The organism is Methylonatrum kenyense, from assembly GCF_023195885.1.
Classification (GTDB): Bacteria; Pseudomonadota; Gammaproteobacteria; order Nitrococcales; family Aquisalimonadaceae; genus Methylonatrum; species Methylonatrum kenyense.
The window spans coordinates 1-115343 of the sequence record NZ_JALPKO010000010.1 but is presented as its reverse complement, the minus strand read 5'-3'; the positions used below and the strand labels follow the sequence as shown (position 1 = coordinate 115343).

111 protein-coding genes and 2 pseudogenes (1 of these 113 running past the window's edge) are annotated in these 115343 nt (G+C 61.9%); 58 read left to right on the top strand and 55 right to left on the bottom strand.

From position 1 onward, the window contains the following. Together argE and M0534_RS12020 are read right to left on the bottom strand one after the other, a co-directional pair. A protein-coding gene (gene argE, locus M0534_RS12025) for an acetylornithine deacetylase (RefSeq protein WP_248568675.1) crosses the window boundary here: on the bottom strand, positions 1-380 show its 5' end (the start). Its footprint begins 796 nt before the window's first position; only the first 380 of its 1176 coding nucleotides appear in the window; its start codon is at positions 378-380; the stop codon falls past the left edge of the window. A gap of 413 nt (positions 381-793) precedes the next feature. Further along, complete coding sequence (locus M0534_RS12020) at positions 794-1462, bottom strand: TIGR04211 family SH3 domain-containing protein (protein ID WP_248568674.1); 669 nt, start codon at positions 1460-1462, stop codon at positions 794-796. A 175-nt stretch (positions 1463-1637) separates the two neighbouring features. Between M0534_RS12020 and M0534_RS12015 the strand changes: the two genes are divergently transcribed. The 8 genes from M0534_RS12015 (at position 1638) to M0534_RS11980 (ending at position 10201) form a co-directional block, all read left to right on the top strand. Then, a complete protein-coding gene (locus M0534_RS12015) occupies positions 1638-2849 on the top strand; it encodes a class I SAM-dependent rRNA methyltransferase (protein WP_248568673.1) in 1212 nt (403 codons plus the stop codon). A gap of 31 nt (positions 2850-2880) precedes the next feature. Then, the gene (gene lgt / locus M0534_RS12010; RefSeq protein WP_248568672.1) at positions 2881-3675 is read left to right on the top strand and encodes a prolipoprotein diacylglyceryl transferase; all 795 of its coding nucleotides are present in this window, start codon (positions 2881-2883) and stop codon (positions 3673-3675) included. A gap of 11 nt (positions 3676-3686) precedes the next feature. Further along, a complete protein-coding gene (locus M0534_RS12005) occupies positions 3687-4481 on the top strand; it encodes a thymidylate synthase (RefSeq protein ID WP_248568671.1) in 795 nt (264 codons plus the stop codon). 68 nt (positions 4482-4549) lie between these two features. Next, positions 4550-5050, top strand: a complete 501-nt coding sequence (gene folA / locus M0534_RS12000) for a type 3 dihydrofolate reductase (RefSeq protein WP_248568670.1) — start codon at positions 4550-4552, stop codon at positions 5048-5050. 132 nt (positions 5051-5182) lie between these two features. Then, on the top strand, positions 5183-6100 hold the full coding sequence (locus M0534_RS11995; RefSeq protein ID WP_248568669.1) for a MerR family transcriptional regulator: 918 nt from the start codon (positions 5183-5185) through the stop codon (positions 6098-6100). Continuing rightward, positions 6097-7518: a cryptochrome/photolyase family protein gene (locus tag M0534_RS11990; RefSeq protein WP_248568668.1), complete on the top strand. Its 1422-nt coding sequence runs from the start codon at positions 6097-6099 to the stop codon at positions 7516-7518. The genes M0534_RS11995 and M0534_RS11990 overlap by 4 nt, the downstream gene beginning before the upstream one ends. Before the next feature lie 31 nt (positions 7519-7549). After that, positions 7550-9259 carry a SulP family inorganic anion transporter gene (locus M0534_RS11985; protein WP_248568667.1) on the top strand — a complete coding sequence of 570 codons (1710 nt, stop codon included), beginning with the start codon at positions 7550-7552 and terminating at the stop codon, positions 9257-9259. 45 nt (positions 9260-9304) lie between these two features. Then, complete coding sequence (locus M0534_RS11980) at positions 9305-10201, top strand: phosphoribosylaminoimidazolesuccinocarboxamide synthase (RefSeq protein WP_248568666.1); 897 nt, start codon at positions 9305-9307, stop codon at positions 10199-10201. A 113-nt stretch (positions 10202-10314) separates the two neighbouring features. Here the strand turns inward: M0534_RS11980 and rho are convergent, their stop codons facing one another. Then, on the bottom strand, positions 10315-11571 hold the full coding sequence (gene rho / locus M0534_RS11975; protein WP_248568665.1) for a transcription termination factor Rho: 1257 nt from the start codon (positions 11569-11571) through the stop codon (positions 10315-10317). A 283-nt stretch (positions 11572-11854) separates the two neighbouring features. Further along, entirely contained in the window at positions 11855-12181 is a 327-nt protein-coding gene (gene trxA / locus M0534_RS11970; protein WP_248568664.1) for a thioredoxin TrxA, read from the bottom strand. Between the two features lie 430 nt (positions 12182-12611). Between trxA and gspC the strand changes: the two genes are divergently transcribed. The 16 genes from gspC (at position 12612) to M0534_RS11890 (ending at position 26228) form a co-directional block, all read left to right on the top strand. Further along, positions 12612-13520: a type II secretion system protein GspC gene (gspC, locus tag M0534_RS11965; protein WP_248568663.1), complete on the top strand. Its 909-nt coding sequence runs from the start codon at positions 12612-12614 to the stop codon at positions 13518-13520. 6 nt (positions 13521-13526) lie between these two features. Then, positions 13527-15515 (top strand): type II secretion system secretin GspD, encoded by a 1989-nt coding sequence (gene gspD, locus M0534_RS11960; protein ID WP_248568662.1) that lies wholly within the window; start codon positions 13527-13529, stop codon positions 15513-15515. After that, a complete protein-coding gene (gene gspE / locus M0534_RS11955; RefSeq protein ID WP_282571420.1) occupies positions 15515-17080 on the top strand; it encodes a type II secretion system ATPase GspE in 1566 nt (521 codons plus the stop codon). Before gspD ends, gspE begins: the two co-directional genes overlap by 1 nt. 10 nt (positions 17081-17090) lie before the next feature. Next, positions 17091-18317, top strand: a complete 1227-nt coding sequence (gene gspF / locus M0534_RS11950; protein WP_248568661.1) for a type II secretion system inner membrane protein GspF — start codon at positions 17091-17093, stop codon at positions 18315-18317. A 118-nt stretch (positions 18318-18435) separates the two neighbouring features. After that, a complete protein-coding gene (gene gspG, locus M0534_RS11945) occupies positions 18436-18900 on the top strand; it encodes a type II secretion system major pseudopilin GspG (RefSeq protein WP_248568660.1) in 465 nt (154 codons plus the stop codon). Beyond that, positions 18869-19438, top strand: coding sequence for a type II secretion system minor pseudopilin GspH (gspH, locus tag M0534_RS11940; RefSeq protein WP_248568659.1), 570 nt, complete (start codon positions 18869-18871; stop codon positions 19436-19438). Before gspG ends, gspH begins: the two co-directional genes overlap by 32 nt. After that, a complete protein-coding gene (gene gspI / locus M0534_RS11935) occupies positions 19435-19851 on the top strand; it encodes a type II secretion system minor pseudopilin GspI (RefSeq protein WP_248568658.1) in 417 nt (138 codons plus the stop codon). The genes gspH and gspI overlap by 4 nt, the downstream gene beginning before the upstream one ends. Further along, the gene (gspJ, locus tag M0534_RS11930; protein WP_248568657.1) at positions 19851-20468 is read left to right on the top strand and encodes a type II secretion system minor pseudopilin GspJ; all 618 of its coding nucleotides are present in this window, start codon (positions 19851-19853) and stop codon (positions 20466-20468) included. Before gspI ends, gspJ begins: the two co-directional genes overlap by 1 nt. Then, entirely contained in the window at positions 20465-21415 is a 951-nt protein-coding gene (gene gspK / locus M0534_RS11925; RefSeq protein ID WP_248568656.1) for a type II secretion system minor pseudopilin GspK, read from the top strand. The genes gspJ and gspK overlap by 4 nt, the downstream gene beginning before the upstream one ends. Positions 21416-21467: 52 nt before the next feature. Then, the gene (gene gspL / locus M0534_RS11920) at positions 21468-22691 is read left to right on the top strand and encodes a type II secretion system protein GspL (RefSeq protein WP_248568655.1); all 1224 of its coding nucleotides are present in this window, start codon (positions 21468-21470) and stop codon (positions 22689-22691) included. After that, entirely contained in the window at positions 22688-23179 is a 492-nt protein-coding gene (gspM, locus tag M0534_RS11915) for a type II secretion system protein GspM (protein ID WP_248568654.1), read from the top strand. The genes gspL and gspM overlap by 4 nt, the downstream gene beginning before the upstream one ends. Then, positions 23176-24000 (top strand): type II secretion system protein N, encoded by an 825-nt coding sequence (locus tag M0534_RS11910; protein ID WP_248568653.1) that lies wholly within the window; start codon positions 23176-23178, stop codon positions 23998-24000. Before gspM ends, M0534_RS11910 begins: the two co-directional genes overlap by 4 nt. Positions 24001-24129: 129 nt before the next feature. Then, on the top strand, positions 24130-24435 hold the full coding sequence (locus tag M0534_RS11905) for a hypothetical protein (protein WP_248568652.1): 306 nt from the start codon (positions 24130-24132) through the stop codon (positions 24433-24435). Between the two features lie 97 nt (positions 24436-24532). Next, entirely contained in the window at positions 24533-25099 is a 567-nt protein-coding gene (nudE, locus tag M0534_RS11900) for an ADP compounds hydrolase NudE (protein WP_248568651.1), read from the top strand. Next, positions 25096-25914 (top strand): 3'(2'),5'-bisphosphate nucleotidase CysQ, encoded by an 819-nt coding sequence (cysQ, locus tag M0534_RS11895; RefSeq protein WP_248568650.1) that lies wholly within the window; start codon positions 25096-25098, stop codon positions 25912-25914. The genes nudE and cysQ overlap by 4 nt, the downstream gene beginning before the upstream one ends. Continuing rightward, positions 25914-26228, top strand: a complete 315-nt coding sequence (locus M0534_RS11890; protein ID WP_248568649.1) for a putative signal transducing protein — start codon at positions 25914-25916, stop codon at positions 26226-26228. Before cysQ ends, M0534_RS11890 begins: the two co-directional genes overlap by 1 nt. 8 nt (positions 26229-26236) lie before the next feature. On the opposite strand, the gene M0534_RS11885 is transcribed toward M0534_RS11890, so the two are convergent. The 8 genes from M0534_RS11885 to M0534_RS11850 form a co-directional block, all read right to left on the bottom strand. Next, a complete protein-coding gene (locus M0534_RS11885) occupies positions 26237-27415 on the bottom strand; it encodes an acetate/propionate family kinase (RefSeq protein ID WP_248568648.1) in 1179 nt (392 codons plus the stop codon). Next, positions 27408-28766: a bifunctional enoyl-CoA hydratase/phosphate acetyltransferase gene (locus M0534_RS11880; RefSeq protein WP_248568647.1), complete on the bottom strand. Its 1359-nt coding sequence runs from the start codon at positions 28764-28766 to the stop codon at positions 27408-27410. The genes M0534_RS11885 and M0534_RS11880 overlap by 8 nt, the downstream gene beginning before the upstream one ends. A 371-nt stretch (positions 28767-29137) precedes the next feature. After that, positions 29138-29911, bottom strand: a complete 774-nt coding sequence (gene fabI, locus M0534_RS11875; protein ID WP_428348855.1) for an enoyl-ACP reductase FabI — start codon at positions 29909-29911, stop codon at positions 29138-29140. Continuing rightward, complete coding sequence (locus M0534_RS11870; RefSeq protein WP_248568646.1) at positions 29908-30786, bottom strand: mechanosensitive ion channel family protein; 879 nt, start codon at positions 30784-30786, stop codon at positions 29908-29910. The genes fabI and M0534_RS11870 overlap by 4 nt, the downstream gene beginning before the upstream one ends. 12 nt (positions 30787-30798) lie before the next feature. Continuing rightward, positions 30799-31626 (bottom strand): hypothetical protein, encoded by an 828-nt coding sequence (locus M0534_RS11865; RefSeq protein WP_248568645.1) that lies wholly within the window; start codon positions 31624-31626, stop codon positions 30799-30801. Next, positions 31623-32045 (bottom strand): MaoC family dehydratase, encoded by a 423-nt coding sequence (locus M0534_RS11860; RefSeq protein WP_248568644.1) that lies wholly within the window; start codon positions 32043-32045, stop codon positions 31623-31625. The genes M0534_RS11865 and M0534_RS11860 overlap by 4 nt, the downstream gene beginning before the upstream one ends. Positions 32046-32175: 130 nt before the next feature. After that, the gene (locus M0534_RS11855; protein WP_248568643.1) at positions 32176-34662 is read right to left on the bottom strand and encodes an ABC transporter permease; all 2487 of its coding nucleotides are present in this window, start codon (positions 34660-34662) and stop codon (positions 32176-32178) included. Beyond that, on the bottom strand, positions 34659-35336 hold the full coding sequence (locus M0534_RS11850; RefSeq protein ID WP_248568642.1) for an ABC transporter ATP-binding protein: 678 nt from the start codon (positions 35334-35336) through the stop codon (positions 34659-34661). The genes M0534_RS11855 and M0534_RS11850 overlap by 4 nt, the downstream gene beginning before the upstream one ends. On the opposite strand from M0534_RS11850, the gene M0534_RS11845 reads away from it, so the two are divergent. Then, the gene (locus M0534_RS11845) at positions 35296-35979 is read left to right on the top strand and encodes an arylesterase (protein ID WP_248568641.1); all 684 of its coding nucleotides are present in this window, start codon (positions 35296-35298) and stop codon (positions 35977-35979) included. The two genes, M0534_RS11850 and M0534_RS11845, sit on opposite strands and share 41 nt — an antisense overlap. A gap of 63 nt (positions 35980-36042) precedes the next feature. Here the strand turns inward: M0534_RS11845 and rdgC are convergent, their stop codons facing one another. From rdgC to purE, 3 genes are all read right to left on the bottom strand, one after another. Then, a complete protein-coding gene (gene rdgC, locus M0534_RS11840; RefSeq protein WP_248568640.1) occupies positions 36043-36939 on the bottom strand; it encodes a recombination-associated protein RdgC in 897 nt (298 codons plus the stop codon). Positions 36940-37232: 293 nt separating this feature from the next. Further along, positions 37233-38375, bottom strand: a complete 1143-nt coding sequence (locus tag M0534_RS11835) for a 5-(carboxyamino)imidazole ribonucleotide synthase (RefSeq protein WP_248568639.1) — start codon at positions 38373-38375, stop codon at positions 37233-37235. After that, on the bottom strand, positions 38372-38860 hold the full coding sequence (gene purE / locus M0534_RS11830; RefSeq protein WP_248568638.1) for a 5-(carboxyamino)imidazole ribonucleotide mutase: 489 nt from the start codon (positions 38858-38860) through the stop codon (positions 38372-38374). Before purE ends, M0534_RS11835 begins: the two co-directional genes overlap by 4 nt. Before the next feature lie 84 nt (positions 38861-38944). On the opposite strand from purE, the gene dxs reads away from it, so the two are divergent. The 8 genes from dxs to M0534_RS11790 all read left to right on the top strand — a co-directional run bounded on the left by dxs (position 38945) and on the right by M0534_RS11790 (position 47864). Continuing rightward, positions 38945-40834, top strand: a complete 1890-nt coding sequence (dxs, locus tag M0534_RS11825) for a 1-deoxy-D-xylulose-5-phosphate synthase (protein ID WP_428348874.1) — start codon at positions 38945-38947, stop codon at positions 40832-40834. A gap of 52 nt (positions 40835-40886) precedes the next feature. Beyond that, positions 40887-41933, top strand: coding sequence for a lipopolysaccharide heptosyltransferase II (gene waaF / locus M0534_RS11820; protein WP_248568636.1), 1047 nt, complete (start codon positions 40887-40889; stop codon positions 41931-41933). Continuing rightward, positions 41933-43069 carry a glycosyltransferase family 4 protein gene (locus M0534_RS11815; protein WP_248568635.1) on the top strand — a complete coding sequence of 379 codons (1137 nt, stop codon included), beginning with the start codon at positions 41933-41935 and terminating at the stop codon, positions 43067-43069. The genes waaF and M0534_RS11815 overlap by 1 nt, the downstream gene beginning before the upstream one ends. Beyond that, complete coding sequence (rfaP, locus tag M0534_RS11810; RefSeq protein WP_248568634.1) at positions 43066-43887, top strand: lipopolysaccharide core heptose(I) kinase RfaP; 822 nt, start codon at positions 43066-43068, stop codon at positions 43885-43887. The genes M0534_RS11815 and rfaP overlap by 4 nt, the downstream gene beginning before the upstream one ends. Before the next feature lie 469 nt (positions 43888-44356). Beyond that, positions 44357-45175 carry a lipopolysaccharide kinase InaA family protein gene (locus M0534_RS11805; RefSeq protein ID WP_248568633.1) on the top strand — a complete coding sequence of 273 codons (819 nt, stop codon included), beginning with the start codon at positions 44357-44359 and terminating at the stop codon, positions 45173-45175. Next, positions 45172-45963: a lipopolysaccharide kinase InaA family protein gene (locus tag M0534_RS11800; protein WP_248568632.1), complete on the top strand. Its 792-nt coding sequence runs from the start codon at positions 45172-45174 to the stop codon at positions 45961-45963. The genes M0534_RS11805 and M0534_RS11800 overlap by 4 nt, the downstream gene beginning before the upstream one ends. Positions 45964-46002: 39 nt before the next feature. Next, a complete protein-coding gene (locus tag M0534_RS11795; protein ID WP_248568689.1) occupies positions 46003-47034 on the top strand; it encodes a glycosyltransferase family 9 protein in 1032 nt (343 codons plus the stop codon). Further along, positions 47031-47864: a sulfotransferase domain-containing protein gene (locus M0534_RS11790; RefSeq protein WP_248568631.1), complete on the top strand. Its 834-nt coding sequence runs from the start codon at positions 47031-47033 to the stop codon at positions 47862-47864. The genes M0534_RS11795 and M0534_RS11790 overlap by 4 nt, the downstream gene beginning before the upstream one ends. Here the strand turns inward: M0534_RS11790 and M0534_RS11785 are convergent. Continuing rightward, on the bottom strand, positions 47840-48292 hold the full coding sequence (locus tag M0534_RS11785) for a hypothetical protein (protein WP_248568630.1): 453 nt from the start codon (positions 48290-48292) through the stop codon (positions 47840-47842). The genes M0534_RS11790 and M0534_RS11785 overlap by 25 nt on opposite strands. 479 nt (positions 48293-48771) lie before the next feature. Between M0534_RS11785 and M0534_RS11780 the strand changes: the two genes are divergently transcribed. The 3 genes from M0534_RS11780 (at position 48772) to M0534_RS11770 (ending at position 52222) form a co-directional block, all read left to right on the top strand. Further along, positions 48772-49917, top strand: coding sequence for a glycosyltransferase (locus M0534_RS11780; RefSeq protein ID WP_248568629.1), 1146 nt, complete (start codon positions 48772-48774; stop codon positions 49915-49917). Continuing rightward, positions 49914-51167 (top strand): glycosyltransferase, encoded by a 1254-nt coding sequence (locus M0534_RS11775; protein WP_248568628.1) that lies wholly within the window; start codon positions 49914-49916, stop codon positions 51165-51167. Before M0534_RS11780 ends, M0534_RS11775 begins: the two co-directional genes overlap by 4 nt. 242 nt (positions 51168-51409) lie before the next feature. Then, positions 51410-52222, top strand: a complete 813-nt coding sequence (locus tag M0534_RS11770) for an FkbM family methyltransferase (RefSeq protein ID WP_248568627.1) — start codon at positions 51410-51412, stop codon at positions 52220-52222. 109 nt (positions 52223-52331) lie between these two features. Here the strand turns inward: M0534_RS11770 and M0534_RS11765 are convergent, their stop codons facing one another. Both M0534_RS11765 and M0534_RS11760 read right to left on the bottom strand, forming a co-directional pair. After that, positions 52332-53534, bottom strand: a complete 1203-nt coding sequence (locus M0534_RS11765) for an O-antigen ligase family protein (protein ID WP_248568626.1) — start codon at positions 53532-53534, stop codon at positions 52332-52334. A 17-nt stretch (positions 53535-53551) separates the two neighbouring features. Further along, on the bottom strand, positions 53552-54376 hold the full coding sequence (locus M0534_RS11760; protein ID WP_345894726.1) for a glycosyltransferase family 2 protein: 825 nt from the start codon (positions 54374-54376) through the stop codon (positions 53552-53554). A gap of 264 nt (positions 54377-54640) precedes the next feature. Between M0534_RS11760 and M0534_RS11755 the strand changes: the two genes are divergently transcribed. The 6 genes from M0534_RS11755 to M0534_RS11730 all read left to right on the top strand — a co-directional run bounded on the left by M0534_RS11755 (position 54641) and on the right by M0534_RS11730 (position 62166). After that, positions 54641-55267, top strand: a complete 627-nt coding sequence (locus M0534_RS11755; protein WP_248568624.1) for a hypothetical protein — start codon at positions 54641-54643, stop codon at positions 55265-55267. 132 nt (positions 55268-55399) lie between these two features. After that, positions 55400-57193: a lipid A export permease/ATP-binding protein MsbA gene (gene msbA, locus M0534_RS11750; RefSeq protein WP_248568623.1), complete on the top strand. Its 1794-nt coding sequence runs from the start codon at positions 55400-55402 to the stop codon at positions 57191-57193. Between the two features lie 2 nt (positions 57194-57195). Further along, complete coding sequence (locus M0534_RS11745; RefSeq protein ID WP_248568622.1) at positions 57196-57945, top strand: sulfotransferase family protein; 750 nt, start codon at positions 57196-57198, stop codon at positions 57943-57945. A 12-nt stretch (positions 57946-57957) separates the two neighbouring features. Then, a complete protein-coding gene (locus M0534_RS11740; protein ID WP_248568621.1) occupies positions 57958-59049 on the top strand; it encodes a glycosyltransferase family 9 protein in 1092 nt (363 codons plus the stop codon). Between the two features lie 326 nt (positions 59050-59375). Beyond that, positions 59376-60404, top strand: a complete 1029-nt coding sequence (locus tag M0534_RS11735) for an NAD-dependent epimerase (protein WP_248568620.1) — start codon at positions 59376-59378, stop codon at positions 60402-60404. Between the two features lie 466 nt (positions 60405-60870). Beyond that, positions 60871-62166 carry a nucleotide sugar dehydrogenase gene (locus M0534_RS11730; RefSeq protein ID WP_248568619.1) on the top strand — a complete coding sequence of 432 codons (1296 nt, stop codon included), beginning with the start codon at positions 60871-60873 and terminating at the stop codon, positions 62164-62166. Between the two features lie 196 nt (positions 62167-62362). On the opposite strand, the gene M0534_RS11725 is transcribed toward M0534_RS11730, so the two are convergent. The 5 genes from M0534_RS11725 to M0534_RS11705 all read right to left on the bottom strand — a co-directional run bounded on the left by M0534_RS11725 (position 62363) and on the right by M0534_RS11705 (position 67415). Beyond that, positions 62363-62620 (bottom strand): zinc-finger domain-containing protein, encoded by a 258-nt coding sequence (locus M0534_RS11725; RefSeq protein ID WP_248568618.1) that lies wholly within the window; start codon positions 62618-62620, stop codon positions 62363-62365. Then, the gene (locus M0534_RS11720; protein WP_248568617.1) at positions 62613-63551 is read right to left on the bottom strand and encodes a branched-chain amino acid transaminase; all 939 of its coding nucleotides are present in this window, start codon (positions 63549-63551) and stop codon (positions 62613-62615) included. Before M0534_RS11720 ends, M0534_RS11725 begins: the two co-directional genes overlap by 8 nt. Next, positions 63548-66448 (bottom strand): bifunctional [glutamate--ammonia ligase]-adenylyl-L-tyrosine phosphorylase/[glutamate--ammonia-ligase] adenylyltransferase, encoded by a 2901-nt coding sequence (glnE, locus tag M0534_RS11715; protein ID WP_248568688.1) that lies wholly within the window; start codon positions 66446-66448, stop codon positions 63548-63550. Before glnE ends, M0534_RS11720 begins: the two co-directional genes overlap by 4 nt. 312 nt (positions 66449-66760) lie before the next feature. Then, positions 66761-67174 (bottom strand): putative toxin-antitoxin system toxin component, PIN family, encoded by a 414-nt coding sequence (locus M0534_RS11710; protein WP_248568616.1) that lies wholly within the window; start codon positions 67172-67174, stop codon positions 66761-66763. Next, complete coding sequence (locus tag M0534_RS11705; protein WP_248568687.1) at positions 67167-67415, bottom strand: type II toxin-antitoxin system Phd/YefM family antitoxin; 249 nt, start codon at positions 67413-67415, stop codon at positions 67167-67169. Before M0534_RS11705 ends, M0534_RS11710 begins: the two co-directional genes overlap by 8 nt. A 517-nt stretch (positions 67416-67932) precedes the next feature. On the opposite strand from M0534_RS11705, the gene M0534_RS11700 reads away from it, so the two are divergent. Both M0534_RS11700 and M0534_RS11695 read left to right on the top strand, forming a co-directional pair. Further along, positions 67933-68163 (top strand): CopG family transcriptional regulator, encoded by a 231-nt coding sequence (locus tag M0534_RS11700; RefSeq protein WP_248568686.1) that lies wholly within the window; start codon positions 67933-67935, stop codon positions 68161-68163. Further along, positions 68160-68564, top strand: a complete 405-nt coding sequence (locus tag M0534_RS11695; RefSeq protein WP_248568615.1) for a type II toxin-antitoxin system VapC family toxin — start codon at positions 68160-68162, stop codon at positions 68562-68564. Before M0534_RS11700 ends, M0534_RS11695 begins: the two co-directional genes overlap by 4 nt. 104 nt (positions 68565-68668) lie before the next feature. Here the strand turns inward: M0534_RS11695 and M0534_RS11690 are convergent. Together M0534_RS11690 and M0534_RS11685 are read right to left on the bottom strand one after the other, a co-directional pair. Next, a pseudogene (locus M0534_RS11690) lies at positions 68669-69147 on the bottom strand (hypothetical protein). Continuing rightward, positions 69144-69329: pseudogene (locus M0534_RS11685) on the bottom strand (nucleotidyltransferase domain-containing protein); the annotation flags it as partial. The pseudogenes M0534_RS11690 and M0534_RS11685, both read right to left, overlap by 4 nt. On the opposite strand from M0534_RS11685, the gene M0534_RS11680 reads away from it, so the two are divergent. Next, positions 69258-69572: a hypothetical protein gene (locus M0534_RS11680; protein WP_248568614.1), complete on the top strand. Its 315-nt coding sequence runs from the start codon at positions 69258-69260 to the stop codon at positions 69570-69572. The pseudogene M0534_RS11685 and the gene M0534_RS11680 sit on opposite strands and share 72 nt — an antisense overlap. A 216-nt stretch (positions 69573-69788) precedes the next feature. Beyond that, positions 69789-70340: a sugar transferase gene (locus M0534_RS11675; protein WP_248568613.1), complete on the top strand. Its 552-nt coding sequence runs from the start codon at positions 69789-69791 to the stop codon at positions 70338-70340. Positions 70341-70553: 213 nt separating this feature from the next. Here M0534_RS11675 and M0534_RS11670 read toward each other — a convergent pair whose 3' ends face one another. The 9 genes from M0534_RS11670 to M0534_RS11630 form a co-directional block, all read right to left on the bottom strand. Continuing rightward, positions 70554-71495, bottom strand: a complete 942-nt coding sequence (locus M0534_RS11670; RefSeq protein WP_248568612.1) for an NAD-dependent epimerase/dehydratase family protein — start codon at positions 71493-71495, stop codon at positions 70554-70556. Between the two features lie 151 nt (positions 71496-71646). Continuing rightward, positions 71647-72804, bottom strand: coding sequence for a glycosyltransferase family 4 protein (locus M0534_RS11665; protein ID WP_248568611.1), 1158 nt, complete (start codon positions 72802-72804; stop codon positions 71647-71649). 162 nt (positions 72805-72966) lie between these two features. Beyond that, positions 72967-73530 carry a hypothetical protein gene (locus tag M0534_RS11660; protein WP_248568610.1) on the bottom strand — a complete coding sequence of 188 codons (564 nt, stop codon included), beginning with the start codon at positions 73528-73530 and terminating at the stop codon, positions 72967-72969. 26 nt (positions 73531-73556) lie between these two features. After that, positions 73557-73856 carry a hypothetical protein gene (locus M0534_RS11655; protein WP_248568609.1) on the bottom strand — a complete coding sequence of 100 codons (300 nt, stop codon included), beginning with the start codon at positions 73854-73856 and terminating at the stop codon, positions 73557-73559. Next, positions 73857-74600: a TIGR04255 family protein gene (locus tag M0534_RS11650; protein WP_248568608.1), complete on the bottom strand. Its 744-nt coding sequence runs from the start codon at positions 74598-74600 to the stop codon at positions 73857-73859. A 427-nt stretch (positions 74601-75027) separates the two neighbouring features. Continuing rightward, positions 75028-75906: a LicD family protein gene (locus tag M0534_RS11645; protein WP_248568607.1), complete on the bottom strand. Its 879-nt coding sequence runs from the start codon at positions 75904-75906 to the stop codon at positions 75028-75030. Beyond that, on the bottom strand, positions 75896-76672 hold the full coding sequence (locus M0534_RS11640) for a LicD family protein (protein WP_248568606.1): 777 nt from the start codon (positions 76670-76672) through the stop codon (positions 75896-75898). The genes M0534_RS11645 and M0534_RS11640 overlap by 11 nt, the downstream gene beginning before the upstream one ends. A 137-nt stretch (positions 76673-76809) precedes the next feature. Further along, positions 76810-78609 (bottom strand): hypothetical protein, encoded by a 1800-nt coding sequence (locus M0534_RS11635; protein ID WP_248568605.1) that lies wholly within the window; start codon positions 78607-78609, stop codon positions 76810-76812. Between the two features lie 238 nt (positions 78610-78847). Next, on the bottom strand, positions 78848-79699 hold the full coding sequence (locus M0534_RS11630) for a hypothetical protein (protein ID WP_248568604.1): 852 nt from the start codon (positions 79697-79699) through the stop codon (positions 78848-78850). Between the two features lie 194 nt (positions 79700-79893). Between M0534_RS11630 and M0534_RS11625 the strand changes: the two genes are divergently transcribed. Beyond that, a complete protein-coding gene (locus M0534_RS11625; RefSeq protein ID WP_248568603.1) occupies positions 79894-80031 on the top strand; it encodes a hypothetical protein in 138 nt (45 codons plus the stop codon). A gap of 303 nt (positions 80032-80334) precedes the next feature. Here the strand turns inward: M0534_RS11625 and M0534_RS11620 are convergent, their stop codons facing one another. The 13 genes from M0534_RS11620 to M0534_RS11560 all read right to left on the bottom strand — a co-directional run bounded on the left by M0534_RS11620 (position 80335) and on the right by M0534_RS11560 (position 94666). Then, positions 80335-81282, bottom strand: coding sequence for a KpsF/GutQ family sugar-phosphate isomerase (locus tag M0534_RS11620; RefSeq protein ID WP_428348870.1), 948 nt, complete (start codon positions 81280-81282; stop codon positions 80335-80337). A gap of 23 nt (positions 81283-81305) precedes the next feature. Beyond that, entirely contained in the window at positions 81306-82595 is a 1290-nt protein-coding gene (gene kdsB, locus M0534_RS11615) for a 3-deoxy-manno-octulosonate cytidylyltransferase (protein ID WP_248568601.1), read from the bottom strand. A 17-nt stretch (positions 82596-82612) separates the two neighbouring features. Continuing rightward, complete coding sequence (kdsA, locus tag M0534_RS11610; protein WP_248568685.1) at positions 82613-83455, bottom strand: 3-deoxy-8-phosphooctulonate synthase; 843 nt, start codon at positions 83453-83455, stop codon at positions 82613-82615. Continuing rightward, positions 83430-86129 (bottom strand): CDP-glycerol glycerophosphotransferase family protein, encoded by a 2700-nt coding sequence (locus tag M0534_RS11605; RefSeq protein WP_248568600.1) that lies wholly within the window; start codon positions 86127-86129, stop codon positions 83430-83432. Before M0534_RS11605 ends, kdsA begins: the two co-directional genes overlap by 26 nt. Before the next feature lie 172 nt (positions 86130-86301). Then, positions 86302-87504 carry a phosphonoacetaldehyde reductase gene (locus M0534_RS11600; RefSeq protein ID WP_248568599.1) on the bottom strand — a complete coding sequence of 401 codons (1203 nt, stop codon included), beginning with the start codon at positions 87502-87504 and terminating at the stop codon, positions 86302-86304. Between the two features lie 76 nt (positions 87505-87580). Then, positions 87581-88726, bottom strand: a complete 1146-nt coding sequence (gene aepY, locus M0534_RS11595; protein WP_248568598.1) for a phosphonopyruvate decarboxylase — start codon at positions 88724-88726, stop codon at positions 87581-87583. After that, complete coding sequence (gene aepX, locus M0534_RS11590) at positions 88723-90006, bottom strand: phosphoenolpyruvate mutase (RefSeq protein ID WP_248568684.1); 1284 nt, start codon at positions 90004-90006, stop codon at positions 88723-88725. The genes aepY and aepX overlap by 4 nt, the downstream gene beginning before the upstream one ends. A gap of 288 nt (positions 90007-90294) precedes the next feature. After that, entirely contained in the window at positions 90295-91527 is a 1233-nt protein-coding gene (locus tag M0534_RS11585; protein ID WP_248568597.1) for a PQQ-dependent sugar dehydrogenase, read from the bottom strand. A gap of 177 nt (positions 91528-91704) precedes the next feature. Next, positions 91705-92109 carry a type II toxin-antitoxin system tRNA(fMet)-specific endonuclease VapC gene (gene vapC / locus M0534_RS11580; protein WP_248568596.1) on the bottom strand — a complete coding sequence of 135 codons (405 nt, stop codon included), beginning with the start codon at positions 92107-92109 and terminating at the stop codon, positions 91705-91707. Between the two features lie 35 nt (positions 92110-92144). Next, a complete protein-coding gene (gene vapB / locus M0534_RS11575; protein WP_248568595.1) occupies positions 92145-92375 on the bottom strand; it encodes a type II toxin-antitoxin system VapB family antitoxin in 231 nt (76 codons plus the stop codon). A gap of 529 nt (positions 92376-92904) precedes the next feature. Beyond that, positions 92905-93405 carry a transcription/translation regulatory transformer protein RfaH gene (rfaH, locus tag M0534_RS11570; protein WP_248568594.1) on the bottom strand — a complete coding sequence of 167 codons (501 nt, stop codon included), beginning with the start codon at positions 93403-93405 and terminating at the stop codon, positions 92905-92907. Then, on the bottom strand, positions 93402-93743 hold the full coding sequence (locus tag M0534_RS11565) for a MarR family EPS-associated transcriptional regulator (RefSeq protein ID WP_248568593.1): 342 nt from the start codon (positions 93741-93743) through the stop codon (positions 93402-93404). Before M0534_RS11565 ends, rfaH begins: the two co-directional genes overlap by 4 nt. 362 nt (positions 93744-94105) lie before the next feature. Continuing rightward, the gene (locus tag M0534_RS11560) at positions 94106-94666 is read right to left on the bottom strand and encodes a hypothetical protein (RefSeq protein ID WP_248568592.1); all 561 of its coding nucleotides are present in this window, start codon (positions 94664-94666) and stop codon (positions 94106-94108) included. A 409-nt stretch (positions 94667-95075) separates the two neighbouring features. Here M0534_RS11560 and mntA point away from each other — a divergent pair, with 409 nt between their 5' ends. From mntA to M0534_RS11545, 3 genes are all read left to right on the top strand, one after another. Continuing rightward, positions 95076-95486 (top strand): type VII toxin-antitoxin system MntA family adenylyltransferase antitoxin, encoded by a 411-nt coding sequence (gene mntA, locus M0534_RS11555; protein WP_248568591.1) that lies wholly within the window; start codon positions 95076-95078, stop codon positions 95484-95486. Continuing rightward, the gene (gene hepT, locus M0534_RS11550) at positions 95474-95884 is read left to right on the top strand and encodes a type VII toxin-antitoxin system HepT family RNase toxin (RefSeq protein ID WP_248568590.1); all 411 of its coding nucleotides are present in this window, start codon (positions 95474-95476) and stop codon (positions 95882-95884) included. Before mntA ends, hepT begins: the two co-directional genes overlap by 13 nt. Positions 95885-96335: 451 nt before the next feature. Continuing rightward, the gene (locus M0534_RS11545; RefSeq protein WP_248568589.1) at positions 96336-97589 is read left to right on the top strand and encodes a hypothetical protein; all 1254 of its coding nucleotides are present in this window, start codon (positions 96336-96338) and stop codon (positions 97587-97589) included. Between the two features lie 277 nt (positions 97590-97866). Here M0534_RS11545 and M0534_RS11540 read toward each other — a convergent pair whose 3' ends face one another. The 8 genes from M0534_RS11540 to M0534_RS11505 all read right to left on the bottom strand — a co-directional run bounded on the left by M0534_RS11540 (position 97867) and on the right by M0534_RS11505 (position 107466). Beyond that, complete coding sequence (locus M0534_RS11540) at positions 97867-99831, bottom strand: polysaccharide biosynthesis protein (protein WP_248568588.1); 1965 nt, start codon at positions 99829-99831, stop codon at positions 97867-97869. A 985-nt stretch (positions 99832-100816) separates the two neighbouring features. Continuing rightward, positions 100817-102469, bottom strand: a complete 1653-nt coding sequence (groL, locus tag M0534_RS11535; RefSeq protein WP_248568587.1) for a chaperonin GroEL — start codon at positions 102467-102469, stop codon at positions 100817-100819. A 58-nt stretch (positions 102470-102527) separates the two neighbouring features. Then, positions 102528-102818, bottom strand: coding sequence for a co-chaperone GroES (gene groES, locus M0534_RS11530; RefSeq protein WP_248568586.1), 291 nt, complete (start codon positions 102816-102818; stop codon positions 102528-102530). Positions 102819-103419: 601 nt separating this feature from the next. Continuing rightward, on the bottom strand, positions 103420-104148 hold the full coding sequence (locus tag M0534_RS11525) for a 3-deoxy-D-manno-octulosonic acid kinase (protein ID WP_248568585.1): 729 nt from the start codon (positions 104146-104148) through the stop codon (positions 103420-103422). Next, positions 104148-105068, bottom strand: a complete 921-nt coding sequence (locus tag M0534_RS11520; RefSeq protein WP_248568584.1) for a Kdo hydroxylase family protein — start codon at positions 105066-105068, stop codon at positions 104148-104150. Before M0534_RS11520 ends, M0534_RS11525 begins: the two co-directional genes overlap by 1 nt. 310 nt (positions 105069-105378) lie before the next feature. Further along, entirely contained in the window at positions 105379-106320 is a 942-nt protein-coding gene (gene rfaD / locus M0534_RS11515) for an ADP-glyceromanno-heptose 6-epimerase (protein ID WP_248568583.1), read from the bottom strand. Positions 106321-106422: 102 nt separating this feature from the next. Next, positions 106423-106929, bottom strand: a complete 507-nt coding sequence (locus tag M0534_RS11510) for a flavin reductase family protein (RefSeq protein ID WP_248568582.1) — start codon at positions 106927-106929, stop codon at positions 106423-106425. Between the two features lie 69 nt (positions 106930-106998). Beyond that, positions 106999-107466 carry a CBS domain-containing protein gene (locus M0534_RS11505; RefSeq protein ID WP_248568581.1) on the bottom strand — a complete coding sequence of 156 codons (468 nt, stop codon included), beginning with the start codon at positions 107464-107466 and terminating at the stop codon, positions 106999-107001. 475 nt (positions 107467-107941) lie between these two features. Here M0534_RS11505 and M0534_RS11500 point away from each other — a divergent pair, with 475 nt between their 5' ends. From M0534_RS11500 to nqrM, 8 genes are read left to right on the top strand one after another with little or no spacing between them, the layout of a single operon-like run. After that, positions 107942-109285, top strand: a complete 1344-nt coding sequence (locus M0534_RS11500) for a Na(+)-translocating NADH-quinone reductase subunit A (RefSeq protein WP_248568580.1) — start codon at positions 107942-107944, stop codon at positions 109283-109285. A 1-nt stretch (position 109286) separates the two neighbouring features. Beyond that, complete coding sequence (locus M0534_RS11495; RefSeq protein ID WP_248568579.1) at positions 109287-110528, top strand: NADH:ubiquinone reductase (Na(+)-transporting) subunit B; 1242 nt, start codon at positions 109287-109289, stop codon at positions 110526-110528. Positions 110529-110531: 3 nt separating this feature from the next. Beyond that, positions 110532-111329, top strand: a complete 798-nt coding sequence (locus M0534_RS11490) for a Na(+)-translocating NADH-quinone reductase subunit C (protein ID WP_248568578.1) — start codon at positions 110532-110534, stop codon at positions 111327-111329. 11 nt (positions 111330-111340) lie between these two features. Beyond that, positions 111341-112009: an NADH:ubiquinone reductase (Na(+)-transporting) subunit D gene (locus M0534_RS11485; RefSeq protein WP_248568577.1), complete on the top strand. Its 669-nt coding sequence runs from the start codon at positions 111341-111343 to the stop codon at positions 112007-112009. A 15-nt stretch (positions 112010-112024) separates the two neighbouring features. Next, a complete protein-coding gene (gene nqrE / locus M0534_RS11480; protein WP_345894724.1) occupies positions 112025-112645 on the top strand; it encodes an NADH:ubiquinone reductase (Na(+)-transporting) subunit E in 621 nt (206 codons plus the stop codon). A gap of 24 nt (positions 112646-112669) precedes the next feature. After that, positions 112670-113899 (top strand): NADH:ubiquinone reductase (Na(+)-transporting) subunit F, encoded by a 1230-nt coding sequence (gene nqrF, locus M0534_RS11475; protein ID WP_248568576.1) that lies wholly within the window; start codon positions 112670-112672, stop codon positions 113897-113899. Continuing rightward, positions 113896-114927, top strand: a complete 1032-nt coding sequence (locus M0534_RS11470) for an FAD:protein FMN transferase (protein ID WP_248568575.1) — start codon at positions 113896-113898, stop codon at positions 114925-114927. The genes nqrF and M0534_RS11470 overlap by 4 nt, the downstream gene beginning before the upstream one ends. Then, entirely contained in the window at positions 114927-115115 is a 189-nt protein-coding gene (gene nqrM / locus M0534_RS11465) for a (Na+)-NQR maturation NqrM (protein ID WP_248568574.1), read from the top strand. Before M0534_RS11470 ends, nqrM begins: the two co-directional genes overlap by 1 nt. Positions 115116-115343 lie beyond the last annotated feature (228 nt).

Below are 115343 nucleotides of genomic sequence, written 5' to 3'. Positions count from 1 at the left end.
AGCCCACGGGCGGCCTCCAGCACCAGACCGAGAAAGGATTTCATATCGCTGGTGCCCAGGCCGTACAGGCGACCGTCACGCTCGCTCAGCGTGAATGGATCCGAGGCCCAGCCGGTGTCGTCGTAGGGTACCGTGTCAGTGTGACCGGCCAGCACCAGCCCGCCGTCACCCCGCCCCAGCGTCGCTATCAGGTTGGCCTTGTCCGGGGCATCAGGTACCGGCTGCAGCTCACAGGCAAAGCCCATGCCCTCCAGCCATTCCGCGAGCCGCTCGACAACGGCGCGGTTACCCTGATCCAGCGCCGGATCGACGCTGCTCACCGAGGGAATCGCGATCAGTTCGGTCAACATCTCCCGCAGGTCGGGAGGCATCTTGCCCATGCCCAGTCTCCAGTCCGGTTAACGTCTCTATCTGAACACTTAAGGAGGTACTGATCTATTCAGGGGCCTGCGCCCGAGACGGGTTTTGGTCATCTGGCAAGGCGCGGTGCCGGTTCGGTAGCCCCATTACCGAACGCAACCTGCTTCTGGCCAGACGCGTAGGGCGGGTCAAGCGTAGCGGACCCGCGCGGTGTGATCCGTGATCGAATTTGCCTGGTCGGCCGGCCCGAGTTTCCCGCGGCCTTACTTCTCCTGGGAGGCCCTGCTGCACCGGGATGCCTGACACCGCGTGCATTCGCTACGCTTAACGCATCCTACGCGTCGTGTTCAGCGCACCTTGCCTAGGAAAAAATGCGGATTCCAACGCAGGCCCCTGAATAAGTCAGCACCTCGTTCACACTGAAAACTTGGTCTTAAAGCCCTCCGGACCCCCAACTTGATCGCTGCCGGCGCCAGCGAATACGGGGAATGATAAGGCCGAACAGGATACCGGCGCCCAGCACCATGCCGCCGACCATGAACCACTGCTGGTCATTGCGTCCGCGCAGCCGCTCGTTCTCCTGCGCCATGTCCTGCAACTCCCGGCGCAGGTCGATCACCTGCTTGCGCAGTTCCTGGTTGTCCTCGTAATACTCCAGCCCCTGGGAGGCCTGCTCCAGCTCCTGCCGCATACGGTCACGCTGCGAGGTGGCCTGGCCCAGCGCCTCGTCCAGCTCGGCGATACGTTCCTCGGCCTGAGCCAGGGACGTGGACAGCGCCTCGTTCTCCTCCAGCGCCTCCTGCATGCCGCCCTCGGCGGATTCCAGGCGGGCACGCGCGCTTGGCGAATCACTCAGCATCCGCGTCAGAACCCAACCCTCCTGGGCACCCGGCACACGGACCTGAGTCCAGCCCTCCTGGCTATCCAGCACCTGGACCTCGGTGCCGGCGGACAGCATCTGCTGGATGCGGTACTGGTTACCCGGGCCGCTGCGCATGTCGAGCTGCAACTCGTCCGTGATGTACTGGGTCTGCTGCGCCTGCAAGCCCAGCGGCAGCATCGTGAACAGAAGGACAATCAGGGTAATGGCGCGGATCGACACGGGGGTCTCCTGAAAAAAACGAATTCGAGCGCAATGGTATCGGCGAAGACTACCCTCGCAAGCTGACGTTCTCCAACAACAGGTGGCACAGACGCTCCGCACCTGCCCGCATGGGAATCAGTCGGCATTTCCCTTATCCTCGCGCTCCACCCGAAGGCATTGGCCGGAGACCGGAATGCAGGACACGAGTTGCGAGATCTGGCTAAAAAAAGGCGAGGAGCGGCGCCTGCGTGGCGGCCACCTGTGGATATTCAGTAACGAGGTGGACACCCAGCGCTCACCGATTCGGGATCTGCCGCCCGGGGCCCCGGCGGTGTTCCGCGAGCACGGCGGCCGAGCCATCGGCAGCGGTTACATCAATCCGCACTCGCTGATCTGCGGCCGCCTGCTGAGCCGTGACGCCCGACGGATGGCAGACCGGTCCATGCTGGAGGAGCGACTGAAGCTGGCCCTCGACCTGCGCCAACGGCTGTATCCGGCACCCTACTATCGTTTGATTCACGGCGAAGGCGACGGACTCCCTGGCCTGGTGGTGGACCGCTACGGCAATGTCTGCGTTGTGCAGATCAATACGGCCGGCATGGAGCGCCTGCTGCAGGCGCTTCTGGAGGCGATTCAATCCGTTCTCGCACCGGAACACCTGCTGTTGCGCGCGGATAGCGGCCTGCGCCAACTGGAAGGGCTGGACAGCTATACCCGCTGGGTGAACAGCGATGGCGTCGACGAGCTACGGGTCGAGGAGAACGGCAGCCTGTTCCGGGTTCCAGCCCTGGGCGGGCAGAAAACCGGCTGGTTCTATGACCACCGGGCCAACCGCGCCCGGCTGCCGGACTTTGTTCGCGGCGCACGGGTGCTGGATGTCTGCAGCTATGCCGGTGGCTGGGGCGTGCAGGCACTGAACAATGGCGCAGAAAGCGTCACCTGCGTCGACAGCTCCTCCGACGCGCTGGACCAGGCCACGGCAAACGCCGTGCTTAACGGGGTCGAGGACCGGTTAACCACCATCGAAGGCGACGCCTTCGAGGTCCTGCAGGCGTTGCGCCAGGAAAAGCTCCGTTACGATGTGATCGTCCTCGATCCACCGGCATTCGTCAAGAAGCGCAAGGACCTGCGCAACGGCCTCGCCGGTTACCGGCGCCTGAACGGACTGGGGATGCAGGTACTGGCACATCAAGGAATACTGTTCAGCGCATCGTGCTCCTCCCACGTGGGCGAGGACGCCCTGTTGCAGGAGGTACTCGGCGCGGCGCGGCATCTGGACCGCAGCCTGCAGTTGGTGGAGCGCGGCTCGCAATCCGCCGACCATCCGATGCACGCGGCCATGCCCGAGACGAGGTACCTGAAATGCCTGACCTGCCGGGTGCTGCCGGCGTGGACCAGCCCCTGAATCAGGCCATCAAGGAACGCAGGATTACGCCATGCTGATGTATCCGGATATCGACCCCGTCGCCTTCCAGATCGGCCCACTGGCCGTGCACTGGTACGGCCTGATGTATGCCTTCGGGTTTATCGGCGCCTATTTCCTGGGTCGATACCGGGCCCGTTTCGACTGGACGCCGGTCCAGCCGAAGCAGATGGAAGACCTGCTGATCTACGTCGCGGTCGGCGTCATTGCCGGCGGCCGGCTGGGTTACATCCTGTTCTATGACCTGGGTGCGGTGGCCGACGACCCGATGCGGTTGTTCCGCGTCTGGCAGGGCGGCATGTCCTTCCATGGCGGTCTGATCGGGGTGCTGCTGGCCTGCGGCATCTACGCACGACGCATCGGCTGTACCTTCTTGCAGCTGATGGATTTCGTCGCACCGCTGGTGCCGCTTGGGCTGGGCCTGGGCCGGATCGGCAACTTCATCAACGGCGAGCTCTGGGGTCATACCACCAGCCTGCCCTGGGGCATGGTCTACGAGCCCCTGGGCATGGACCCCCGGCATCCGTCCCAGCTCTACCAGTTCCTGCTCGAGGGCGTGCTGCTGTTCACCGTGCTCTGGCTGTTCTCGCGCAAACCGCGCCCGACCATGGCCGTCTCCGGGCTGTTCCTTGCCGTCTACGGCAGCGTCCGCTTCCTGGTGGAATTCGTCCGCATCCCGGACGCGCATATCGGCTATCTGGCCTTCGACTGGCTGACCATGGGCCAGTTACTCTCGACACCAATGATCATCGGCGGCCTGATTCTGATTGGACTTGCCTATCGCGGCAGCCAAAAACCTAAAACCTAAAACGTTACGCAATGAAACAGTACCTCGATCTGATGCGCCATGTGCTGGAGCATGGCACCAGAAAGGATGACCGCACCGGCACCGGCACGCTTTCGGTGTTCGGCCACCAGATGCGCTTCCCGCTGGCGGACGGTTTCCCGCTGGTGACCACAAAGCGCATCCACCTGAAGTCGGTGATCCATGAACTGCTCTGGTTCCTGCGCGGCGACAGCAATATCGCCTATCTCAAGGAACATGGCGTCAGCATCTGGGACGAGTGGGCCGACGAGAACGGCGAGCTGGGCCCGGTCTATGGCGTGCAGTGGCGTTCCTGGCCCACCCCGGACGGCCGGCGGATTGACCAGATTGCCCGCCTGGTCGATGGCCTGCAGTACAACCCCGACTCACGGCGCCATCTGGTCAGTGCCTGGAACCCGGCAGAAGTGGATGACATGGCGTTACCGCCCTGCCACACGCTGTTCCAGTTCTACGTCGCCGAAGGCCGCCTGTCCTGCCAGCTGTACCAGCGCAGCGCCGACATCTTCCTCGGCGTGCCGTTCAATATCGCCTCCTATGCGTTGCTGACCCTGATGCTGGCACAGGTCTGCAAACTCGAACCGGGCGATTTCGTGCACACGCTGGGCGATGCACACCTGTACCTGAACCACCTGGAGCAGACCCGTGAACAACTCTCGCGGGAACCCTACCCGCTGCCCCGGATGCAGCTGAACCCGGCCGTCGACGATCTGTTCGCGTTCCGGTTCGAGGACTTCAGCTTGCAGAACTACCGGCATCATCCGCATATCAAGGCGAAGGTAGCCGTTTAGTCGAACATCGTTTTACGTTTAACGTTTCATGTTTTACGTAAAACCATTAAACCTAAAACGTAAAACGTATGCTCATTTCCCTGATCGCCGCACTCACCCCGGATCATGTCATCGGTCGCGACAATGACCTGCCCTGGCGGATTCCGTCGGAGTTGAAGCATTTTCGTGCGGTAACGATGGGCAAGCCGATCGTCATGGGGCGGCGTAATCACGAGTCGATCGGGCGGCCGCTTCCCGGGCGCCGGAATATCGTGCTGACCCGAAACTCCGGTTTCCGGGCCGAAGGCTGTACCGTGGTGCACGACATGCAGGCCGCTCTGGACGCCTGCGGCGATGCGCCGGAGGTCATGGTTATCGGTGGCGCGGATCTGTACCGCAGTTTCCTGCCCCTTGCCGGCCGCCTTTACCTGACCTGGGTGGAGGCAGAAATCCCCGGGGACACCTACTTTCCCGCGCTGGACGCTGCCGACTGGCAGCTGCGTAACGAGCGGCGGGTGCCGGCAGGCGAGGAATCGCCGTACCCGCTGTGCTACCAGGTGCTGGAACGGCGGACGGGCAACGCGCAATAAAATCCGGTACGGTAAGATCGAAACTGATACAATAGCTGTACATCTGACGTCTGGGCTGAACTCGCGGTGATCTCCCTTTCCGTTTGCCGACGATAGCCCAACCCTGCAGGCGCCGTGTAAGGAGTTCAGGTTTTGAGCAAGGGCCTGTATCCCATTCGAACAATTTCGGCGATGACCGGGGTCAACCCGGTAACCCTCCGTGCCTGGGAACGGCGCTACGGCCTGATCCAACCGCAGCGCACCGCCAAGGGACACCGCCTGTACACCGAAAGCGACATCAATCGCATCCAGAACATCCTGGTTCTGCTGGAACGCGGCATTCCCATCAGTCAGGCCAGCCAGGTGCTTGATGACAGTGAAATACCGGCAACCGCCGAGCCTGCTGCCGGTGACGATGTCGGCGAACTGGACAGCTGGCAACGCCACCTTGCCAATTGGCGCCGCGCCCTGGAGACCTTCGACGAACGGGCGATCGACGCCGCCTGCGGCGACACGCTGAGTCTGTTTCCGGTCGAAGCGGTGCTCGAGCGCCTGGCACGCCCGCTGCTGGCACAACTGGCCGAAGAAGGGCGCGAGAACGACCTGATCCTTGCGCACCGGCATCTGCTGCAGGCGACATTGCGTAACCGGCTCGGCGCGCGTTTCCTGCATCAGGGCACTCGCGGTCAGGGCCCGATCCTGTTGACCGCCTGTCCGGCGGGTGAATCCGACGACATTTCGCTGATGCTGCTGTCCGTCGAGGCCCAGGCCAATGGGTACCGCGTGGTCCTGCTGGGCACCGATGTCGACAGCACCTCCCTGGCGGAGGCCGTGCGCGCCTCCCACTGCGCCGGGCTGGTGCTTTCCAGCCGCAGCCGCAGGCCACCGCGGGGCCTGCTGGACGCCATGGCCGATATGTCCTGTCCCGTATTCCTGCTGGACGAGGCGGCAAGCTGGAACGATCTGCCGGCCAGCAACAGTATCCCGATCCCGGAACCGCAGACCGCCCTGCGGGTCATTGGCCGGCGACTGCCGCCGGCCCAGGCGGGGGCCAACCGGGGTATCGGGTGAGCGCAGCCCTGGTCTGGTTCCGGCGGGATCTGCGCCTGCACGACAATCCGGCCCTGCTGGCGGCCTGCGCGCATTCCGCAGTCATCCCGATCTACCTGCACTGCCCCGCCGAAGACGGGGACTGGAAGGCCGGTGGCGCCAGCCGCTGGTGGCTGCACCATTCACTGACAGCACTGGCGACGGCCCTGAGGTCGCGCGGCAGTCGCCTGATCATTCGCCGCGGTGAAAACAGCCGCGACCTGTTGCAGCAGTTGATCGAAGAGACCGGCGCCACTGCGGTGCATTGGAACCGGCTGTACGAGTCGGCAACCCGCGATCGCGACGCTGCGGTCAAGAGCGCCCTGCGCGATCGGGGTCTGGACGCGCACGGCCACAACGCGGCACTGTTGCGCGAACCCTGGATGGTCAAGACCCAGACCGGAACGCCCTACCGCGCCTTCACCCCGTTCTGGCGCGCCGCCAGCAAGGGATCCTTCGCCGCGCCGCGCCCGGCACCGCAAACGCTGCAGGCCCCGGCAAACTGGCCGCAGGGCCTGGACCCGGATGAACTTGGGCTGCTGCCGCGGATCCGCTGGGACCAGGGCCTGGAGGACAGCTGGACCCCGGGCGAAGACGGCGCCTGGCAGCGGCTGCAGGCCTTTCTCCGATCACGCCTTGCGGACTACGACGCCCGCCGCGATCTGCCTGCCGTGGACGGTACCTCGCGCCTGTCGCCGCACCTTCACTTCGGCGAGATCGGACCGCGGCAGATTGTCAGCGCACTGCAGGAGCTGCCGCGCGGCAAGGACCGCGACAGCTTCCTGTCGGAAATCGGTTGGCGCGAGTTCGCGCATCACCTGCTGTACCAGAACCCGGAAATGCCCGATGTTCCGCTGGACCACCGTTTCGAACGGTTCCCCTGGTCCGACGGGCAGGATGCGAGCCTGCAGGCCTGGCAACGGGGCGAGACCGGCATTCCCATCGTCGATGCCGGCATGCGGCAGCTTTGGCAGATCGGCTGGATGCATAACCGCGTGCGCATGATCGTCGGCTCGCTACTGACCAAGAATCTCCGGGTTCCATGGCAGCGGGGCGAGGCCTGGTTCTGGGATACGCTGGTCGACGCCGACCTGGCCAGCAACAGCATGGGCTGGCAATGGATCCAGGGCAGCGGTGCCGACGCGGCGCCCTATTTCCGGATCTTCAACCCCATCCGCCAGGGCGAGCGCTTCGACCCGGACGGCGACTATGTCCGGCGCTGGGTGCCCGAGCTGGCGCGACTGCCGGCGAAATTCATCCACGCGCCATGGCAGGCGCCGGCACCGGAACTGAACCAGGCCGGCCTGCGCCTCGGCCACGACTATCCGCAACCGATCGTGGATCTGGCAAACTCACGCAAACAGGCGCTGGACGCTTACGCGGCGATCAAGTCCGCCTGACCGGCTTCATCTTCAGGGACGGCACGGGCGCATGGCCGGATCAGCACAGTTCCGCCTCCTTCCGCAATGGATCCGGGAGACGCGCGGGCAGACCCTGCAGGACGACCTGCTCGCCGGCCTGATCACCGCCGTGCTGCTGGTGCCACAGGGCATGGCACTTGCCATGCTCGCGGGCCTGCCACCGATGCTGGGCCTCTACGCCGGCATCCTGCCGCCGATCCTGTATGCCATTCTCGGCAGCAGTCGCACACTGGCGGTGGGCCCGGTCTCGGTGGCCGCCCTGCTGGTGGCCAACGCCCTGGCCGGCCAGGGCCTGGAACCCGGGGACCCGGCCTGGATTGCCGGCGCCGTCACCCTGGCACTGCTCTGCGCGGGTATCCTGCTGCTGATGGCCCTGCTGCGGATGGGCGAGCTGACCAGCTTTCTCAGCCACCCGGTGCTGTCCGGTTTCACCAGTGGCGCAGCGGTGGTGATCATCCTCAGCCAGTTGCCGCCACTGCTGGGAAGCGACCAGGGCGACTGGCTGCCGCATGCACCGACCCTTGCGCTGGGACTGGGCTGCCTGGGCCTGCTCGCGCTCTCGCGCTCACCACTGCAGCGCCTGCTACGGCGCCTCGGTATCGGCGAGCGGCTGGCCATGTTGCTGCCCCGGGCTGCACCACTTCTGGTGGTCCTGGGGGCAACCCTGCTCACCGCGCTGCTGGCGCTGCCTGAGCACGGCGTTGACGTGGTCGGCGACATTCCCGGCGGACTACCCAGCCCGGTGCTGCCGGGGCTGGATGGCCAGCAACTGCGGGACCTGCTGCCGGCGGCAATCGTCATCAGCCTGGTGTCCTATGTGGAGAGCGTGTCCGTGGCGCGTGTGCTGGCCTGGCGCCGCCGCCAGCGCATCGATTCCAACCGCGAACTGCTGGCCCTGGGCATCGCCAATGCCGGTGCCGCCGTCTCGGGCACCATGCCGGTGGCCGGCGGCTTTGCCCGCTCCAAGGTCAATTTCGATGCCGGCGCCCGGACCCAGTTCGCCGGCATCGTCACCGCCCTGCTCGTCGCCCTGGCCGCGCTGCTGCTGGCGCCGCTGTTCAAGTACCTGCCGTTGGCCGCACTGGCGGCGGTGATCATCATCGCCGTGTTGCCGTTGATCGATCTGGCCACGCTGCGGCGCACCTGGCGCTTCGACCGCGCCGATTCCGCCGCGCTGCTGGTCACCTTCTTCGGCGTGGTGCTGGTGGATATCGAGCTCGGGCTGCTCGCCGGCCTGGTGCTGTCGCTGGCGATTTTCCTGTGGCGCACCGGCCATCCGCACTTCGCGGTCATCGGACGCATTCCGGGCAGCAGCCACTACCGCAATGTCGATCGCTACGAGGTCGAGACCTGGTCCGACCTGTTGCTGCTGCGGATAGACGAATCCCTGTACTTCGCCAACACGGCGAGTCTGGAGCAGATGGTGGCCCGGCATGTCGCCGACCGTCCGGATCTCCGGCACGTCGTGCTCATCTGCAGCGCGGTCAATCGCATTGATCACAGCGCGCTGGAAACCCTGGAGGCCCTGGTCGAGAACCTGGGCGAAGCAGGGCTGGTATTGCATCTGGCGGAGGTCAAGGGACCCGTCATGGACCGCCTGCGTCATTCGGGCCTGCTGGAGCGCATGCATCCGGGGCAGGTGTTCCTGAGTCCGGAAGAGGCGGTACGCCGCTTGCACAGCCCGGAACGGGCCGCGGTTCGTTCCGAAGGACGAGCCTGACGTATACTGCGGCGCTGTCCAGCAAAGCCAGCCAACGAGTCGCCAATGCCAGCCGCCCCCGACGCCCTGTTCGAAAGTTCCCTGACCAGCCTGCCGCTGGTACAGCGCGGCAAGGTCCGCGACATCTACGCCGTCGGCGATGATCACCTGCTGATTGTCACCACCGACCGGCTGTCGGCCTTCGACGTGATCCTGCCCGACCCGATCCCGGGCAAGGGCGCGGTGCTGACGGCCGTCTCCACCTTCTGGTTCGAGCGGCTGCGCGGCCTGGTGCCGAACCATCTGGCGGACCTGCGGCTGGAAGACGTCCTGCCGGACGCGGACGAACGCGCCCAGGTGGCGGGCCGCGCGGTCATCGTACGGCGCCTCAGACCCCTGCCGGTCGAGGCCATTGCCCGCGGCTACCTGATCGGTTCGGGCTGGAAGGATTACCAGGTCAGCGGCAGCGTCTGCGGCATTCGCCTGCCGGCGGGCCTGCGCCAGGCGGAACAGTTGCCGGAACCGATTTTCACGCCATCAACCAAGGCGGCGGTCGGTGACCACGACGTGAACGTGAGCTTCGCGGAGGTGGAGCAACAGCTCGGCGGCGAACTAGCGGCCGAGCTGCGGGATGTGACCCTGGCGCTGTACCGGGAGGCAGCGAGCTACGCGGCCGGCCGCGGCATCCTGATCGCCGATACCAAATTCGAGTTCGGGCTGGACGACGCCGGCATCCTGACCCTGATCGACGAGGCCCTGACCCCGGATTCCTCGCGCTTCTGGCCGGCCGACCAGTACCGGATCGGCACCTCGCCACCAAGTTTCGACAAACAGTTCGTGCGCGATTACCTGGAGACCCTGGACTGGAACAAGACTGCCCCGGGCCCGAAGTTGCCGGAAGACATCATCCGGCAGACGGCGGAGAAGTATCGGGAGGCGCAGAAACGGTTGGTGGGAGGGTAGGAGTTTTCAGTGTTCAGGTTTCAGTTTTCAGACGGTGCAGACCGACATCGCGCCAATCGAAACCGAATGTTTGTCTGAAAACTGAACACTGAAACCTGTTGTCTTGCCTTTTCCTATCTCTTCATCGACTCGAAGAACTCCGAATTCACCTTCGTGTCCTTCAGCTTGTCGAGCACGAACTCGATGGCCGCGAGTTCATCCATCGAGTGCAGCACCTTGCGCAGGATCCAGATCTTTTGCAGCTCGTCCTGCTTGATCAGCAGTTCCTCGCGGCGGGTACCGGAGCGGTTGATGTTGATCGACGGGAAGATACGCTTTTCGGCGATCCGGCGGTCCAGATGGATTTCCATGTTGCCGGTGCCCTTGAACTCCTCGTAGATCACGTCATCCATGCGTGACCCGGTCTCCACCAGGGCGGTGGCGATGATGGTCAGGCTGCCGCCTTCCTCGATGTTGCGGGCGGCGCCGAAAAAGCGCTTCGGCCGGTGCAGGGCATTGGCATCGACACCGCCGGTCAGCACCTTGCCGGACGACGGCACCACCGTGTTGTAGGCGCGCGCCAGGCGGGTGATGGAATCCAGCAGGATCACCACGTCCTTTTTGTGCTCCACCAGCCGCTTGGCCTTCTCGATCACCATCTCGGCGACCTGCACATGGCGGCTGGCCGGCTCATCGAAGGTCGACGACACCACCTCGCCGCGAACCGAACGGGCCATCTCGGTCACTTCCTCGGGCCGCTCGTCGATCAGCAGCACGATCATGTAGGCCTCGGGATTGTTCGCCGTGATGCTCTGCGCAATGTTCTGCAGCATCATGGTCTTGCCCGCTTTCGGCGGCGACACCAGCAGGCCGCGCTGGCCCTTGCCGATCGGCGCGCACATATCGATGATCCGCGCGGTGAGGTCCTCGGTGCTGCCATTGCCGCGCTCCAGTACAAAGCGCTCCTTGGCGAACAGCGGTGTCAGGTTCTCGAACAGGACCTTGTTCTTGGCCGCATCCGGCGCCTCGAAATTGATCTGGTTGACCTTGAGCAGGGCAAAATAACGCTCACCCTCTTTCGGCGGCCGGATCTTGCCGGCAATCGTGTCGCCCGTACGCAGACTGAAACGCCGGATCTGGCTGGGTGAGACATAGATATCGTCAGGCCCCGCCAGGTACGAACTGTCGGCCGAACGAAGGAAGCCGAAGCCATCCTGTAGAATCTCGAGCACCCCGTCGCCGTAGATGTCCTCGCCTTTCTTCGCATGCGCCTTGAGGATCGCGAAGATCATGTCCTGCTTGCGGGATCGCGCAACGCCCTCAATGCCGAAGGATTGGGACAGCTCGGCGAGTTCCGCCGCCGGCATTTGCTTCAACTCGGTCAGATTCATGTCGATGACTTCACTTGCATGAACGGCATTCTCGCCGGCCGGGTGAACCCCGCCGCCGAACGATCTGCCCTGGATGGAAGATCGGTGCGAGTGCCTCGAAGGACCAGGCACTCGCCTCCGGTTTTGCGGGCTCGTGCCCGCCCGGGCCCGAGACCCGATATTCTTATAGGTTTAATGCTGTATACGGCCTACCGGACCGGCGGTGAAGCTGCGTCTGTTGTCGCCAAAGGGGCTGTCTGCGCGATCGTTGGTGCCCCAAGCGCCTGACCCCGGTGTTGCGCGATCAAAGATTGCTGTCGAGAAATGCGGTGAGCTGCGACTTCGACAGCGCGCCAACCTTGGTTGCCTCGACGGAACCGTTTCGGAACAGCATCAGGGTAGGGATGCCGCGAATGCCGAACTTCGGCGGCGTCTCCGGGTTTTCATCAATATTGAGCTTGGCAACGGTCAGCTTGTCACCGTAGTCCTTCGCCACCTCGTCGAGAATCGGCGCGATCATCTTGCAGGGTCCGCACCATTCGGCCCAGTAATCGACCAGAACCGGGCTGTCCGACTTGAGCACCTGTTCCTCGAAGGTACTGTCGCTTACGTGGATAATGTCTCCGCTCACGGCTGGGAATGCCTCCAGTTCATTGCAGGAAATTTTGGTGTTTCTGGCGTAATCGACCAGATGCCATCGCATTGGAAATGACGTAATCGAAGGGGGCCACGCGGGTGCACGCCATTGCGCGCAGATGGAATAAGGTCGGACAATAATCGCTTGTCCGGAGGGTGTCAATTCCGCACTGCCAAGCATGTTACGGGATCGTGCCCGACAAGCCCAACGGAAGCGGCGATTCATTCGCGCGCGTCAGCGTTTCCCTAGCGTTGCGTCTGCAGTGGCATTATGGGAGATGCTTCGCGCATTCTCCTATTCTATAGGGATACAGCGAACTGCCGACCACGGCCCCTGACTGGAAATCGGATGACCGGGACGCGGCCCGCGGCCGCCCTCGCCTCTGAGGAGATCGGCACCGACAAATCGGACTGGCAAACGGCAAATGAACGCAGTGATAGACATATTGGGCGGGCCGGCCGCTCGCAGCCGGGCGCTTCGCCTGGCAGCCGTGCTGCTTGCCGTGGTGCTGGTCGTGCTGCTGGCCGACACCGCCGCGCGCCTGGTCTGGCAGGTATTGAGCGACCGGCCGGTGGTAAGCGGTGCGCCACAACAGGACAGCCACCCCGATCCCCGGGCCCAGCCGCGCGGCGAGAACCCCGGAACGGCGGTGGCGGAGCTGCACCTGTTCGGCCGCGCGGAGCCGCGTGAGCGTATTGCCGAGATCCCGGACGACGCCCCCCAGACCCGCCTGAACCTGTCCCTTCGCGGACTGTTTCACAGCGCCAGCCAGGACAAGGCCCTGGCGATCATTGCCGCCGGCAATGACGGCGAGGACATTTACCGGGTCGGCGATGAGGTGCCTGGCGGCGCCTCGATCGACGCCATCCGGGTCGACCGCGTGGTCCTGCTGCGCAACGGCCGGCATGAGATACTGAACCTGCCCGAGGAGCGGGTCGACACGGCCGAAGCAGCGCCATCGCTTCCGGATATCGACGATGAGTCGGCGGCCGACAACGGCAGCACGGAGAATGGCGGCAGCCTGGCGGAGGCACGCCGGCAAATGCTGCGTGACCCGTCCAGCATGGCGCATTACATCCAGATGCAACCGGAGACCGACGGCGACACCTTCCTCGGCTTTCGCCTCACGCCGGGAGAGGATGCCAGCCTGATGGAGCGGGTCGGCCTGCAGGAAGGCGACGTGGTGACCTCGCTGGGTGGCACCGTGCTGGACAGCGCGGAAGCGGGCGTGCGCGCCCTACGCGGAGTCGCCCGGGCGGACCAGGTCGAGGTCCAGGTTCTGCGGGACGGCGTCGAGCAGACCGTGATGATCAATTTCAACGATGAAGAGTAGGCAAACATGCTGAGCCGGCACGCCGTAATCCACTCCCGAGTTCGCGGCCTGATTTTCGGGCTGCTGCTGTGTTTCAGCGTCGGTCTCGTGCCCGCGACAGCCGAGGAACCGGTGGAGGTGGACGAGGCGGGCGGCGTCACGTTGAACCTGCAGGACGCGGACATCGCGGCGCTGATCAACACCGTGGCCGAGATTACCGGCGAGCGATTCATCATTGACCCCCGTGTGCGTGGCCGGGTCACCGTGGTGTCACGCCGGCCCATGCCCGAAGACGAGTTGTACCGGGTCTTCCTCTCGATCCTCCAGGTGCATGGCTTCGCCACCGTGCCCACCGGCGAGGTGACCAAGATCGTGCCCGATACCACGGCCAAGCAGTTGGGCGACACCCGCATCGACGACGTGGTGCCCGACGACATGGTGACCACGGTCATCAGCGTCGACAATGTGCCGGTCGCGCAACTGGTGCCGATCCTGCGGCCGCTGCTGCCGCAGAACGCCCATCTGTCCGCCTACCCGCCCACCAACGTACTGATCGTCTCGGACCGGGCCAGCAACATTTCACGTATCAACCGGCTGGTCAGCGAGGTCGACCAGGCGGGCGATGACGAAGTCGACATGGTGCGGCTGGAGAATGCCTCCGCCGCCGAGATCGCCAGCATCCTGATGGGACTTCAGCGCGCCGACGAGGAAACCATCCCGGCCAACCAGGTGCGGTTCAGCGTCGACGAGCGGACCAACAGCCTGCTCATCTCCGGAGATTCCCGCCAGCGCATGCGCATGCGCGCGCTGATCGCGCAACTGGATGAGCCGGTGGACGTCGATGGCGACACCCAGGTGATCTATCTGCGGTACGCCCGGGCCACGGAAATGGTCGATGTGCTCACCGGTGTCAGTGAAAACCTGGCCGAGCGTGACGGAGAGAGAGAGGGCGAGAACGGTGCCCGTGGCGGCAGCCGCAGCCGCGACGTCAGCATTTTCGCCGATGAAGCCACCAATTCGCTGGTGGTCTCGGCGCCCCCCGCCATCCTGCAGTCGCTGCGCTCGATCATCCGGCAACTCGATATCCGTCGCGCCCAGGTGCTGGTCGAGGCAGCCATCGCCGAGATCACTTCCCGGCGGGGTGCCGAACGCGGCGTGCAATGGTTTGTCGACGGCAGTGACGGCAGCGGCGTTGCCGGTGTGACGAATTTCGCCGGAGTCGGCACCAGCATCGGCTCGCTGCTGACGCTGGATTCGGCCCAACCCCAGATCGGCGAAGGCGCCAGCGTCGTGGTCGGTGACCTGGACAGCCGGGTGCGCTTCGGTGCCTTCATCCGTGCCCTGGCCGAAGATCAGGACACCAACATCCTGTCGACACCCTCGCTGGTCACACTGGACAACCAGGAGGCGGAAATCCGGGTCGCCGAGAATAGGCCCTTCGTCACCGGCCAGTTCAGCCAGGAGGGACGCAACGTTGCCAATCCGTTCCAGACCATCAACCGCGAGGACGTCGGCATCATTCTCAAGATCAAACCGCAAATCAACGAGGGCGACGCGATTCTGCTGGAGATCGAGCAGGAGGCCTCCAACGTGGCCGGCGACGGCGGCGAGACCGGACTGATCACCACCAACCGGCGGACCATCCGCACCAATGTGCTGGTCGACGACGGCCAGGTCATCGCGCTCGGTGGGCTGATGGACGACGACCTGGAAGAACGCGAGCAGCGGGTGCCTGGGCTGGGCTCGATTCCGCTGCTCGGCGAGCTGTTCCGCTACCGCTCCTCCAGTCTCACCAAACGCAACCTGATGGTGTTCATGCAACCGACCATCGTCCGCGATCGCGCCGTTTCCGACGACCTCACCAGCCGCAAGTATAATTTCATGCGCGCCCGACAGATGGAGCAACAACAGCGCGGCATCAGCGGACTGCCGGGCGAGCGTGCGCCATCGCTGCCGCCACTGGAACGGGCCGAGTTGCCGGTGCCCTTCGCCGAACTGGAGGGTCGGGCAAACTGATGGCCACCGACCCCACCATGCTGCCCGAGTCCGATGCAGCCACACGCATTGAGGTCGACCAGACCGAAAGTCAGCCGGTGCGACGGCCTTCATTTGCCTTTGCCCGCCGTCATGGCCTGATTGTCTGCGGCCTGCAGGAAGGCAGTATTGAAGTCTGTTTCCGGCCGGGCGTGAGCCGCCAGAGCCTGAGCGAGTTGCGCCGCCTGCTGGGCCGGCCGATGCGCCTGAAGCGGGTCGATAACGCCGAGTTTGAGCGGCTGCTGCAGCGCAGTTACGAGCGCGGCACAGGCGAGGCCGCGCAGATGGTCGAGGACATCGGCGAGGACATGGACCTGTCGAGCATCGCCGACAGCCTGCCGGAACCGGAGGATCTGCTGGAAAGCGAGGATGATGCGCCCATCATCCGGCTGATCAATGCCATGCTCACCGAGGCAATCAAGGAAAACGCCTCCGATATCCATATCGAGCCGTTCGAAAACCGCCTGCTGGTGCGCTTCCGTGTCGATGGCGTGTTGCGTCAGGTACTCGAACCACCGCGGGTCATGGCACCGCTGCTGATCTCGCGGGTCAAGGTCATGGCGCGGCTGGACATCGCCGAGAAACGACTGCCCCAGGACGGCCGCATCGGTCTGCGGATCGCCGGCCGCGCGGTGGACGTGCGGGTCTCCACCCTGCCTTCCGGACATGGGGAGCGGGTCGTGATGCGCCTGCTGGACAAGCAGGCCGGCCGCCTGGATCTGTCGCATCTGGGCATGCCGGAGAAGCTCAGCGAACAGATCAATGCGCTGATCCACAAGCCGCATGGCATCCTGCTGGTCACCGGCCCCACCGGCTCGGGCAAGACCACCACGCTGTACGGTGCGCTGACCCGGCTAAACGACGCCAGCCGCAGCATCCTCACGGTCGAGGACCCGATCGAGTACTACCTCGAAGGCATCGGCCAGACCCAGGTCAACAGCAAGGTCGACATGACGTTCGCGCGGGGGCTGCGCGCGATCCTGCGCCAGGACCCGGACGTGGTCATGGTCGGCGAGATTCGCGACCTGGAGACCGCCGAGATCGCGGTCCAGGCCTCGCTCACCGGCCATCTGGTGCTATCCACTCTGCACACCAACACCGCCGTCGGCGCGGTCAGCCGCCTGCGCGACATGGGGGTCGAACCATTCCTGATGGCCTCCAGCCTGGTGGGCATGATGTCGCAGCGGCTGGTGCGCATGCTCTGCACCCACTGTCGCGTGCCCTACACCGCCAATGAGCGGGATTGCGAGGTCCTGGGCGTTCACCCCGCGCAACCGCCAACCCTGTTTCATGCGGGCAGTTGTGCGCACTGCAATCACAGCGGCTACCGCGGCCGCGGTGGCATCTTTGAACTTGTGGTGGTGGATGATCGGCTGCGAACGATGATCCACGACGGCGTCGCCGAACAGGAGATCGAACGCCACGCCCGGATGCAGACGCCGAGCCTGCGCCAGGATGGCGTCCGGCGTGTGCTTGCCGGCGAAACCACACTGGAGGAAGTCCTGCGCGTCACGGTGGAGGACACCGCACCGCTGGACCTGGAATGACGCAACAGCGATGAGCGCCTTCGAATATTCCGCACTGGACGCCGGCGGCAAGGAGCTGAAAGGCACGCTGGAGGGCGATACCGCCCGCCAGGTTCGCCAGCAACTGCGAGACAAGGGCTGGATTCCGCTGACGGTGGACGAACTGGCGCCGCGCCAGGCGCGGGCCGCCGGACGCCGCCCCGGGGCCCTGTTTTCCCGGGGCCGGGCATCCGCCGGGGAACTGGCCCTGCTGACCCGCCAGCTGGCAACCCTGATCGGCTCCGGGCTGCCGCTGGAGGAAGCGCTGCGCGCCACCGCGCAACAGACCGAGAAAGCCCGCATCCGGAATATGCTGACCGCGGTGCGCGCGCGGGTCATGGAGGGTCATTCGATGGCCGATGGCCTGGCGCTGTACCCCGGCGCCTTCCCCGAGCTGTACCGGGCCACCGTGGCCGCCGGCGAGCAGACCGGGCACCTCGACCAGGTGCTGGAACGGCTGGCCGAGTACACCGACAGCCGCCAGCAGATGCAGCAGAAGGTCCAACTGGCCCTGTTTTATCCGGCCGGACTGGTGATCGTCGCGGTTCTTGTGGTGGTGCTGCTGCTGACATACGTGGTGCCGCAGGTCACCGAGGTGTTCCTGACCGTGGGCCAGGAGCTGCCCCGGCTGACCCAGGGCCTGATCGCGGTGAGCGATTTCCTGCGCGCCCAGGGTGTCTGGCTGCTGGCCGGACTGGCCCTGCTGCTCCTCGGCTTCGCGCAGGGCATGCGGCGGGACGGCTTTCGCCTGCAGGTCCATCGCGTCCTGCTGCAGCTGCCGCTGATCGCGCGCCTGACCCGCAGCATGAATGCGGCCCGCTTCGCCCACACGTTCAGCATCCTGGCCAGCAGCGGGGTGGCGGTACTCGATGCCATGCGGATCTCCGCCGAGGTGATGAGCAACCTGCCGATGCGCCATGCGGTACGCGACGCCGCCGCCCGCGTCCGCGAAGGCTCCGGCATCAGCCGCGCGCTGGAGCACAGCGGCCAGTTCCCGCCCATGCTGCTGCATCTGGTGGCCAGTGGCGAGAACAGCGGCAAGCTGGAACAGATGCTCGACCGCGCGGCGGTCAACCAGGAACGCGAGGTACAGGGTATTATTGCGACAGTCCTGGCCGTGTTCGAGCCGCTGCTGATCCTGATCATGGGCGGCATCGTACTGGTCATCGTACTGGCAATCCTGCTGCCAATATTCGAACTGAATCAGTTGGTAGCGTAATTCAGGCACGTCTAAGGTTTAACGTTTTAGGTTTTACGAATTTCGCCGGCATACACCTAAAACGTAACACCTTAAACGTAAAACGTTTTTCCATGTATTTCAGTAAACGAGGCCTTCCATGCAACCCCTATCCCGTTTTTCCCGTCGATCAGGTGCCGCGTTGCAGCGCGGTTTTACGCTGATCGAGGTCATGGTGGTGGTGGTGATCCTGGGGATCCTGGTCGCCTTCGCCGTGCCCAACATCATGGACAACCCCGAGCGCGCGCGGATCACCAAGGCGGAACATGACATCCGCGCCATCGAAAACGCGCTCGAGATGTATCGCATGGACAATTTCCGCTATCCGACCACCGACCAGGGCCTGCGGGCGCTGGTCGAACGGCCCAGCTCGCCGCCGGAACCGCGCAACTGGAAATCCGGTGGCTACATGCGCAGCCTGCCCAGCGACCCCTGGGGTGGCGAGTACCAGTACCGCGCGCCGGACAACCAGGGCGAACGCGTCCGGGTCTACACCTATGGTGCCGACGGCCGTCCGGGCGGCGAGGGTGAGAATGCGGAGATCAGCAACCTCGACCTTGATTGAGCGACGCTGCCGCGGCTTCACCCTGATCGAGCTGCTGGTGGTGCTGGTGCTGATCGCCATCATCACCAGCCTGGCGGTCACCCGCTTGTCGCTCGGCGGTGATCCCCGGCTGGAACGCGAGGCCCAGCGGCTGGTCGCGGTACTCGACATGGCGATGGAAACCGCCATCATCCAGAGTCGGGAATTCGGCCTGGTGCTGGAAGAGGACGGCTACGCCTTCGTCCGTCTGGAGGCCGGCGAGTGGCAGCCGTATGGCGGCGAGGGCGACCGGATCTTCCGGCCTCATCGTCTGCCGGACGATGTCCGCCTGGACTGGGAGCGCGAGGAGCGGCAGCCGCGGGGCGAACGCCGCGGCGGGGACAACGGCCGACAGTCGAACGCACCGACCTTGCTGCTGCTTTCCTCCGGCGAGTCCTCGCCGGCGGAACTCGAACTGCACTGGCAGGATTCGCGCGCCGGCGAGGGGTCCTGGCGCGTGCAGTTGAACAGCCTTGGCCGGCTGCGGCTGCTCGGCCCCAACGGGGACGGCCCGCCGTGATCCGCCGGCAGCAAGGCTTCACGCTGCTGGAAGTGCTGGTTGCAGTCGCCGTGCTGGGTGTCGCGATGGCCGCGATTATCAAGGCCAGCTCGGAGATGACCGGCAATGCCGTGCAGCTTCGGGACCGTACGCTGGCGAGCTGGGTCGCCTCCAATGTCCTCACCGAACTGCGCATCGATCGTGTCTGGGAAACCGAAGACCGCGACGGCGAGACCCGCATGGCCGAGCGCGACTGGTACTGGGAGGCAGAGATTCAGAGCACACCCAACCCGGCGCTACGGCGCGTGGACATCCGCATTTTCAGTGATCCTGACGATACGGACGCAATTACCGTCCTCACCGCCCTGCTCGCAGACCCGGAACGCCAGGAAATGGACATACCGCCGGCACCGCCGGACGACGAGGGCCTCTGATGCGACGGCGTGGTGGCGGCTTCACCCTGATCGAACTGATGGTCTCGCTGGCAATCTTCGCCGTGGTGTCGGTGATTGCCTATGGCGGCCTGCGGCTGCTGATCGACAACCGCGTACTGGTGGAGAGCAGCGCCGACCGGCTGGATGCCGTGCAGCGCGCGATCAGCATGTTCGACCGCGACCTCCAACAGGCGGCGCCGCGCAGTATTCGCGATCCCTTCGGCGACCAAAGGGCGACGATGCTCAGCGACGACCTGGCGGCGCTGGAATGGACCCGCGCGGGCCGACCGAACCCGCTGGGTGCCGTGCGCAGCGAGTTGCAACGGCTCGGCTATCGGGTAGAGGACGGGCAACTGATCCGCATGAGCTGGCAGGTGCTGGACCAGAGCCAGGATCCGCCAGTACGCGAGGAAGCGGTGCTGGATCTGGTCGAAGAGATCAGCCTGCGCTTTCTCGGCGAAGACGAGGAATGGGTCGAGGTCTGGCCCCCCGCCGGCGTCGCGCCGCAGATGGCGCCGCTGCCGCGGGCAGTGGAAGTCACCCTGCTGCTGGACGACCTGGGCGAGATCCGGCGTCTGGTTCAGATGCCACCCGACCCCATGGCGATGCAGCCATGAGTCGAACGCCATCCGGAATCTACCGGCGGCAACGGGGCGTGGCCCTGGTTACCGCGCTGTTGGTGGTCGCCATCGCCACGATCATGGCGGTGCAACTGATGGGCCGCCAGCTCTACGACATCCGGCGCACCCAGAACCTGGTCGAGCGGGAACAGGCGCAGACCTTCATCCGCGCAGCAGAGGACTGGACCATGGAACTGCTGCTGGACGACCGCCGCGAAGGCGATGCGGTCGATCACCTGAACGAGTTCTGGGCGCAGCCGATCACGCCGCCGCCGTTCGAGGACGTCAGCCTGACCATCCGCATCGAGGACATGCAGTCGCGACTGAACGTCAACGGACTGGTTGGCGCCACCGGCGAACTGGTGGAGCCGGAGGCGCTGCGCCTGAGCCGGTTGTTCACCAGCCTGGACGTCGACCCCTCGATCGTGCCGGCTGTGGCCGACTGGATCGATCCGGACACGGAAGTGCGTTTCCCGGATGGCGCCGAGGACGATTACTACAGCCGGCTGGATCCACCCTACCGCACCGCCAACCAGCCCATGGCCAGCATTACCGAGCTCCGGCTGGTGCGCGACATGGAGGCCGAGGCCTATGAGCGGCTGGAACCATTCCTGGCCGCCTTGCCGGAGGCAACCTCGGTGAATGTCAACACGGCGCCGCCGGAGGTGCTACAGACGATCGCGGACGGCCTGTCCGTGGACGACGCCCAGGCGCTGATCGACGCCCGGCCGCCGGATGGCCATCCGGACGTCGCCGATTTCATGCAGCACGAGGTACTGGCCGGCCGCGAAGTCGCCGAGAACCTGTTGGCGGTGGGCAGCAACTGGTTCCTGATGCGGGTCGAGGTCCGGCTGGGCAACACCGCGCTGCGGGGCGAAACCCTGGTGTTCCGTGGCGATACCGGCACGGCGCGACCGGTACTACGCCGACAGGGCTTTCTCTGAGAAACTAAAGTTGAGCTGTTAGGTAGCGAACGCACAACGAGCAATCACATTCATGGCCGAACGACTGATTCTGTTTCTCGGTGACGATCCGGATGGTCCGCTGCACTGGCTGCAACTCGACCAGGCGGAGCGCGTGCTGGAGCGTGGCGTTCTGGTGGGCGATGAGGCCCTGCCCGCGGAGTTGACCGCCAGTCCGGCCACCGGTCTTGCCGCGGGCACCCGGGTACTGCTGGCGAAGGCCCGCGTGCCGACCCGCAGCAGGCAGAAGCTGTTGCAGGCGCTGCCCTACGCCATGGAAGATCAGCTCGCCGATGATGTCGACACGCTGCATTTCGCCCTTGGCCAGCGCGATACCGAAGGCGCCTGGGGCGTGGCGGTGGTCGAGCGCGACTGGCTCGACCGCTGGCAACAGCGGCTCGCCGAGCTGGGGATAACGCTGCAACGCCTGATCCCCGAAACCCTCTGTCTGCCACTGGCCTCGGACCACTGGTGCGCCCTGCTGCATGCCGGACAGGCCGTGGTGCGAACGGGGCAACAAGCCGGCTTCGCCGCTGACCATGAGACCCTCGCCGTGCTGTTGGACGCCGCACTGGAGGAGGCCGGCGAGGACGCGCCACAGGAAATCCGCCTGCTGCATGCGGGTGCGCTGCCGGAGGACCTGGACGACACCGCGCTGCCGTTGCAGCCCGAAGCCCTGCAGGCGCCGCGCGACTGGCTGGCGGCGCACAGCCGCGACCCGCATGCCATCAACCTGCTGCAGGGGGATTATGCGAACAACCGGATCGATCGCAGCCTGCTTCGTCCCTGGGCCGCCGTCGCGGCACTGTTTGTCGCCTGGATGGTCCTGCTGAGCGGCTCGCTGGTGCTGGAACAGCGCCAACTCCGGGCCGAGCTGGCGGCACTGGATGCGGCCGTGCTGGAGACGCTGCGCGAAGTCTTCCCTCAGGCCACCGATGTACGCCAGGCCCGGGACCGCCTGCAGACCCGGCTTGGTCAGCTGGAGGCCGGTGATGGACCGGATCACGGCGACGGCCTGCTCGAGACGCTGCGGCTGATCGGCCCGATCCTGCGCCAGGACGAAGCCATCACGCTTAGCGGCATGAGCTGGCGCGGCGGCAATCTGGAAATCGAATTGCAGGGCGATAGCCTGCAACAGATCGATCGGCTGAGCCGCCAACTGAATGCGGCCAACGGCATCAGTGCCGAGGTCCGCTCCGCCAGCAGCGGCAACGAGGCGGTGCAGGGTCGCCTGCTGGTGCGGAGGTCCTCCTCGTGAGGCAATGGTGGCAGGAACTGGCACCGCGTGAACGCCGCACCCTGCTGCTTGGCGGCATCAGCCTGGGCGTCATCCTGTTCTATTTCGTGCTCTGGCAGCCGTTGCGCGAGGACACCGCCCAGCTTGCCGGGGACGTCGAGGAGCGACAGGCACTGCTCGACTGGAGCCACGGCGCCGTCAGCCAGATCCGCGCCCTGGGTGGCGTCGAACAAATGATCGACAGCGAGGACCCGGAGCAGGCACTGTTCGCGCTGGCTGACAGCCACGCCCGCGAAGCCGGCCTGGGCGACGTGCTGCAACGCGTTGAACCCAGTGGCGAAGGCGGCGCCCGCATTGTCTTTGAACAGATCGCCTTCGACGAGCTGGTGGACTGGATCGGCGCCCTGCAAAGCCGTTACGGCATCCGGGTGGGACAACTAAGCCTGCAGCAGTCGGATCTCGGTGGCCGGGTCGATGCGCAACTGATGCTGGAACCGGGTGGCGCGTGACAGTGGAGCGCCCCGACAGCCGCCGGCAACGCCAGCTGGTTGCAGGTCTGGTCCTGCTAGGCCTGCTGAGCTTCCTGATTGCGCTGATCGTGCGGCTGCCGGCGGCTCAAGCCTGGCAATGGTTCGGCCAGGACCTGCCGGTCCGGCTTGAAGGGCCGAGCGGCTCGGCCTGGAATGGCCGCGCCGCCCGCCTGCACTATCAGGACGAGGTTTTCCATGATCTCCGCTGGCGCTTCCTGCCCGCACGGTTGCTGTCGGCCCGGGCCACTGTGGATTTTTCGCTGCGTGCCGAGCAAGGGCGCATTCAGGGCCGGGCCTCCAGCGGACCCCGACGCGATCTGCAACTGCAGGATCTGCGAGCGGACCTGCCGGTCGCGCAGGTGCTGCGGCTCGCCGACCAGGGCAGACTCCCGGTCGACGTGGATGGTCGCTTCGATGCCTTCCTCGAGCACGTGCGCATCGACGCCGATGGCAGCCTGCGCGAGATTCGCGGCCTGTTGAACTGGATTGAAGGCGGTTTCACGCTGGCTGATCCGGTGGAACTCGGCAGTTATGCCCTGCGCATCGAGGGAGACCAGGACCGCCTGCAGGGGCAGTTGCAGGATATCGAGGCGGTTCTGAGACTGGAGGGCGAGATCACATTGCTGCCGGGCAGCGGCGATATCCGCGGCGAGATCATCATGCAGGCCCTGGACGGCGCTGATCCGGCGCTGATCGAGAACATGCGCTTCGCCGGGCTGCCGGAGCCGACGGCAGAAAACCAGGTTCGCTTCCAGGGCAATCTGGCCGACCCCTTCGGCTTCCGGGGCGACATCCAGTAGCCACGCCGCGCGGTACCTGCGTCGCCCGTACCAGGGCACTTGACGCCGAACCTCATTCCGCTATCTTATTGTTGTACACACCTTGTACAACCTAACTACACTCGAACACCGGCGTCAGAGGGAAGGGCAATGCGCATTACCACGCAGTGCTTTGCGGCAGTTCTCGGTATTGCCCTGGTCCAGGGGCCAGCACTCTTCGCCGCCGAGCATCCGGCCCTGGCCGACGAACCCGGCTTGCCGGAAACCGAACGGCCCTCGATCGCCGCCGCGGAACAACGGCGCGCAGACCGTGCCGTACTTACCCTGCGGCAGGACGCCCGTGGACAGATCATCGTCCCGGGAGATGGCCAGCGGACCAGACCATTGACACCGAAGAATTCGGAACTCACGAGATCCGTGGTACCGACCGGTCATTACGAAATCATCCCGCTCTGACTGCCAGCGGCATCGGACTGTGTAGAATGGGGGGCACTGATGACAGCAGTCATTAACCCCCAGTTGGCGACAGTCCTTCCACCGCAGGTCAGTCCCTATGCCGAAAAAACCGGAGATTCTCGACAGCCGCATCGTCGCGCGCTCGCGCCTGTTTCGTATTGAAGCCGTCAAGCTGCGCTTCAGCAACGGTACAGAAGTCGAATACGAACGCCTGCGTGGCTCGGGCGCAGTCGGCGCCGTCATCATCGTGCCGCTGCTGGATGAGGAAACCGTGCTGCTGGTTCGGGAGTATGGCGTGGGCCTGGAACGCTACGAGCTTGGCCTGCCCAAGGGGCGCGTCGAGCCCGGCGAAAGCTTCGAGGAGGCCAGCAACCGGGAACTCATGGAAGAGGTCGGTTACGGTGCCCGCCGCATAACGCCGTTGAAAGCGGTGAGCCTGGCGCCGGGTTATCTGGGCCATCGTACCCAGATCATGCTGGCCGAGGATCTCTACGAGAAACGGCTCCCTGGTGATGAACCGGAGTCCATCGAGGTCGTCCGCTACCCGCTTGCCCGCCTGGACGAGCTGCTGATGGCAGACTCGGAGTTCACCGAAGGACGCTCGATTGCCGCTCTCAGCCTGACCCAGCGTCACCTGGCGCAACGTCGGGAGGATGCCGAATGACCATTTCGGTACCGGCCCTGTTGGAACCAGTGCTGGCCGTCGCCCGCAAGGCGGGGGATTCGATCCTCGAGGTCTACCAGAGCGGCTTCACGGTCGATCGCAAGGATGATGACTCACCGGTGACCGCCGCCGACGAGGCGGCCAACCAGCTCATCATCCGTGCCCTGTCGCGGCTGACACCGAGCCTGCCGGTCATCTCCGAGGAACAGCCCGTGCCGACCTGGCGGCGGCGTCAAACCTGGTCGTTTTACTGGCTGCTGGATCCGCTGGACGGCACCCGCGAGTTCATCCGCCGCAATGGTCAGTTCGCGGTCAACATCGCATTGATTGAGGATGGCCGGCCGGTACTCGGTGTCGTGCATGCGCCCACCGACGGCCGCAGCTGGTTCGGCGGCCCCGGGATCGGCGCCTTCCACGAGACCCGCAACGGCAGCCGCAGCGTCATCCAGACCCGTCGCCACGCCTCGCCACCCTACCGGGTGGTACTCGGTCGCAGCCGGCCACGCCCCCATGTCCGGGACATGCTGGCGCGGTTGCCGGAGCACGAAATCCTGCACTGTGGATCATCGATCAAGATCTGTCTGATAGCCGAAGGCGAAGCCGATCTGTTTCCGCGTCTCGGTCCGATTTCGGAATGGGACCTGGCGGCACCGCAGGCCATTCTCGAGGCTGCCGGCGGCGGCGTTCTCGACCTGGGTCAACTGGCTCCGCTGCGCTACAACCAGCGCTCCTCCCTGACACTGCGCGATGTGGTTGCGGTTGGCGACCCGGACGCCCGCTGGTGGCAGTGCCTGCAATCCGAACCGGTGGCGTGATGAAGCGAGTTTACAGCGCCCCCAGTCCACTCCTCGTCGGCCATATGCGCAATATCCTGCAGAACGCCGGGGTGCGCTGCTTCATCCGCAATGAGGGGCTGATCGGCGGTGCCGGCGAACTGCCACCGACACTGGTCTGGCCGGAGCTCTGGGTGGAACGTGAAATCGACCACGCCCGGGCAGAGAAGCTGGTCGAGGAAGCAATGGCCGAACCCGAGCCGGGCCGCGGCTGGACCTGTCCGGCTTGCCAGGAACGCCTGGAACACCAGTTCGACACCTGCTGGAACTGCGGCCACGAGCGCCCAAGGAGGTGACCGCAACCCTAATCGGCGGCGAGCGCTAGGGCCTGGCGGGCGATCTCCGCCTCCTCATCGGTGGCGACTACCAGCACCGGCACACGGCTGTCGTCACTGCTGATGGTCTGCGCATTGCCGGCGTTCGCGGACCGGTCCATGTCCACGCCCAACCAGGCCAGGTGACGGCAGATCTGCTCGCGCACCGCCGCTGCGTTTTCGCCGATGCCGGCGGTGAACACCAGACCGTCAAGCCCGCCGATGCCGGTCGCCACCGAGGCGATCTCCCGGGCCGCGCGATAGCAGTAGAGCTCGACCGCCTCACTGGCTGCCTTTTCCCCGCTTTGCAGCAGTTCGCGCATGTCCTGGCTGATGCCGGACACCCCGAGCAGCCCCGAGCGCCGGTACAACAGATCCTCCAGCTCACGGGCGCCAAGTCCTTCATTGTCCATCAGGTACAGCACCACGCCCGGATCCAGGCTGCCACAGCGGGTTCCCATCGGCAGGCCGTCCAAGGCCGTGAACCCCATGCTGGTGGCCAGACTGCGACCGGCCCGCATGCCGCAGAGGCTGGCACCGTTACCCAGATGTGCAACCACGATATGCCCCGTATGCAGTTCCGGTCGGTTACGCTGCAACCAGGCGGCGATGGACTGGTAGGACAGACCGTGAAACCCGTAACGCAGCACGCCCTGCGCGGTGTAGCGACGCGGCAGTGCAAACTGCTGCGCCACCGGCGGCTGCGTGCGATGGAACGCGGTATCGAAACAGGCCACCTGCAGCAGTTCCGGACGGGTCTCGGCAAGCCGCGCCGGCGGCGCCAGATTGTGCATCTGGTGCAGTGGCGCCAACGGTTCCAACAAGGCGAGTTCATTCAGAACCGCCGGATTCAGCACCACCGGCTCGCTGCGATCCGGCCCGCCATGGACCACCCGATGCCCCACCGTCACGAGCCGATCGTTGCCGTCCCGGGAATCCAGCCAGCGTAACAAGCGGTCGATCGCCGGCGCGTGCTCGGCCGAGGTCAGCGCCTCGTCCAGCAGGGTGGTTTGCTGGCCATCGAGCACCCGGATGCGACTCGGGCCACGGCCGCCGAGGCCCTCGGCCAGACCTCGCGCCTCCAGGGACAGGCCACGGCTTGTCACACGGTACAGTGCCAGCTTGATGCTGGAGGAACCGGCGTTGACCACCAGCACCAGGTCAGCCATCGGCCTGATCCCGCGCCATCAGCAGCGCAATCGCGCAGGACGCCACCCGCGAAAAACGGTCATCCGCCCGGCTGGTCAGCACCACCGGCGCACGGGCACCGCAGACGATCCCGGCGGCCTCGGCATCTGCCAGGTAATGCAACTGCTTGCCAAGCATGTTGGCGGATTCCAGATCCGGCGCCAGCAGGATATCCGGCCGGCCCGCCACCGACGATTGAATGCCCTTGGTCCGGGCCGCAACCTCGGAGATCGCGTTATCGAAAGCCAGCGGGCCATCCAGCTCACCACCGGTGATCTGACCCCGGTCCGCCATCTTGCACAGCGCCGCGGCATCCAGCGTCGACTGGATCTGCGGATTGATCTCCTCTGTGGCCGACAGCACCGCTAGCCGCGGTGTCTCGACACCCATGGCGTGGGCCAGCTCGATGGCATTACGCGCGATATCGGCCTTGGCCACCAGATCCGGCCGGATATTCAGCGCCGAATCGGTGATGATCAGTGGCCGGGGATAGGTTGGCACGTCCATCACCCAGGCATGACTCATGCGCCGCTCGGTGCGCATTCCCGAGCCGGAACCGACAATGGCGCCCATGAACTCGTCGGTGTGCAAGGCACCCTTCATCAATCCGCCGGCCTCGCCGTCACGGACCAGTGCCACCGCCTTCTCGGCAGCCGCATGGCTGTGCTCGGTATCCACAAGGCGGGTATCGCCCAGATCGATTCCGGCCTTCTCTGCAGCCTCACGAACGCGACGCTGCGGCCCCACAAGCACCGGTTCAATCAGGCCGCGACGCGCGGCCTCCATGGCTCCACCGAGCGATTCCACGTCCACCGGATGCACCACCGCCATGCGCAATGCCGGTAGGCCGCGGGCCAGGCCCAGCAGCCGCTGTAGCTGGCGCCGCGACAGGCCATCGTCCAACGAGCCAATGTCGGTGCCGTGCAGGGGCCGGGAAGACTCCGGGGCCTCGACCAGCACACTGCCCTCAAGCACAGTGCCGCCGTCTCGGGCGCGGCAGACACAATCCAGCAGCACCCGCTGGGCCTCCTGCTTCTCGCGTACGGTCAAGGTGATCTCGACGCTTTCCCCGAGCCGGATTGCGCCGGTGTAGCGCACATCCTGTTGCAACACGCGGCTGCCCAGCCCCGGCAACCGGGTGGCCACCGCGACGGTGACCAGTGCGGTGGCCCACATGCCGCCGGTCATGAGGCGACGGAACAGGCTGCCATCACCCTGCTCCTCGTCGCCGGCGTACTGACGCAACTCCTGCAAGGTCAGCCGCCGCGTCATGCAGGCGGAATCCCCGGGCTGCAGGTCGGAGTAGGCAAGACTTTGAATCGAATCGTTCATTTAGGGAAACTCTGAAGTGAAACACTGATGTATTCGCGCGCCTGCGTTGGAGTCCTCATTTTTTTCCGCGGCAAGGCGAGTTGCGCACGAAGCGTAGGGTGCATTAAGCGCAGCGGACCCACGCGGTGTGATCCGTTACCATGGTGCCAACGCGCGCTCGATCACCGCCGCCGCCAATGCGCACCCCGGCTCTGGTTTGTCCGAACACCTTCCTTGTCCGAACACCGTTGTTGTCCCGCCAACAGATCACACTGCGTGGGTCCGCTTCGCTTGACCCACCCTACGCCTCTACCGAACCGGCACCGCGCCTTGCCAGATGACCAAAACCGGTCTCGGGCGCAGACGCGAGAATAGATCAGTGTTTCCCTCGCTCAACCAATCACGTGGTAACCGGCATCGATATAGGTGATATTGCCGGTCAGGGTTTTCGCCCGGTCGCTCACCAGGAACGCCGCCATGGCACCGACGTCATCGATGTCGGCGAGCTGGGCCTGCGGTGCCCGTTTCCGGGTTCGTTCCATCATCTCGTCAAAGCGGGCAATACCCGAGGCCGCGCGGGTTTGCAGCGGGCCCGGCGACAGCGCATGCACCCGGATATGCTGCGGCCCGAGCTCGGCGGCCATGTAACGGACGCTGCTCTCCAGCGCAGCCTTCACCGGCCCCATCAGGTTGTAATCGTCCACCACCTTCTCGGAACCGTAGAAGCTCACGGTCAGCAAGGCACCGCCATCGGCCATCAACGGTTCAGCCAGCCGCGCCATGCGGATGAAGGAATGACAGGAGACATCCATCGCCTGCATGAAACCACCCTGGCTGCTGTCCACAACCCGCCCATGCAGGTCCTCCAGCGGCGCGAAGGCAATCGAATGCAGCAGGAAATCGACTTTGCCCCAGCGTTGTTCCAGTTCCGCGAACACCGCCTCGAGCTGACCGGGTTCGCGCACGTCGCAGGGCAGGAACGGGTCGGCATCGACCCGCTTGGCGAGCGGTTCCACCCATTTCAGCGCCTTGTCGTTGACATAGGTCATCGCCAGATCCGCACCGAGCTGATGAAAATGTCGCGCACAGGACCAGGCAATGCTGTTCTCGTTGGCAACGCCGACCACCAAGCCTTTCTTGCCGGCGAGAGACAGGAATTCAGTCATTCGGATTCTCCTCGTTGCTGCTCGGGCAGTTCGATGCCCGCATCCTGCCGCACCGGCAACGGCGCACTGTGCTTGCCGGCATACAGGCTCAGATGCGGAAACGGGATTTCCACGCCTTCCTCGTCGAAAGCGCGCTTGATCTCCAGCGGCAGGGAATTACGCAAGGCCAGGAAGTTTTCGCGCCGGGCCCAGACGGATACCTGCACGTCCACCGAGGAACTGCCGAATCCCTGGAAGATCACCTGCGGCTTGGGCTCCACCAGGCACAACGGGTTTCGATCCGCCACCGTCTCGATCAGTTTCTGCACGCGCGCCATGTCCTCACCGTAGGCGACCCCGAGCTGCAGGTCATAACGCCGGATCGGAAAGCGCGAGAAATTGGTGACGAAGCTCTTCATCATGGTTTCGTTCGGGATCCGGACGAACAGGTTGTCGAAGGTCCGCAGCTTCACCGACAGCAGATCGATGGCCAGCACTTCGCCGGTAACATCCGCCACCTTGACCGTGTCGCCGATCTGGAACGGCCGCTCGGCCAGCACGAACAGACCGCTGATCAGATTCGAGGCCGAGGTCTGCGAGGCGAAGCCGATGGCCACGGTCAGGATACCCGCGGCACCGAGCAGCACCCCAAGCCGAAACCCCAGCTGGTGCAGCGCGGTCGCCACCACCAGACCGACCAGCACGTAGAACACCAGCCGGCGGATAATCGTTGCCTGGTGCACGTCGAAGCGGCCGCCAATCAACCGTTCGACGCCGCGTGCCGCCAACCGTGCTGCGAACAGTCCCACGATCAACAGCGTCGCCGCCTGGGCGATGGCCGCCCAGTTCAGGGCAACGAACTGGGCCCAGAGTCCGGATCCGAGATCAGACAGCATCACGCCACCTCGTCAGAACAATGCGCTGAAAGCGCGAAAGACCGCATGGCGCTGCACCTTCTGCCGCGGCCCGGAGACCAGTTCGGCGGTGCCTGCCTGCGCGGGCGCGCCGCTGCCGGTCAGCAACTCCGCCATATCCCCATCCTCGCGTCGGGTCACGGTCACGGTCTCGGTCCAGAGCCAGCCGTCCGCCTCGGCCCGGTAGACGCTGAGCGTGGCCACCGGCAACTGCAATTTTTCGATATGCAGCGTGTCGGCCGCCAGATTCCTCACCACCAGCGGCGTGTTGGCGCGATTCGGGATGTGGGGATACTGGTGCAGATCAAGCCGGCAGCGGGTGCGCGTGGCATAGCACACCGAACCCAGCCGTGTATTGGGCCCGAACCAGGTATCGGACAGCTGATGACTGGGAAACTCGGTCAGCAGGCGTGCCTGCTCGCCCACCGCCAGGCTGATCCAGACCGGATAGCTCAGATAGAAGCGCACGGTCTCGCCGGGCGGAATGCTGACCGGTGTCGACGGACGCGAAACGATGGAGCGGTCCGGCAACAGGATACCGACCCGCAGGCGACTGCTGTCATTGGCCACCAGAAAGCGCTGCACCGAACTGTCCAGCGGCTCCTCCTCGGCCTGCGCATGCCGTTCCAGGTTCAGCGTCGAATCGTAGACATCGCCGGAGGCATCCTTCTGAAGCCGCCATTCGCCCTCGGTCCGTTGCACGCTGAAGCTCAGCGGGCCAAGCCGCCAATGCAAGGATGTACCAATGGGCACCTCGAATTCGCCGAACCAGCGCTCTTTTTCCGGGGCTTGCTGCTGTCCGACGCCCGGCGACCCACTCATGGGCGGGCCGGCACCAACATCACGGCTTCCCCTTGCACCACGGCACGGCCACCGACCAGGGCACGGGTTTCCAGGGTCACGAACCGCCGCTCGGGATTGAGATCGGTCACCGCCACTTGCACCGTTACGGTGTCGCCGCTGCGCACCGGTCCGCGAAAGTGAAGGTTCTGGCTGACGTAGATCGAACCTTCCCCGGGCAGTCGCGTGCCCACCGCCGTGGAAATGAATGCGCCCATCAGCATGCCGTGGGCGATACGCCCCTTGAAGCGCGTGCCCGAGGCGAACTCCTCGTTCGTATGCACCGGATTGAAATCACCGCTGACGCCAGCAAAGGCGCCGATATCCGACTCCGTCACGGTGCGCCCGTACTGCACCGACATCCCCACTTCCAGATCTTCGAAATAGTAGCCGCCGTACATCCATTGACTCCCACTGAGGAAACGCCCACTGGCCCGCGCGTACCGCTCAACATAGACCCTCAAGCGAGGCACGACCCGCAAAAACTGATCCGCAGTCTACATGCTGATGCGGCAACGCAACCACGCAGACTCAACCCTCCTCGGCACCTTTCAGCAATTGCATCGGCGAACTGCGGTACAGACCGCGGGTCGCCAGCAGACCGGCCACGGTGACGACCAGGGCGCCGGCGCCGGCACCGAGCAGCGGCAGCCAGGGATTGAAGGCATAGTCCAGCTCGAACAGCCGGCTGGCCATGAGATGACCGGCAATCGCGGCGCCCAGGCCGGCCAGCAGCCCGGCAGTGCCACCAAGCAGCAGGAACTCGCCCAGAGCCAGGCGCCGGATTTGCTCCCGGCTTGCACCCACCGAGCGCAGCAGTGCGCCCTCGAAGCGCCGCTCCTCACGCGTCACCTGAAGTGCCGCCAGCAGCACGACGATGCCGGCGAACAGGGTCAGCAACGCCATCAGCTCCACCACCCGCGTGCCCTGGTCCATGATGCCGCGCACGGTATCCAGGATCGCGTCGATATCGATCACCGTGACGCTGGGATAGGCGCGTACCAGCTCGATCATCAGCCGTCGCTGGTCGGCGGGCAGGTGAAAACTGGTGATATAGGTCGCCGGCGCGTCGTCCAGCACCCCCGGCGACGAGGCGACGAAGAAGTTGACGTTGAAGCTGTCCCAGCGCACCTCGCGCAGGTTGCTGATGGTGGCGCTGTAGCGGCTGCCACCGGCCTCGAAGGTCAGCGTGTCACCCACCGACACACCGAGGCGCTCGGCGATATCCACCTCCACCGAGAAGGCCGGATCCGCTGCGTCCTCGTCCCAGAAGCTGCCCGCGGCGACGGTGTTGTCCTCGGGCAACGTGGCCATCTGCGACAGGTTGAACTCGCGGGCCATCAGCCGCCGTGTCTGCGGATCCGGATAGTCATCCGGCCGCACGGTCTCGTCGTTGATCTGCACCAGCCGACCACGCACCATCGGGTAGACTTCGGCCTCGATGCCGGCCTCGCGCAGGCGCTGCTCCACCGCCGTCGCCTCGTCCGGCTGGATATTGATCAGGAAATGGTTGGCCGCGTCCGTCGGCACGCTGTCCTGCCAGGTGGCAAGCAGATCGCCACGGACCACGGTCAGGAGCAGCAGCGCCATCAGCCCGAGGCCCAGTGCCATGATCTGGATACTGGCGGTGAGCGGCCGCCGGGTCAGACCGGACAAACGCAGGATGATGCCGCTGCGGCCCCGACGCAGCGCCCGCAGTCCCTGCACCAGGGCGAAGGCCGCAAGCCCCAGCACCAGCAAGGTGCCCAGCACCGCAGCGAATACCCAGATGGCCAGCCGCAGATCACCCGCCTGCCACCACATCAGCAGGAACACCGCCGTCAACGCCAGCGGATAGATGCCGGCACCGCGCAGGACCTGCTCGCCCAGCTCGCGGCGCAGGACACGCAGCGGCGGAACCCGACGCAGGCGCAGCACGGTGGGCAAGGCAAAACCCAGCAGGATGGTCTGGGCGGCGATCACGCCGCTGGCCGCGGGACGCCAGCCCGCCGCCGGGAGTTCAGGCAGCAGATCGGCCACCAGCGCCAGCATTGCCAGGTGCAGCCCGAAGCCGAGCAGCGTGCCGACGGCCGCCGTGAGCAGGCCCAGCAGAAACAGCTTCCAGCTGAGTATCAAACCGATCTGGCGCTCCGTCGCGCCCAGGCAACGCATGATGGCTACCCGGTCCAGATGCCGGGCCGCATAGCGGCGGATGGTCAGCAGCATGCCCACCCCACCGACGACCACGGTCAACAGCGCGCTGAGGCCCAGAAAACGCTGCGCGGCCTCGATCGCGCGGCCCACTCCAGCCTGTCCCTGGCCCGGGCGCTGCAGCCGCAGGCCGTCACCAAGCAGGGGCTCGATCGCCGCGCTCCAGCCCGCCACCGCCTCCTCGGCACCGGCCACCAGCAGACCGTAGCGCACCCGGCTCGCCGCCTGGACCAGCCCGGTGTCGGCCACATCGGCCTGGTTCATCATCAGCCGCGGTGACAGGGTCTGGAAGCCGCCGCCGCGATCCGGTTCCAGGAACAGCATCTTGCCGATGGTGAACCGACTGGCCCCTAGGTCGATGGTGTCACCGGGCGCCGCATCCAGTTGCAGCAGCAGACGGGGCTCGACCCAGACCTCGCCGCTGCGCGGCACCTCCCGGGTCTGTCGAGCACTGTCATCCGGGTCGCCACCCACCAGCAGGCTGCCGCGCAGCGGATAACCCGATTCGACCGCCTTGACCGAAGCCAGCTGGGTCTGCTCGCCGAACAGCACAACGCTCGGGAACTCCAGCGTGCGGCTCAGCGTCAAATCGCGTTGCCGGGCCTGCTCGATGAGTTCCTCGGGCAGCGGTTCGCTGCCGATGACCGCCCGGTCGCCGCCCAGCAGCTCGGCCGCCCGGCCCTCGGTGCCACCGGCCACCCGGTCCGCCAGCCAGGCGACGGCGGTGATAGCGGTGACCGCCAGAATCAGCGAGACCGCCAACAGCCGCAGTTCGCCGGCCTTCCAGTCACGTCGCAACAGGCGTGCGGCGTAGCGCAGCTCCTTCACGCGGCCTCCAGCCGGCCATCGCTGAGCTGCAGGACACGGTCACAGCGGCGGGCCAGCAGCGGATCGTGCGTCACCAGCACCAGCGTGGTGCCGGCTTCGCGGTTGCGACTGAACAGCAGGTCGGAAACCCGCCCGCCGGTGGTCTGGTCCAGATTGCCGGTGGGCTCGTCGGCCAACAGCAGCCGCGGTCCGGTGACGAAGGCACGGGCAATCGCCACCCGCTGCTGTTCACCGCCGGAGAGCTGTCGCGGATAATGACCCCGGCGCTCGGCCAGGCCCACGTCGGCAAGCGCCCGGGTCGCGGTTTCGCTGGCACCTGACGTGCCGGCCAGCTCCAGCGGGAGCATTACGTTCTCCAGCGCGGTCAGACCGGAGAGCAGATGAAAGGCCTGGAACACGAAGCCCAGCTCGCGGCCGCGCAGAATCGCACGCTGGTCCTCGTCCAGCGCCGTGATATCGGTGTCGCCGATGAGGATGCGGCCCTCGCTGGGCGTGTCCAGTCCGGCCAGCAGGCCAAGCAAGGTCGACTTGCCCGAGCCCGAGGCACCAAGAATGGCCACCGTCTCGCCGGCGGTGATGTTTAATGCGAGGTTCCGGAACAAACGGATCTCGCCCTCAGGACCATGAAAACACATGCCCAGATCATCCGCCCGCAAGACCATCCTGTCCGTCATGACACCCCTCGTCGCCGTGCGCCGATTGCTGGCCGCGCTGCTGCTTGTGACGCTCATGGGCCCGGCCGCGTTCGCCGAGCAGCGCCAGATACTGGTTCTTGGCGACAGCCTGTCGGCGGCCTACAACATGTCCACCGAAAACGGTTGGGTACATTTGCTGAACGAACGCCTGAGTGAGACAGCGCCCCACTGGAAGGCCCTCAACGTCAGCATCAGTGGCGAGATCACCCGCGGCGGACTGAGCCGCCTGCCCCGGGCCATGGATGAACATGAGCCCGACCTGGTCATCATCGCCCTCGGCGGAAACGACGGCCTGCAGGGATTACCGCCGGCCGAGATCGAGCGCAACCTGCAGGCCATGGTCGAAACCGCCCGGGAGGCGGGCGCCGAGGTGTTGCTCGCCGGTGTCCGCATGCCGCCCAACTACGGTGCTGCCTATCTGGAACGCTTCGAGCAAGTCTTCGCCAGTGTCGCCGACAACACCGACGTCGCCTTGCTGCCCGGAATTCTCGACGGCTTCGACCACCGACCGGAACTGTTCATGGACGACCGCATCCATCCGACCGAAGAAGCACAGCCGCTGATCCTCGATAATGTATGGAGGAAGCTGGAAGCGATGCTGGAGAACCGAGAAACGTTTTAAGTGTAACGTTTTACGTTTTAAGCCACTGACTTAAAACATAAAACCTAAAACGTTAAACGTTTTTTATTCCTTCATCACCTCCACTAACCGCGGAATCAGGCGTGCCAGTTCCAGGGTCATCACCGAGAAGTCGCTGTCGAAGCGTTCCAGTTCGGACTCGGCTTCCAGATCACCCGAGTCCTCTGCAATGACATCGTTGAAACGCAGACGTTTGATGCTGCTGTCCGCGTCCAGCAGGAAGCTCATCCGGTCCTGCCAGTTCAGCGCCAGGCGGCCGACGCGCTTGCCGGCGCTGATGTGGTTGCGGATCTCGTTCGCGCTCAGGTCCTGGCGCTTGCAGCGCACCTCGCCGCCTTCCAGTTCCGGGTCCACCAGCACGCATTCCTCGCCGAGGCTGAAATCACTCGGCATCTGGCCGCTGGCGAGCCAGCGGGTCATTACCGCCTGCGGCGCCGCATCAAACTGCGGCGGCGTAATCGGCAGGCTGCCCAGGGCGTCGCGCAGCCGCTCGGTGAGTTCCTCGGCCCGGTTCCAGGTACCGGCATCCACCACCAGCCAGCCCTCGTGGGTGTCGATGTAGGCATAGGTCCGGCGGCTGCGGCTGAAGGCCCGCGGTAGCAGGTCGATCACGATTTCGTCCTTCAACCGGTCCTTCTCCCGCTTGCGGACCTTGCGAGCCTCCTTGTCCTGCAGTTCACCGACCCGTTCGTCCAGCACGTCCTTGATCACCGAGGCCGGCAGCAGCTTGCTCTCCTCCTTCAGGCAGATCATGAAATAGCCGTTGGCCGCATGCACCAGCGGCTCGTAGGCATCGCCCAGTGGCGAGGCCCAGCCGGCGGATTCCAGGTCCAGCTTGCCGCAGGGGCGGAAGGCGAACGCCGCGAGTTTGTCGGCCAGGGACTCGGCGTCCAGCGGGAAAGCGGATTCGAACTGGTAGAGACAGAGATTCTTGAACCACATGATGGAGAAAGGTTTCCGTTTTCAGGTTTCGGTGTTCAGGGGGCCTCGGAGCGCCGCGAGGCATGGGGCGATAGCGCGCGTTTAACGTCTAATGTTTTACGTTTTAGGGCTAGGGAAATGCTGATCTATTCCCGCGCCTGCGTTGGAGTCCGCATTTTTTCCGAGGCAAGGCGCGCTGCGCACGAGACGTCGGGTGCATTAAGCGCAGCGGACCCACCCTACACCTCTACCGAATCGGCACCGCGCCTTGCCAGATGACCAAAACCGGTCTCGGGCGCAGGCGTGAGAATAGATCAGCATTTCCCTAGGGCGTTGCGGGCGTGGCGGGCGCGGTTGCGGGCGTCGTCGCGATCGGCGCCGAAGGCGACCATGTGGCCCATCTTGCGGCCCGGTCTGGGTTCCGCCTTGCCGTAGAGATGCAGTTTCACCGCCGGTTGAGTCAGCGCGGCGGCCCAGTTCGGCTCGCCATCGGCCCACAGGTCGCCGAGCAGGTTGACCATGCTGGCGGGCCGCAGCAGGGCCGTGGAGCCCAGCGGCAGTCCGCAAACCGCCCGCACCTGCTGCTCGAACTGGCTGGTGACGCTGGCATCGAAGGTGAAATGCCCCGAGTTGTGAGGCCGAGGCGCCAGCTCATTGACCAGCAGCCGATCACCGGGGCCGATAAAGAACTCCACGCAGAGCACGCCGACCACGTTGAGATCATCGAGAATGCCGTGGGCCACCTCAATGGCCTCACGCCGCACCGGCTCGGGCACCGGGGCCTCCGGCGTGGACACGTCCAGCACATGATTGCGATGTTCGTTCTCGACCACGCCCCAGTGACAGAACCTGCCATCCAGCCCCCGGGCGGCGGTCACCGAAACCTCGCGTTCGAACGGCACGAATGCCTCGAGCACCGCTTCGGCACCGGCCATCTCCTGCCAGGCGGCGTCCAGTTGCTCCGGTGCCGTCAACCCCACCTGGCCCTTGCCGTCATAGCCGAAACCGGCGGTCTTCAGCACCGCGGGCAGGCCCAGCGCTTCGGCCGCCTCGCGCAGGTCGTCCAGGCTGGCGACGCGCCGGAACGGGGTCACCGGAAAACCCTGGCGCTGCAGCCAGGTCTTTTCGTGCAGCCGGTGCTGGCAGACCTGCAATACCTCACCGGCCGGGCGCACCGGTGCGTGCCGTGCGGCACAGTCGGTGGTGGCCGCAAGCACGTTCTCGAACTCGAAGGTAATGACATCCACCTGGCGGGCGAAATCGGCCACCGCATCCAGGTCATCGTAGGCGGCCGTCACCTCCCGGTCGGCCAGATGCCCGGTTGGCGAGTCTTCTGCCGGCGACAGGGTATGCACCCGATAACCCATGCGACGGGCGGCGACCGCAAACATGCGGCCGAGCTGGCCGCTGCCGAGCACGCCGATGGTGGCGCCGGGAAGGATTGGCCGACTGCTCATGGCAACTCCGCCTCCAACACGGACTGGGCCTGAAGCGCACGGAACTGTTTCAGGCGCTCGCGCAGTACCGGATCCTCATTGGCCAGGATCGAGACCGCCAGCAAGCCCGCATTGCGGGCGCCGGGCTTGCCGATTGCCAGGGTGCCCACCGGCACGCCTCCCGGCATCTGCACAATGGAATAGAGTGAATCAACACCCTTCAGGCTCTGGCTCTCCACCGGCACGCCAAGCACCGGCAGCACGGTCTGCGCCGCAACCATCCCCGGCAGGTGGGCGGCACCACCGGCACCCGCTATGATGACGCGGAGGCCGCGTTCTTCCGCCTCGGCGGCGTAGCGTTGCATCAGGTCCGGGGTCCGGTGCGCGGACACCACACGACACTCATGCGGCACATCGAATTCTTCCAGCACCTTGTGTGCCTGTGACATGGTGTCCCAATCGGACGTGCTGCCCATGATCACGCCTACCAGCGGCTGCTCGCTCATGCTTCCATCTCCGGATGGCCGGAAAAAGGCGAGGATTTTAGCATCTGCCGGGGCAAAGCGAATCCATGACTGACCAGTGAGGTGCTGATGCGCCAGAACACCTACCCTCTGCTGGAGACAATCGACCATCCGGAGGATCTGCGCGCCCTGCCAGCGAGCCGGCTGGCGCCGCTGGCCGAGGAGCTTCGCAGCTATCTGCTGGAGACGGTGGCGCAGAACGGCGGCCACCTCGGCGCCGGGCTCGGCACCGTGGAGCTGACCATCGCGCTGCACTACATCTATCAGACACCGCAGGACCGGCTGGTCTGGGACGTGGGCCATCAGACCTACCCGCACAAGATCCTCACCGGCCGCCGGCAACAACTGGCCAGTATTCGCAAGACCGGCGGCCTGTCGCCGTTCCCCAAGCGCGAGGAAAGCCCCTACGACTGTTTCGGTACCGGTCATTCCAGCACCTCGATCAGCGCCGCCCTGGGCATGGCCCTGGCGGCCCGCAGCAACGGCAGCGACAGCCGCGCCGTGGCGATCATTGGTGACGGCGCGATGACAGGCGGCATGGCCTTCGAGGCCATGGACCATGCCGGCGATGCGGAGGCCGACCTGCTGATCATTCTCAACGACAACGAGATGTCGATCTCGCCCAATGTCGGCGCCCTGACCGGCCACCTGACCCGGCTGCTCTCCGGGCGTATCGCACGCGGTCTGCGCGAGGGCGGCAAACGGGTACTCGATCAGTTGCCCTCGGCCCGGGAACTGGCCGGCCGCGTCGAAGCGCAGGTGAAAAGCCTGGCTGCCTCGCCCAGCAGCCTGTTCGAGGCGTTGAACATCGATTACTACGGCCCGGTGGACGGCCATGACATGGACGCCCTGGTGGACGTGCTGCGCAATCTCCGCCGGCAGAAGGGGCCGCGGCTGCTGCATGTCGTGACCCGCAAGGGCAAGGGTTATGACCCGGCCGAAAACGATCCGGTGGGCTATCACGGCGTCAGCCCGTTCGATCCCTCCCACGGCCTGCAACCCTCCGGCCGCCCGGGCGCGGTCAGCTACAGCCAGGTATTCGGCGACTGGTTGTGTGACATGGCAGCCCGGGACCAGCGCCTTGCCGCAATCACACCGGCCATGCGCGAAGGGTCCGGCATGGTCCGCTTCTCGAAGGAACACCCCGGGCAGTACTTCGATGTCGGCATCGCCGAACAACATGCGGTGACCCTGGCGGCCGGCATGGCCTGCGAGGGACTGCGTCCGGTGGTCGCGATCTACTCCACCTTCCTGCAGCGCGGCTATGACCAGTTGATCCACGACGTCGCGCTACAGAACCTGCCGGTGGTTTTCGCCATTGACCGTGCCGGACTGGTGGGTCCGGACGGCGCGACCCATGCCGGATCCTTCGACCTGAGCTACCTGCGCTGTATCCCCAACATGACGGTGATGGCGCCGGCCGACGAGGCGGAGTGCCGGCGCATGCTGAGCACCGGCTATCGCCTGGAGGGGCCCTCGGCGATCCGCTACCCGCGCGGCGGCGGCCCGGGCGTGGCCGTACCCGAGGATCTGGAGGAACTGCCCCTGGGGCAGGCCGAGTTGCGGCGACAGGGGCGGGGCATCGCCATCCTTGCCTTCGGCAGCCTGGTGCCGGCCGCCGCGGCGGCGGCCGAGGAGCTGGATGCCAGCCTGGTCAACATGCGATTCGTCAAACCGCTGGACGGACCGATGATCGAACGCATGGCAGCCGGGCACAAACTGCTGGTCACGGTGGAGGAAAACGCCGTGGCTGGCGGCGCGGGCAGTGGCGTCGCCGAATGGCTGGCCGAGCGCGGCCTGCAGGTGCCGATCCGGCACATCGGCCTGGCCGACAACTACCTGCCCCACGGCAGCCGCGAGGACCTGCTGCAGGCGGCGGGCCTTGATGCCAACGGCCTGCTGCGCCGCATCCGTCGCTTCGCGGAACAGCAACCGGGCATCCTGGAACGCAGCTGAGCAACACGGACGGACCGCCCCCGGAATCACGGCTCGCGCTACAATCGCCGCCATGACACGCCTGCCGACAAGTAACAGCAATGCCGCCGTGCTGGTAGTGGGCCCTGCCTGGGTGGGCGACATGGTGCTGGCACAGAGCCTGTTCATGGCCCTGCGCGCACGGCCCGGACAACCGGCCGTCGATGTGATTGCGCCGCCCTGGAGCATGCCGCTGCTGGCACGCATGCCAGAAGTGCGCGAGGCCATCAGCCTGCCGGTGGCGCATGGCGAACGCGCGCTGCGCCGACGCTGGGCGCTGGGTCGCCGACTGCGCGACCGGCAGTACCGGCAGGGCATCGTGCTGCCGCGCTCGGCCAAGGCGGCGCTGCCATTGCGCGCCGCCGGCATCCCGCTGCGTACCGGCTTCCGCGGCGAGCTCCGCTTCGCGCTGCTGAACGATCTGCGGGATCGCAAGCAGGCCGCCTACCGGACCGTGGACCGCTTCCTGTCGCTGGGCTTTGCTGCCGGCGAGCCGCTGCCCGATCCGATCCCGATACCCCGCCTCGCCGCCTCCGTCGAAGGCGCGCATGATGCGCGTGTGGCGCTGGACCTGGCCGAGGACGGCAGTCCGGTTCTGGCCCTGTGCCCGGGAGCCGAATACGGCCCGGCCAAGCGCTGGCCAGCCGAATACTATGCGGATATCGCCCGTCGTCGCCTGCAGCAGGGCTGGCAGGTCTGGCTGCTGGGCTCCGACAAGGACCGGGCCATCTGCCAGTCGATCCGTGATCGCGCCCAGGGTGCGGCCGTGCTGGCCGGACGCACCAGTCTGGCACAGGCCATCGACCTGCTGGCCGTGGCGGATCTGGTGGTCAGCAACGATTCCGGCCTGATGCACATCGCCGCTGCCACCGGCACCCGGCTGGTGGCCCTCTACGGCTCCTCCGATCCCGACTACACGCCGCCGATGAACCCCCAGGCACGGATCCTGAGCCTGGGCCTGGACTGCAGCCCCTGCTTCCAGCGCGAATGCCCGCTGGGACACCTGAACTGCCTGCGCCAACTCGACCCGGATCGCGTGCATCTGGCTGCAGAGGAACTGCTGCAGCAGGAGCCGGGCTGATGCGGCTGGCGCTACTGCTGTTCAAGTATTTCCCCCACGGCGGCCTGCAGCGCAATTTCCGGCGCATCACCGAACTGTGTCTGGCCCACGGTCATGAGGTGGACGTCTTCACGCTGGCCTGGGAGGGCTGGGACCCGAGCCATCCGGCACTGCGGATCGAACGGGTCGAGGTGGGGGGCTGGCGCAACCACGTACGCTATCGCCGCTTCGCCGAGGCCCTGGAGCCGCGACTGCGACAGGGAGGCTATGACAGGATCGTCGGCTTCAACAAACTGCCGGGGCTGGACGTCTACTACAACGCCGACCCCTGCCTGATGCACCGGGCCATGCACCGCGGCTGGCTGTATCGCCGCTCGGCGCGCTTCAAGCAGCTCGCCGCCTTCGAGCAGGCGGTGTTCGCGGCCAACACCCGCAACCACATCCTGCTGCTGTCGCCGGCCGAGCAGCCGCTGTTCCAGCACTGGTACAACACGCGGCCCGACCGTTTCCGGCCGATGCCACCCTATGTCTCGCCGGACCGCTTCGCGCCGGCCGATTATCCGGAACGTCGCAGGCGGATGCGGCAAGACCTCGGGCTTGCGGACGATCAGCGGCTGCTGCTGATGGTCGGCTCCGACTACCGGCGCAAGGGCGTGGACCGCGCGGTCCGCGCGCTGGCTGCCCTGCCCGATGCTAAGCGCCAACGCAGCCAGCTTTATGTGCTGGGCAAGGGCCAACCCGGGCCGATCCGTCGTCTGGCAAGCCGGCTTGGCCTTGCCGAGCAGGTACATCTGCTGCAGGGCCGGGATGACGTGCCCGATTTCCTGTTCGCCGCCGACCTGTTGCTGCATGTGGCCTACCAGGAGAACACCGGCACCGCCATCGTCGAGGCCATTGCCGCCGGACTGCCCGCGCTGGTCACGGGAAACTGCGGTTATGCCGCGCATGTCAGCGCAGCCGAATGCGGCCAGGTGATCGCGGAGCCGTTCCGGCAGGAGACCCTGGACCGGGCGCTGAGCGAAATGCTGGACAGCAAGCAGCGCGACGCATGGCGTGCCAACGCCCTTGCCTACGCCGCCGAAACCGAGCTCGGCAACCGGGCCGAACACGCGGTGCGGGTGATCGAGGGTCCGAAGTATGGCGAGGTGGCGGAATGATCCGGCGCCACGACGAATTGCAGATGGAGCCGGCCTTCCGCGCCGCGCTGCCGCCGGGTGATCCCTTCGATGCGGTCATGAGGCTGGACGGCGATGTGGTCCGCGCGGTGGACGGACGCCGCACCTTCCGCTTCCAGCTTGGCGATCACTGGTATTTCGCCAAGACCCATAACGGCATGCCCTGGCCGCGCATCCTGCGCAAGCTGCTGCAGTTCCGGATCCCGGTGCTGGGCGCCGAACGGGAATGGGCCGCCATCCACCGCCTGCGCGCACTCGGCATCCAGACCACGCCACCGGTGGCCTACGGCCGTCGCAGCCAGTGGAACCCGGCCCGCCGGCAATCCTTTGTCGTCACCGCCGACCTGGGCCGGACCATCACCCTGGAGAACGAATGCCTGGCCTGGCCCCAGCGGCCACCGGCGGCGCATTTCCGGCTGCGCCTGACCCGCGAGGTCGCGCGTATCGCCCGGATCCTGCACCAGGACGGCCTGCACCACCGGGATTTCTACCTCTGCCATTTCCGGCTGGACCTGAACGGCGCCGACCCGCGCAAGGACCCGGACTCGCCGCTGCGCCTGCACCTGATGGACCTGCACCGTGTGCAACGCTTCCAGAAACTGTCGATGCGGGCGCGGGTCAAGGACATCGGCGGCCTGTATTTCTCGGCCATGGACATCGGCCTGCGCGACCGCGACCTGTTCCGCTTCATGCGGCTCTACACCGGCAAACCCCTGCGCCACACCCTGGAGGAAGACGCCGCCCTCTGGCGCGCCGTCGCCGAGCGCGCCCGCTGGCAGTACCGCAAGGAGCACGGGTGATGGGCGTGGGATGGGTTTTCGGACAACGAAGGTTTTCGGTTTTCGGACCAGGTCAAGGGATATCCAGGGCATCGGAATCGGCGCGATGTCTCCGTGGTTTTCGTAGGGTGGATCAAGCGCAGCGGATCCACGCGGATGAGCGGAATGACGACAAAAAAGGTTTTCGGAAACGGTGCGCCGCTCTTCCTTGTCCGAAAACCTTCGTTGTCCGAAAACCCACGGCCCATCTGACCAACATGCGAATCACGAAATCGCCGGTTACCACATACGCCGAATCGGCCATGCGTCGTGTCGCGTGGACGTGGGTGGACTGCTCGGGGGGGATCACACCGCGTGGAATCGCTTCGCTTATTCCACCCTACGCCATAGACGAAAACGCCATGGCAATCCGGGTGGCACGGGCTATTCCTGGTTTGGTCCGAAAACCGAAAACCTTTTCTGTCCGAAAACCCACCCACTGGTGGCACCGATGACCCGCCTGCTCGCCTGGCTCGGTTTTCGTCCCAGTATTCCGGGTATCGAACCCCTGCCCAGAGACCTACGTATGGTCGCCCGGCAATTGCTGAACGGCGAACCGCCGTCCGGCTGGCATGCACTCAGCAGTTCGGCCCAGGCCCGTGTCGCCCGCGGCCACTGGCGGGGCGAGGATGTGGTGCTGAAGGTGTTCCTGCCACGCGACCCGCTGGAATTGTTGAAAAGCCTGTTCCGCGGCAGCCGTGGCGTACGCGCGGTGCGGCGTGGCCATGAACTGGAAGCGGACGGCTTCCATGCACCAGTGGTGTTGGCGCACGGCTGGGATGGCACGCGGGAGATCCTGCTGATGCGGGCGGTGGCCGGCGACAGCTTGTCGCGGCTAATCTCGAGCCGCCTGGGACCACCGCTGCTGCCGGTAACGGATCGGCAGGCCGTTCAACGGGAATTCGCCGCGGAAGTGGCACGCCTGCACCATCTGCGTTGGCTGCACGGGGACCTGCGACTGGGTAACGTATTGCTGTCACCACCAAGACCCGGTGGAAATTTCGTCTTTCTCGACAACGAATCCAGCCGCAAAGTCGACAACGACGCAAGGCTGCGGAAGAACCTTGTGCAATTGAACATGATGCGTCCCCGATTCCTCTCGCGCAGCAGCCGGCTGCGCTTCCTGCTGAAGTATGCGCAGACCAGCGAAATGAGTCGGTCGGAGGTTTCGGAGTTGGCCAAATATCTCATGCAGGCCACCGAGGTCCGCCGCGCAGAGCGGAACCAACGGGGCGGTCCGAAGGCGCGTTTCACTGCCGGCGCGTCATGATGTCAAAGCAAACCGTTACCCTGCGTGCATCGGGATTCCGCGGCGAAGTGATCAATGATCATGACCTGCAGCGGGCCCTCGCGGGCGACTCGCCACGTTTCCAAAATTGGCCGCGAACCGTGCTGAAACACGACGCCGACGTGGAAAGCGGATTCATTCGGCCACCGGATGCACCATATTCACTGTTCTACAAACGCTATCCGCGCCAGGGCTGGCGCCGCATGTTGGGATTCTTCGGAATCACCTCCCGGGCGCGGCATGTCTGGCATATTTCCCGGCATTTGCACGCTCGCGGTGTACCGATTGCGCGCCCAGTTGGCTATCTCGACGGCAGACGGGAGAGCTGGTTTTTCTGTGAGGCACTGGAGCACTGCAGGAGCTTCAACGACCATCTCGCGGCGAACACCTTGCCGGAAGCCGAGGCAATTACAGAAAAAGTCACCCGCGCGCTGGCTGCATTGCACGATGCCGATGTCGTCCACCGTGACTTCAAGTGGGGCAATATACTGTGGTCCGATTGCGGCGACGTCGTTATCGCAGACCTGGACGGGGCACGCCGTTGCAGCAAACCGGAACGCCCCGCCGTTGCACGCGATCTCGCTCGCTTCCTGACCAACGGCCTGGAGGCGGGCCTGAAGCGGCACTGGGCGCTGGACTTCATCAGCCGCTACTGCGCCCTCCGCGGGCTTGACGAAGCGTCCTTGTTGCCGGCCGTCGCGGAAACCATCGACACCATCAGCCGCCGCCATCGCAAACGGTATGGTCGAGCAGCCGTCAGCCTGAACTGAGAAGACGAAGTGAGCCCACGAGAAACGATTACATTGCTGATGCTGGACAGGCACCTGGGGAACTTTCTTGTCGCCAGCCCGGTGCTGGCGGCGCTGGCGGCGCGCCGCCAAAGCCAGCTGGTGGTTCATGGGCCGCATCTTGCCCTGATCCAGCGCATGCCCGCATTGAAATGCCCGGTGCTCACACTTGGAAGGGGTGGCGGACGCCTGCGGGAGTTCTGGAATTTCGCAAAGCTGTTACAGCGGGTCAGAGCGCAGAAACCAGCCATTGCGGTGGATTTCGGCGGCAGCGGCAGCGGCGGCACCGTCGGGGCATTCAGCGGCGCTCCACGACGCATCTGCAGGGATAGCGCCCCTTACGCACGCCGTTTCAATGAACATGTTCGAAAGCCGGAGAACACCGTGCACCGTATCGACATCTACGGTGCCATTGGTCGCGCTGTCGAGCCTGACTTGAGCTGGGCTCGACCCGAGTTGGCGGCACTGCCCGAGGATGCCACCCGCCTGCAAAAGGTGGCGAAGACACAGCAGATACCTGTTGACCGGCCGTGGGTCTGCCTGCATGTGGCGGGGGGTAAAAGCTACAAGCATTGGCCACTGGACCGCTATGCGCAGCTGATCGACGCGCTGTACGCCCGAGGCATGCAGCCGCTGCTAATCGGCGCGGGCCCGGACCGAGGGGCTGCCGATCAGGTTAGTGCGCTGGCTCAGACGAAGCCCATCGATCTGGTGGAAAAAATCGACATCGGCACGCTGATCGGGCTGTTCCGGAACACGGCGCTTTTCATTGGCAACGATAGCGGCCCCATGCACATGGCTGCAGCCAGCGGGACGCCAATCGTAGCGCTCTTCGGTCCGACAGATCCGGAGCGCTGGGGCCCTCTCACTGACCAAGTGGTTGTCGTCCGCGGGACAGAACCCATTCCTCCCAGCGAAGGCAAGAAAACTTTCCCCGACGGCCGCCGGATGGACAGCATCCCGGTGGACGCCGTTTTGCAGGCAATCGATGAAGCGGGAGAACGTTTTCGAACACGGCTGCCATTCGACCACTCTCCCGGCACACAGACATGAATCCACTTCGCGACTGGCGCAACATGAGCGAGAAACAACGCCTGTTCACGCGCAAGAGCCATTTCATTGTCTCCATACCGAAATCCGGCCGAACCTGGCTTAGAGTCTTCCTGCATGCCTACTACAGTCGCCTTCTGGGGTCCATGGAGCCCCCGAACTCGCGCGACGTCTACGCTGACGGGCGACCGGCCTATCAGTTCACCCACGACCGCTACTCCCACCTGACGATCGCCAACCCGTGGCAACGCTTGATTGGCCGTTACCTGATACCGCCGGAACGCCGTCGCAACGCCAGGATTCTCCTGCTGGCCCGGGACCCGCGGGACCTTATGGTATCCCTGTATTTCCAGAATACCCGCCGGGTTAAGGGCAGCCAGACGTTTCACGGCAGCATCGACGACATGCTCAACGACAAACGATACGGCGTTGATCGCGTCATCAAGGTAATGAATGGCTGGCTCGAGGAATGGGGAGACCAGGAAAACCGGCTCCTGCTGTGCCGTTACGAGGCCATGCACCAGCAAGCCACCAGCACGTTCAGCCGCGTGATCGAGTTCCTTGGGAACGGCGAAATCGATCAGCACGCCCTGGACGACGCGTTGGGATATAGCCGTTTCGACAACATGCAGGCCAGGGAAAAACAGCTTTCCGGCAACTCGCCGAGCGCCCTCAGACCCGGCAACGCTGACGACCCGGAGTCATTCAAGGCCCGCAAGGGCCGCGTTGGCGGTTATCTTGACTACCTGACCAGCCCACAGGTCGCCAGAATCGAGCAGGCCATGGAAAATCTCGACCACCGATTCGACTATGCGACTGGACGCAGCGAATGATTACCCTGCCGGAGGTTCTGCGCCAGTGGTTCGCGCAGTGAGCGCTTGATTCCGGAGAGGTATTTCCGCTCCACCAGCCTCGCGGCACGAGGCCAAACCCGCGGAAGCCTCCCCACCTGCACCACCCCGGTGGAAAGGTAAGGTCGTCGTAACACCGGGGCGACCTCGCGAATGACGGCCCGGGGCAGCGTCCGAATTCGCATGTGCTCGTCCATAACCCCCTGAAGGAACGCTTGCTGAACAGCGGTCGGTGCCGTATCAGTTATCGCATCCAGCTTGACCAGTGGGTCCAGGAAAAGCCTGCGGTACAGATAGCCCAGCAAGCGATGCCCCGCCCAGAGGCGCCGCCACAAGGGCTCATGGAAAGCTGACGCATAATCCAGGTGCAGCGCCAGGCCATGCGACTCGTCGAATAACAGGTTATCCAAATTGCGGTCCCGCATTCCCAGTAGAAATGCCGGAGGCAAGGACCTACCCAGGGCATGAAAAAACTCCGTCTGGTCCAGGGATTCTCCCCGAGACTCGACCAATAGTCGGACAGGCGGAGCTTCACAGAAGGGCATGCAAATCCACCCTTGCCCCAGATCCTCCACCGCGAGAGCCGGCGAGCCAATGGCGAATAGAACCCGGCTCACGAGACTTTCCTGTTCCGGCCTCTCCGCCCGCTTCACAACCATCGCGTGGTCTTCCGTGCGCAACACGAACACGTCCCGCACGAGATGCTCGACGGGAAGCTCGCTCAGCTGCAAACGCCTGAGAAGCTCATTCTGAACGCTAACTGGTAGACTCTGCGCCTGAGTGGGCGGCCCGGATGTCATGCGTGGCCCTCCCGGGCACAAATGGTGGAGTGCCTGAATGATACGGCAGGATGACAAATCGATGACAGCACACGCGCGACCGCTTACTGATGGCTGAAACGACTCAAGCCTCGCCGCTTGCAGGCCAGCACCTGCTCATCGTACTGGAGAAAAAAGGCCATGTGGGCGCCAATATCCGAGAGCATTTCAAGGTCTATCGGGAAGCGGGCGCCAGACTCACGCTTTGCTTTCTGACCGGTGACGGCTCCGAATATGCTCCGGACGACCCAGACGACACAGTGATAGGCCTCGGCCTCACCGAACGCGAGAGCAAGCGTAATCGCATCAGGACCGCCTGGCGGCTCGCCGCCGTCCTTCGCCAGCGCCAACCGGACCGAATCATCGCCGACCAGTACAAGTGCGTCGCCAGCGCGCTTCTGGCGAGTGCGATTGTCCGCTTCCACGGTCCGATCTACGCACTGCTGCGTGGATATTACGCGACCGATTCCGCAAGCCGGCGGCGCCTGTACCGCCTGTTCCGCAATCGTCTGACCGGAATAATCGCGTTGACCCAGGCACAAAAGGATCGCTTCGGCGCGAACATGCCCTGGTATTTTCCCGACCGGATCCATGTCGTTCACAACTACATCGACACAGACGCACTAAAAGCCAGCATGCTGGACCGTCAAACGGCGCGTGAGCAGCTAAACCTTACGGCAGATGCCTTCGTCTTCGGCTGTATTGCCCGGTTCGATCCCTACAAGCGCATTACAGACCTGCTGCAGGCCTTTGCCATACTCCTGCCGGAGAGTCCTGATGCCCGACTGGTCATTATCGGTGATGGCCGGGAAGGCTTCGCACTCCGCGAAGAGGCAATTGCGCTCGGTATCGATCATCACACTCTTTTCACCGGTTTTCTGCCAAAGGCGAACCGCCTGATGCGGGCGTTCGACGTTTTTGTCCTACCCTCTGAGGGTGACAATTTCGCGCGCGTGTTCCTGGAGGCGATGGCAGCGGAATTGCCGGTGATCGGGGTAGAAGGTGGTGGCACGCCGGAGGTGATAGATGTGTCCGATTTTCTGGCACCGCCTCGTGACCCACCCGCTCTTGCGGCCCTGCTGGCGCGCGCGCGTCGAACCGACGCCTTCGAACGGCAGACCTGCGGAAAGAATCTGTCACGCTCGGCCAGTGCCAGATTCACGGAGGAAAAGCTCAAAGACCAGCTACTCGCCGTATTTCGGGCAGGACCAGCATGAGCGAACCCCGGATCACGCCGTCAGGCAAGCCAATGCGTATCGCCGTACTCTCGGACCACCTCCGCGGCCTCATCGGGCAGGGTGGCGGCGTCGACAGATGCCAATGGCGTCTGGCCAATGAATACGCCCGCCGCGGATATCTCGTCGATATGGTTGTCTTTGACAAGGATGGCATCGAGCCGTCAATGATCCCGGCGAATATCAACCTTCAATTCATTCCGAGAAGTAGCGCCTCGCGAACCAAGTTTTTTATCTTCACCCGGCTTAAAGGCCTGCGGCCCCTCGTCGCGAGACCAATCCTCCTTCCTCTCAAGCCAAGCGCGAGAGTGCTCCACCTCCCGGCGCTCGCCGACTACCTTGAGACACACGCTCCGGATCTTCTGATATCCGCTGGCACCTACGAGAACGTCACCAGCCTCTTGGCAAAAAAAGCGGTAAACTCGAAGACAAGAGTCCTCGTCAGCGAACGGAATCCTCTCAGCGAAAAGCTGACCAAACCAAAACACGCGAAGAAAGCGCGGTGGCGCCATCTTCCTCCATTGATGGCGAAACTCTACCCAACCGCCGATGCCGTTATCGCCATATCAGAAACGCTAAAGGTCGATATCGCGAATAACATCCCGTCCTCGGATCTTCCGCTTTGCGTGATCTACAACCCGGTAATCGACCGAAACGAGGACTCGTTGAATGCGGCCCGAGTTCCCGACCACCCGTGGCTCCAGTCGAAAGAATATCCGGTTATAGTTAGCGTCGGGCGCCTGCGCCAGCAGAAAGATTACTTCTCCCTGCTTAAAGCAGTCGCGACAAGTTCCAGAACAACACCCATGCGATTGATTGTCGTCGGTGACGGCCCACAAAAAGAGAAACTCGAACAGCGCGCTGCTGATCTTGGGATTGCCGACATCGTTGATTTCGTCGGATATAAAGAAAACGCGAGAAGCTACATTGCCCACTCCGACGTGTTCGCCCTGACATCTATATACGAGGGTTTACCGGCAGTTTTAATCGAGGCACTGTATTTCGGTGTCAATATCGTCGCTACCGATTGCCCAGGAAGCAGCCGTGAGATTCTCGAAGACGGCCGCCACGGCTTCCTCGTTCCAGTGAAGGATCCAGACGCTATTGCAGGAGGGATACTTAGCGCTCTATCGAAGCGTCCGAACCGGGATTCACTCAGCGCGCGGGCCGCATCATTCTCCGTCGAAAGGGCCGCTGAACGGTACCTACGAGCCGCACAGTTTTTAAAATAGATCAGATGCTTACAGCGATTTTGCGCTTCTCATAAACGGAAAATGCACCCGTGTACTTGTCCCCACTGCCTCGAGCATCAATTACATATTCCGCACTGCGGGCAGCCGCGGAACTGGTCCAGCTCCGCGGGTAGCACACAGGTTCCACTCCCGTTAATTTGTGCCATAAGCCGTACCGCGGATTGGAAATTTTGCTCATTTTTCCAAAAATCAATGGAAATCCTAACTAGCGGAAACAAGAAATGAGTCTTTCAAAAATCATTCTGAACAAGGTTCTATGGGCGCAACAAGGCGACCTTTTCTGCAGACGATTCGCTCTCGCGAACAAAGCATATCTAGGATGGCCAATTTCGCTCGATTGGAGCCAGGAGGAACACCACTACATCGTTTCTGACAAGGACTTTAGAATTCATGTCGCCAGAACTGCTCGCATTTCGCGGTATAAGAAGGGCATCAGAGAACGGCTGGAGAAGATATATAGTAGCTATCTTCTTCATCATGTCCCGATCTCCGAAGATGATACTGTAATAGACTGCGGGGCCAACATCGGGGAGGTCGGCCTCTATCTCGCAAATCGATTTGGATGCCGAGTTTTAAGCATCGAGCCTGAAGAGCGGGAGGTCCGGTGTCTACACAAAAACCTTAGGGGACTGAAACATACAATAGACCATGCCGCGTTATGGAAAACGAGTGGCGAAATGGACTTGTTCGAGAAAAACGATACGGGCGATAGCAGCTTATTCCAGACAGAAAACTTTGCCTCCAGGAAACGGATCATTACAAGAACGCTGGACGAATTGGTTAAAAATTCCGGAGAAGAAAAAATAAAGCTTCTAAAGTTAGAGGCGGAGGGCGCAGAACCAGAGATACTTCAGGGGGCCGGAAGAACGCTTCCGCTAATTGAATACATAGCTGCCGATTTGGGTCCAGAACGAGGTGCGTCACAGGAAAAAACAGCGCCGGAGGTAATTAATTACTTATGCAAAAACGGGTTTGATTTGGTTGACATATCCCAAAAACGCTTAGTTTGTCTTTTCAAGAACAGAAGCACCTGATCAGTGCTCTCCACTCAGTCAATGTTATTCCAATTGATGGTTAAGTTTTTATCCGCCTATTTTATACTATCGCGCCCAACTGGGCACGTGTCGGTCAGCAGTTTTTTCTCTATCTTCTTAGCGAAGTTTGTCCGCTGTAGGCCAGTGCGAGGGGCAAAAAGAAGGAAACCCATACATGAGGCTCGACTCGGTAAATTATCTCGTGACCGGTAAGTGATACATTAATCACGCCGAACGCTATCAGCCCAAGAACAACCCTGTACTCCCAATCTCGCCGATGTCGATAGGCACGAGAAACGGCAAAGACAACCAACAACACAAGGAGAGCGAGTGCAACAAGTCCGCCCAGAAGAAAAGCAACGAGAAACAGGTTGTGCGGACTGTAGAACGTCTTGCCGACGGATTCGACGAAGATCTCCCGCTCCACGCTTAACCCATGACCGAAAAACGGCGCCTCGAGTCCCGGGAGCAGAGCAGCTTGCCAGATATCCAGACGATAGGTAGCACCTCTTTCGATAAAGCTGCGTCCCGGACCAAAGAGTAGCTCACTTGCGATTAGGGCAATCCCGACGGCAATTGCGCCAAGAGCAATCCACTTCAGGCGGCCGTGGACGATGAATGCAACTCCCATGGCGGCACCCAGCGCGAGAAGCAGCCCTCGACTCTGGCCGAGGAAAAGGAATAGCACCACGAAGACGAAGGTTGCGCCGAACAGGGCCTTCATCCATGGACTGAGCGATTTCTCAGTAAAAAGCAGCAACCCGGCCAGCGCACCGGCGAACGCGAGCCCGACTGAACCCCTGATCGGGTTATCGGAGTAGAAAAGGTGATTGTATACCCTGCCCTGAAGCCCGTTCGCAGTCCCATAGAATTGGAACGACGACCACAGGACCGCAGCGCAAGCAGCGATCGACAGCACCAGTCCGAGTTTCACCAGCACCCGGGAATCTTCGCTGGCAGCGACCAGAACCACGGAAAAATAAATTAGTGAGAGTACGGCCCAGCGAAAACGATCAAAGGGATCTATTTGATCTTCCCCTGGCCCCCAGGCAAGACTCAAGAGCAGGAACAGGAAGAGAGCGGCTAGCAGGCGGATACCGGTATTCTGAAGGATTAGTCGCCATTGTTCTCTCGTCGAGAAGACAAGAAAGGGCAGAAAGACTGCGAAATAGAGCACGTCGCGATGCAGGCGGGAACTAGAAAAGACAATGAATCCGGAAGCGAAAATCGCAACGAGCCAAGTCAGCAGGTTGCGGTCCCAGTAGAAGCGCCTGACGTTTGAAAAACCCTCCCTGACAACCTGCGTCAGCACGTCAAGACCCTCTTGCTCTAATTGTCGAGCGACGTATCAGTCTGTAGCTCCTTCACCCAGTCCTCATCGAATAGGGAATCCCGCTTGTCTTCGAGCTTTTCCTGGTTCCTGCGATGGGTCTTGTGCGGCGAAACTGCTGCCGTACCGTGAGACAGATGAACAATCTTCGGCATCATCTCGTGCACCGGAATCACCCGTGTCTCATAACCGGCATCCCAGAGCTGTGCGGAAATCGAGTAGCCACCACTCTGATCATAAAAGCCGTTCTTGCCCTCGACGCTGCGAAACGTCAAGCCGCTATCAATGATCGCCTTACGCCGATACATGGCGCAGAAGTCTTTCGGATAATGGTTCTGTTTCCAGACGTAAGTCTTTTTCTTCAAGCCCAGAGCATATTTTATGTTGCTTCGAATGACGTGGAACACCCGCTTCTGCAGCTCGTAGAAGCGGTTGACCTCTTCCAGCTTCCAGGTTCCGACACCAGCGATGTTTTCACCCTTCGCGAATTCCCTGAAGTAAGGATCCAGCCAGTCGCTGCTCTTGACGAACAGGTCCGTATGCATGGTCATCAGAAACTCGCCTGTCGCCTCTTTTACCGCTATGTCATGCGAGGTCCAGACATTGTGCGGAAAGTTATGCAGTCCTTCCTCGGGTCGTTCGATCAGCCGGATCCATTTGAGGGAGCGGAGGTAATCGAGGCTTTCATCCTTGGAGCCGTTGTCAATCACGATTACTTCCACATCCCTGCCTCGCGTGTTCTTCCGAATCGAACGCAGACAGGGCTGGAGCAGCGGCAACACCTGCCAATGCGGAATGGAAATGCTGATGCGGCCTGGAACCATTTCGGCAGTCACGGCAACCCCTTCAGAACATTGCACCTTGGTGGCGCGCAAGCATAGCACCGCTACCCACACCACGACACGCGACCATATCCAGACCGGTAGCGACGGCTACCGAACCGGCACCGCGCCTTGCCAGATGACCAAAACCAGTCTCGGGCGCAGACGCGGGAATAAATCAGTGTTTCCCTAGAGCCGACTGAACAAGTCTCGCACGTGTAGATGTGACAATATGATGACATTCCCAAGCACGGACTCCACCATCGCATGGCGAGAGACATCTCAATCGCGGGCAACCAGGACCGATGCCCGGTCATCGAGCTTGACCCGAAGCGGGTCGGTCTCATTGGGCGACGCCCCCCGGATTTCCTCAAGTGGATGCCGCGCTACGAGCATTACGGGCTGCCCTGGCCAATTCGCCGGGGGTTTTGGGATCGGTTCGTCCTGCCATTCGCGGACCATCCGACGTTTCGTGAAGTTGAAACGCTGCTGGCCGCCGATCTGGACTATGAACGCCTGCCCAGCTTTCGCGCGGCTCTGACGCAGCTCCGCGAGAAAGGCCACGCGCAGCTGCCTCAAATGCGCCGCAATAGGGCGTTTTCCAGCGAGCCAGCGGTACGGAGGCATTACGAAGACGTCGTTAGCCTCATTACCAGTATCCAGCAACATGGCTATCTAATGGACGAGGAAAACGGAATCGGCCTCGGCGTCGGCCACGATGGCCGCCTGATCAAGCTCAAGCACGGCCACCACCGACTGGCAGTCGCCCAGTTGTTGGGAGTGGAACGCGTCAGATTTCGGGTTATTGCCGTGCATCCGGCCTGGATGCTTCGCTCCATGCCAGCCCATACGGTAGCTCTTGGCGACGCGCTGGAGCAGAGCCTGAGTGCCTGAACGCGGTGCCGCAGATATCGGCAAGTTTTCCCGCGAAGCACATCACCCCCATCGCATGGTTTATCCTGTGCCGGCCCGAATCGCGGATTGGCGCCCCAGCTCCGCATTTTTTACTAACGCGAACGAGGATTCATGGGCAAGGCAACCGACAAGGCAACGCTGAAAAACAAGATCGAGCAGGGACAGGTCACGGCGGGCCAGTCCTTCATCATCTACAAGCGGATCCTGACCTTTCTTGCGCCCTACTGGCGACTCGGATTACTCGCCGTCGCCGCTATGATTCTAGCCGCCGCCATGCAGGCGGCTTTCGCCTGGATCGTACAGCCACTGGTGGACGGCACCTTTATCGAGCAGGATCCTGCGGCGAGGATCTGGGTACCCTTCGGACTCGTTGTGATCTTCTTCTTCCACGGCCTGACCTCGTTCGGCTCTGAGTACACGGTTGCCTGGGTCGGGCGCAACGTGGTCAAGGACATCCGACAGGCCGTTTTCGAAAAATATCTTAGGCTGCCTGTCGCCTTTTTCGACCGCAGCTCTCCCGGCATGCTTCTGGCCAAACTGACCTACAACGTCACCCAGATTCAGAGCGCAGCGTCCAATGCAATTGTTGTTCTGATTCGCGACACCTTCACCATCATCTTTCTGGTCGGCTACATGTTCTGGCTCAGCGGCTGGCTGGCGCTTGTGTTCTTTGGCCTGGGGCCGGTCCTGGCCAGCATCGTCAACTGGGCCAACCACAGATTCCGGAAAGTCGCGCGCAAACTGCAGACATCTGTCGGCAACTTCGCACAAATCGCGGAAGACAGCATTCGCGGGCAAGCAGAAGTGAAGATTTTTGGCGCCGATCGATATGAAGCCGATCGGTTCGAACACATCAACGAGAAACACAGAAAGCAGCAAATGCGGCACACGATGATCAAGGCGATGAGCCAACCGTTGATGCAGATGGCAGCGGTAGTCTCACTAGCGATCATCCTGTTCCTGGCTACCAGCGACCGCGTCATGGAGACCGTTACACCGGGCGGGCTCATGTCATTCATCACTGCCATGCTGCTCCTGATGCCGCCGCTGAAGCGCATCGTCAATGTCAATGCCGAGATCCAGAAGGCGCTGGCGGCCGGTGAAAGCGTATTTGAGGTGCTCGACGAACCACCGGAACCGGATTTCGGCACCACGGCTCTTGAGCGGGCAAAGGGCGAGATCGAATATCGTGGCCTGAGCTTCGCCTACAAGCCTGAAGACGGTCCGGTACTCAGGGACATCAACCTTCGAATAGAACCCGGCCAGACGGTAGCCCTTGTCGGCCGCTCGGGAAGCGGCAAGACCACGCTCGCGAGCCTGCTACCGCGTTTCTACGAACCGACTTCCGGCGAGATCCGACTGGACGGCCTGCCGGTCACGGATTACCGCCTGAATGACCTACGTCGGCAAATCGCCCTGGTCGGTCAACAGGTCGTTCTGTTCAACGACACGGTCGCGAATAACATCGCGTATGGTCTGCCTCATCCACCAACCCGTGAACAGCTGCTGGAGGCAAGCGAAGCGGCCAATGCGCGCGACTTTATCGAACGACTGCCGCAGGGATTCGAGACAACAATCGGCGAAAACGGCGTGATGCTCTCTGGCGGTCAGCGCCAGCGTGTGGCCATTGCCCGTGCCCTGCTCAAGGATGCACCGATCCTGGTTCTGGACGAGGCCACCTCTGCGCTGGATTCCGAATCCGAACAACTGATTCAGGATGCACTGGAGCATCTGATGGAAGGCCGCACAACGCTGGTCATCGCCCATCGGCTGTCAACAATTGAGGACGCCGACCGGATCGTGGTGTTGGATCAGGGCGCGATCCTTGAGACAGGGACCCATTCCGAATTGCTGGCGCGCGGCGGGACCTATGCAACGCTGCATCGCAGCCAGTTTGCGGAATAAGCATGGGCCTCACGACACGGCTTCGCGTCACATGGTCCCCGTTCTTTCGACGGTTTCCGGCGAAAACGCCGGATATGGCAGAGCGCGTCAATCGCCGCATCGCGGTCTCGCGTAAGCCTTCCTACATCTATTTCCGAGTTCCGAAGGCCGCCAATTCCACGGTGATTCGAAATCTGCGTTACGCAGAGGAAGGTGCAGATATCGACATGCCCAAGGAAAAGGAAGCCTTCCTTAGGCCAAGCGCACTCTGGTGGTGGGAGGTAAGCCGGCTCCGAGAGCGATTTTTCCTGTTCACCGTGGTCCGCGACCCTTACAGCCGCATATTGTCCGCCTATCTGGACAAGGTCCAGCGAAGTAATCGCCGCTCCAAGGTACTTTCCGGCCTGGACCTAACGGACGACGATGCGGCAATCGGCTTCGACGAATTCTGCGATTTCCTGGAGCGAGGCGGACTGGACTCCGACGCCCATTGGTGCCGACAAATCGACTTGATTCCATGCGGACCAGCGTACTTGCATGCAATCGGGCGGGTCGAATCACTTGCCCAAGACCTGCCGGAAATTCTTCATCGGGCAACCGGTGTTCGCCGCAAGACACTTCAATCCCATTCACCCCACAAGACTGGCGCCAGTGAACGTATGCATACCGTCTACACAAAGGCCCTCGCCGAGCGCATCCGAACGATCTATAAAGCGGACTTCGACGCTTTCGGCTACGACCCCGAACCCGATTGGCTGAAGGATGTTCGGTAGACAGTCCTCGAAATGACCCAGACGAACTCCCAATCAAGGCTACCGCTGCGAGAATCACCCCGCTCCATCTGCATCCTCCGCTTTTCGGCGCTTGGGGACGTGACCCACATGACGCCGGTGGTGCGCACGCTGCAGCGGGAGTGGCCGGAGACGGCGATCACCTGGATTGTCGGCAAGGCCGAGCATGCCCTGGTCGGCGACATCGCCGGCGTCGATTTCCGCGTCTTTGACAAGACCGCGGGGCTGCGAGGGTATCGGGATTTGTGGCGGCAACTGCGCGGCAAGCGCTTCGACGTGCTGCTGCACAACCAGTTCGCACTGCGGGCGAACATTGCCAGCCTTGGCATCCGCGCCGGGCTGCGGCTCGGCTATGACAAGGCGCGCTCCAGGGACTTCCATGGGTTGTTCGTCAATGCGCGCATTCCGCCGCATCCGGGCCAGCACGTCATCGACATCTATTTCAGCTTCATCGAAACCCTGGGCGTCAGCCGGCGCCACATGGTTTGGGATATCCCGGTTCCGCCCGAGGCCGACGCCAAGGCACGGCAATGGATCCCTAACGGCAGCCCTTCCTTGGTAATCAGCCCGTGCTCCAGCCATCACATCCGTAGCTGGTCGGCAGAACAGGCCGCCACCGTTGCGGAGCATGCGGTTCGTCAACACGATCTGCAGGTTCTGGTCACGGGCAGCCCCGCTGGACACGAGCAGGCGCTTTGTGCCGCTATCGCGGAGCAGGCGGCGGTCCCGGTCACCAATCTGGCCGGTCAAACCTCCATCAAGGAAACCCTGGCCCTGCTCGGCCGCGCGACAGTGGTCATCAGCCCCGATTCCGGCCCGGCCCACATGGCCAACGCCATGGGCAGGCCGGTCATCGGACTGTACGCCTGCACCAACCCCGGCCGGGCCCGGCCGTATTACAGCGGTCAATGGTGCGTGGACAAGTACGACGAAGCGGCACGCATGGTTCATGGTAAACCTGCCAGCGAGTTGCGCTGGGGCACCAAGATCGAACGTCCCGGCGTCATGGACCTGATCTCCGCCGCCGATGTCATCGAACGTCTGGATGCCCTGATGGAGAGTGGCGCGACGCACACCGGGCGATGAGCTCGGGGGTATTATTTCAGCGGGCACTCCGTCGCAATGCGACATTGTGCTGCGAGGTAGGGCGTATTTTCTCGACGGATCACACCGCGCGGATCCGCTTCGCTCGATCGGCCCTACGCGACCTCGGGGCCACCATCGTTTTTCGCAGGGTGCATTAAGCGAAGCGAATTCACGCGGTGTGATCCGTCGGCGGTCTGTAAAAAGCTCTGATTTATTCGCACGCCGGCGTTGACGTCCGCATTGACGGCAGCGTGGGAAAGAGGCTATGCAGAGCAGGTGGCGATGCGCTTTGGCCAAGTGCCTGCAGTAACTGCCTGGAGTAACACTTGAAGATTCTGGTTACCGGACACGCCGGCTTTATCGGCTTCCATACCGCCCGGCGCCTGCTACGGGACGGCCATGCCGTGGTTGGCTTCGATGTGGTCAACGACTATTACGATCCGGCCATCAAGGAAGCCCGGCTACAAGTGCTCGCGGACGAAGCCGCGGCCATCGGCGCTGATTACACCTCGATCCGGCAGGATCTGGCGGATCAGGCCGCGGTCGAGGCCTGCTTCAGGCAGCACGAATTCGATCGCGTGATTCACCTGGCCGCCCAGGCCGGTGTGCGCTACTCGCTGGAGAACCCGCGGGCCTACACCCGCAGCAATATCGATGCCTTCGTCAACATCCTGGAATGCTGCCGCCACGCTGAGACACCCCATCTGACCTATGCCAGCACCAGCAGTGTCTACGGCGCCAATACCGACATGCCGTTCAGTGAACACCAGGCCACGGTCCACCCATTGCAGTTCTACGCTGCGACCAAGCGCGCCAATGAACTGATGGCGCACAGTTACAGTCACCTGTTCCGCCTGCCAACCACCGGGCTGCGCTTCTTCACCGTCTACGGCCCCTGGGGCCGGCCCGACATGGCCTTGTTCATCTTTACCCGCAACATCCTCGCCGGCGAGCCCATCCCGGTGTTCAACCACGGCAATCACACGCGGGATTTCACCTTCGTCGATGACATCGTCGAGGGCGTCATCCGCACCGCATTCGACATTGCCGAGCCGAACCCCGCCTGGTCCAGCGACGCACCCGACCCGGCAAGCAGCAGCGCGCCATGGCGCCTGTTCAACATCGGCAACAATACGCAGGTGCCGCTGATGCATTACATCGAGGCGCTGGAAAAGGCGTTGGGGCGGAAGGCGGAAATCGATTTCCAGCCATTGCAGCCGGGCGACGTGCCGGCCACCTATGCCGACGTTTCCGAATTGCACCAGGCCACGGGTTATCAGCCGCGGACCAGCATCGACGACGGCGTCTCGCGCTTCGTGGACTGGTATCGCGACTACTATGGAATAACGCGCTGATTCCCGGTTGTATTGGGGGAAGGCGGGCTTGGGTGGGGGCATACCGGCAACGGATCACACCGCGCGGATCCGCTGCGCTTGATCCGCCCTACGCGGCCTCGGGCCGCCGTGGGGTTCGTAGGGTGCATTAAGCAAAGCGAATGCACGCCGTGTCAGGCAGACCGGAGAAGGACGACAAACCGGACAGGGCGAAGAACGGGCGGCACGGGGGACGACGACGGCGCGGGGGCATCCTGCCAACGGATCACACCGCGCGGATCCGCTGCGCTTGATCCGCCCTACGCGACCTCGGGCCGCCGTGGGGTTCGTAGGGTGCATTAAGCGAAGCGAATGCACGCCGTGTCAGGCAGGCCGGATACGCACCGGCGCTTTTCGTGGCATGCGGTGTGAGCCGCGAGACGCCGGAACCGGGTTGGTCGACAACGAATAATGGGTTACGGGCCAGGGATTCGGGGGCGAGGAGCACATGACTCAGGACACGTTCAACGCGCCGGAGGCGCCGCGGTTGGGGATTATCGGCCTGGGCTACGTGGGACTGCCGCTGGCCGCAGAATTCGGCCAGGTCCTTCCCACGGTGGGTTTCGACATCAATCCCACCCGGATCAACGAACTCCAGCGCGGCCACGATCGCACGCTGGAGGTCACGGCGGAGGAATTCGCGGCGGCAGGCCAACTGGAGCTCACTGCCGATCCGTCACGGCTCGCGGACTGCAACGTCTTCATCGTCACCGTACCGACTCCGATCGACATTCACCGCCGGCCGGACATGCGACCGCTGCTCGCCGCCAGTCACACCGTCGGGCAGGCGCTCGGCCCCGGTGACCTGGTGATCTTCGAGTCCACCGTCTATCCCGGCGCCACCGAAGAGGACTGCGCCCCGGTGCTGGCGGCGCAATCCGGGCTGCGGGTCAACGAAGGCTTCTTTCTCGGCTACAGCCCGGAACGGGTGAACCCCGGCGATCGCGCGCACCGGATTCCGGACATCGTCAAGGTCACATCAGGCTCAACGCCGAAAACCGCCCGCTTCGTCGATGAACTCTATGGCCGGATTATCCGCGTGGGCACCCATCCGGCTCCCAGCATTCGCGTGGCCGAGGCGGCCAAGGTCATCGAGAATACCCAGCGGGACGTCAACATCGCCCTGGTCAACGAGCTGGCGAAGCTGTTCGAAAAGCTCGACCTGGACACCGAGGCCGTACTCCAGGCAGCCGGCACCAAGTGGAATTTCCTGCCGTTTCGCCCCGGCCTGGTGGGCGGCCACTGCATCGGCGTCGACCCGTATTACCTGACCCACAAGGCGCAGGCAGTGGGCCATCACCCGGAGATGATCCTCGCCGGCCGCCGCACCAACGACGGCATGGGCAGCCATATCGCCGACCGCACGGTAAAGGCGATGATCCGCAAGGGGTTTCCCGTGGTTGGCTCACGCATCCTGCTGATGGGCCTTTCCTTCAAGGAGAATTGCCCGGACCTGCGCAACACCCGGGTGGTGGACATCATCGCCGATCTGCGCAGTTACAACGCCCAGGTGGATGTCTGGGACCCGTGGATCAACGCCGATGATGCATGGGAGGAATACGGTCTGGAGATGCTGCGCGGTGAACCCGAGCAAGGAGCCTACGACGCGGTGATCCTCGCCGTTCCCCACCGGCAATTCCGCGAGCTCGGCGCTGAAGCCCTGCGCCGGTTCGGCAACGACCACGCGGTGGTCTTCGACGTGAAATCGGTGTTTCCCGTCGGCAGTTGCGATTTGCGACTTTAGGGAGTCTGCGCGGGGCGATTTACAAAAATCGACCCGGATCACACCGCGTGGATCCGCTGCGCTTGATCCACCCTACGCGGCACCGGGCCGGCGCTGGCTTTCGTAGGGTGCATTAAGCGCAGCGAATGCACGCGGTGTCAGGCATCGGGAGAGCGGCATAAGGTGGGCCGATGCCGCCGTGGGTCGGGGTACGGGATTACGGTTCTCGGCGGTTGAGGCGGGCGATTTCCGGGTCGTCGGGGTCGAAATCGGTGAGGCGGTACTTGGCGCCGCAGTACATGCAGGTGGCCTCACCGGTCTTGTGGATCGGCAGGTAGATCCGTGGATGCGAATTCCACAGATACATGCCCGGCATCGGGCATGACAGCGGCAGATCCGCCCGGGTCACGTCGTAGCGGTTGGCCGCGTTGGGTTCGATCAGGTCCTCGCGCTCATGGGTCTGCGGATCAGGCATCGACGGTTTCCTCCACAAAACTCAACCACTCCGGATGCACCTCGCGGCGACCCTCGACCTGGTCGAAATACATGCCCTGCAGCCGTTCGGTCAGCGGGCCGCGCTTGCCGTTGCCGATCACCCGGCCATCCAGTTCGCGGATCGGGGTGACCTCGGCGGCGGTGCCGGTGAAGAATGCCTCATCGGCGGTATACACCTCGTCGCGGGTAATGCGCTTCTCGCGCACCGGCAGCTTGATCTCGCCGGCCAGGCGAATCACCGTGTCGCGGGTAATCCCCTCCAGCGCCGAGGTCAGCTCCGGGGTGTACAGCACGCCGTCACGGACCATGAAGAAGTTCTCGCCCGAGCCCTCGCAGACAAAGCCGTCCACGTCCAGCAGCAGCGCCTCGTCATAGCCGCAATCCTCGGCCTCCTTCAGCGCCATCATCGAATTCATGTAGTTGCCGTTGGCCTTGGCCCGGCACATGGTGACATTGACGTGATGCCGACTGAACGAGGAGGTCTTCACCCGAATGCCGCGCTCCATGTTTTCGGCACCCAGGTAGGAGCCCCATTCCCAGGCGGCGACGATCACATGCGCCTGCAGGTTGTGCGCATGCAGGCCCATGCCCTCGGAGCCGTAGAACACCATCGGCCGGATGTAGGCGCTTTCCAGGTCGTTGACGCGCAGCGCCTCAAGAATTGCGGCATTGATTTCGTCGGGCTCGTACGGCACCCCCATACCCAGGATCTTGGCGGAGTTGAACAGCCGCCGCGTGTGTTCGGCAAGCCGGAACACCGCAGTGCCGCGCTCGGTGCGATAGGCGCGAATGCCCTCGAACACGCCCATGCCGTAATGCAGGGTGTGGGTCAGCACATGCACCCGGGCATCGCGCCAGGGCAGCATCTCGCCGTCCATCCAGATGACGCCGTCGCGGTCATCCATGGTCATGATCTGGTCTCCTCGCCTGCCGTGTCGGCGGCGGTCTCGTCGTCGGTCATCAGGCGCTGCCACACGGCAGACACGCCGTCCCGCAGTTCGGCCAGTTCCGTGGCCGGGATGCGCGCCTGGCCTTCCTGCAGGGTGGCGCGGTGGATGCGGGCGCGATAGGCGCGATAGGCATCCGCCAGCGTAGAGGCCTCGCTGCGACTGAAAAAGCCGGCTGCGGCCAGTTCGCCGATCAGCCGCACGTTGTCCGTGTAGCGCAGCAGCGTCGGGTTGGCGCTGGCCTTCGAAAGAACGCCGTATTGCACCATAAATTCGATATCAGCGACACCGCCACGATCCTGCTTCAGGTCAAACAGATCGGCATCGCGGTTGCCCTTTTCGCCACGCATCCGCTCACGCATGTCGTGCACATCGCCGCGCAGCGTCTCCAGGTCCCGTTCGCGGCAGAGAATCTCGCGCCGGATCCGGTCGAAGGCCTCCTGCAAGGCCGCGTCGCCGGCCACGAAACGGGCCCGAACCAGGGCCTGGTGTTCCCAGGTCCAGGCCTTGTCCTGCTGGTATTCCTCGTAGGCAGACAGGCTGGTGGCCAGCAGGCCGGCGCGGCCGCTGGGGCGCAGCCGGGTATCCACCTCGTAGAGCACGCCGCCGGCGGTGGTTGCACCCAGGATATGGATGATCCGCTGCGCCAGGCGGACGAAGAACACATTGTTGTCCACCGCACGGTCGCCATCGGTCATCTGCTGCTCGCCGCGGCTGTCGTGCAGAAACACCAGGTCCAGGTCCGAGCCGTAGCCCAGTTCCAGCCCGCCGAGCTTGCCGTAGGCGATCACCGCGAAACCGGGCCGAACCGTCTCGCCATCGACCTTGCAGCTCGGTCGGCCGTGGCGTTTCTCCAGGTGATGCCAGGCGATATCCACCACCTCGCGCAGCACCACCTCGGCAATGTCCGTCAGCAGGTCGGAGACCACCATCAGCCGGGTCACGCCGGAGACGTCCGCCGCCGCCAGCCGCAGCGTGTTCACCTGCTTGAACTGGCGCAGCACCTCCATCTGCTGTTCCAGGTCATCCGGGTCCTCCTCGTCCAGACGCTCACGCAACTGCTGTTCCAGCGCCTTGCGTTCCAGCGGCGCGTACAGCTTGCGCGGGTCCAGCAGTTCGCCCAGCAGGACCGGCAGGCGGGTGATCAGGCGCGCAATCCAGGGGCTCGCCGAACAGAGCTTCACCAGTTGCGACAGCGCCATCGGCCGTTCAGCCAGCAGCGACACGTACACGGTGCGGCGGACGATAGCCTCCAGCAGATCAATCAGCCGGGCCAGGGTCGCGTCCGGGTTCTTGGTATGCGCCACCGCACCCAGCAGCAACGGCATCAGCCGGTCCAGCCGCTGGTGGCCGGTATCGGTCAGCGAGCGGCAGTGGCTGCCTTCGCGAAAGGTATTTACCCGCTTGAAGGCGTCGGTGGCGTTCTCGAAGCCATTGTCTGTCAGCAGCTCGCAGGCCTTGTCCTGGTCCAGATCGCGCGCCCAGATATCGCCGACCTCCAGGATTTCATGCGGCACCGGTTCGTCCTCCACCTGGGGCGAGGCGAACACCTGGTCAAAATGCTCACGCACGTGGCGTCGGTGTACATCCAGGTCGGCGGTATAGTCTTCCCAGTTCTCGTAGCCCATGCCGAAGGCGAGCCGCATGCGGTGGATGGGCTTGTCCGGCAGTTCATGGGTCTGCTCGTCCTTGATCGCCTGCAGGCGGTTCTCGCTGCGACGCAGAAACTCGTAGCCTTCCATCAGGCCGCGGATCACGAAACCTGGAAGGCCGCCGGACTCCGCCAGCGACTCGAGCACCGGCATCAGGCGGCGTTGCTGCAGTTCCTTCTCGCGACCGCCGCGGATGATCTGGAAGGCCTGGGCGATGAACTCCACCTCGCGGATGCCGCCGGCGCCGAGTTTGATATTGGACTCAAGCCCCTTGCGCTCGACCTCCTTGGCAATCATCGCCTTCATCTCGCGCAGCGATTCCAGGGCGCCGAAATCCAGGTAGCGGCGGAAGACAAACGGCACCAGCGCGTCCATCAGCTCCTCGCCAGCGGCACGATCACCGCCGACGACGCGGGCCTTCACCATGGCGTAGCGTTCCCACTCGCGGCCCTGGCTCTCGTAATAGGCTTCGATCTGGTCGGTGGTCATCACCAACGGCCCGGAATCGCCGTAGGGCCGCAGCCGCATGTCGACGCGGAACACGAAGCCGTCCACCGTCTGCGCGTTCAGGCTGTTGATGACCTTCTGCCCCAGCTTCATGAAGTACTGGGTGTTGTCACGGCTTTTCTCGCCGTCCGTATGGCCGGGTTGGCTGTAGCCGAAGATCAGGTCGATATCCGAGGAATAATTCAGTTCCTCGCCGCCGAGCTTACCCATGCCGACCACATAGAACCGCGATTCCTCGCCATTCGGCCCGCGCGGCACACCGAAGCGCTGCTGCAACGGCTTCTCATGCCAGGCCACGGCGGCATCGATGCAAGCCTCGGCCAGGCGCGACAGATCATGCAGCGTCTCGTCCAGGCTGACCCAGCCGGCCAGGTCCCGCCAGGCGATGCGCACCATCTCGCGGTTGCGGATGCGGCGCAGCTCGCGGTCCAGCGCCTGCTCGTCCTCGATATCGCGGGTCTGCGTCAGCAGGGCGTCGTGCAGGGTGTCCGGTTCGTAGGCGGTCTCCAGATCGCCGCTGGCGACCAGGCCTTCCAGCAGGGTGTGGTCCCGCAGGCAGGATCGCGCCACGAAAGGGCTGCAGGCCCAGACCGCCGGCAACGACTGGCGCAGCAGTTCGGAATCCGGCAGTTCGCCGACTTCGAGATAGTCCGACAGCCATTCCGAAACCTGCTCGCGCAGGTCGGTGGGCAGCCGGGACATGGCACGGTCAATCAGATCGCGGGACACAGGCACATTCCGGATTAATCGAAAGACGCCACAAGGTACCGTTTTTTACCGCGCCCCGTCATGGCACCCGCAGGAAACAAGCCACCCCGCCCCGTAGGAGCCCAGCCCACTGGGCGATAGCCAGTGCCCGGGCAACCCCATCGCCGAGAGGGCTCGGCTCCTACAGCGGAACCGCACGCGGCCCGCCCTGCCCCGTAGGAGCCCAGCCCACTGGGCGATAACCAGCGCCGGGGCAACCCCATCGCCGAGAGGGCTCGGCTCCTACAGGGGCATTCAGCGACAACGCTAACCCCAATCCAGGAACGCGATTGGCGTGACGATCCGGATCCCATGGAACGGATCCAGGGCAAGCAGATCCTTATCCCCAGTAATGATCGCCTGCGCCTCGCCGGCCAGGGCGACATCCAGAAACTTGTCGTCGTCTGGATCCCGACAGGCCCGTACCGGACGGAGGACCTCCACGAAACGGGACACACCGCCGAGAAGACGGATGAACTCTCGCCGATCAGCGACAGAGATGTAGGGAGAGAACTTCGGCCGGTCGAGGACCGTGATCAACTCATTCAACGTCGCCTCGGAGACCAGCAGGATCCCGCTGGACAGCGCGCGATCCGCGGCTTCCGCCGCCGCTCCCCCAGGTGCCAACAGGCGACTGATCAGGACATTGGTGTCCAGGACCCACCGCAGCCGATCAGTCATCGCTCAACAGTTCGTTGAGCTTTGCCTCCGACAAGCCAGAATCTTCTGCCGATGCGCCGACCCGATCACAGAATCGCTGAAACTCGGCGACATTCAGCCGCGTAAGACGCTCGTACTCCTCCATCGACAGCACCACCGCCACATCACGCTTCTGACGCTGGATCACCACCGGCTCCTTGCCCGCCGCCTCAATCACCGCGGCCAGCCCTTGTTTCGCTTCACTCGCAGACACCGTTTTCATTTCGTCACCCGCGTAATGACTAATATGTACAAAATATACAAAATAGGTCATTAGTCAAGACGATCAACGACAGTAGCCCGTGCCGTACGTAGCGTGTCGTAGGATGCATTAAGCAAAGCGAATGCACGCAGTGTGATCCGCCCCGATCGCGGCAACAGGCCCTCGATTCCCACCGCAACCAGCGCCGGCCCCGGCCTTGCCTGGTCCGAACACCGTCCTTGTCCGAAAACCTTTCTTGTCCCGCGAACAGATCACACCGCGCGGATCCGCTGCGCTTGATCCGCCCTACGCGGCACGCGGCCATGATCGGGTGTTGTAGCGTGCATTAAGCGCAGCGAATGCACGCGGTGTCAGCCATGCGCAGGGAGCACGGCATCACGGCAGGGCGGAGTCGGTGGGATGCGGACGGCGACCAGAATCCGGCGCGGGAGCAGACGGGCAACGGATCACATCGATTGTTTGCTGCACCACCCAAAATAATTATAATTAAACATATACGTGAATGAGGCACCGAATGATGGGGCAGGTCACCATTTATCTTGATGATGAAAACGAGCGGCGCCTCAGACGCGCAGCAGCCGATGCAGGCGTGCCCGTCAGCCGGTGGCTTGCAAATCTGGTCGAGGAGAAAACGCGACAGGAATGGCCGGAGTCCGTCCGCGAGATGGCCGGGGAATGGCGGGATTTTCCATCAATCGAGGAACTGCGGGGATCGCTGGTCGAGGATAGCGAGCGCGAACCGCTATGAGTTTCGCACTCGACACGAACACCTTGATTTATTTTTTCAAAGGCCTGGGGAATGTCGCGGATCGGATGCTGGCAACCCCACCAGGAGAGGTCCGCATCCCGGCCATCGTGGTCTACGAACTGGAAACCGGCATTGCGAAGTCGTCGGCGCCGGCCAGAAGACATCGCCAGTTACACGAGTTGCTCAATACGGTCGACGTCCTGCCGTTCGACCGCGGGGCCGCCAGTCGCGCGGCAGAGATCCGCGTTCATCTGGAGGGATGCGGCACACCGATCGGCCCAATGGACACGCTGATCGCGGCAACGGCGCTGGCGAATCAGGCCACTCTGGTGACGCACAACACCCGTGAATTCGAGCGTGTGCCGGCATTGCAGGTCGTTGATTGGTTCAACGAAGGATGAATGCCAGGTTTGTCGGGTGCACAAGGTGGGATACGGACGGAGACCGAACTCCGGCGCGGGGCGGGCCGGCAACGAATCACACCGCGCGTCGGTGAAGACTGGGGCTATACGGGCTGGATGCGCGCGAGTGCGAGGTCGCGCATGGCCTGAAAGTCGCGGTGCATCGTATCGGTGAACCGGCAGGCACGGGCCAGGGCTGGCGCAGGGTCTGCTGGCCGCTCGAGGTACTCATGGACCAATCTGTTGCGCAGCCGGCGCATCGCGATCCACTCCTCGGCAGAACCGACACAATTCAACCGTTCCAGCCGATCCAGATTGTCGATCGCGGCAAACACCGGCTCGCCCAGCACTTCCAGCAGACACGGGGCGAGCTTGTCGATCATCGTGTCCTGCATGCGAGCAAACTTGGCGCCAAAGGATTCCAGCCGATCAATCCCCAGGTCGCTGGAAATGATGGAATGAACCCTCGACGCGTCCACGCGCAGTCGCCGTCCAGAAGCCGCTCGCGCACCGCAAGCAGGTGCTCGTCCTCACGGGCGACAAGCTAGAGCAGCTTTTGAAGTCGCTGATGCGGCGCGCTCACAGCGGAACGCCGGTCTGGATGGCTTCGATATCGATGCTTCGCCTGGGCGAGCCATCGGAGAGTACAACGACATCAACGCGCCGTTCACCGAGGCGGCGCTGCAATCGGCCATGCAGCGCAAACTCCCGATCCAGCAATTCATCCGCGGAACCGGCCGCCTCGATGTGCAGATCGATATCGCCGATGTTAATCGCTCCGAACCGGAGTCACGGCAGTGTAAATCAGCGGTGTCGGGCGGCAAACAACGCCCCGGCTCCGGCCATTGCGTGAGTTCCGCAGTGAACCGCCCCGATCGCGGCAACAGGCCCTCGATTCCCACCGCAACCAGCGCCGGCCCCGGCCTTGCCTGGTCCGAACACTGTCCTTGTCCGAAGACCTTTCTTGTCCCGCCAACAGATCACACCGCGCGGATCCGCTGCGCTTGATCCGCCCTACGCAACCCCGCGCCACCGCCGGTTTCCTTGTTTTTGTAGGGTGTATTAAGCGAAGCGAATGCACGCGGTGTCATCCGACCGGGAAACGCCCGAGCCCCGCAGGAGGCCGCAGGCGCAGCGAATGCACGCGGTGTCAGGCATCCGGAAGGGACCTGGATTGCGGCCGTGCCACTGTCCCAAACCGCGGGCTTGTTGCAAACTTCGCGCATGCTTCGTTGCCTCGACATCATCCTTTCCGGGTTCGGTCTGCTGGTCGCAGCGCCGGTGCTACTGCTCTTACTGATCGTGGGCTGGTTCGATACCGGTACGCCCTTGTTCCGGCAAACCCGGGTTGGCCGCCACCAGGAGCCGTTCACGCTGGTCAAACTGCGAACCATGCGCCCCGACACCAAATCGGTCGCCACCCACCTGGCTGACGCGACGGCTATCACCGGCTTCGGCCGCTTCCTGCGGCGTACCAAGCTGGATGAATTGCCTCAGCTCTGGAATGTGCTGAAAGGAGAGATGAGTCTTGTTGGGCCGCGCCCCTGCCTGTTCAGCCAGGCGGAGCTGATCCAGGAGCGGGAAAGCAGGAAGGTGTTTTCAGCCAGACCCGGAATCACCGGCCTGGCCCAGGTGCAGGGCATCGACATGTCGACACCCGCCAAGCTGGCGGAAACCGATGCCGCCATGCTGCAGGACCTGAACGTACGGCAGTACCTTCGCTATATCGCCCTGACCATTCTCGGCCGCGGCAAAGGTGACCGGGTGCGGCAATAGCCTGATGTCCCGGCCTCACACCGCGTTTCGGCGATGGCGCGGCGGCATTCCGCCAAAGGATCACACCGCGCGGATCCGCTGCGCTTGATCCGCCCTACGCGACCCCGAACCAGGTTTTCGTAGGGTGGATCAAGCGAAGCGGATCCACGCGGTGTCATCCGCCCCGAAAACAGCACACCCCACCAGAAAACGGACCATCCACAGCGACCGTCGCTACCCGTTCCCAACCGCTCTACGCAAGCCCTCGTCCAGGCTCAACGGCGGCTTCCAATCGAGGACATCGCGCGCGTCCGAATCGTCCACCTGCAGCGAATCGAGCAACCGTCCCGCCACCTCGCCACGCCCGGCAAGCCGCGCCCCCACCCGAAGCATCCCGACCGGAACGGGTACCAGCCTCGCCGGACGCCCCATCACTGATGCGATACGTCGCAACAATTCCGCCGTGGACACGTCTTCACCATCCGACGCGAGGAATGTCCGGTTTACGGCCGTCGGGTGCTCAAGACAGGTGACGATCAGATCCACCAGATTGTCGACCCCGATCAAAGAGCGTCGATTCCCGTTCACGGCCCCCAGCGGCAGCGGAAAGCCTATCGCCACCCACCGCACAAGGCGGCTGAAATTCCCCGGCGCATCGGGTCCGTAAACCAGCGGCGGGCGGATCACGACGGTCTGCAGGGCAGTACCCCTTGCAGCCGCGGCAAGCACCTGCTCCGCTTCCTGCTTACTGCGTCCGTAGTCATCCTCTGGCGCCGAGGGGCTATCCGCACGCAAAGGCCGGCCCGGCGGCGTGCGTTCGCCCAGCGCCTTGATCGAACTGAGATAGACCAGTCTGCGCACACCCGCTTCCGCCGCATCGCGAACCAGACGCTGCAAGGGGTCAACGTTGGCTGCCCGATAATCGGCAAGCCCGACATTGCGCCCCATGACATGGGCCTGATTGGCAAGGTGGACGACCGCATCCACGCCCTCAAGGTACGGTGCCCAGGAATCGACATGGCGGATATCGCCATAGGGGACGCAATCAACGCCATCGGGCATACGCGTCGGGTGGCGCACACCGGCACGGACGGCCCAGTCACCATCGACTGCAAACCGCCCGACCAGCACCTTGCCAATAAACCCGTTCGCACCAGTGATGAGGACGCGTTTCATGATGTTGGACTTCCCCCGTAGGAGGCCAGCCCCCTGGGCGATAGCCGGCGCCGGGGCAACCTCATCGCCGAGAGGGCTCGGCTCCTACAGGGATGACCACCACCGGCCCCGTACCTGTAGGAGCCCAGCCCTCTGGGCGATATCCACGGAATCACGACCGGTCGCCCACGCTGCACAACTCACGATAGACGGCCAGATGCGCCGCAACGACCGATTCGATTCCGTACCGTTCCTCGGCCAGTTGGCGGCCCCGCCGCCCCATGGCCTGCCGCCGGTCCGGATCGGCGATCAACAACTCCAGCGCATCCGCCAGGGCCGTTGCATCGCGGGGCGGGACCAGCAAGGCCGATTCGTTCGGGACAACTGCATCGCGGCATCCCGGCCAGTCGGTGGTTACCACCGCGCGACCGGCTGCCGCCGCATCGATCAGCGTCTTCGGAATACCCTCGCCGTAGAAGGACGGCAGACAAACAATCGCGGCACGCCCCAGAACCGCGGGCATGTCATCGGAAAAGCCCCACCATTCCACGCCGCCCTGGTCCTCCAGCGCGCGAAGGGCCGCCTCGTCCAGGCCATCCGGATTGCCTGTATCCACCTGGCCCACGAGCGCGCAACGGACGTTCATCCCCCGAGCCCGCAGAATCCGGCCTGCTTCGGCAAAGACCTCGACGCCCTTGGTGCGCAGCATGCGCGCCGGCAGCACCACCAACGGCGTCGTATCCTGCGGCGCTGATGGATCGAATGCGTCCAGGTCTACACCCGAACCCGGGATGCAGCGCGTGCCCCGGGTGGCACGTGCATTGATGCCATCGAGCCGCTGACGGTCGGTTTCGTGCTGTATGATCGCGACGCCGCGCCGGTGCCGGAACGCAAGCCGATAGAGAAAGCGGCCAAAGCCTCGTGTCAGCGCAGAGCGGCCCCCCGGGCCATCAGCGACCAGGAAACCAAGCCCTGACACCGCGAATACTGCGGCGGGAACGCCGGCAAGACGCGCAGCAATCCCGCCGTAAAGCACCGGTTTCGCGGTGACCAGATGCACCAGGCCGGGCCGGATGCGACGGAACAATCGCCAGAGCGCGAACAGGCTGCGCAGTTCGGCCAAAGGGTGCACACCGGACCGGCTCAACGGAATCGGATGGTGCGGAAAACCTGCCTCGGCGATGGTGCCGACAGCATCGCCGGCGGCAGTGGCAATATGCACCTGCCAACCGGCCTCCCGCGCGGCCACGGCCACCGGCAGGCGGTGAGAGAGAAAAAAGGCGGGATCGTTGACGACGATAAGAAGGCGGCTGGCCGAAGGGTTGGTCATCGGGCTGATGATTCCGAAAAAGCAGGACCCGGTCCAGTAGGCTATCGTCGGGAAGATCGGCTCCTGCAGCCAGAGGCGGATCGTGTAGGGTGCATTAAGCGCAGCAAATGCAAGCAGTGTAGATTTTATCGATCAATGTGCTGCGAGCTGTTCAGGGCAGACTCAGTAGTTAAGGGGAAGGGGCACGGACTTTGGCCGCAAGAGGTGATTCTCCATTGCCTTATCGATCACGTCCGCCCCATAGCTTGATACAGAGCATAAACGCTCAACCTCTTCCTGCTGAAATTCGAGAATGGACGTGTGCCCGATCTCATTTAGGTTCAACAGCCCGCCATACGGCAACTGCGGGCATATAGTCGGAATATATATAATTCGATAAACTTTTCTTCGAGCCAAAGCGTCTAAAAACGACAACAGAGCATCGTCAGTATATTCTTCCGAGTACTCTTCAACAAAGTGCTCAAGCGATATGATCGGACACACAAGCAGGGAATTATTAAACAATCTCTGATTTTCTTGTGACACATCACACTCGTGCGTAAGCAAATATACTAGACCTTCGGCGGTCGCAAAGAGCCTTTCTTCTTCTTGGAAGACAGGAAATCTAATCCTGTCATAAACCAACCCGGCACCTATCGGCAATGTGTCACCTTTGCCACCATAAAAGCGGCCACGATCGATAGAAAGCCGATCCACAAGATGCTTGTAGGCGCGATCAATATCCATTCTGCGAAATCAGCAGAAGATATGCGTTATCCCAACCTGTGACCATCACCTACAATTCGCGCAGACCTTAACAAAGCTCGTCGCAACACCTTCCGCTCGTTTTCGTCGGGATACCAAGATGCCTGCATCTCATCACCTTGATCCATCACAATTCCCGCCGGCTCAGAAAGCCTAAACTCGGCATCTGCATCAATAGCCGAATCTAAGCCACTCCAGACAGCTTGCACCTCTTCAGAGTAGACAGCGGGATGCTCTTCTCTGCTTCCAACGAATGGATCAATGAGAAGAGTCGCTGCACAGGTACCGAAAGTCGCCATTGTAATCATCTATTTCTCCTTTAGGTCCTGCACAATTTCGCCAGGAAGAAGCGCAAAAAAAGCATCTTTTTCTAGATTATGCGCAACCTCCACCCAGCCCAGAACCTCCGACGCAGATTGTGCCGAGAAACTTTCAGGCGTAAACACGTCGATGTCAGCAATCGCTGACGCTGACGGTGAAAGACTACCTCTAACAAACTCCACTGACGCCACACGGGTCATAACAGTATGAGTAGGTTTCGGCCTATCCATAAAATTTATATTTAGGGGTGCCTGAAGCTTTTTACCATCAACACAAACAGACAGATCAAGATCGTATACTCCGCTGATGCGATGTCGGTCATGCTGAAATGCGTTAATGTATCGCAACCCTATTCTAGAGACCTCAACGTCTTCAATTCGGGAGAAAAGCGCGTCTACCATCTCTCGCAACTGGGGCTGGAGGTTCTGCCACCCTGGATACGGCTGCATAAAATGAAGAGAAATTACATTACTACCTATCTTTATGAGACGCGGCCTATCGACATCCCGTAATTCTACTGAAGGCTGAAATCTGAGTTGCTCCTCAGATCGCCGAATAGACGCAGGAATGTCAGAACTGGGAAGCCGACGCATCTTCCAGCCGCGCCACCGACCACAGTCAATCAGCCACCCAATAACCACTTCCTCTGGCACATCAGGTGACGCCGTAAACCGGATATCGCAAAGAGCCTCGACGATTGCGTCTTCCTTTAGCTTTTCCGGATGCGTCATCACCTCTTTCCTCGGTAGAAAAAGAGTATTCCCTGCGAGCTATTTCTTTTAAAAACAACGACTTACGTTTATATAATCTAGTTGAAGTATAGCAACCGTAAACCGTCACCACAACAACCTGCCTGGTTCTCAGGCAACTGAAGGTCAGGCAATTGCTCACTTGATCTGATTTCCACCCAAAGCTTCCGCTTCCTCGGTCAGCCGTCCTTCCTCGGCTTTCAACTCCGGTACACGAACATTCCCTTCTGCCAGACGGCCGGTGCGGTCATGTATACGAGTCAGTATCGGTGAACAGGACGTGCGCTTGCACACGCAGTGGCGCGGCCCCGCGACTATCAAGAAAAAGATCGGGAACACCCGTGGCTCCTCACGAACTTCTCAACTGCATCCTACCCGCAAATTATAGAGGCATACGCCAACCTCGTCCCTAAACCGGCTCACCGGCGCGCAGCCTCTCACGCACATCCAGCGGCCGCTCGCGGCGGATTGCACCGTCATCCCGCCAGTAACACCAATTGCGGACCGGCCTGCGCCAGTCGCCGTAGCGGTAGCTAAGGTAGGCTTCAACGTCTCCGGGTACCGGGTAACGCTGCCCGTCTACTTCAAGTGAGCTTAATGGCAGAACGAATCCTGCCGGGATGACCCAGGTTAGGGGCACGTACACATCGCGGCTTGGCCATGATTCCGCAATCAGACCGCGGTCAAATCGATGGTAGAGCCAGGCAATCAAACGACGGGCCAGGGATGGCTTATCGGGCTCGCGCGACACACGGCTTTCCTCGCCCTGTTCGGTGTTGTCCCCGGACGGGCGCCGATACAGGCTCGCCCTGACGACGGCCCGTAGGAGCTTACCAGCCAGGCTCGGCGGACGATCAAGGACGTCTGGCGCCGGTGGCGGCATGTAGAGCTGGGTCTGGGGGGACCATAGCGTCTCGTCGATTCGATAGTAAACGTGTACTGACGCCCGCAAGCCACCGCCCCAACTTTCCAGTGGTTTGAGGCTCACACTGTAAAGCACACCACGGTAGCGATTTACGGTCATGCGGTAGCCGAATCGCCGGAACACCGCACTGCTGGCGAGCAATCTGTCCGCATCATCCCCGAGACAGGCAAGGTCGATATCCTTTTCCCAGGGATTCAACCGCCCACTTCGCACCAGTCCGAGCAGCACTCCGCTGTCGATCCAGTACGCCACTCCGGCCGATTCCAAAGCAGAGCACAAGCGCTGCAAACCCGATTCATCGGCACGTCGGTCATCGGCGACATCAACTAGGCGCTCGCTGACCTTCGCCGGTTCAGCGGCCATCGGCTGCCCCGCAACACCGCAAGGCTTCTTCTGGCCGTTCTTGCACCAGGCACCCATCATCGGTCCAGTAACACCAGTCCTCGACCGGCGTTCTCCAGTCTCCGTAGCGGGCAGCCAGATAGGCTTCGGTTTCGGCGGGAATCGGGATTACGCCGGCACCGTGCGGCCGCGCCTCCAGACGATCAAAGAAACGGGCCGGAACAATCCATGTGTAAACGGTGTGCATGGAAGACAGCGGCCAGAGCCGATCCCACCATGTCCTGTCGAGTCGCCGGCGAGTCATCACCACCATCGCCCAGACTGGCAGGCACACCCCCTTTCTCCAGACCTTCTGGATGCCACTACCCTCACGATGTGTCGACGCCCCTTGCTGCACGCCAATCAGCATTCGGCGAACCGAAGGCCAGGATGCGAACCCCCGATGGCTGTGCGCTCGGTTCACGGGCTTGAATGTCACCGTCTGCGGCGACCACGCGATATCGCCCTCGCGAAAGTAGACGTGAATATGGATCGGACGAAAACGCTGCTCGGCCTTATCCTTGATCGTAAAGCCGTAGATCCGTCCCAGATATTTTCTGGATGAAACCTTGTAGCCCCGGGAGTGCAGTTCCGGCAGCGCGGACAGGACTCGAGGCACGTCCTGCTCCCAAATGCCCAGGTCGATGTCGGAGTCCCAGGCAATCTCGCCACCATCCCGAATCAATCCGAGTAAGGAACCGCTATCCAGCCAGTAGGAAAAACCCCACTCCTTCAGCAAGCGTTGCATTTCCAGCAAACCGTCAGCCGGCGCAACGTGACCGGGGCTGAACTCACCATGACCTTTGTCTCCCTCCCGTGCCCGCATAGGTCGCTCAAATTCGCCAACCTTGGGCTCCGAAGGAAACCGCTTTGGTGAAGCTCCCCTCACGATGCTTTTTCCTCGCCGCTACCCAGCTCGCCACCAGCCTCACGATCGAACTCAGCAATGACCACCGGGTTTTTCAGGATACGGTGCACCAATCTCAATCCTTGGTTGAATTTCTCCCGCGTAATGGCGCGTTCAAGCTCATAGCAGAACGATGCCAACCGCAGATGGTCCGCCGAATAATCCGTCGAGATGTCGTCCCGATGCTCCCGAAGGTAGGCCACCCATTGTCTCAGCTTCGCGGGCGGCGCACGGCGTGGCAATACTGCCCCAATGGGCTCCAGCGTCCAGGCACTCCAGCTCATTACAAGCAACTCGCCATGGGACTGCCGCGCAAGGTTTCCGCGGTTCAGGTAACTGTTCTGTACGTATACCGGCATCTGGTTCAACAGCCCCTGAATCTCGGGCAACCGGCTCTCAAACGTCGCCAAGGCATCAACATCCGCCGCGCTATCGGCCGCAACTTCCATGCGCGCAACCACGTCGCCATTAAGGCGCTTCGCTAGAAACCCGCGTGATGAGGCGAATGCCTGCAGTAAGCCATCCGGCGGCAGACACGACCAATGGTTCAGAAGCAGCATCTCCTGAGCCGCCGGCCAATCGGCTGCCGTAATGCCCCGGCCATCACCAAACTCCATGAGTTGGCAGGCGAAGCTCGACTTCGCGAAACTACCCACCACTTCCGGCGCGTTTAGCGCCTTACGCGGCAGATGCCCGAACAGAAACTGTTCGTCTTCCAGTCGGCTCATCACCTGCGGTGCAAAAACCTGGAGCTGGAAATAGCGAGAACCCGCCGACTCGGCAAGCTCGGTACTCGCAGTAAATGTAATCAAACCGCGAATCGCGCAATCCGCCCAGGTTACCGCAAGCCTCTGCACGTCCACGCCGCTGCCCGATAACAGCTCTCTCACATCGGCTTCCCGATCACGCTTGCGAAAGGCGTCGCGGACAGCACGCCGATCCTTGCGCTCAGGCGCCTGAAAATGCACCTGCGGAAACACCAGCGCGTCCACCTTGTGCCGGCTGCGAACAAGCGATACTGCGTCGCCAACGATGGATGGCAGGACATTCAGCGTCTGCCGCAACAACACGACACTCAGGACGCCGATGAGGATGTTCTCGCCATCACCTAGCACGAACGGGTGAAGAATCACCAGAAAACCGACCAGGAATCCAGTCGAGGAGAGAATTTTTGTGTAGTCCCGCGGGTTTTCATCCGCAAATTCGCGTATGCGGTCAACCCAACCAGTCGTGCTGGCGGGACGGAGAACCCACCAAGAAAACAAAAACTGGAGCCCCAACAGCCCTGCAACTGCCAGAAATACCGGCGGATTCAGCATCATGCCCACAAGAAAGCCAACAACCATGAAAAGAAGATAGGCCGCAACTCCGCAGATGCGTCCAAAATAAGCTTGCGCCTGGGCATCCTGATTTTTTACAACGGAGATTTCGCTGGCTCCCGCGGCCACCTCAGCGCCGGCAATACTGGCCGCTCGGGAAGCAGAACGCTCGAGGACCAACGTGACAATGAATGAAACGAAAGCAGCGACCGTAAGCCAAATAATCCAAGCTGTCTTCTGTTCAGGGTCGATAAAGCCCTGAAAATAGCGAGGCACACCTTCGGAGCCGGCAAGCAGAATAACTTTCAAAGGAAGAAAAAATGCAAGGACATTAGTAACACGCCCCGCACCCACCATCACCACAACTCCCCAAGTCGATGTCGGACGAGCGTAGGATAGCACCCACAACACGGAAACGAGCCAAGCCAAAAACCCCTTTGCCTCGGAAAACAGGCTCATAGATTTATTGCATATCCTATCAGTTTTCGGAGTCCGAATTTTCCCCAACGATCAAACCCACCGTTAACGACTCAGCATCTAGCTAACAATCTATGTCTTCCTGCAAGAGGTGCCTCACCACCCCCCAACGCTTTTTCAAATCGAAACTTTTTAATTATAATGCAACCCAATGGGGAAACTATCCTGAAATTCGTCAGAACATTTAGGGTAATCTATCGGACGCAGTCTACTGATTATATTACGGACCACTCAGATCTAAAATATCCGTCAAGCGTTCATAAAACCACGGCTCATCTGAGCCTTTATGTATTCCAATATTATTTCTCGACACGTCCGGGTTAAATCTTTCCGGCTTGAAATGATGTTGAACACCAACCCATTGACAAATCTCAAAACGCACGTCAGGAGAGCGAACAAACTCTTCAAACCCGACGATCTTAACGCGGTCACTTAGATTGCCCGCAAGTGACCTCTTCATTTTTCTTCTTCTTTTTAAATAATTCTCGGCGTACTGCTCCGGGGTCAAAGTAAATCTAGATCCTTGAAAAGCGCGCCGCTCATAATAGCTATCCCTTGGATCCCTATCTACAATAATTACTTTCCCATCTCCAACAAAATTTAACGGATCTAAATTAGTTGGCCTAATCGCCTGATCTAGAACAAAAGACGAGCCTGAGAACCTGAAAATATCTATAAATTTATGATAAATCGACTCGACAACCGATGAGGGATTTTCACCCCTGCCATCGACCCCAACCATTCTACTAAATGATTCGAAAATCCAGCTCGAATAAGCAGGCCCCGCTTTTGTCCATAGCTTCGCACTTTTCTGGTTTGCTTTCAATGAATAATTAACTTCTTTATTAAGATTTCCGGTAAAATGCCTTAAAAAAATATCCAGATCATCTGCAGAAAATTCTTTTTTTTCTTTCGCGGCCTTAAAAAGATCTAGAAATCCTCCATTTATTTTTATAAACTGGACCTCACCGCCGGGGAATTTTTTGTATACCCCACTATCTAAAAGAAAATCAATTAAAGCACCGGAGCCAGACCACCCGAAACCACAAACATAAAGATCAGGATTCTTCATCGTTGGCTCCTAATAATTTTCTCTTGTAACTTGAGAAGCAGAGAATCCAAAGGCAGCTCAATGTCCTAAGCACGCTGTGGAATCGCTGCTACGAACATGCGAAAATATCAGAGGCGATAATTCGCCGCTCTTGTGTGGCTTCTCGGTGAACTTGACAGCAAATAATGCGGTTCGATGGATACCAAGCTTAAGGTGTGATCGATCAACGCGATCTACCTGCGCCTGACTCGTCGCTGCGCAGCCATGTCGAAGTCGATGAATCCTACTTCGAGCCCCAGCGCGCCATTCTCGGCGATGTCAGTCTCGACAGTGTCATGCTCTCCGGTCACTGACCCGGTTAATAAATCTTGGTTGATGTAGACTACGCCTCCTATGCCCATATTCGTTACTCGGACAATCATTTCACTCGAGGCAATAACTATATCAATGGTCTCGACTCGTTCTGGAGTTTCGCTACCACGCGGCGACTCGCCGGCTGCGACAGAATACGCTCGAAAACCTTCTATCTCAATTTAAAGAGACAGAGTTTCGCTTCAACAACAGACGTGAGAATCTCCGTTGTGTGCTGTCGAAACCGCTCCGCGAAGACCAATTATAGTTAACTCTTCTTCGGCGGATCATTGTTTATTATGATTTCAACCGACTAATACGGCATCATGCAGTTTTAAAATTCCCTGAGGGCGGTATTCTTCGTCTACGACGACAAGGGAGGTTATTTTCTGATCGAGCATGATCATTTCTGCCTCGGCGAATTTAGTCTTCCCACAAACGGTCATTGGCTCAGGTGTCATAATATCCTTCGCGCAAAGGTCATTAATTTCATCATGGGAAAACAGAGAACGACGCAAGTCTCCATCGGTGATAATGCCTTGCAACCTGCCTTTCTCCACCACGACAGACGTTCCAAGCCCGCCTTTTGTCATCTCCACAATTACATCCCGAATGCTGTCTCGAGGGCTATTGGTCGGTAAATCACGATGCATGACGTCGTTAACCGTCGTCAGCAATCTACGTCCAAGGCTTCCACCGGGATGAAAAACCGCGAAATCATCGGGCTTGAAATCTCGCCGGTTAATCAGCGCGACGGCGAGGGCGTCTCCCATAGCCAGAGCTACCGTCGTTGACGTCGTCGGGGCCAGATTGTTTGGACAGACCTCTCGTTGGACCGACACATCCAAAACAACATCTGCATTTTTTGCCAGAGTCGATTCCTTATTGCCAACTAGCGCAATAATCGATGTCCCAAAGTGACGCAACGAAGGAATTAAACGGATGACCTCTTCAGTTTCCCCGCTGTAGGAAATAAGGATTGCGAGGTCTTGGTTGGTTATCATCCCAAGGTCACCGTGATATGCCTCGGCGGGATGAACAGAAAAACTGGGTGTTCCGGTAGACGCTAACGTTGCAGCTATTTTCTGACCAATTATACCGGACTTGCCCATCCCAGAGACAATCACACGCCCTTTTCCATTGAGAATCATCGAAACCGCTTGCTCGAACTCAACGCCGACAGCTTCTCCGGTAGTGCGCAAAGCGGTTGCCTGTTCTGCAAAGACCTCCTTGGCTGTCTCGATGGCGGACACTTCGTTTTCCTTGGGTACGGATTTCACTGTGCGACTCCACTCATTACGGATGAGAAACCTGCAACGGAGCAGAGGACATCGCCTCGCCCCCGAGCAATCAGGATTGCGTCGGCAAGTTCCCGAAATGCTCCCTGTCCGCCCGGCAGGGTAAGCACGTCTGTTGCAAAAGATCGAACGTATGCCGGCGCATCAGCGACCGCATAAGACCGGCCACATTCGGAGAACAGGGGAATATCAATAACATCATCTCCGACACACACCGTTTCCTCGGGACCTGCGCCCGATGACACCATGAGCTCACGGGCCACGGAAGCCTTATCCTTGATACCGAATCGGCATAGGCTAATGCCAAGGTCACTGACTCTTCGTTGCAATGCAGGGGAGTCCCGACCAGAGACTACCGCGACTTTTATCCCGCATTCTTCCAGCAACCGTATTCCCAGACCATCACGCACATTGAAGCGCTTCTGGCATTCCCCTTGGTCGTTGTAATAGAGGCCACCGTCTGTCAGGACGCCATCCACATCCGTGATAACCAGCTTTACATCCTCAAGTCTCGCTGGTTGCGGCAGAACGGACCCAAGCATCAGCGCCCGTACGCGCTCCAGGCATTCGGGGGTATCCACCCCAGGAGCAGTGGGCTCCACCTGAAAGGCCCGAATCCGTATACCGGCGTGTAACAGTCGCAACTGCTCCAGCTTTTCCAAGCGCTCGATCTCAGGCACAGGAAGCGTCGAGTATTTCATGAGGACAGACCGGCTGTACGCGTAGACTCCTACATGCTTCCGGTATTCTGTGTGTCCTTCACCGTCTCTCGGATACGGGATGGGCGAACGGCTGAAGTACAGCGCATCGCCTCCTTCACCCAGCACAACCTTTACCGTGCTCGGATTCTCGGCCTCGTCATGACCGATCGGATGGCACAAGGTGCCGACTTCGATACCGTCACCCGCAATCATTCCCTTGCACAGCATTTCGACATCCGACGGCCTTACCAGCGGTTCGTCACCCTGCAGGTTCACGTAGACATCCGCTTCCACATGGTCCATGACTTCAACCAGTCGATCCGTCCCCGAAGGATGCTGGATCGACGTCATGACACATTGGCCGCCGAAGCCTTCCACCGCCTCTGCAACACGGGCATCGTCCGTTGCTACCAGAACACGATCAGAGGATGGCACCTCGCACGCCCGTTCGTAGACGTGCTGGATCATCGGCTTACCATTGAGATCCGCCAGAGGTTTTCCTGGCAACCGGGACGAGCCGTATCTCGCCGGAATGACGATAGCAACTCGAGTTTTCCGAAGACTCAAGAGATCGAACTCCTGACTTAGCTGATATCCAAGGGAGGGAAAGATTTCACAAGGTCATCCATGGCCTTGATCTGCGAAAGAAAGGGCTCCAACTGATCGAGAGGTAACGCGCTGGGACCGTCACATTTTGCCTCATCTGGATTCGGGTGCGCCTCGATGAACAGCCCAGCCAGGCCGACGCCTATTCCCGCGCGGGCTAGATCCAAGACTTGCTTGCGACGACCACCCGACGCCGCCCCGCCCGGATCCCTTTGTTGAAGGGCATGTGTAACGTCGAAAATGACAGGTAGATCACCACAAGTTTCCTTCATCACGCCGAATCCGAGCATATCGACGACCAGATTGTCATAACCGAAGCAAGTTCCTCTGTCGCATATGATCAGATTATCGTTTCCCGCTTCCTTGAACTTTTCTACAATATGTACAACCTGAAGAGGACTTATAAACTGCGGCTTCTTAATATTGACAGGGCGTCCCGTCTTTGCCAAAGCTACCACTAGATCAGTTTGCCTTGCCAAAAACGCAGGCAATTGTATAACGTCAGCAACTTCTGCGACTTTATCTGCCTGCCACGGTTCGTGAATATCAGTCAGTACAGGAACATTGAACTCAGATTTAACAGACTGGAGAATCCTCAACCCTTCATCAATGCCGGGACCACGATAAGAATGATATGATGATCTGTTGGCTTTATCAAAACTCCCTTTGAATACGTAAGGCACTGATAAGCGCTCACAAATATTTAGATATTTCTCACAAGAAGAAAGCGCAAAGTCCCTCGATTCAAGAACATTGACGCCACCAAAAAGGACAAACGTTTTCTCATTGTCCAGCTCAACACAAGACCCTACTGAAACCATTTTTATCGTCTCCAGAAGTTTCAAACGCATCGGCGGGGTCATTTAGAAATGAAATGAATTCACTGACTACCTGATCCTTGTCGTTTGCCCGGAAGGAAATCCTTGCCGCCAACTCCACTCTCTCCCTGACGGATTTTTCATTGTCGACATCAACGAGATACCTTTCCATATAGAAATTCGCGAACTTATTGTAATCAGACTGCTCTACATCGACATTTACCGCCTGAGTTACAACTTCTTTAATATCTTTCATTGAAGCCTTCCACGCGATAGCATCTACATCACTGGGTCCGAGCGTGACGACATTAACTCCCGCCGCGACCGCTTGCAGCCCCACGCCAGAATTTATCGTAACCACCGCTCGCGCATTCTTCACCAATGACCACGTGTCCGAATCCGAATGGGAAACGCCTTCTCTCATAACCGCTTTACTTAAGGCTGCATCTATCAGAGGATCTTTACATAGCGGATGCTTCTTAAAAACTACAGGAACTCCAATTTCCCCAAACAATTCCGCCATACTATTTATAAGATTTTCAACAGGAATAAAGCACTCTTCCAAGCCACGAGTACTCTGTAAAGGAACAAAAACATAATCAGAAGCACACGGGCCAATACCAGAAGAGCCCTTATACTTGTCTCCCCCTTCAGTCTCGTAGAACGACGTTAAAACCTTAATGCCGCGATCATAATCAGGCCAACCACCAATGTTCACGGCTCTGAAGTCCGTGAGGCTGCTTAACACAGATGAGCCGTAATAGCCCACGGGATCAATAGATACCTTACCACCCAGACCAAGATCTTTTATATGCCAATTACCTTTTCCTCCAGATTTTGTAAAGAAGGTAAGGGCGGGGTCGCTCATTTCTGGGCACACATTAAGGAAATATTGATGCCGAGGAATGAGCCGAAGAGTGTCGGATTTTCTAAGAGATTCAAACAATCTACTGTATATGCTTCTTACAGCATCCCAGTTCCGTGCCCGTAACCCGCTGGAGTCCCAAGCCGCGTAAAAATGAGGGGGAACAAAAAAATGTATCAAATTACCTCCCGATCCGATTGCCTCCATTTCTTCGAAAGGAAGCAGCTCATTACGGCATGCCATTTCGCACACATCCTTTAAAGGGCTTGTGCGCTCCAGAGCCTCATTAAGTTGCTTCACTGCCCGACGCCCTGAAGCCGCTCCTAAAACCTTATTTCGGAGGAAAATATCAACCGCAGACTTTAGGTCTCTTAGCTTTACAAGGTCGCGGAAACCGTCTATTACTTTTTCCGTATCATCAGAAGATAACTTATCGATGCAGCGGTTATATACCTGTAAAACTCTTTCCCTACGACCCCCCACGGCGGCCAACCTTAGATTAGCTACCGTATCGACCTGCTCCACCGCAAGCTTTTTAATCAGCCGTTCAGAATAGCCCCTATTTAAGACGTTTCCTTTTTTCCAGAGCATTCTCTTTATTAGCTTATCAGAAACCTCATGATTTCTTTTTCTGAAAACCCAGTGCAGAGATCCGGCAATCCCAACTTCACCAACCACATCCAACCTGTTTATGCTGTCGGATTTTGCGCTTCCTCTGGAAAGAGCGGCTCTCATTATACAAGTGGAAACATACAGGTTTCGATTTTCTTTTATTTTATTAGCAAGAAAGGTCTTGCACCGAGTTAACAAAGATGCTTTCTTGGCGCTACTCCCCATTGCCCGATCTCTTAAACTCTCTTTTTTCCGCGCCGGTTTCGAAGAAGTTTTCCCGAGATAAGCCTTTAACCACTTCTGCTGATCCGTGCGCAATTCATACAGCTCGCTCTTGCCAAACTGCCTTGCGATGGTGATAACTTTTTCGGCTGGGTCTTCGATGAAGGAAAAACATTCGTTTTTAAGATAATTGTTTTTTTCTTTATAAGTGGATAATAGGCTTAATGGAGAGTTACTTAGAAGCTCAACCAGCTCTTCCCCAGATCTAGCAACAGGACCGATGAAGGATTCCCTTGAAACCTCTATAGACTCGCTTGTAAGATTTTCTTTTCCTAACAGGCTGGTATAGTTTTTACGAAAAAGAATAACTGGTTTTCCGCAGTATATAGCGTCAAAAATAAATCCGCTATAATCTGATATTACGATATCGGAAGCTTCTATTTGAGAGGCGGAGTTGTCGCGGACACCCACTCCAACATCCAGCGGTATAGCGCCAACTTTTTCGATTTCCCGAGATAGGGAGTTGTGATGAGGCCTAACGAGCACGTTGAAAGAATGTTTTAGCGTTTCAACAACTTTTAGAAATTCGTCAAAATTTGATAACCCCCCCCAAGTCGGGGCATACAAGAGCGTCATTTTGCCTGCGCCCGCCTTTGCCATTGCTGAGAAATGACGACCTTGCAGACTTATTCTCGGATGCCCGACAACAAATGAAGGGCAAAAATACTCTAAACGTCGTTTTGAGTAGTCACCGTATACTAAAGCAGCATCAAAACCAGCGTGCCAAGCACCATATTGGTGACGCTCTTTGGTCATGCTGTATTGCAAGGAAAACACCTTTGTGGTTTTGAATGCGTGGGCTCCGAAAAAATCTGTTTGAGAAAATATACATGCAAGAACGCCATCCAGAGACACTATTTTTTTTTCGTGAATTATCAGTGTCTCTAAGATTAACTCTGACTCAAGGGAGTCGATCATCGAAAGCAAGTCGTCGGAATCCCTATTTGACGGAATTATTAATACTGGCCTAAAACATTTCTTTATAATATTGTAAAAATGAGAGACTTGGAATCGGTTCCAGGCGATAAATCCATACCTTTCTACAGGGTTTGATCCCGCGAATTGGTCGCTCTCCGATCTGGTTATTACCTTATCTGTCACGGGAAAGTGTCCTTGAGAACCAAGCGCTCTCGATTAACGACAAAAGCACACTCTGATCAACGTTGGTCATATTTTGATCAGACCGTCCTCGAGTATACATTTCCGCACAAAGATTCTTTATATTTTCGATCGTCCCGCAGTAATCTTTGATAATACTGGAGACAGCAACCTTCTCATTAAGTCGGCGAAATTCCGTTGTTAACAAAGTCAGCTCTGCATTGTTCGCCAATAACTGTTGCGCCAACCTTTCCAATCGCCCGTCATCAAAGTTCGCATTTAGCTCTAAAACTGCAGGCATGGTAAACGCACACGCCAACCCATGAGGCACTCCAAAATGCGCGGTGAGCGGATACGAGATCGAGTGGCACAAGGCAGTCCGGGTATGGCTGATCGCCAACCCGGCTAACAGGCTAGCCTCGCTCATCTGGTCCCGCTCTCCCTGTCCGCCGGTTCCCTCAAACAGCTTGGGAAGTGCAGCGAATCCCAGTTGGAGCGCCCGGGTGGCGAAATCCAGGGTTATCGGGATCGCGTTCTTGTTCCAGATGGACTCTGCGGCCTGATTGATTGCGTCCAGGCCTGTGGAAAGTGTCACTTCAGGTGGCACAGTGTCGGTCAGCGCCGGGTCCACATAGGCCGCATGGGGGAACATTGCAGGCCCCGCCAGGGAGTGTTTTTTCTTGGTTTCGTGGTCCCACACCGTGGCAAAGGGTGTTACCTCGCTGCCGGTACCTGACGTGGTGGGGATCGCGTACACAGGCTTTGGCTGGGCATCCTTGTGCAGATCCGGGTTGGCAAGCAGGTCTGCCAGGGTTTTCCCCGTACCGGCGTCGGACAAGGCGATGGCCAGTACCTTGGCTGCGTCCATGGCGCTGCCGCCCCCGAAGGCGATGATGGCGTCGAAGGGCTTGCCCGCCAGACGGTCGATTTCCCCTTGCAGGTAATGCAGGCCTGGGTTTTCGGTAACAGTGTCCAGCCAGTTGTGGCCGGTGGCGGCGGCAATTGCTCCCAGGTGTGGATCCTCGGTGAATTGCTTTCGGCCGCGTTGGGTTGAGACGATCAAACAACGGCGGCTACCGATTTCCTCGGGCAGTTTGGCGCGTACGTCGCGGCCGAAGTGGATGCGCACCGGGTTGTGGAAGGACCAGGATTTTGCCGGGGAATATGGTGGTTTGATGTCATCTAGTTCGGGCATTTTGGATGGTTATCCGTGGGTTGGATGGTTCCATTTTGGCGGAGTACACCGCGTGCATTCGCGTTGCTTATGCACCCTACGAAGAGATGCTCCTGAGGCGTTCGGTGAAAAGGCGCTTGTTTTCGGCCGGGGTTTCTTTTGGGCGGCCGAGGTCGGCGCGGGCGCCGGGTTTGACGTGGACTTCCAGGAACGTGGGGCCCTTGGCCTGGAGGAGTTCGGTAACGGCGTTGCGAATATCGGCTTCGCTGGTGACTGGGCCCAGAACGGTCTTGTAGCCGCAGGCACGGGCCACATCGGTGAGGCTGATGTCAAAACCGACCGTGGGCTGGCCCCCCACCGAGCCGTGCACGCCATTGTTCAGGACCACGTGCACGAAGTTCTCCGCGTCGCTGGTGCCGACGGTGGCGAGGCCGCCCATGTGCATCAGCGCCGCGCCATCGCCGTCGAGACACACTACCGGTGAATCGCGCTTGGTCAGCGCGATGCCCAAGGCAATCTGCGATGAGTGCCCCATGCAGCCGACCGTAAGGAAATCACTTGCGCGGTCCTGGCTGGCCCGTTCGCGCTGCTCATAGAGTTCCCGCGAAATGTGGCCGGTGGTGGAAACGACGGTGGCTGCGGGTGGCAGGGTGCCGGTCACTACTTCAATGGCCTGTTCCCGCTCCAACAGGTCATCACCGCGCGGCGTCGGCTGGCGGAGTTCTTCCGCCTTGCCGAACGCGCCCTTGCGTACAAGGATTGCAACCGGAGCGCTGCGCTCTCGGGCCTTCTCAACGGCGGCGCGGGCGATGCGGTCGGCTTCCTGGGCATTGCCGTCCAGCACTTCGAACGGAATTTCCATTGACTCCAACATGGCCGGGGAAACGCGCCCCTGCTTGACGTGCTGGGGTTCGTCCTTGACGCCGGGTTCGCCGCGCCAACCGATCAGCAGCACCAGCGGAATGCCGTAGACCTCCTTGTCCGCCAGCGACAACAGCGGGTTCACCGTGTTGCCCAGACCCGAGTTCTGCAAGTAGACCAGCGGGATACCGTCCGTGGCCAAGTGCACGCCGGCTGCGATGCCGACCGCGGTACCTTCGTTGGCGGCGATCAGGTGTCGATCTGCGGGCAGTGCAGCGTCGGCGAAGGCGCAGAATTCCTTGAGCAGGGAATCCGGCACGCCGACCGCGAAGTTGACGCCACTCTCGGCCAATGCTTCATAGAATGCCTTGGGTGAAATCACAGCCAGTCCCCCTCCGGAATGAGGGTCAGCACGTCCTTGATCGACAGCAACCGGTCATCGGCTTCCTGGGATCGGCCGTTGGTGAGGATGGAGCGGGCGGTCTCCAGCATGGCTGGGTAGGCGCTGCGCAAAAGCTGGTTGGCGTAGATCACGACATCCACGCCCATCTTTTCCAACTCATGGTCATAAACGTGGTTGTAGCTGGAGGGCACGGCGATCAATGGCACTTTGGTGTCGAACTTGCTGAACTCGGCGCAGAACGCGGCGATTTCATCGACGGTCTTCTGCCTGCTGTGGATCATGATGCCGTCGGCACCGGCGGCGATGTAGGCTCTGGCACGCTCCACGGCATCATCGAGACCCTTGTCCAGGATCAGGCTCTCGATGCGGGCAATGATCATGAAGTCGCTGGTGACCTTTGCCCGCTTGCCCACCTCGATCTTCTCGCAGAACTCTTCGATGGTGGCCTGGGTCTGAGCCACTTCGGTGCCGAACAGCGAGTTCTTTTTCGCGCCCACCTTGTCCTCAATGATGGCGGCCGACACGCCAAAGCGTTCCAGCGTGCGCACCGTAAAGGCAAAGTGTTCGGGCCGCCCTCCAGTATCGGCGTCATAGATGATCGGCTTGGTGGTCACCTCGACGATGTCGTTCAGCGTCTGCATGCGGGAGGTAACGTCCACCGCCTCGATATCCGGTTTTCCCTTGGCGGTGGAGTCGGTAAGGCTGGAGAGCCACATGCCATCGAATTGCAGACGCTGGCCGTCCTTGTCCTCATGGATGTTCTCGACAATAAGCCCGGTGAGGCCATTGTGAGCTTCCATGAAACGCACCAGAGGCTTGGCGTCGATGATGCGGCGAAGCAGGCTCAAGCGCTGGCCAGGCGTGACGCCGTAGGACTTCACGCTGGTGTTCAATTGCGTGGAAGAGATGTCGGGCGTGTACGCCACCTCAACCAGTTCGCCACCCCATTCGGCAAGGGCATCGATCACCCGCTGCCGGGTCTGCTTTTGCACACCCTGACGCCAGTCATCACCGTGCACCACGTAATCGGGTTTGACTTGCCGGAGGTTCGGGACGTAATCCAGCGTGTCCTGGGCAATGACTTCATCGACACCCTTGAGGTTTTCAACCACCTGTTTGCGCTGCTCGAAGGTCATGTGTGGCAGGCGCTTGTAGCTGGCAATGGCCCTATCGGTCAGCAGGCCAACCACCACGCGGCCGAGCTTGCGAGCCTCGGACAAAATGTTCAGGTGGCCGGGGTGGACGAGGTCGGCGCTCATGCCGACGTAAACGGTTTTTCCTTGGTCAGTCACGTTATTGAGGTCTCACTTTGCAGGTTGTTGGTTCATTAAATTGAAATAAAAACACGATATTTTGGGCGCTATTGTTGGGGAATAGCATCCGCAATAGGTGGTCAGTCGAAATGTCTCTGTTCAGGGTTGCTTTTCCGAGACGGATGACGCCGCGTGGATCCGCCGTGACACGGGCGTTGGACCATTTCGATAGCGGAGTACACCGCGTGGATTCGCTTCGCTTAATCCACCCTACGAGATGACGAGGCTACGGGGCTATTCGACGGCTGGGGTCAGGCGTACCAAGGGCGCGTCGGCTTCGTCTACCAGCAGATAAAGGAAGCCATCGGGGCCTTCGCGGACGTCGCGGACTCGCCAACCTTCTTCCTCAAGCAGTGCCTGTTCGTCGATGATCGTGTCGCCGGAAAGCTCCAGTCGGGTCAGGTTTTCCTGCACGAGCGAGCCGATAAACACGCTGTCCTGCCAGGCCGGGAATGCATCGCCTTCATAGAAGCTCATGCCGGACGGGGCGAATGATTCCTCGTCCCAGAAGTAGATCGGTTCGATGAAACCATCGCCCGGTGACGGATCTGGGGCGAAGGGTTCATCACTACCGTAGGTGCGCCCGTAGCTCACTTCCGGCCAACCGTAGTTGCTGTCGGTGGTCGGCGCGACCGGCAGGATGTTCACTTCATCGCCGGCGCGGGGCCCGTGATCGGCTATCCAAATCTCCGTGGTGGCCGGATTGATGGCCATGCCCTGGGTGTTGCGGTGACCATAGGACCAGATGGCCATTGTCTCGCCGTCATTGTCCGTGAACGGGTTGTCGGCCGGTATCGATCCATCCAGGTTCAGGCGGAGAACCTTGCCGTGATGGCCATTGAGGTCCTGCGCGCTGTCCGGGTCTCGCCGGTCACCGACTGTCATGAAAAGCCTGTCGTTGCCGTCAATGACGATGCGGGAACCGAAATGCCCGTCCCGGACATCGGTGAACGGTGTTGCGGTAAATAGCACCTCAAAGTCGGTCAGTTCGTCGGAGCCGGGTTCCAGTCGCCCTCGACCGAGTTCGGTTGTCAGCTCTCCCTCGCTGTTCGACACAGCGTAGGTGAGATACACGTAGGGCTGGTTCGCGAAATCCGGGTGCAGGGCAATGTCCAATAAGCCACCCTGGCCGCCAGCGGCGACCTCGGGAACGCCGGCGATTTCCGTCATCACACCGTCGCCGCTCAGGGAGACGCGCTGCAGACGTCCTGGACGCTCCGTAACCAGTGCCTCGTCGCCACCGGGCAGGAAGGCCAGTGCCCAGGGGTGTTCGAGGCAGCCTGCAAGCAGTTCCACCGAGAACGCCTCACCGGCAGCCTCACCACCGTCGGTGATGCGGTCGGCGTTTTCGAAACTTTCGCAGCCGGATGACGGAGACGAAGATCCGCTGGAACCGCCACTGAGACATGCTGTCAGGGCTAAAGCTGCGGCGATGGGCGATAGCAGTTTCAGGAGCTGGGTACGCATGGCGCCTCCCGGGGGTTCACATTCGTTACGGATCACACCGCGTGGATTTGCCGTGAACCATGAGCGGTGGACCATGTTCGTGGCGGAGTACACCGCGTGGATCCGCTGCGCTTGATCCACCCTACGCGGGCCGCGGGCGATGGTGGCGCCGGACCCGTACGCGCGGTGTGAGGCGCGTCAGGCCTGCACCCAGTTTTCGACCAGTAGGCCACCAACGCGGTCGAACTCGCGCGTGTTATTGGTGACGACGGTAAGCCCCTGGCTTCGGGCGTGTGCGGCGATCATGAAATCGTAGGCACCGATGGGCTGCCCGTCGGACTCCAGCGCTGCGCGGATCTGCCCGAAGTGCCCGGCAGCACGGGTATCGAACGGCAGAACGTCGAGCCGGGCCAGGAAACCTTCCACCTGTTCAAGATTGCCGGCCGGGGCGCTGGATTTTTCGACGCCGTAGTACAGTTCCGCAGCAACAACGGACGATGTGCAAAGCTGTGCAGCGTGCCGGTTGAATCGGTCACGGACCTGTGGCGGACGCTGCTTCAGCACGTAAATGCAGATGTTGGTGTCCAGCATGTAGCGCAGCATGAAACGCTCCCTGTTTCAGCCTGCCGGGCGGTTATTTAAAGGTCGTCACGCGCCTGGGCAGGAGGCTGCTGGCGGTCGGACATGAAATCGTCGCTCACCCCGGGGCCGTCGAAAAAGTCGTCCCAACCGGCGTCAACAGGCGTGATCAGCCGCGCCCGACCGATACGCCGCACCTCCACCCGACGGACGCCATCGGGCAGCGCCATGTCCTTTGGCAGCCTCACGGCCTGGTTGCGGTTGTTCATGAAGATGCTTGCCTGGCTCATCGCGCATTTACCGTCTGATGCTCGATATACGCTTGAGTATAGCGCGTGTATATGTTGTTGACATATACAGTCACGTGATTTGGGCTGCTTGCTGGCCGGAGCGGATTCCGGGCTGATCACACTGCGTGCATTCGCTGCGCTCAATGCACCCTGCGCGGGCCTGATGCGCGGGATAATTCGTACGGATGACACCGCGTGGGTTCGCCGTGGACCGCGGGCGTTGGAGCATTTTCATGGCGGCGTACACCGCGTGGATCCGCTTCGCTTGATCCACCCTACGAGGGCCAATTTTAGCCATGGGGCCCGGGCTATTGGGCGGCGATATTTTTTGTTCGGGCACGCTACCGCCTGGGGTGTACCCCCATGAAATTGCGGTGTTGCCGGCGTGGCGCCGTTCGGGACGGATCACACCGCGTGCATTCGCTTCGCTTAATGCACCCTACGCTGCCGGGGGCTTCCCAACGGGGATCACACCGCGTGGATCCGCTGCGCTTGATCCACCCTACGAACCCCCTAAAAGCCAACCGCGTTATCGGGCGATGGCGGCTTCGTCGAGGGTGATACGTTGCGTCTGCTGCATGATGTTGAGCAGCACGATCACGCGGTCCTCACCCTTTCTTGCGTGGAAGATCGCCTCATGGCCGGCGAAGGCCCCGGTTTCAATGGTCACTTTCGTGCCCGGCGCAATCGTATTCTGGCCGGTGAGATCGACACAGCAATCTGTGCCCTGCAGGCGACAGCGAATGTCGTGGATCATCCGTCCGGGCACCGCGACGGCCCGGCCACCAAAGCGAACCAGCCCCGCGACACCAAGCGTTGAACGGATCGGCGCCCAGTTTTCGGCTACATCGTCCAGATGCACGAACAGGTAACGCGGGAACAGCGATTCGATGACCGTGCAGACCTTGCCGCGGCGACGTTTGCGGACCTTGGCCAGCGGCCGCAAAACCTCGAAACCCTGCGCCGCCAGGTTGAATTCGGCACGTTCGTCCTGCAGCGGCTTGCATTGTGCGGCGTACCAGCGTTTCACGCTTTTTCCTCCGCCGGCTGCTGCTCAAGTTCGCGCTGCAATTCGGCGATCTCGCCGAGCAGCGCCTGTCGTTCCAGTTCCTTGCGCTTGATGAAACGAACCGCCAGGGCGGTTTTCTCGCGCAGCCCGCTGGGCGTGAGCTTGTACATATACGCCCGCTTGTTCTTGCTGTTGCGGAAGTTGGCCGCCTTGAGCAGGCCCTTCTCGATCAGCGCCTGCAGGCAGTAGTTGGTGCGCCCCAGGCTCACGCCCAGCAGCCCCGCCAGTTCGCGCTGGGTGAGCTGCGGGTTGTCCTGCACATGCTTCAGGGCCTTGAAGCGGAGGTCATCGGTGAGCAAGGGGGGGCACCAAGGCGTTTGTTCAATGAGTGAACGGAAGGGTAGTCGTGTTCTGGAGGTTACGCAAGACGGCGGGTGATGGCACCACATTCTACGGGATCACACCGCGTGCATTCGCTGCGCTTAATACACCCTACGAATCCCGATCGCGGCCCGGTGCCGCGTGGTACCGCGTAGGGCGGATCAAGCGCAGCGGATCCGCGCGGTGTGACTTGTTGGCGGGGAAACGAAGGTTTTCGGACAAGAAAGGTGTTCGCACCACGCAAGGCCGGAGCGAGCGGCTGCCGGCTTCGTAGGGCGGATCGAGCGCAGCGGATCCGCGCGGTGTGATCCGCTGGCAGAATCGCAGCGCCTTATAGGGTTTAGAAGCTGACGGTAACAACGCCGCGCAGGTCGCCTGGCTTGATGCCGTCACCGAGGCTGGGTTCGGCCACCACGGCCTCGATGCCTGCCTCGAATCGGTCAGTAAAACGGTAGCCGCCCTGCAGACCGACAACGATATCAAGTTCGCCCCGCTTTTCACGCGTACCGCGAACCCGGGCGATGCCCAACCGGCCGCCGACGTAGAATCCACCCTGACTCACCCAGCTCTGCCGGTAGAAGATGCCGTTCGAGGTGATCTGCCGGTCACGGCCCTCGTCCGGGATTTCCGGCTTGGAGAGCGAGCGCGCATGTTCAAAACCCAGCTCGAACAGCCAGCGGCCATCCCAGTCGTTCTCGATCAGCGCGCGGTAGGTGATCTGAACCGCGCCGCTGGTGCCATTGCTGCCACCGGAATCATACGTCTGCATGCCGGCCGCGAGGCCGACGCCGATGCTGGTCTCCACTTCAGGGAATCGGTCATCGGCATGGGTAGCGTTCATGGTGACGAGCGCGATAACGATAATCGCGAGGACGGGCAGGTGGTTTATCTGTCGTGGCATGGCGGCGTGATTCGTGATTGTCGTTATTTGCGGTGTTGCGGGCGAAGGCCGCGATAGTGGCATGGCACCTTTTTATTTGCATTCAAAGCAAGCCTAGTGGAGTTGGCCCCCGGTTGCGAGACGTTGTCTTCGTAGGGTGGATCGAGCGAAGCGGATCCGCGCCGTGTGATCAGGGACGGGACAACGAAGGTTTTCGGACCAGACACAGCCAGGGAAAGCCGTGGTGGCGTGGTAACCGAGAGCCTGTTGCCAACATCATGAGGGGTGACACCGCGTGCATTCGCTCCGCTTAATGCACCCTACGAGGCTGGCAGTCGACGATGTGTTCGTAGGGTGGATCGAGCGAAGCGGATCCGCGCGGTGTCATCCCTTGGCGATCCGGCACCGAGCGAGCCTGTATACTCCGGGCATGAGCGAGTTGCGCGATTCGACGATGGTGCTCGACCGTGTCCGTGAAGTGGTCTCGGCGGACGAGAACGTCCTGGTGGCAATTGTTTTCGGTTCTGTTGGTTCCGGTCACCATGGTCCCGAGAGCGATTTGGATGTCGCAGTGCTTGGCAGGTCACCCTTGTCAGCCGAACGGCGCGCACGCCTGATTCGGCAGTTGGCAGCGGAAGCAGGCCGGCCGGTGGATCTGGTGGACTTGCGCACCGCCGGGCTTCCGGTCCTGCGGTCCGCGCTGGCTGGCGGAAAACGGATTTTGTGCAAGGATCAGGCGGCTTACGCCGGGCTTGTCTCCAGAATGCTACTGGATAACGCCGACTTCGAACCCTACCGCAGTCGAATGCTTCAAGAGCGTCGTAACGCATGGATTCCGTGATCCTGGCGGAAAAGCTGGAGTCGTTACGTCGCTGCGTCAGACGGCTTGAGGAAAAACGTGCTGCGTCGGCCGACGCCCTGGCGGAGGACCCAGACCGGCAGGATATCCTGAGCCTGAACATCAGCCGGGCAGTACAACTCTGCGTGCATATGGCAGCACATGTGCTAAGCGACACCGACCAGCCAGCGCCGCAATCCATGGGCGAAGCGTTCGACCTTCTGGCCGCGGAAGGCGTAATCACACCGGAGGTCAGAGACCGGATGCGTGCTGCGGTCGGCTTCCGCAATGTGGCTGTTCACCAGTATCAGGACATCAACTGGGCCATCGTTCATGGCATAAGCCACGCGGGCCTGGAAGATTTCCGCCAATTCGCGAAAGCGATGTCGGGGCTTATCTAGTTCGGTTCGCGTTCCGGCGCTCGCTTGTCGCCAACGGACTGGACTCCGATGGCGTGGTTGGCCGCAGGCTTTTTCCTATCTTCTGGCCGAATGACACGGCGTGGATCCGCTGCGCTTGATCCACCCTACGCGGCCCGAGCCGGCCAAGCTTTCGTAGGGTGGATCAAGCGCAGCGGACCCGCGCGGTGTCCGCAATACTTTAGACGTACGTCTCACCCCTGCACTCCCATTGTGCGCGGCCTGGCCGTGGTCTGGCGGCTGACGGCCACCCCTTGTCCTGCCTGGCCTTGCTCGTAACTCTTTGGCAAAGCGTCAATTTGTTGTCGGGATTACGCCTTTCGATCGACCCCTAAAGTAGGCGCATCCAAACGGCCCGCCTCCGTATAGCGTCGGACTTAAGCGTGTCAGCTGACACGCTGGCTAACGGAAAACGAAAACAGGGGTGGGGACAATGAATACATCTGTTCGATACCTACTGCTCTGCCTTGCACTGGCCGTGCCGCTCGCACTGGCCGGATGCGGCGGCAGCAGCAGCGGCGGCAGCAGCTCGTCCGGGAGCGGCGACGACAATGGCCAGGTTGAGAATGGCGATGACGGCCTGGACGGCAACGGCGATAACGGTGGCGACAACGGCAACGGCGAGAATGGCGACGGGGACAACGGCGATGCGCCGGAAGGTCTCGCCGGGCCGCTGGACCCGGCGCAGACGCTGACGGCCTTCCTGCTCGAAGACATTCTTGCCGAGGGAATCATCCGCGATCTGGATACCGGTACCGGCGCGGAAGACGACCTGGCCGACGGCACAGTCTGCATTTCGCAGGGGCTTGCGGCGCTGGTCGATTCGCCGGACGCGCTGCTTGCCACATTTCTGGGCGATTATCAGCATCAGCAGAACGTCGCCGATCTGGACGAGGCGGCAGTGGATGCCGGGCGGCAACTGGATGTCGCCACCAACCGGTTCCTGGACGGCTTGCTGCTGGCCCTCGGCGGAAGCGGGACTTGCGGCGAGATGGTCGCTGCGCCGGATGAGATCGACGACATCGGGCTCGATAGCCTTGACGATCTGATCCTCTTCGCGCGCGGAGACACGTTCGCGGACATCACCACTGTCAATGCGCTGCAGGAGGTGCTTGAGGAGCTCTCCGTTCTGACCGAGGACCTGCGGGCTGAGATCGCGGGCAACGAGGAAACTGCCGACCTTTACCGAAACCTGATCGAAGTCGTAAACACCACGGTCCTGAACACCATTGCGGTGGTCGAGTTGATTGACGGCAACGAGTTCTTCGGGGATGTGCTCGAAGCCACCGGCGTTTTGATCGAGGATTTGCTCGACGGTCTACTCAACAACGTGTTGGGACTCGACGGTGAACTCGATGACATCGTCGACGACGATGCCCTGGCCGGCGTCCAGGCGATCCTGGACGATGTTGGCGCGGCGCTGCAGAGCGGTGATCCGGATCAGATTCTCGAGACGCTGACCGAATCGGTGGAAGGTGTTGTCGAAGACCTGCTGGGGACGGACGCGCTGGACCTGCTGGATGCGGGACTGCTGGAAGACATCCTCGATAACGACAGTCCGCTCGGCGAGGTCCTGGGGGACCTGTTGGAAGCTGACAGCAACCTGTTGGCCGACCTGCTTGGTCTGGTGGACGGCATCCTCGGTGGTCTGATCGATGATCTACTCGGGGGCCTGCTGGGCAACTGACCGGCACTACTTCATGTGAGAGTGAAAGCGGCGGTCTTCGGGCCGCCGTTTTTTGCGTTGTTTAGTGTTTGCCGGCGACTTTGCCGCGGGATCGCCCCAAGGGGCTGGGCTTCTGCGGTATAAGTCGGATCCCACCGAATGAGTTGGCGTGGAGCCGTCAGGCGGTTTCCCATCGCCGATTCGGATCACACTGCGTGCATTCGCTGCGCTTAACGCACCCTACGAAAACCGCGCCGGTGCGGGGCTCGCCGGTTGGATCCGCCGCGTCCGCGAATCTTTAATCGACGCGGCTATGGCGGTCAGCAGGGAAGGGGATCACCGCCTCGGGGGTGGTACTCAATGACTGGCGCCACAAGGTGTCACTGACGCCATGACGACTGTCGAAACCGTCAACCGCCTGTTGCAGCACCAGGTGTGCCGCGTTGCAGTCGAACGTCTCGGCGGCTTGCCGCAATTCCGCCATCACGCGGTCGATTTCCGATTTCGGCAGGCGTTTTTCCTTCGCGCGCATGATCATCGGGTGATCGGTGCCCGTGACGTTCTCGCCTATCAGCAGTTCCTCGAACAGTTTCTCGCCGGGGCGGATACCGGTGAACTTGATCTCGATGTCGCCTTCGGGATGGCCCTTGTCCCGTACCTGCAGACCGCTCAGGCGAATCATGCGCTGCGCCAGATCCAGCACTTTCACCGGCTCGCCCATATCCAGCACGAACACATCCCCGCCCTGTGCCATGGCACCCGCCTGAATCACCAGGCTCGCGGCCTCCGGGATGGTCATGAAGTACCGCGTCATGTCCCTATGGGTAACCGTCACCGGCCCACCGCGGCGGATCTGATCCCGGAAAATCGGCACCACGGATCCGCTGGAGTCCAGCACGTTGCCGAACCGGACCATGCTGAATACGGTGCGTGACCCGGTGTCGGCGGCGAGTGCCTGCAAGGTGAGTTCCGCCAGCCGCTTGCTGGCACCCATGACGTTGGTCGGCCGAACCGCCTTGTCCGTGGAAACCAGCACGAACCAGCGTACGCCCGAGGCAATTGCCGCCGAGGCCGCCGCCTGGGTTCCGAACACGTTGTTCTTCACGCCCTCAAGCAGGTTCTGCTCGACAATGGGCACGTGTTTATACGCTGCCGAGTGATACACGGTCTCGACTGCGAACTCCTTCATGATCCGACGAAGACGCGTCTCGTCCTGGACATTGCCCAGCAGCGGCACAAGGCTGGTATCAAGCGATTCGACCGTGGCAATGGCCTCCAGCTCGCGTTCGATCTGGTACAGCCCGACCTCGGATTGATCCAGCATCACCAGCGTGCGCGGATTGCGGCGCAGAATCTGCCGGCAGAGCTCCGACCCGATGGAGCCGCCAGCGCCGGTTACCAAAACACGACGATCCTTGATGCAGCGGTTCAGCAGCTTCATCGACGGCTTCACCGGATCCCGCCCCAGCAGGTCATCGATGCCGACCTCGCGGATATCGTCGATGCGCGCGTGGCCAGCCACCAGATCGGTGACCGTCGGCACCGTCTTCACCTGCACCGGCAACTCTTCCAGGCTCTCGACAATCTGGCGCCGGCGGTGCCGCGACAGGCTCGGCAGGGCAAGCAGTACGCTACTGATTCGGTGCTTTTGAATCAGGTGTTTGAGGGCGGTCGGATGGTGTACGCGCAGCCCGTTGACCAGCGTGCCCTGCATCGACCGGTTATCGTCAACGAACACCTTCGGCTGGTACTCACGGCCACTCTCCAGCGCTGCGGCAAGCTGGACCCCGGCATTACCCGCGCCGTACACGGCAACCGGTTCACGCCGGATCCGAACACTGCGCAGCGCAGACTGGAACCACATGCGGGCCAGTATCCGGGTGCCACCGACACCCAGCAGCGCCATCATCCAGAAAAGCCAGAACGTGGTGCGCGGCACGCCGTCGAGCCGCGCCAGCGTAACCAGCGCGGCGAAGCAGATTGCGGCAACGGTGGTGCCCTTGACCACGGCCCACACGGCCTGCGGACCCATGTAGCGCACAACCGAGCGATACAGACCGGTTGAAGCCAGACAGGGCAGACTCAGCAGTGGCACGGCTATCAGGAGCCACCACAACTCGACCAGTACCGGCGGGAATGCCTCGCCCAGGCGCAGCATGAAGGCGGCCCATACGGCGATGGGTAGCATCACCAGATCGGTGGCCACCATCAGTGACTTCTTTGCCGGCCGGGGCAGTTTCGCGAGTCGGGCAGTCAGGCTCATGATTCACGGCGCAACGCGGTGGACGAGCGCAATTATTACACCGTGATGACGGTTCCGATAGGTGACGCCAGGTAGAAACGCAGAAAAAAACCGCCAGCGGAACCACATGTTCCATCGTAGGGTGTATTAAGCGAAGCGAATGCACGCGGTGTGATCCGCTTTAATCGGGCTCCAGACCCCGCGGACGCTTCAGTCTGCGCTGGCGGAACCGCGCCAACTGTCCGGGAGTAACCCCAAAGTATTAACAGAAAGTATTGCACTGAAAAAAAGGATCAACTATGAATAGTGCTAGGCCGGATATCGGCAAGGAAAGGTGATCCCAAGGATGGGATCATCTGGCTGTCAGGGATGGCTTCACAGTGCTTCTTGTGCCGGTATCCGGCCGTCCCACCAAAACCCGGGCGACGATTGACGGGTCCAACGCCGCATCCCCGCGCCGTTACGCAACGAAACACGCTCGTCGTAGGGTGCATTAAGCAAAGCGAATGCACGCGGTGTGATCCGCCATGACCGCGGCAACAGGCTTTCGATTACCGCCGCCAACGTCCGCCCCGAGCCTGCCTCGTCCGCACCATGTCCTTGTCCGAAAACCTTTTATTGTCCCGTCATCAGATCTCACCGGCAGGAGGCCGTGTTGATCCATACCGCCAACAGATCACACCGCGTGGGTCCGCTGCGCTTGACCCACCCTACGCCCGCCTCCGCGGCCAACGCCCGTCCCCGGCCTTGTCGGGTCCGAACACCTTCCTGCCCGAACACCTTCCTTGTCCCGACCCCAATCACACCACGCCGATCCGCTGCGCTCGATCCGCCCTACGCGGCTCGCACCGGCGCGGTTTTCGTAGGGTGCATTAAGCGCAGCGAATGCACGCGGTGTGATCCGTAACGCGGACGGCAACAGGCTTTCGATTACCACTACACCTTCCACGCGCGCATAAAAAAACCCCGCCGGAGCGGGGTTTCGTGGGGCGTTGGGTGAAGCGGCTTACATCATGCCGCCCATGCCACCCATTCCGCCCATGCCGCCCATGTCACCGCCGTGATCATGGCCGCCCTTCTCTTCCGGATGCTCGCCCACCATGCATTCGGTGGTGATCATCAGGGAAGCGACGGACGCGGCGTTCTGCAGCGCGGTACGGGTCACCTTGGTCGGGTCCAGGATGCCGAACTCGACCATGTCGCCGTATTCGTCGGTCTGGGCGTTGTAACCGTAGTTACCCTTGCCTTCGAGCACCTTGGACAGGACCACGGCGCCGTCCAGGCCGGCATTGCCGACGATGGTGCGCAGCGGCTCTTCGATGGCGCGACGGATGATGGAGATACCCGTGTCCTGGTCCTTGTTGTCACCCTTGGCCTTCTCGATGGCGGCAATGGTGCGAACCAGCGCGACACCGCCACCCGGGACGATGCCTTCTTCCACGGCGGCGCGGGTGGCGTGCAGGGCATCTTCCACGCGGGCCTTCTTCTCCTTCATTTCCATCTCGGTGGCAGCACCGACCTTGATCACGGCAACACCGCCGGCGAGCTTGGCAACCCGCTCCTGCAGCTTTTCCTTGTCGTAATCGGAGGTGGCTTCCTCGATCTGGGCGCGGATCTGGTCGACACGACCCTTGATGTCTTCGTTACGGCCCTTGCCGTCGACAACAACCGTGTTTTCCTTGGTGACGTTGACCTTCTTGGCCTGGCCCAGGTCATCCAGGGTGGCCTTTTCGAGGGTCAGACCCACTTCCTCGGAGATCACGGTACCGCCGGTCAGCACAGCGATGTCCTGCAGCATGGCCTTGCGACGGTCACCGAAGCCCGGGGCCTTGACCGCAGCAACCTTGACGATGCCGCGGATGCTGTTGACCACCAGGGTGGCCAGCGCTTCGCCTTCGATGTCTTCGGCGACGATCAGCAGCGGACGGCTGGCCTTGGCGACGTTTTCCAGCACCGGCAGCAGTTCGCGGATGTTGGAGATCTTCTTGTCGCAGATCAGGATGTACGGGTCTTCCAGCTCGGCGGCCATGCTCTGCTGGTTGTTGATGAAGTAGGGCGACAGGTAACCGCGGTCGAACTGCATGCCTTCCACGACATCCAGCTCGTTTTCCAGGCCGGAGCCCTCTTCCACGGTAATGACGCCTTCCTTGCCGACCTTCTGCATGGCTTCGGCGATGATTTCACCGATGCTGTGGTCGGAGTTGGCGGAGATGGTGCCGACCTGGGCAATGGCCTTGTGATCTTCACAGGGCTTGGACAGGTTCTTCAGCTCGGCGGTGGCGGCGGTCACGGCCCGCTCGATGCCACGCTTCAGGTCCATCGGGTTCATGCCGGCGGCAACCGCCTTCAGGCCTTCCTTCAGGATGGACTGGGCCAGCACGGTGGCGGTGGTGGTGCCGTCACCGGCGACATCGGACGTCTGCGAGGCAACTTCCTTCACCATCTGCGCGCCCATGTTCTCGAACTTTTCCTGCAGTTCGATTTCCTTGGCCACGGACACGCCGTCCTTGGTCACGGTCGGGGCGCCGAAGCTCTTCTCCAGTACGACGTTGCGGCCGCGCGGGCCCAGGGTGGCCTTCACGGCATTGGCCAGGACATTCACACCGGCGATCATGCGATGCCGGGCGTCATCACCAAAACGTACGTCTTTTGCTGCCATGGTCGTTTAATCCTCTGAATACGGTTAATACGAAATCATGCGGGGCGGGAGAGTGCGATCAGCCCTCGATCACCGCCATGATGTCGTCTTCGCGCATGACGAGAAGCTCTTCGCCATCCATTTTCACTTCGGTGCCGGAGTACTTGCCGAACAGCACCTTGTCACCAACTTTCACGTCCAGGGCCTTCACGTCGCCGTTGTCGGCGGTCTTGCCCTTGCCCACGGCCAGCACTTCGCCGCGAATCGGCTTTTCGGTGGCGCTGTCGGGGATGACGATGCCGCCCGGGCTGGTGCGCTCTTCTTCCATGCGCTTGATGATCACGCGATCATGCAGTGGACGAATGTTCATCTGAACTCTCTCCTGGATGTTGGAACATGTTTCCTGAAAGCTACGGATCGCACTGTTAGCACTCCCCGTTAGTGAGTGCTAATGATAGTCAGGGCATGTCATGTGTCAATAGGTGTGGAGACAGAGAGGTTTTCGGACAAGGTTGAGTCGCGGCGGGTGTTGGCCCCGGTGGTGGCCGTAGGGTGGATCAAGCGCAGCGGATCCGCGCGGTGTGATCCGTTGGCGGGACAAGGAAGGTTTTCGGACATGGGGGGTGTTCGGACCAGACAAGGCCGGGGTGAGGGCTGGCGGCCGTGGTAACCGAGAGCGCGTTGCCGCGATCGGGGCGGATCACACCGCGTGCATTCGCTTCGCTTAATGCACCCTACGAATCCCGATTACGGCCCGGTGCCGCTTGGGGCCGCGTAGGGCGGATCGAGCGCAGCGGATCCGCGCGGTGTAATTCGGGGGCGGTACAAGGACGGTTTTCGGACAAGTAAGGTTTTCGGACGACCCAGGGCCCGGTGCCGCTTGGGGCCGCGTAGGGCGGATCGAGCGCAGCGGATCCGCGCGGTGTGATCCGTTGGCGGGGTGGTTGAATCCGGTCGGCCTGCCTGTTGGCCTATGACTTGTAGCCGTCGAGCAGGGCCTGGTGGCCCTGGGGGGTGTAGGCCCAGACGTCCTTGATGCGCAGGCGTTTTTCGAGGTCGCGCTTGAGCCTGTCCAGGTTGGCGTCACGCCATTCCTTGCCGTTGCCGGTGCGCCACTCACCGCGATCCCAGTCGATGATGTGCACGGTTTCCGGGTCAGGGCCGACCAGGATGTTCCTGCTGTTGAGGTCGCTGTGCCAGGCGCCGGCGTCGTGGAAGCGGCGGATGGTCCTGCCGATGGCGGACCAGGTCTCCAGGGGGACTTCGCCGGCGCTGAGCAGGTCATCAAACGAGGCCGCGCCCGGGACGCGGACGGTGATGAAGTCGGCCCGGTACAATGGACCCTCGCGGACCACGCGACCGGCGACCGGCCGCGCGACCGGCAGGCCGGCATCGAACAGTTGCGAGGTGTAGTGCCATTCACGCCAGGCGCGGGTGTCATGCAACCCGCTCCACAGGTAGCGATCGCCGAACATGCGGGCCACCGAGCCGCCACGCATGTAATGCCGCAAAGCCCACTGCCGGCCGGATTGGTAAGGGTCGGAAATGAAGATCACGGTGCCGCGGCCCCCGCCCTGTTCCAGCACCAGATCGTTCTGCGCCAGCGTCGCCGGCTCGAACAGCCAGTCCGCCGGCGGCGCCGGCAGGGACTGATCGTAGATGTAGCGGTAACGGCCGTCGCGGAACTCCGCCGCCTGCATCAGGCCGCCTGATCGGCGCCGCGCGCAACCACGTTGTAGGGCGCACGCTCCGGCAGCCGGCAGGCATCCAGCTCGACGTAATAGGTGGCCACCAGCGCATGCTGGCCGGATAGCGCCGCGTGGCTGACCGCGTCGGTCATGACCGCCCAGCTCTCGAACGGCTGGAACGCCAGTTCCTCGCCCCTGCCCGGATCCTGCTGGAAGGCATCGTTATCCTTCATCCAGTTGTGCATCTTGCGCATGGCCCGGTCGTAGGGCGAGGTGTCACCGATCACCTGGAGCTGCGGCAGCCCCAGCCGGGCCAGACCGGCCAGCGCTCCGGACCAGGCCCGCTCGGCCGCGTTGCCGCGCACCGACATGCTGGTGTCGATGCCGGCCTCCTTCGCATAGGCGGCGTACAACTGGTCGAACTGTTCGGCAATACGCCAGATGCGGGGCTCGCTGGTGTTGATGTTGGTGAAGAAGCGCAACGGGCGACGGCCGTGGGTGGCGCCGGCCGGGAAGGCGTCGACGTGCAGCAGTTCGTTGTTCGAATGACGCTTGATCTGCCGTCCCTTCTCCTGCACCGGGCGGAAGTTGACCTTCTGCTGGTGCCAGCTCACCGCGTAATGCGGCAGCGCCGCGCCAAGGAAGCTGTTCACGGTGTCGCTGTAGTTGCGCAGGATGGCGCGCAGCCGCTGCTCGGTATCGCCCACCTTCTTCATGCCGGTGATGTAGTCGCCGTCGGGGTGATAGCTGATGTTCTTCAGCGTGATCAGGGCGCCGACCTCCTCGCGCAGGAAGTTCAGGTCATCCTCCGACGGCAGCGGCAGCATGCCGGGTTCGAACCGCAGGATGCGGCCGTCCTCCAGCGCCCGTTCGAACTGGTCGCCGGGGTTGGCGTACGCCTCGGCGGTGACATCAACAATCGGGTTGCTCATCGTGGTGCTCCATGCGCCCGGTGGCGCGTTGACTGCTGAAATCCGCGTGGGTCCGCTTCGCTTGACCCACCCTACGCCAGGCCGGGCGTCCGGGGTCGTAGGGTGCCTTAAGCGCAGCGAAGGCACGCAGTGTAATCCGTCAGGATCGGGGCAACGGGCTCTCCGCCAGCGCCGATGCTCGCCCCTGACCCGGTTTGTCCTAACACCGTTCGTATCCGAAACCTGCATCGTCCTGCCAGCAGATCACACCGCGTGGGTCCGCTTCGCTTGACCCACCCTACGGTGGCAGGCGCGGTACCCGCTGGCCTGCTTAGCCAGAGACCGCATCGAGGTAAGCCGGAACTCCCTGTTCCACGTCATAAAAGATGTGGTCGCAACCGGCGGCGCGCAAGGCCGTGAGGTCGGCCTGGGTGTAACTCTGGTAGCGGCCCTTCAGATGCTCGGGAAACGGAATGTATTCGATCTCGCCACGGCCGTACCACTTGAGCGTGGCTTCGGCCACCGCATTGAACGGGCGCGCTCTGCCGGTGCCGAGGTTGAAGATGCCGCTGACTTCCGGATGCTCGAGGAACCAGAGGTTGACCGCAACGCAGTCGCGCACGTCAACGAAATCCCGCTCCTGTTCACCGTCCGCATACCCATCGCAGCCCTCGAACAGCCGCACCCTGCCGTGCTCGGCAAGCTGATTGCGGAAGTGGTGGATTACGCTCGCCATGCTGCCCTTGTGCTGCTCCCGCGGCCCGTAGACATTGAAATAGCGCAAGCCCACCACGGGTGCGGTCAAGGCATCCATGTGGCGGCGCAGGTACTGGTCGAAGGCCAGCTTGGAGTAGCCGTAGACGTTCAGCGGTCGCTCACAGGCCGGCTCCTCACGGAATTCCCGGCCGCCACCATAGGTGGCCGCCGAGGAGGCATAGACCAGCGGGATCTGCCGGTCCTGACACCAGTGGAACAGCTCCCGGGTAAAGGCGAAATTGGTCTCCATCATGTACTTGCCGTTCCACTCGGTGGTGGCGGAACAGGCACCCTGGTGAAGCACGCCGTCGATGCGGCCGAAGCCGCCGCCGTCACGGATGATGCGCAGAAACTCGTCCTTGTCGTAGTAGTCGGCGATGGTGCAGTCGGCCAGGTTCAGGGCCTTTTCACCCCGGGTCAGGTTGTCGACGACGATGATGTCGTCCCGCCCCTTCTGGTTGAGGCCGTGGACGATGTTGCTGCCGATAAAGCCGGCGCCGCCTGTGACAATCAGCATAAGGTTGATCCGTCGGAGCTTGAGTATTTCTGCGAAGTTTAAGGAAACGCTGATTTATTCGCACGCCTGCGGCGAGTCAAGCAAGTGTTCTCCAGTGCGGAATCAGTCGATGTTTCCGCGGGAGGGCAGCGACCGCTCGGCGCGCAGCAGTTGCCCGTTGCAGAAGATGAGGGGCTCGGCTGGTCGGTGCTCCAGTTCCAGGACGCGGCCCAGCAGGATGATGTGGTCACCGCCGTCGAGCCGCTGCTCGACCCGGCACTGAAAGCGCGCGGTGAAATCCTTCAGCAATGGCAGGCCGGCAAGGCCCGGCTCGGTTTCCAGGCCAACGAATTTCTCATCCGTATTGCGCGCGAACTGCACGCACAGGTCTTCCTGCCCGGCGTGCAGCACATGCACGGCATAGTGATCGGCGGCGACGAACTCGTCGGCAGAGTTTCCGTCGCGACCCACGCTCCACAACACCAGCGGCGGGTCCAGCGAGACGGTGGTGAAGCTGTTCACCGTCATGCCAATGGGGCGGTTGTTGGTGCCACGCGCAGTCACCACGGTGATGCCGGTGGCAAATGCACCCAGCGCCTGGCGCAGACAGGAAGCATCGACGTCTGTCATCAGTGACGGTTCCGGATCCGTTGAAACGACCCGGAACCGTACCACCAATAAGGCACTCGCGGCAGGGCGTCAGACCTTAATCTGATGGCCGTGAATGTAATCCACCAGATCGGCAATCTCCCGATCCTTGTCCTTCACCACGTAGCGCACCAGGTCGCCAATCGAAAGCAGGCCCAGCAACTGGCCCTCCTCGGCCACGGGCAGGTGGCGAATACGCCGGTCGGTGCACTCCACCAGGGCTTCTTCGACCGTGCTGTTCGGCCGCACTGTCACCAGGTCCGCGGTCATCACGTCGCGCACCAGCAAGCCATCCGGCTTGACGTTCTCATTGGCAACCCGGCGCATGACGTCGCGTTCCGAAAAGATGCCAACAAGCTTGTCGTTCTCCAACACGACGACGCAGCCGATATTGGCGTCGCACATCATCGCAATCGCATCTTTCGCGGGCGTGTCAGGCCCAACGCTATAGAGCGTGTCGCCTCGCTCCGCCAGCAGCGCCGCTTTCTCGGTCATCACTACAGACAGCGGTGTTTCCATCGTTACTTGCTCCCCCTCCCTGCACGTCCAGGGTTTTTGCACAGCATAGCCCAGCCGTGATTTCGATGCTTCCCCCGGTACCCGCATCGCGCAATTGCCAGCTGGGTCACGTTTCCAGACTGGCAAGACCGGCTCGGTCGACCATACTGACCCTGAGGCATGCCGGCAGTCCATCATGGCAACACTGATGCCTGCGGGAGCCGAAGCGGCCGTCGCGACGGAGACCACACGGTCCGGGAAAGTCGGCGGCCATTCATGGCCTTGGCGGAATCCTGCCAGATGGCAAGGCACGATCCGCCAAGGTTCGGTCGTGCGAGTGAAAAGGATCCACAACTGACGGAGGGACGAGACAGAACCAGATCGCACCGCATCTGCGTCACGGGGTGTTGAGGAGCGCCCCGGCGGGGACTGGAGAGACCGAACCAAGCCATAACGCGTGCGCACAGCGCCGACAATAAAGCCTTGGGACAAACCGATGATCAAAGTCCGAAAAGGGCTGGACATACCGATTGCAGGTGAGCCGCGCCAGGGAATCGAGCGGGGGCAGAAGGTACGCTCCGTTGCGCTCCTTGGCCGGGATTACCCGGGCCTGAAGCCCACCATGCTGGTTCGCGAGGGTGATCGCGTACGGCGCGGGCAGCCGTTATTTGAAGATAAAAAGAACGAGGGCGTCCGCTTCACCGCACCCGGTGCCGGTCGTGTCAGCGCCATCCACCGTGGCGAACGCCGCGTACTGCTCTCCGTCGTGATCGAGCTCTCCGGCGACGGTGACGAAAGCTTTACCGCGCACAATGCGGCAACGCTCTCCCGCCTGGACCGGCAACGGGTTCAGGACCAGCTGGTGGAATCCGGCGAATGGACCGCCATCCGCACCCGGCCGTTCGGCAAGGTGCCGCCGGTGGGCAGTGTTCCCGAGGCGATCTTCGTGCCGGCGATGGACACCAATCCGCTGGCCGCCAACCCCGACATCATCATCGCCGATGAGCAACGGTCCTTCCGCGACGGCCTGACCGTGTTGTCGCGGCTGACCGACGGCCCGGTCTGGGTCTGTCGCGCACCGGATTCCAGGCTGCCGTCCTTCGCCGACGAGCAGATTCGCGAAGAGACTTTCGGCGGGCCGCATCCCGCGGGCAACCCCAGCACGCACATACATTTCCTGCATCCGGTGGACATGCAACACCGGGTCTGGGTGGTCGGTTACCAGGATGTGATCGCGTTCGGCCGGCTGTTCACCGGGGGTCGCCTGCATACCGACCGGGTGGTCGCCCTGGCCGGACCGCAGGTCAAACACCCGCGGCTGGTCAAGACCCGCGCCGGCGCCTCGCTGGAGGACCTGACCGCCAACGAGGTGGAAACGGACGAGAACCGGATCATTTCCGGTTCGGTATTCAACGGACATCGCGCCAAGGGTCCGACCGCCTACCTGGGGCGTCTCGCCAATCAGGTCTCGGTGCTGCGCGAGGGTCACCGGCGCCAGCTGCTCGGCTACCTGTCACCGGGCCTGGAGCGGCATTCGGTGATGAACATCTACCTGTCGCGCCTGATGCCCTGGAAGCGCTTTCCGTTCACCACGACAACCAACGGCAGTGAGCGCGCGATGGTGCCGCTGGGGCAGTACGAGACGGTCATGCCACTGGACATCCTGCCCACCCAGTTGCTGCGCTCGCTGGTGGTTGGCGACATGGAAACCGCTCAGGCGCTGGGCGCGCTTGAGCTGGTGGAGGAAGACCTGGCGCTGTGCACTTACGTGTGTGTCGGCAAGTACGAGTACGGACCGATCCTGCGGGACAATCTGACCCGCATTGAAGCGGAGGGTTGATGTGGGGCTGAGAAACTTCATCGACCGGAACATCTCGCCGCATTTTCACGAAGGCGGAAAGCTGGAGCGCTATTACGTCTTCTACGAAATGTTCGACACCATGCTGTACAGCCCGTCGAGCACCACCCGCAGCACCGCCCATGTGCGCGACGGCATCGATCTGAAGCGGGTCATGATCACGGTCTGGCTCGCGGCCCTGCCGGCGCTGTTCTTCGGCATGTACAACGCGGGCTATCAGGCCAATCTGCAAATCACCGAATTCGGCTACGATCCGATCCCCGGCTGGCGCACCGACCTGGTAGTGATGTTTGCCAGCTTCGACCCCAACAGCGCCTTGTCCAACTTCTTCCACGGCGCGGTCTACTACATCCCGATCTTCATCGTGGTCTACCTGGGCGGCTTCATCTGGGAGGGGCTGTTTGCCTGGAAACGCGGCCACGAGGTGAACGAGGGCTTCTTCGTCACCGGCATCCTGTTCACGCTGATACTGCCGCCGACGATCCCGCTGTGGATGGTGTTCATGGGCATCAGCTTCGGGGTGGTGGTCGGCAAGGAGATTTTCGGCGGCACCGGCAAGAATTTCCTCAACCCGGCGCTGGTGGGCCGCGCCTTCCTGTTCTTTGCGTACCCGGCGCAGATGTCCGGGGATGCGGTCTGGACCGCGGTGGACGACTTCTCCGGCGCGACGCCCTTGGCACTGGCCGCGGCCGGCGAACTGGATTATTCGGCGGGCCTCACCGGCACCGCGGCCACCGCCAACGAGATGGACCTGACCTGGATGCACACCGCCTTTGGCGGCATCCAGGGCTCGATCGGTGAAACCTCGCTGCTGGTCATCGGCTTCGGTGCCGCGGTGCTGCTGATCACCCGCATTGCGTCGTGGCGGATCATGCTGGGCATGTTCCTCGGCATGGTCGTCCTGGCGATGCTGTTCAATGCCATTGGCAGCGACACCAACCCGATGTTCGACATGCCCTGGTACTGGCACCTGAGCCTGGGTGGCTTCGCCTTCGGTCTGGTGTTCATGGCCACCGACCCGGTTTCGGCCAGCATGACCGATACCGGCAAATGGATCTTCGGCCTGCTGATCGGCGCCATGGTGGTGCTGATTCGGGTGGTGAATCCGGCGTTCCCCGAGGGCGTGATGCTGGCGATCCTGTTCGGCAACCTCTGCGCGCCGCTGATCGACCATTTCGTGATTCAGGCCAACATCCGCCGCCGCATGCGGCGGAGGGAGGCGTAAGGCATGACCCAGGACAAGGAATCCATAGCCAACACGCTGCGGGTCGCATTCATGGTCTGTCTGGTGTGTGCAGTGGTGGTCTCTGCTTCGGCGGTTGGCCTGCGGCCGTTGCAGCTGGACAACTTCATGGAGTATCGCCAGATCAATGTGCTGCAGGCGGCAGGGCTGTATGAGCCCGGCATGAATGTGCGGCAGGCCTTCGAGGGCGTGGAGCGGCGGTTCGTTGATATCGAAACGGGTGAGTACGTCGAGCAGCCGGACGACTATGACCAGCGCCGCGCGGCACGCGACCCGGAGCTCAGCCGCCCGGTGTCACCTGATCCGGCCAGCATCCGTCGGCAGGCGCGGGTGGCCGAGGTATTCCTGGCGCGGGATGACGATGGCGAGGTGCGCCGCATCATCCTGCCGGTTCACGGCTACGGCCTGTGGTCGACGATGTACGGCTTCCTGGCGCTGGAGCCGGATGCCAACACCATTGCCGGCATTGGCTTCTTCGAGCACGGCGAAACCCCCGGGCTCGGCGGCGAAATCGACAACCCGCGCTGGCAGGAAAACTGGCAGGGCAAGAAGCTGTTCGACGAGGACGGCGAGGTGGCCCTGCGCGTTGTGAAGGGTAGCGTTGGCGAAGGCACCCCGGATGCCGACTACCGGGTGGACGGACTGTCCGGCGCCACGCTGACCGCCAACGGGGTGAACAACCTGGTGCGTTTCTGGATGGGCGAGATGGGCTTCAGGCCGTATCTCGAACGGGCGCGCGCCGAATACGGGGGTGGTGACGCCCTCGACAACGGCGCGTTCTGAGGAGGCAGACCATGGCTGAAGCGAAAGCGAAGGACGTCCTGTTCCAGCCGATCTTCAACAACAATCCGATTGCCCTGCAGATTCTGGGCATCTGTTCGGCGCTGGCCATCACCACAACGATGCAGACCACGATCACCATGTGCCTGGCGGTGATCTTCGTGCTCACGCTGTCCAATTTCTTCATCAGCGTGATTCGCAGCATCGTGCCCGCGAACATCCGCATCATCGTGCAGATGACCATCATCACCTCGCTGGTGATCCTGGTGGACCAGTTGCTGCAGGCGTTCGCCTACGAGATCAGCCGACAGCTCTCCGTGTTCGTGGGCCTGATCATCACCAATTGCATCATCCTCGGCCGCGCCGAGGCCTTCGCCATGAACAATCCGCCGTTCCTGTCGGCGGTGGACGGCTTCGGCAACGCACTGGGCTACTCGATCGTGTTGCTGTTCGTCGGCGCCAACCGGGAACTGTTCGGTTCCGGCAGCCTGATGGGCGTGGAGATCCTGACCCCGGTCACCGAGGGCGGCTGGTACTACACCAACGGCCTGATGCTGCTGCCGCCCAGTGCCTTCATCCTGATCGGCGGTTTCATCTGGCTGTTGCGGGTCTGGAAATCCGAGCAGGTTGAGGAGGAGCCGTTCAAGATCGCACCCAACACCCGCACCAGCGAGGCCTTCTAGGCAGAGGAGCGAGCCGTGTTCGAACACTATCTCAGCCTGTTCGTCCGTGCCGTGTTCGTCGAGAACATGGCGCTCGCCTTCTTCCTGGGCATGTGTACCTTCCTGGCCATCTCGAAGAAGGTGCAGACGGCGCTGGGCCTGGGGATCGCGGTGGTCGTGGTGCTCACGATCACGGTGCCGGTCAACAATCTACTGCTGCATAACCTGCTGGACGAAGGCGCGCTGGCCTGGACCGGCATTCCGATGCTGGAAAGCCTGGATATGCGCTTCCTCGGGCTGCTCTGCTACATCGGCGTGATCGCCGCGCTGGTGCAGATCCTGGAGATGGGCCTCGATCGCTATGTGCCGGCGCTGTACAACGCGCTGGGCATCTTTCTGCCGCTAATCACCGTCAACTGCGCCATCCTCGGCGCCAGCCTGTTCATGGTCGAGCGGCATTACGACTTCGGCGAAAGCGTGGTGTTCGGCTTCGGTTCGGGGGTCGGCTGGGCACTGGCCATTGTGCTGCTGGCGGCGATCCGGGAGAAGCTCAAGTACAGCGACGTGCCTGACGGACTCAAGGGCCTGGGGATCACGTTCATCGTGGTCGGCCTGATGTCGCTGGGGTTCATGTCCTTCGCGGGTGTGCAGTTGTAGGGACGTGGCATTCGGGGATTGCGTATGGCCTTCGAAATACTGTTTGGCGTAACCACCTTCACCGGCATCGTGCTGGTACTGGTGCTGGTGATCCTGGCCGCGCGGGCGCGGCTGGTCAGCAGCGGTGACGTCACCATCGAGATCAACGACGACCCGGAGAAAAGCCTGAAGACGTCCTCCGGCAGCAAGCTACTGGGCACGCTGGCCGCCAACGGCGTGTTCCTGTCCTCGGCCTGCGGCGGTGGCGGCACCTGTGGCCAGTGCCGCTGCCAGGTGGTCGAGGGCGGCGGCGACATCCTGCCCACCGAGGAGGACCATTTCACCCGCAAGGAAGTCCGCGAAGGCTACCGCCTGTCCTGCCAGGTGGCGGTCAAGCGCGACATGAAGATTATCGTGCCGCCTGAGTTCTTCGAGGTGCGCAAGTGGGAATGCGAGGTGATGTCCAACGAAAACGTCGCCACGTTCATCAAGGAACTGGTGCTGAAGCTGCCGGAAGGCGAGGAAGTCGACTTTCGCGCCGGCGGCTTCGTGCAGATGGAGGCGCCGCCGTTCCATGTGAAGTTCCGCGACTTCGACATCCCCGACCACTTCCGCGAGGACTGGGAGCGCATGGGTCTTTTCGACCTGGAATGCCGTAACGACGAGACCATCGTCCGCGCCTATTCCATGGCCAACTATCCGGAAGAACGGGGCATACTCAAGTTCAACGTCCGCATCGCGACGCCGCCGCCAAACAAGATGGACGTTTCACCGGGCAAGATGTCGTCCTATGTGTTCAACCTGAAGCCGGGTGACAAGTTTACGGTGTTCGGCCCGTTCGGCGAGTTCTTCGCCAAGGATACCGACGCGGAGATGGTGTTCATCGGCGGCGGTGCCGGCATGGCGCCGATGCGTTCGCACATCTTCGACCAGTTGCTGCGCCTGAACAGCAAACGCAAGATCACCTTCTGGTACGGGGCGCGTTCCTACCGCGAGGCGTTCTACGTCGAGGATTTCGACTGGTTGCAGGAGAACTACGAGAACTTTACCTGGCACCTGGCGCTGTCCGACCCCCTGCCCGAGGACAACTGGGAGGGCCTGACCGGGTTCATCCACCAGGTGCTGTACGATAATTACCTGAAGGATCATCCGGCGCCGGAAGACTGCGAGTATTACCTGTGTGGCCCGCCAATGATGAACGCCTCGGCGATCAAGATGCTCACCGACCTGGGGGTCGAGCCCGAGAACATCCTGCTCGACGACTTCGGCGGGTGAGCTTGGTTCGCACCCATCGCCTGGCCGGCGTGCTGCTGGCCGGCGCGCTGCTGCTCGGTGCCTGCGGCCAGGCGGATCAGTTGCAGGAAATCAGCGGCCAGACCATGGGCACCACCTGGTCCGCGCAGTTCGTGGTCACCGCGGACACCGATACGGACGGCTTGCGCGAGGACCTTGAGGCCGCCCTGGAGACGGTCAACGCGCAGATGAGCACCTATCGCGAGGATTCCCACCTCAGCCGCTTCAACCAGTCTGCCGCCGGCGAGTCGCTGGAGTTGCCGCCGGAATTCACCGTGGTCCTGATGGCCGCGCTGGAGCTGGCCGAGGCCACCGACGGCGCGTTCGATCCGACAGTCGGCCCGTTGGTCAATCTCTGGGGCTTCGGCCCCGACGGGCGACGCACTGAAGCACCACCCGAGGAGGAACTGGAGGCGGCCCGCGAGCGTGTGGGCTGGCAGCAGCTTGAGTTCGACATGAACACCCGCCGGCTGACTCAACCCGGTGAGGTGTATCTGGATCTGTCATCCATCGCCAAGGGCTTTGCCGCGGACCAGCTGGCCGAGGTGCTGGAGGGACGTGGCATCGACCGGTACCTGGTCGGTATCGGTGGCGATATGCGCATCCGTGGCGACAAGCCGGGCGGTGCACCCTGGCGTATCGCCATCGAACGTCCCGACCCCGGCGCACGCGACATCCACACCGTGATCGAACCGGTGGATGTCGCCATGGCCACGTCCGGCAGTTACCGCAATTTCTTCGTCGATGGCGAGCAGGAGTACTCCCATACCATCGACCCGCATACCGGCCGTCCGGTGCCGCAGGACCTAGTGTCAGTCACGGTACTGCACGACAACGCGAAGATGGCCGACGGCCTGGCAACGGCGATTACCGCCCTGGGCGCCGAGGCGGGCTATCGCTTCGCCCGCGAGCAGGGGCTGACGGCCCTGCTGCTGGTGCGCGATAATGACGATGTCAGGGAACGCATGACACCCGAGTTCGCTGCCTACCTGCCGCAAGAGGACGACTGATGCTCAGTACAATCATCGCCGCCATCGTCCTGTTCGGCCTGCTGTTTGCCGGCATGGCCATCGGCGTCATTCTGGCCAACAAACCCATCAAGGGCTCCTGCGGCGGCATCGGCGCCACCGGCGTCGACTCCGAATGCGAGATCTGCGGCGGCAACCCCAAGCGCTGTGAAGAGGCCAGGGAGAAGTAAGCCGCGCAAAGCGCGCTCGTTTTCGGACCAGGAAGGTTTTCGGTGTTCGGACCAGGTCGTAGGGCGGATCAAGCGCAGCGGATCCGCGCGGTGTGGTCTGTTGGCGGGACAAGGACGGTTTCGGACCAGGAAAGGCGGCGGCGGGCGCTTTACGCGAAGGCCACCGAAAGTTGTAGATACCGTCTTGCCCCATGGTGTTCAAGCGGCCTGGTGATGTGGTTGATAGGG

What these genes read in the sequence shown, in the direction of transcription:
- M0534_RS11650 (WP_248568608.1), bottom strand. Translation starts at nt 74,600, where the DNA reads ATGACGCATCCGGAAAAGCTAAAGGAAGACGCAATCGTCGAGGCTCTT.
- gspL (WP_248568655.1), top strand. Translation starts at nt 21,468, where the DNA reads ATGGCCGAACGACTGATTCTGTTTCTCGGTGACGATCCGGATGGTCCG.
- M0534_RS11510 (WP_248568582.1), bottom strand. Translation starts at nt 106,929, where the DNA reads ATGACAGACGTCGATGCTTCCTGTCTGCGCCAGGCGCTGGGTGCATTT.
- M0534_RS11885 (WP_248568648.1), bottom strand. Translation starts at nt 27,415, where the DNA reads ATGGCTGACCTGGTGCTGGTGGTCAACGCCGGTTCCTCCAGCATCAAG.
- rfaD (WP_248568583.1), bottom strand. Translation starts at nt 106,320, where the DNA reads ATGCTGATTGTCACAGGCGGCGCCGGCTTTATCGGCAGCAACATCGTC.
- M0534_RS11705 (WP_248568687.1), bottom strand. Translation starts at nt 67,415, where the DNA reads ATGAAAACGGTGTCTGCGAGTGAAGCGAAACAAGGGCTGGCCGCGGTG.
- vapC (WP_248568596.1), bottom strand. Translation starts at nt 92,109, where the DNA reads ATGCTGCGCTACATGCTGGACACCAACATCTGCATTTACGTGCTGAAG.
- nudE (WP_248568651.1), top strand. Translation starts at nt 24,533, where the DNA reads ATGCCGAAAAAACCGGAGATTCTCGACAGCCGCATCGTCGCGCGCTCG.
- M0534_RS11780 (WP_248568629.1), top strand. Translation starts at nt 48,772, where the DNA reads ATGGCTGAAACGACTCAAGCCTCGCCGCTTGCAGGCCAGCACCTGCTC.
- M0534_RS11725 (WP_248568618.1), bottom strand. Translation starts at nt 62,620, where the DNA reads ATGCCTGATCCGCAGACCCATGAGCGCGAGGACCTGATCGAACCCAAC.
- M0534_RS11490 (WP_248568578.1), top strand. Translation starts at nt 110,532, where the DNA reads ATGACCCAGGACAAGGAATCCATAGCCAACACGCTGCGGGTCGCATTC.
- lgt (WP_248568672.1), top strand. Translation starts at nt 2,881, where the DNA reads ATGCTGATGTATCCGGATATCGACCCCGTCGCCTTCCAGATCGGCCCA.
- M0534_RS11600 (WP_248568599.1), bottom strand. Translation starts at nt 87,504, where the DNA reads ATGCCCGAACTAGATGACATCAAACCACCATATTCCCCGGCAAAATCC.
- M0534_RS11525 (WP_248568585.1), bottom strand. Translation starts at nt 104,148, where the DNA reads ATGCAGGCGGCGGAGTTCCGCGACGGCCGTTACCGCTACATCTACGAT.
- M0534_RS12015 (WP_248568673.1), top strand. Translation starts at nt 1,638, where the DNA reads ATGCAGGACACGAGTTGCGAGATCTGGCTAAAAAAAGGCGAGGAGCGG.
- waaF (WP_248568636.1), top strand. Translation starts at nt 40,887, where the DNA reads ATGACACGCCTGCCGACAAGTAACAGCAATGCCGCCGTGCTGGTAGTG.
- M0534_RS11905 (WP_248568652.1), top strand. Translation starts at nt 24,130, where the DNA reads ATGCGCATTACCACGCAGTGCTTTGCGGCAGTTCTCGGTATTGCCCTG.
- M0534_RS11675 (WP_248568613.1), top strand. Translation starts at nt 69,789, where the DNA reads ATGCTTCGTTGCCTCGACATCATCCTTTCCGGGTTCGGTCTGCTGGTC.
- M0534_RS11645 (WP_248568607.1), bottom strand. Translation starts at nt 75,906, where the DNA reads ATGGCCGCTGAACCGGCGAAGGTCAGCGAGCGCCTAGTTGATGTCGCC.
- M0534_RS11795 (WP_248568689.1), top strand. Translation starts at nt 46,003, where the DNA reads ATGCTGGACAGGCACCTGGGGAACTTTCTTGTCGCCAGCCCGGTGCTG.
- gspK (WP_248568656.1), top strand. Translation starts at nt 20,465, where the DNA reads ATGAGTCGAACGCCATCCGGAATCTACCGGCGGCAACGGGGCGTGGCC.
- M0534_RS11485 (WP_248568577.1), top strand. Translation starts at nt 111,341, where the DNA reads ATGGCTGAAGCGAAAGCGAAGGACGTCCTGTTCCAGCCGATCTTCAAC.
- M0534_RS11635 (WP_248568605.1), bottom strand. Translation starts at nt 78,609, where the DNA reads ATGAGCCTGTTTTCCGAGGCAAAGGGGTTTTTGGCTTGGCTCGTTTCC.
- M0534_RS11835 (WP_248568639.1), bottom strand. Translation starts at nt 38,375, where the DNA reads ATGAGCAGTCGGCCAATCCTTCCCGGCGCCACCATCGGCGTGCTCGGC.
- M0534_RS11745 (WP_248568622.1), top strand. Translation starts at nt 57,196, where the DNA reads ATGGGCCTCACGACACGGCTTCGCGTCACATGGTCCCCGTTCTTTCGA.
- M0534_RS11520 (WP_248568584.1), bottom strand. Translation starts at nt 105,068, where the DNA reads ATGAGCAACCCGATTGTTGATGTCACCGCCGAGGCGTACGCCAACCCC.
- M0534_RS11560 (WP_248568592.1), bottom strand. Translation starts at nt 94,666, where the DNA reads ATGCCACGACAGATAAACCACCTGCCCGTCCTCGCGATTATCGTTATC.
- folA (WP_248568670.1), top strand. Translation starts at nt 4,550, where the DNA reads ATGCTCATTTCCCTGATCGCCGCACTCACCCCGGATCATGTCATCGGT.
- M0534_RS11870 (WP_248568646.1), bottom strand. Translation starts at nt 30,786, where the DNA reads ATGCTGTCTGATCTCGGATCCGGACTCTGGGCCCAGTTCGTTGCCCTG.
- M0534_RS11850 (WP_248568642.1), bottom strand. Translation starts at nt 35,336, where the DNA reads ATGACGGACAGGATGGTCTTGCGGGCGGATGATCTGGGCATGTGTTTT.
- M0534_RS11770 (WP_248568627.1), top strand. Translation starts at nt 51,410, where the DNA reads ATGAGTCTTTCAAAAATCATTCTGAACAAGGTTCTATGGGCGCAACAA.
- M0534_RS11980 (WP_248568666.1), top strand. Translation starts at nt 9,305, where the DNA reads ATGCCAGCCGCCCCCGACGCCCTGTTCGAAAGTTCCCTGACCAGCCTG.
- nqrM (WP_248568574.1), top strand. Translation starts at nt 114,927, where the DNA reads ATGCTCAGTACAATCATCGCCGCCATCGTCCTGTTCGGCCTGCTGTTT.
- M0534_RS11700 (WP_248568686.1), top strand. Translation starts at nt 67,933, where the DNA reads ATGGGGCAGGTCACCATTTATCTTGATGATGAAAACGAGCGGCGCCTC.
- M0534_RS11545 (WP_248568589.1), top strand. Translation starts at nt 96,336, where the DNA reads ATGAATACATCTGTTCGATACCTACTGCTCTGCCTTGCACTGGCCGTG.
- M0534_RS11710 (WP_248568616.1), bottom strand. Translation starts at nt 67,174, where the DNA reads ATGACTGATCGGCTGCGGTGGGTCCTGGACACCAATGTCCTGATCAGT.
- groL (WP_248568587.1), bottom strand. Translation starts at nt 102,469, where the DNA reads ATGGCAGCAAAAGACGTACGTTTTGGTGATGACGCCCGGCATCGCATG.
- gspD (WP_248568662.1), top strand. Translation starts at nt 13,527, where the DNA reads ATGCTGAGCCGGCACGCCGTAATCCACTCCCGAGTTCGCGGCCTGATT.
- M0534_RS11640 (WP_248568606.1), bottom strand. Translation starts at nt 76,672, where the DNA reads ATGCAACGCTTGCTGAAGGAGTGGGGTTTTTCCTACTGGCTGGATAGC.
- gspF (WP_248568661.1), top strand. Translation starts at nt 17,091, where the DNA reads ATGAGCGCCTTCGAATATTCCGCACTGGACGCCGGCGGCAAGGAGCTG.
- mntA (WP_248568591.1), top strand. Translation starts at nt 95,076, where the DNA reads ATGAGCGAGTTGCGCGATTCGACGATGGTGCTCGACCGTGTCCGTGAA.
- hepT (WP_248568590.1), top strand. Translation starts at nt 95,474, where the DNA reads ATGGATTCCGTGATCCTGGCGGAAAAGCTGGAGTCGTTACGTCGCTGC.
- M0534_RS11680 (WP_248568614.1), top strand. Translation starts at nt 69,258, where the DNA reads ATGCAGCGCAAACTCCCGATCCAGCAATTCATCCGCGGAACCGGCCGC.
- M0534_RS11585 (WP_248568597.1), bottom strand. Translation starts at nt 91,527, where the DNA reads ATGCGTACCCAGCTCCTGAAACTGCTATCGCCCATCGCCGCAGCTTTA.
- M0534_RS11880 (WP_248568647.1), bottom strand. Translation starts at nt 28,766, where the DNA reads ATGAACGATTCGATTCAAAGTCTTGCCTACTCCGACCTGCAGCCCGGG.
- M0534_RS11815 (WP_248568635.1), top strand. Translation starts at nt 41,933, where the DNA reads ATGCGGCTGGCGCTACTGCTGTTCAAGTATTTCCCCCACGGCGGCCTG.
- M0534_RS11670 (WP_248568612.1), bottom strand. Translation starts at nt 71,495, where the DNA reads ATGAAACGCGTCCTCATCACTGGTGCGAACGGGTTTATTGGCAAGGTG.
- M0534_RS11720 (WP_248568617.1), bottom strand. Translation starts at nt 63,551, where the DNA reads ATGACCATGGATGACCGCGACGGCGTCATCTGGATGGACGGCGAGATG.
- M0534_RS11605 (WP_248568600.1), bottom strand. Translation starts at nt 86,129, where the DNA reads ATGATCGACTCCCTTGAGTCAGAGTTAATCTTAGAGACACTGATAATT.
- M0534_RS11540 (WP_248568588.1), bottom strand. Translation starts at nt 99,831, where the DNA reads ATGAGCCTGACTGCCCGACTCGCGAAACTGCCCCGGCCGGCAAAGAAG.
- M0534_RS11800 (WP_248568632.1), top strand. Translation starts at nt 45,172, where the DNA reads ATGATGTCAAAGCAAACCGTTACCCTGCGTGCATCGGGATTCCGCGGC.
- M0534_RS11860 (WP_248568644.1), bottom strand. Translation starts at nt 32,045, where the DNA reads ATGTACGGCGGCTACTATTTCGAAGATCTGGAAGTGGGGATGTCGGTG.
- aepX (WP_248568684.1), bottom strand. Translation starts at nt 90,006, where the DNA reads ATGAGCGCCGACCTCGTCCACCCCGGCCACCTGAACATTTTGTCCGAG.
- rho (WP_248568665.1), bottom strand. Translation starts at nt 11,571, where the DNA reads ATGAATCTGACCGAGTTGAAGCAAATGCCGGCGGCGGAACTCGCCGAG.
- M0534_RS11985 (WP_248568667.1), top strand. Translation starts at nt 7,550, where the DNA reads ATGGCCGGATCAGCACAGTTCCGCCTCCTTCCGCAATGGATCCGGGAG.
- M0534_RS11730 (WP_248568619.1), top strand. Translation starts at nt 60,871, where the DNA reads ATGACTCAGGACACGTTCAACGCGCCGGAGGCGCCGCGGTTGGGGATT.
- msbA (WP_248568623.1), top strand. Translation starts at nt 55,400, where the DNA reads ATGGGCAAGGCAACCGACAAGGCAACGCTGAAAAACAAGATCGAGCAG.
- gspC (WP_248568663.1), top strand. Translation starts at nt 12,612, where the DNA reads ATGAACGCAGTGATAGACATATTGGGCGGGCCGGCCGCTCGCAGCCGG.
- M0534_RS11505 (WP_248568581.1), bottom strand. Translation starts at nt 107,466, where the DNA reads ATGGAAACACCGCTGTCTGTAGTGATGACCGAGAAAGCGGCGCTGCTG.
- M0534_RS11630 (WP_248568604.1), bottom strand. Translation starts at nt 79,699, where the DNA reads ATGAAGAATCCTGATCTTTATGTTTGTGGTTTCGGGTGGTCTGGCTCC.
- M0534_RS11655 (WP_248568609.1), bottom strand. Translation starts at nt 73,856, where the DNA reads ATGATTACAATGGCGACTTTCGGTACCTGTGCAGCGACTCTTCTCATT.
- M0534_RS11500 (WP_248568580.1), top strand. Translation starts at nt 107,942, where the DNA reads ATGATCAAAGTCCGAAAAGGGCTGGACATACCGATTGCAGGTGAGCCG.
- purE (WP_248568638.1), bottom strand. Translation starts at nt 38,860, where the DNA reads ATGAGCGAGCAGCCGCTGGTAGGCGTGATCATGGGCAGCACGTCCGAT.
- M0534_RS11775 (WP_248568628.1), top strand. Translation starts at nt 49,914, where the DNA reads ATGAGCGAACCCCGGATCACGCCGTCAGGCAAGCCAATGCGTATCGCC.
- M0534_RS11660 (WP_248568610.1), bottom strand. Translation starts at nt 73,530, where the DNA reads ATGGATATTGATCGCGCCTACAAGCATCTTGTGGATCGGCTTTCTATC.
- M0534_RS11665 (WP_248568611.1), bottom strand. Translation starts at nt 72,804, where the DNA reads ATGACCAACCCTTCGGCCAGCCGCCTTCTTATCGTCGTCAACGATCCC.
- M0534_RS11760 (WP_345894726.1), bottom strand. Translation starts at nt 54,376, where the DNA reads ATGGTTCCAGGCCGCATCAGCATTTCCATTCCGCATTGGCAGGTGTTG.
- gspJ (WP_248568657.1), top strand. Translation starts at nt 19,851, where the DNA reads ATGCGACGGCGTGGTGGCGGCTTCACCCTGATCGAACTGATGGTCTCG.
- M0534_RS11790 (WP_248568631.1), top strand. Translation starts at nt 47,031, where the DNA reads ATGAATCCACTTCGCGACTGGCGCAACATGAGCGAGAAACAACGCCTG.
- cysQ (WP_248568650.1), top strand. Translation starts at nt 25,096, where the DNA reads ATGACCATTTCGGTACCGGCCCTGTTGGAACCAGTGCTGGCCGTCGCC.
- rfaP (WP_248568634.1), top strand. Translation starts at nt 43,066, where the DNA reads ATGATCCGGCGCCACGACGAATTGCAGATGGAGCCGGCCTTCCGCGCC.
- kdsA (WP_248568685.1), bottom strand. Translation starts at nt 83,455, where the DNA reads ATGGTTTCAGTAGGGTCTTGTGTTGAGCTGGACAATGAGAAAACGTTT.
- groES (WP_248568586.1), bottom strand. Translation starts at nt 102,818, where the DNA reads ATGAACATTCGTCCACTGCATGATCGCGTGATCATCAAGCGCATGGAA.
- rdgC (WP_248568640.1), bottom strand. Translation starts at nt 36,939, where the DNA reads ATGTGGTTCAAGAATCTCTGTCTCTACCAGTTCGAATCCGCTTTCCCG.
- M0534_RS11740 (WP_248568621.1), top strand. Translation starts at nt 57,958, where the DNA reads ATGACCCAGACGAACTCCCAATCAAGGCTACCGCTGCGAGAATCACCC.
- gspE (WP_282571420.1), top strand. Translation starts at nt 15,515, where the DNA reads ATGGCCACCGACCCCACCATGCTGCCCGAGTCCGATGCAGCCACACGC.
- gspH (WP_248568659.1), top strand. Translation starts at nt 18,869, where the DNA reads ATGCGGAGATCAGCAACCTCGACCTTGATTGAGCGACGCTGCCGCGGC.
- M0534_RS11695 (WP_248568615.1), top strand. Translation starts at nt 68,160, where the DNA reads ATGAGTTTCGCACTCGACACGAACACCTTGATTTATTTTTTCAAAGGC.
- M0534_RS11805 (WP_248568633.1), top strand. Translation starts at nt 44,357, where the DNA reads ATGACCCGCCTGCTCGCCTGGCTCGGTTTTCGTCCCAGTATTCCGGGT.
- glnE (WP_248568688.1), bottom strand. Translation starts at nt 66,448, where the DNA reads ATGTCCCGGCTGCCCACCGACCTGCGCGAGCAGGTTTCGGAATGGCTG.
- M0534_RS12005 (WP_248568671.1), top strand. Translation starts at nt 3,687, where the DNA reads ATGAAACAGTACCTCGATCTGATGCGCCATGTGCTGGAGCATGGCACC.
- M0534_RS11845 (WP_248568641.1), top strand. Translation starts at nt 35,296, where the DNA reads ATGCCCAGATCATCCGCCCGCAAGACCATCCTGTCCGTCATGACACCC.
- nqrF (WP_248568576.1), top strand. Translation starts at nt 112,670, where the DNA reads ATGGCCTTCGAAATACTGTTTGGCGTAACCACCTTCACCGGCATCGTG.
- vapB (WP_248568595.1), bottom strand. Translation starts at nt 92,375, where the DNA reads ATGAGCCAGGCAAGCATCTTCATGAACAACCGCAACCAGGCCGTGAGG.
- M0534_RS11755 (WP_248568624.1), top strand. Translation starts at nt 54,641, where the DNA reads ATGGCGAGAGACATCTCAATCGCGGGCAACCAGGACCGATGCCCGGTC.
- M0534_RS11890 (WP_248568649.1), top strand. Translation starts at nt 25,914, where the DNA reads ATGAAGCGAGTTTACAGCGCCCCCAGTCCACTCCTCGTCGGCCATATG.
- fabI (WP_428348855.1), bottom strand. Translation starts at nt 29,911, where the DNA reads ATGACTGAATTCCTGTCTCTCGCCGGCAAGAAAGGCTTGGTGGTCGGC.
- M0534_RS11865 (WP_248568645.1), bottom strand. Translation starts at nt 31,626, where the DNA reads ATGAGTGGGTCGCCGGGCGTCGGACAGCAGCAAGCCCCGGAAAAAGAG.
- gspG (WP_248568660.1), top strand. Translation starts at nt 18,436, where the DNA reads ATGCAACCCCTATCCCGTTTTTCCCGTCGATCAGGTGCCGCGTTGCAG.